This is a genomic window from Micromonospora profundi, assembly GCF_011927785.1.
In the GTDB taxonomy this organism is placed as follows: domain Bacteria; phylum Actinomycetota; class Actinomycetes; order Mycobacteriales; family Micromonosporaceae; genus Micromonospora; species Micromonospora profundi.
In genome coordinates this window covers 4651025-4766367 of record NZ_JAATJK010000001.1, presented here as the reverse complement: position 1 = coordinate 4766367, position 115343 = coordinate 4651025, and the positions used below count along the sequence as shown (strand labels likewise).

Annotated in this window: 78 protein-coding genes (2 of these 78 running past the window's edge); 52 read left to right on the top strand and 26 right to left on the bottom strand. The window is 70.9% G+C overall.

Annotated features, from left to right (window positions below):
- Positions 1–546 carry the 5' portion of a class I SAM-dependent methyltransferase gene (locus F4558_RS20850; RefSeq protein WP_245242178.1) on the bottom strand. The gene continues 189 nt to the left of window position 1, outside the view, so the window shows 546 of its 735 coding nt (coding positions 1–546); its start codon is at positions 544–546; the stop codon falls past the left edge of the window.
- Positions 547–651: 105 nt separating this feature from the next.
- Here F4558_RS20850 and F4558_RS20845 point away from each other — a divergent pair, with 105 nt between their 5' ends.
- The 3 genes from F4558_RS20845 (at position 652) to F4558_RS20830 (ending at position 5155) form a co-directional block, all read left to right on the top strand.
- The gene (locus F4558_RS20845; RefSeq protein ID WP_053655542.1) at positions 652–1212 is read left to right on the top strand and encodes a kinase; all 561 of its coding nucleotides are present in this window, start codon (positions 652–654) and stop codon (positions 1210–1212) included.
- Between the two features lie 227 nt (positions 1213–1439).
- The gene (locus F4558_RS20835) at positions 1440–2171 is read left to right on the top strand and encodes an alpha/beta hydrolase (protein WP_053655541.1); all 732 of its coding nucleotides are present in this window, start codon (positions 1440–1442) and stop codon (positions 2169–2171) included.
- Positions 2172–2455: 284 nt separating this feature from the next.
- Entirely contained in the window at positions 2456–5155 is a 2700-nt protein-coding gene (locus tag F4558_RS20830; RefSeq protein ID WP_167945635.1) for an RICIN domain-containing protein, read from the top strand.
- Positions 5156–5211: 56 nt separating this feature from the next.
- Here the strand turns inward: F4558_RS20830 and F4558_RS20825 are convergent, their stop codons facing one another.
- The 3 genes from F4558_RS20825 to F4558_RS20815 form a co-directional block, all read right to left on the bottom strand.
- On the bottom strand, positions 5212–8115 hold the full coding sequence (locus F4558_RS20825; RefSeq protein ID WP_231640032.1) for a helix-turn-helix transcriptional regulator: 2904 nt from the start codon (positions 8113–8115) through the stop codon (positions 5212–5214).
- Positions 8116–8236: 121 nt separating this feature from the next.
- Positions 8237–8479: a hypothetical protein gene (locus F4558_RS20820; RefSeq protein WP_053655538.1), complete on the bottom strand. Its 243-nt coding sequence runs from the start codon at positions 8477–8479 to the stop codon at positions 8237–8239.
- The gene (locus F4558_RS20815; protein ID WP_053655537.1) at positions 8476–11649 is read right to left on the bottom strand and encodes a type 2 lanthipeptide synthetase LanM family protein; all 3174 of its coding nucleotides are present in this window, start codon (positions 11647–11649) and stop codon (positions 8476–8478) included. Before F4558_RS20815 ends, F4558_RS20820 begins: the two co-directional genes overlap by 4 nt.
- Positions 11650–11929: 280 nt before the next feature.
- Between F4558_RS20815 and F4558_RS20810 the strand changes: the two genes are divergently transcribed.
- The 4 genes from F4558_RS20810 to fabG all read left to right on the top strand — a co-directional run bounded on the left by F4558_RS20810 (position 11930) and on the right by fabG (position 15406).
- Complete coding sequence (locus F4558_RS20810; RefSeq protein WP_053655536.1) at positions 11930–13750, top strand: AfsR/SARP family transcriptional regulator; 1821 nt, start codon at positions 11930–11932, stop codon at positions 13748–13750.
- Between the two features lie 80 nt (positions 13751–13830).
- Positions 13831–14199: an ApeI family dehydratase gene (locus F4558_RS20805; protein ID WP_053655535.1), complete on the top strand. Its 369-nt coding sequence runs from the start codon at positions 13831–13833 to the stop codon at positions 14197–14199.
- Positions 14199–14663 (top strand): 3-hydroxyacyl-ACP dehydratase FabZ family protein, encoded by a 465-nt coding sequence (locus F4558_RS20800; protein WP_157552474.1) that lies wholly within the window; start codon positions 14199–14201, stop codon positions 14661–14663. Before F4558_RS20805 ends, F4558_RS20800 begins: the two co-directional genes overlap by 1 nt.
- A complete protein-coding gene (gene fabG / locus F4558_RS20795; RefSeq protein WP_167945633.1) occupies positions 14660–15406 on the top strand; it encodes a 3-oxoacyl-ACP reductase FabG in 747 nt (248 codons plus the stop codon). The genes F4558_RS20800 and fabG overlap by 4 nt, the downstream gene beginning before the upstream one ends.
- Here fabG and F4558_RS20790 read toward each other — a convergent pair.
- Positions 15378–16265 (bottom strand): SDR family NAD(P)-dependent oxidoreductase, encoded by an 888-nt coding sequence (locus tag F4558_RS20790; RefSeq protein ID WP_167945631.1) that lies wholly within the window; start codon positions 16263–16265, stop codon positions 15378–15380. The two genes, fabG and F4558_RS20790, sit on opposite strands and share 29 nt — an antisense overlap.
- Before the next feature lie 179 nt (positions 16266–16444).
- Here F4558_RS20790 and F4558_RS20785 point away from each other — a divergent pair, with 179 nt between their 5' ends.
- From F4558_RS20785 to F4558_RS20725, 13 genes are all read left to right on the top strand, one after another.
- Positions 16445–17401, top strand: a complete 957-nt coding sequence (locus F4558_RS20785) for a beta-ketoacyl-ACP synthase III (RefSeq protein WP_053655532.1) — start codon at positions 16445–16447, stop codon at positions 17399–17401.
- Between the two features lie 42 nt (positions 17402–17443).
- Positions 17444–17698, top strand: a complete 255-nt coding sequence (locus F4558_RS20780) for an acyl carrier protein (protein WP_209273346.1) — start codon at positions 17444–17446, stop codon at positions 17696–17698.
- A complete protein-coding gene (locus F4558_RS20775; protein WP_167945630.1) occupies positions 17695–19050 on the top strand; it encodes a condensation domain-containing protein in 1356 nt (451 codons plus the stop codon). Before F4558_RS20780 ends, F4558_RS20775 begins: the two co-directional genes overlap by 4 nt.
- Before the next feature lie 211 nt (positions 19051–19261).
- Positions 19262–20230 (top strand): 2,3-diaminopropionate biosynthesis protein SbnA, encoded by a 969-nt coding sequence (sbnA, locus tag F4558_RS20770; protein ID WP_369814795.1) that lies wholly within the window; start codon positions 19262–19264, stop codon positions 20228–20230.
- Positions 20224–21237, top strand: coding sequence for a 2,3-diaminopropionate biosynthesis protein SbnB (sbnB, locus tag F4558_RS20765; protein ID WP_167945628.1), 1014 nt, complete (start codon positions 20224–20226; stop codon positions 21235–21237). The genes sbnA and sbnB overlap by 7 nt, the downstream gene beginning before the upstream one ends.
- A 17-nt stretch (positions 21238–21254) precedes the next feature.
- On the top strand, positions 21255–21461 hold the full coding sequence (locus tag F4558_RS20760) for an MbtH family protein (protein ID WP_167945626.1): 207 nt from the start codon (positions 21255–21257) through the stop codon (positions 21459–21461).
- Between the two features lie 48 nt (positions 21462–21509).
- On the top strand, positions 21510–26507 hold the full coding sequence (locus F4558_RS20755; protein ID WP_167945624.1) for a non-ribosomal peptide synthetase: 4998 nt from the start codon (positions 21510–21512) through the stop codon (positions 26505–26507).
- A complete protein-coding gene (locus F4558_RS20750) occupies positions 26504–49771 on the top strand; it encodes a non-ribosomal peptide synthetase (protein WP_167945622.1) in 23268 nt (7755 codons plus the stop codon). The genes F4558_RS20755 and F4558_RS20750 overlap by 4 nt, the downstream gene beginning before the upstream one ends.
- Positions 49771–50757: an ornithine carbamoyltransferase gene (locus F4558_RS20745; protein ID WP_167945620.1), complete on the top strand. Its 987-nt coding sequence runs from the start codon at positions 49771–49773 to the stop codon at positions 50755–50757. Before F4558_RS20750 ends, F4558_RS20745 begins: the two co-directional genes overlap by 1 nt.
- Positions 50721–52133 carry an MFS transporter gene (locus tag F4558_RS20740; RefSeq protein ID WP_312877376.1) on the top strand — a complete coding sequence of 471 codons (1413 nt, stop codon included), beginning with the start codon at positions 50721–50723 and terminating at the stop codon, positions 52131–52133. Before F4558_RS20745 ends, F4558_RS20740 begins: the two co-directional genes overlap by 37 nt.
- Positions 52134–52211: 78 nt before the next feature.
- The gene (locus tag F4558_RS20735; RefSeq protein ID WP_167945618.1) at positions 52212–53147 is read left to right on the top strand and encodes a TauD/TfdA family dioxygenase; all 936 of its coding nucleotides are present in this window, start codon (positions 52212–52214) and stop codon (positions 53145–53147) included.
- 33 nt (positions 53148–53180) lie between these two features.
- The gene (locus tag F4558_RS20730) at positions 53181–53930 is read left to right on the top strand and encodes a thioesterase II family protein (protein ID WP_231640153.1); all 750 of its coding nucleotides are present in this window, start codon (positions 53181–53183) and stop codon (positions 53928–53930) included.
- Positions 53931–54298: 368 nt separating this feature from the next.
- Positions 54299–56812 (top strand): M14 family metallopeptidase, encoded by a 2514-nt coding sequence (locus F4558_RS20725; RefSeq protein WP_082377614.1) that lies wholly within the window; start codon positions 54299–54301, stop codon positions 56810–56812.
- A 210-nt stretch (positions 56813–57022) separates the two neighbouring features.
- On the opposite strand, the gene F4558_RS20720 is transcribed toward F4558_RS20725, so the two are convergent.
- Positions 57023–58684, bottom strand: coding sequence for a Na+/H+ antiporter (locus F4558_RS20720; RefSeq protein ID WP_053658650.1), 1662 nt, complete (start codon positions 58682–58684; stop codon positions 57023–57025).
- Positions 58685–59050: 366 nt separating this feature from the next.
- Here F4558_RS20720 and F4558_RS20715 point away from each other — a divergent pair, with 366 nt between their 5' ends.
- From F4558_RS20715 to F4558_RS20705, 3 genes are all read left to right on the top strand, one after another.
- On the top strand, positions 59051–60493 hold the full coding sequence (locus F4558_RS20715; protein WP_167945616.1) for a non-reducing end alpha-L-arabinofuranosidase family hydrolase: 1443 nt from the start codon (positions 59051–59053) through the stop codon (positions 60491–60493).
- A 311-nt stretch (positions 60494–60804) separates the two neighbouring features.
- The gene (locus F4558_RS20710) at positions 60805–63786 is read left to right on the top strand and encodes a glycoside hydrolase family 3 protein (protein WP_053657591.1); all 2982 of its coding nucleotides are present in this window, start codon (positions 60805–60807) and stop codon (positions 63784–63786) included.
- Between the two features lie 105 nt (positions 63787–63891).
- Positions 63892–65109: an FUSC family protein gene (locus F4558_RS20705; protein ID WP_167945614.1), complete on the top strand. Its 1218-nt coding sequence runs from the start codon at positions 63892–63894 to the stop codon at positions 65107–65109.
- 15 nt (positions 65110–65124) lie between these two features.
- Here the strand turns inward: F4558_RS20705 and F4558_RS20700 are convergent, their stop codons facing one another.
- The 3 genes from F4558_RS20700 to F4558_RS20690 form a co-directional block, all read right to left on the bottom strand.
- Positions 65125–65523, bottom strand: a complete 399-nt coding sequence (locus tag F4558_RS20700; RefSeq protein WP_053657593.1) for a nuclear transport factor 2 family protein — start codon at positions 65521–65523, stop codon at positions 65125–65127.
- Between the two features lie 70 nt (positions 65524–65593).
- Positions 65594–66061: a VOC family protein gene (locus F4558_RS20695; protein ID WP_312877375.1), complete on the bottom strand. Its 468-nt coding sequence runs from the start codon at positions 66059–66061 to the stop codon at positions 65594–65596.
- A gap of 70 nt (positions 66062–66131) precedes the next feature.
- A complete protein-coding gene (locus tag F4558_RS20690; RefSeq protein WP_167945612.1) occupies positions 66132–66983 on the bottom strand; it encodes a DUF72 domain-containing protein in 852 nt (283 codons plus the stop codon).
- An 87-nt stretch (positions 66984–67070) separates the two neighbouring features.
- Between F4558_RS20690 and F4558_RS20685 the strand changes: the two genes are divergently transcribed.
- Positions 67071–68090, top strand: a complete 1020-nt coding sequence (locus F4558_RS20685) for a glycosyltransferase (RefSeq protein ID WP_167945610.1) — start codon at positions 67071–67073, stop codon at positions 68088–68090.
- A 60-nt stretch (positions 68091–68150) separates the two neighbouring features.
- Positions 68151–68897 (top strand): Clp protease N-terminal domain-containing protein, encoded by a 747-nt coding sequence (locus F4558_RS20680; protein ID WP_167945608.1) that lies wholly within the window; start codon positions 68151–68153, stop codon positions 68895–68897.
- A gap of 29 nt (positions 68898–68926) precedes the next feature.
- Here the strand turns inward: F4558_RS20680 and F4558_RS20675 are convergent, their stop codons facing one another.
- Positions 68927–69445 carry a hypothetical protein gene (locus F4558_RS20675; RefSeq protein WP_053657601.1) on the bottom strand — a complete coding sequence of 173 codons (519 nt, stop codon included), beginning with the start codon at positions 69443–69445 and terminating at the stop codon, positions 68927–68929.
- A gap of 500 nt (positions 69446–69945) precedes the next feature.
- Here F4558_RS20675 and F4558_RS20670 point away from each other — a divergent pair, with 500 nt between their 5' ends.
- Complete coding sequence (locus F4558_RS20670; protein ID WP_167945606.1) at positions 69946–70608, top strand: GNAT family N-acetyltransferase; 663 nt, start codon at positions 69946–69948, stop codon at positions 70606–70608.
- 239 nt (positions 70609–70847) lie between these two features.
- On the opposite strand, the gene F4558_RS20665 is transcribed toward F4558_RS20670, so the two are convergent.
- The 4 genes from F4558_RS20665 to F4558_RS20650 all read right to left on the bottom strand — a co-directional run bounded on the left by F4558_RS20665 (position 70848) and on the right by F4558_RS20650 (position 74107).
- Complete coding sequence (locus F4558_RS20665) at positions 70848–71546, bottom strand: TetR family transcriptional regulator (protein ID WP_053657664.1); 699 nt, start codon at positions 71544–71546, stop codon at positions 70848–70850.
- Positions 71509–72003, bottom strand: a complete 495-nt coding sequence (locus F4558_RS20660; protein ID WP_167945604.1) for a thiol-disulfide oxidoreductase DCC family protein — start codon at positions 72001–72003, stop codon at positions 71509–71511. The genes F4558_RS20665 and F4558_RS20660 overlap by 38 nt, the downstream gene beginning before the upstream one ends.
- Positions 72000–72542 (bottom strand): hypothetical protein, encoded by a 543-nt coding sequence (locus F4558_RS20655; protein WP_053657666.1) that lies wholly within the window; start codon positions 72540–72542, stop codon positions 72000–72002. The genes F4558_RS20660 and F4558_RS20655 overlap by 4 nt, the downstream gene beginning before the upstream one ends.
- A 110-nt stretch (positions 72543–72652) precedes the next feature.
- Positions 72653–74107 (bottom strand): glycoside hydrolase family 3 N-terminal domain-containing protein, encoded by a 1455-nt coding sequence (locus F4558_RS20650; RefSeq protein WP_167945602.1) that lies wholly within the window; start codon positions 74105–74107, stop codon positions 72653–72655.
- Positions 74108–74275: 168 nt separating this feature from the next.
- Between F4558_RS20650 and F4558_RS20645 the strand changes: the two genes are divergently transcribed.
- The gene (locus tag F4558_RS20645) at positions 74276–75451 is read left to right on the top strand and encodes an ROK family transcriptional regulator (RefSeq protein ID WP_053657608.1); all 1176 of its coding nucleotides are present in this window, start codon (positions 74276–74278) and stop codon (positions 75449–75451) included.
- A 166-nt stretch (positions 75452–75617) separates the two neighbouring features.
- On the opposite strand, the gene F4558_RS20640 is transcribed toward F4558_RS20645, so the two are convergent.
- Together F4558_RS20640 and F4558_RS20635 are read right to left on the bottom strand one after the other, a co-directional pair.
- Positions 75618–76628 carry an ABC transporter permease subunit gene (locus F4558_RS20640; RefSeq protein WP_167945600.1) on the bottom strand — a complete coding sequence of 337 codons (1011 nt, stop codon included), beginning with the start codon at positions 76626–76628 and terminating at the stop codon, positions 75618–75620.
- Complete coding sequence (locus tag F4558_RS20635; RefSeq protein ID WP_053657610.1) at positions 76625–77632, bottom strand: ABC transporter ATP-binding protein; 1008 nt, start codon at positions 77630–77632, stop codon at positions 76625–76627. The genes F4558_RS20640 and F4558_RS20635 overlap by 4 nt, the downstream gene beginning before the upstream one ends.
- A 118-nt stretch (positions 77633–77750) precedes the next feature.
- Between F4558_RS20635 and F4558_RS20630 the strand changes: the two genes are divergently transcribed.
- Together F4558_RS20630 and F4558_RS20625 are read left to right on the top strand one after the other, a co-directional pair.
- Positions 77751–78605, top strand: a complete 855-nt coding sequence (locus F4558_RS20630) for an ABC transporter ATP-binding protein (protein ID WP_209273344.1) — start codon at positions 77751–77753, stop codon at positions 78603–78605.
- A gap of 22 nt (positions 78606–78627) precedes the next feature.
- Positions 78628–79524 (top strand): ribokinase, encoded by an 897-nt coding sequence (locus F4558_RS20625; protein WP_167945596.1) that lies wholly within the window; start codon positions 78628–78630, stop codon positions 79522–79524.
- A 7-nt stretch (positions 79525–79531) separates the two neighbouring features.
- Here the strand turns inward: F4558_RS20625 and ftrA are convergent, their stop codons facing one another.
- A complete protein-coding gene (ftrA, locus tag F4558_RS20620) occupies positions 79532–80566 on the bottom strand; it encodes a transcriptional regulator FtrA (RefSeq protein ID WP_167945594.1) in 1035 nt (344 codons plus the stop codon).
- Between the two features lie 71 nt (positions 80567–80637).
- Between ftrA and F4558_RS20615 the strand changes: the two genes are divergently transcribed.
- Positions 80638–81096, top strand: coding sequence for a rhodanese-like domain-containing protein (locus F4558_RS20615; RefSeq protein ID WP_167945592.1), 459 nt, complete (start codon positions 80638–80640; stop codon positions 81094–81096).
- A 24-nt stretch (positions 81097–81120) separates the two neighbouring features.
- Here F4558_RS20615 and F4558_RS20610 read toward each other — a convergent pair whose 3' ends face one another.
- The gene (locus F4558_RS20610) at positions 81121–81849 is read right to left on the bottom strand and encodes a hypothetical protein (protein ID WP_053657620.1); all 729 of its coding nucleotides are present in this window, start codon (positions 81847–81849) and stop codon (positions 81121–81123) included.
- A gap of 81 nt (positions 81850–81930) precedes the next feature.
- On the opposite strand from F4558_RS20610, the gene F4558_RS20605 reads away from it, so the two are divergent.
- The gene (locus F4558_RS20605; protein WP_167945590.1) at positions 81931–83499 is read left to right on the top strand and encodes a dienelactone hydrolase family protein; all 1569 of its coding nucleotides are present in this window, start codon (positions 81931–81933) and stop codon (positions 83497–83499) included.
- 12 nt (positions 83500–83511) lie between these two features.
- Here F4558_RS20605 and F4558_RS20600 read toward each other — a convergent pair whose 3' ends face one another.
- A complete protein-coding gene (locus F4558_RS20600; protein ID WP_053657668.1) occupies positions 83512–83994 on the bottom strand; it encodes a DUF6232 family protein in 483 nt (160 codons plus the stop codon).
- Between the two features lie 132 nt (positions 83995–84126).
- Between F4558_RS20600 and F4558_RS20595 the strand changes: the two genes are divergently transcribed.
- Positions 84127–85773: an Ig-like domain-containing protein gene (locus F4558_RS20595; protein WP_167945588.1), complete on the top strand. Its 1647-nt coding sequence runs from the start codon at positions 84127–84129 to the stop codon at positions 85771–85773.
- A gap of 23 nt (positions 85774–85796) precedes the next feature.
- Here F4558_RS20595 and F4558_RS20590 read toward each other — a convergent pair whose 3' ends face one another.
- Positions 85797–86276 carry a DUF6232 family protein gene (locus F4558_RS20590; RefSeq protein WP_167945586.1) on the bottom strand — a complete coding sequence of 160 codons (480 nt, stop codon included), beginning with the start codon at positions 86274–86276 and terminating at the stop codon, positions 85797–85799.
- Positions 86277–86374: 98 nt separating this feature from the next.
- On the opposite strand from F4558_RS20590, the gene F4558_RS20585 reads away from it, so the two are divergent.
- Positions 86375–87148, top strand: a complete 774-nt coding sequence (locus tag F4558_RS20585) for an enoyl-CoA hydratase/isomerase family protein (RefSeq protein ID WP_167945584.1) — start codon at positions 86375–86377, stop codon at positions 87146–87148.
- 112 nt (positions 87149–87260) lie between these two features.
- The gene (locus F4558_RS20580) at positions 87261–88883 is read left to right on the top strand and encodes an acetolactate synthase (protein WP_167945582.1); all 1623 of its coding nucleotides are present in this window, start codon (positions 87261–87263) and stop codon (positions 88881–88883) included.
- A 46-nt stretch (positions 88884–88929) separates the two neighbouring features.
- On the opposite strand, the gene F4558_RS20575 is transcribed toward F4558_RS20580, so the two are convergent.
- The 3 genes from F4558_RS20575 to F4558_RS20565 are packed head-to-tail and all read right to left on the bottom strand — an operon-like array spanning position 88930 to position 90032.
- A complete protein-coding gene (locus F4558_RS20575; protein ID WP_167945580.1) occupies positions 88930–89349 on the bottom strand; it encodes a PLD nuclease N-terminal domain-containing protein in 420 nt (139 codons plus the stop codon).
- Positions 89350–89376: 27 nt separating this feature from the next.
- On the bottom strand, positions 89377–89682 hold the full coding sequence (locus tag F4558_RS20570) for a DUF202 domain-containing protein (protein WP_167945578.1): 306 nt from the start codon (positions 89680–89682) through the stop codon (positions 89377–89379).
- Positions 89679–90032: a YidH family protein gene (locus F4558_RS20565; RefSeq protein WP_209274489.1), complete on the bottom strand. Its 354-nt coding sequence runs from the start codon at positions 90030–90032 to the stop codon at positions 89679–89681. Before F4558_RS20565 ends, F4558_RS20570 begins: the two co-directional genes overlap by 4 nt.
- Before the next feature lie 80 nt (positions 90033–90112).
- Between F4558_RS20565 and F4558_RS20560 the strand changes: the two genes are divergently transcribed.
- The 4 genes from F4558_RS20560 to F4558_RS20545 all read left to right on the top strand — a co-directional run bounded on the left by F4558_RS20560 (position 90113) and on the right by F4558_RS20545 (position 93260).
- Positions 90113–90910 (top strand): GNAT family N-acetyltransferase, encoded by a 798-nt coding sequence (locus tag F4558_RS20560; protein WP_167945576.1) that lies wholly within the window; start codon positions 90113–90115, stop codon positions 90908–90910.
- Positions 90907–91320, top strand: coding sequence for a hypothetical protein (locus F4558_RS20555; RefSeq protein WP_053657641.1), 414 nt, complete (start codon positions 90907–90909; stop codon positions 91318–91320). Before F4558_RS20560 ends, F4558_RS20555 begins: the two co-directional genes overlap by 4 nt.
- Before the next feature lie 186 nt (positions 91321–91506).
- Positions 91507–92286: an electron transfer flavoprotein subunit beta/FixA family protein gene (locus F4558_RS20550; RefSeq protein ID WP_053657643.1), complete on the top strand. Its 780-nt coding sequence runs from the start codon at positions 91507–91509 to the stop codon at positions 92284–92286.
- Positions 92287–92300: 14 nt separating this feature from the next.
- On the top strand, positions 92301–93260 hold the full coding sequence (locus F4558_RS20545) for an electron transfer flavoprotein subunit alpha/FixB family protein (RefSeq protein WP_053657645.1): 960 nt from the start codon (positions 92301–92303) through the stop codon (positions 93258–93260).
- Between the two features lie 161 nt (positions 93261–93421).
- On the opposite strand, the gene F4558_RS20540 is transcribed toward F4558_RS20545, so the two are convergent.
- Together F4558_RS20540 and F4558_RS20535 are read right to left on the bottom strand one after the other, a co-directional pair.
- On the bottom strand, positions 93422–94339 hold the full coding sequence (locus F4558_RS20540) for an anti-sigma factor (protein WP_167945574.1): 918 nt from the start codon (positions 94337–94339) through the stop codon (positions 93422–93424).
- A complete protein-coding gene (locus F4558_RS20535) occupies positions 94293–94895 on the bottom strand; it encodes an RNA polymerase sigma factor (RefSeq protein ID WP_167945572.1) in 603 nt (200 codons plus the stop codon). Before F4558_RS20535 ends, F4558_RS20540 begins: the two co-directional genes overlap by 47 nt.
- Positions 94896–95126: 231 nt before the next feature.
- On the opposite strand from F4558_RS20535, the gene F4558_RS20530 reads away from it, so the two are divergent.
- The 7 genes from F4558_RS20530 (at position 95127) to F4558_RS20500 (ending at position 101930) form a co-directional block, all read left to right on the top strand.
- Positions 95127–95957 carry a DUF4397 domain-containing protein gene (locus F4558_RS20530; protein WP_053657651.1) on the top strand — a complete coding sequence of 277 codons (831 nt, stop codon included), beginning with the start codon at positions 95127–95129 and terminating at the stop codon, positions 95955–95957.
- Complete coding sequence (locus F4558_RS20525; protein ID WP_167945570.1) at positions 95954–96607, top strand: class F sortase; 654 nt, start codon at positions 95954–95956, stop codon at positions 96605–96607. The genes F4558_RS20530 and F4558_RS20525 overlap by 4 nt, the downstream gene beginning before the upstream one ends.
- 131 nt (positions 96608–96738) lie before the next feature.
- Positions 96739–97914: a cysteine desulfurase family protein gene (locus tag F4558_RS20520; protein ID WP_053657655.1), complete on the top strand. Its 1176-nt coding sequence runs from the start codon at positions 96739–96741 to the stop codon at positions 97912–97914.
- A gap of 442 nt (positions 97915–98356) precedes the next feature.
- Positions 98357–99430 carry a tRNA 2-thiouridine(34) synthase MnmA gene (mnmA, locus tag F4558_RS20515; RefSeq protein ID WP_053659521.1) on the top strand — a complete coding sequence of 358 codons (1074 nt, stop codon included), beginning with the start codon at positions 98357–98359 and terminating at the stop codon, positions 99428–99430.
- A 50-nt stretch (positions 99431–99480) separates the two neighbouring features.
- Positions 99481–100485 carry a uroporphyrinogen decarboxylase/cobalamine-independent methonine synthase family protein gene (locus F4558_RS20510; protein ID WP_167945568.1) on the top strand — a complete coding sequence of 335 codons (1005 nt, stop codon included), beginning with the start codon at positions 99481–99483 and terminating at the stop codon, positions 100483–100485.
- Between the two features lie 36 nt (positions 100486–100521).
- On the top strand, positions 100522–100890 hold the full coding sequence (locus F4558_RS20505; protein WP_197281633.1) for a VOC family protein: 369 nt from the start codon (positions 100522–100524) through the stop codon (positions 100888–100890).
- Between the two features lie 29 nt (positions 100891–100919).
- Positions 100920–101930: an ADP-ribosylglycohydrolase family protein gene (locus tag F4558_RS20500; protein WP_167945566.1), complete on the top strand. Its 1011-nt coding sequence runs from the start codon at positions 100920–100922 to the stop codon at positions 101928–101930.
- Between the two features lie 239 nt (positions 101931–102169).
- Here F4558_RS20500 and F4558_RS20495 read toward each other — a convergent pair whose 3' ends face one another.
- Entirely contained in the window at positions 102170–102715 is a 546-nt protein-coding gene (locus F4558_RS20495; protein WP_167945564.1) for a type II toxin-antitoxin system PemK/MazF family toxin, read from the bottom strand.
- A 203-nt stretch (positions 102716–102918) separates the two neighbouring features.
- On the opposite strand from F4558_RS20495, the gene ligA reads away from it, so the two are divergent.
- The 7 genes from ligA to F4558_RS20460 all read left to right on the top strand — a co-directional run.
- Complete coding sequence (ligA, locus tag F4558_RS20490; RefSeq protein ID WP_167945562.1) at positions 102919–105054, top strand: NAD-dependent DNA ligase LigA; 2136 nt, start codon at positions 102919–102921, stop codon at positions 105052–105054.
- A gap of 157 nt (positions 105055–105211) precedes the next feature.
- Complete coding sequence (locus F4558_RS20485; RefSeq protein ID WP_167945560.1) at positions 105212–107866, top strand: GGDEF domain-containing phosphodiesterase; 2655 nt, start codon at positions 105212–105214, stop codon at positions 107864–107866.
- 156 nt (positions 107867–108022) lie between these two features.
- The gene (gene gatC, locus F4558_RS20480) at positions 108023–108328 is read left to right on the top strand and encodes an Asp-tRNA(Asn)/Glu-tRNA(Gln) amidotransferase subunit GatC (protein ID WP_053659512.1); all 306 of its coding nucleotides are present in this window, start codon (positions 108023–108025) and stop codon (positions 108326–108328) included.
- A 76-nt stretch (positions 108329–108404) separates the two neighbouring features.
- The gene (gatA, locus tag F4558_RS20475; RefSeq protein ID WP_053659509.1) at positions 108405–109880 is read left to right on the top strand and encodes an Asp-tRNA(Asn)/Glu-tRNA(Gln) amidotransferase subunit GatA; all 1476 of its coding nucleotides are present in this window, start codon (positions 108405–108407) and stop codon (positions 109878–109880) included.
- Positions 109881–110112: 232 nt separating this feature from the next.
- Complete coding sequence (locus F4558_RS20470; RefSeq protein WP_167945558.1) at positions 110113–111258, top strand: Ig domain-containing protein; 1146 nt, start codon at positions 110113–110115, stop codon at positions 111256–111258.
- 132 nt (positions 111259–111390) lie between these two features.
- Positions 111391–112890 carry an Asp-tRNA(Asn)/Glu-tRNA(Gln) amidotransferase subunit GatB gene (gatB, locus tag F4558_RS20465; RefSeq protein WP_167945556.1) on the top strand — a complete coding sequence of 500 codons (1500 nt, stop codon included), beginning with the start codon at positions 111391–111393 and terminating at the stop codon, positions 112888–112890.
- Positions 112891–113010: 120 nt separating this feature from the next.
- Positions 113011–115343, top strand: the 5' portion of a protein-coding gene (locus F4558_RS20460) for a thiamine pyrophosphate-binding protein (RefSeq protein ID WP_053652373.1). 25 nt of this gene lie beyond the right edge of the window; the window shows 2333 of its 2358 coding nt (coding positions 1–2333); its start codon is at positions 113011–113013; the stop codon falls past the right edge of the window.

The following is a 115343-nucleotide window of genomic DNA, read 5'->3' as shown; positions in this document are numbered from 1 at the left end:
CCGAAACACCTCCCGGCGTACGTCGTCGAACTGTCCGCTCTCGACGATGTCCCTGTGGAACCAGTCGACCGGACGGTCCCGCATCTCCGGGGCGACCGCGTGCAGCGCGGACCGTACGGCGGCCTGCTGGTCGGCGTCGGCGTAGCCGTACCGGTGCGCGAAGACGGCGAGGGTGCCGCCGGGCGCCAAGGCGCGGCGGGCGTGTGTGTTGCGGGTGGCCGGGTCGAGCCAGTGCCAGGCCGTGGCGCAGGCCAGCACGTCCGCCCCACCTGCCGGCGGGGCCCACAGTTCGAAGGTGGTCACCTCGACGCGGGCGTCCGGGAAGCGCTCGGCGAGTCGGGCGGCCATCAGCTCGTCGGGCTCGACGCAGGTCAGCGGCGCGCCGATGCTTACCAGTACGTCGGTGCCCTTTCCGGTGCCCGCGCCGATGTCGACCACGGACGCCGGTCTGCCTCCGTGGTAGGCGAGGACTGCCTCGGCGATCTCCGGCGGATAGTCGGGCCGGGCGTGCTCGTAGAGGTCGGCCACTCCGCCGAAGACGTCCATCGCCACATGCTCACCTTCTGCTGCCCGCTGGAAGCAGGATAGAGCTTCGACCAGTCCCCGACAGACCGCGAGAATTGGCCCTCGCGCGACGTACCAGGAGGCATCGTGGTCGCTGAACCCACTGGTAGCCCTGACACGATCCTCGTCTGCGTCCGGGGCAACTCCGGCTCGGGCAAGAGCAGCATCGCCCGGGAGCTACGACGCCGGCACGGCCGGGGGTGCGCCCTTGTCGAGCAGGACTACCTGCGCCGCATCGTCCTCCGCGAACGGGACAAGCCCGGCGGCGCCGCACCCGCCCTGATCGAGCAGACCGCCCGGTTCGCCCTCGACCACGGCTACCACGTGGTGCTGGAGGGCATCCTGTACAGCAGGCATTACCGGACCATGCTCACCTCCCTGCGGGATGGCCACCGAGGGCGGTCGCTGTTCTGCTACCTCGACGTGTCCCTGGCCGAGACCCTGCGCCGGCACCTCACCCGCCCCCAGGCCGATGAGTTCACCGCCGAGCAGATGAGCGGCTGGTACGCCGCGTATGACGTCCTGGGCTGGCCGGACGAACTCGTCCTACCCGAGACCACGGGCCTGGACGAGGCCGTCGAGGTCATCGCCGCTGCTTCCGGGCTGCCCCAGAACGGACGCGACGACGACCTGCTCGCGCCCCCGTAGTGCGGCCGTCCAGCACCGTCCGCCAGTGTCGGTCCATCCGGCCACGGAGCCTCCGCAAACCCGCTTGGCGGAGCACGACGACCACTGCTACTTTCCCTGAGGCCGTGCGAGAGAACGAGGAGGTGGTATCCGTGAACGTATCGACATGGGTGCTTCCCTCCGGGGTCACGGTCGGGCGATAGGTCGTCCGGGAGCGCCGTTCACGAGCACTCCCGAAAGGCACGACGATGCAGTTCACTTCTGAGCGGCACCTCGACGACGATGTCCTCGAGCGCGAGTTCACCCTCGGTGAGATCCCCGGCATCCTGTGGACGCCCGCATCCGTACCTGCGCCGGCGCCGTTGATCCTGGTCGGCCACCCCGGCGGGCTGCGCAGGATGTACCCCCGACTCGTGGCCCGGGCGCGGCACTCTGCGGCGGAGGGCTTCGCCTCCGCCACCATCGAACTCCCCGGAGCCGGCGACCGGCCTCGTTCCGCCGCCGCTGAGCAGGCCCGCGCCGACCTGCGCCGGGCGCTGGAGGCGGGCGAGCCGGTCGATGACGAGATCGTCGACAGGCTTGTCCTTCCACTTGTCGACAAGGCCGTCCCGGAATGGCGGTCCGCCTTGGACGCCCTCCTTGCGCTGCGGGAGATCGGCGGTCCGGTCGGGTATTCGGGAGGGGTGATCGCCATCGGGCTCCGGCTGGCGGTGGTCGAGCCGCGCATCTCGGCGGCCCTTCTGTTCGCCGGGAGTTTCGTGCCCCGCGCGATGTTCGAGGAGGCCCGGCAGGTAACTATTCCGCTGCAGGTCCTGCTGCAGTGGGACGACGATGGGAACGACAGGCAGATGGCCCTGGACCTGTTCGACGCCTTCGGCTCCAAGGAGAAGACGTTGCACGCCAACATGGGCGGGCACACCGGCGTCCCGCAGTTCGAGGGCGACGCAGGAAACCGGTTCTTCGTCCGGCACCTGACGTGAGGCCGAGCGCCGGCCCGGCAATCATCAGATGATCCTAAACGGACCGGTGGGCAGGCTGGGTGTTCTGCCCGCCTCTGCTGCTATTTGCGCATTGACGACCTCGAATCTATGGTTGCAGACGTCACACGTGTGACCTACGCTTCCGGGGAAGACTTTCGTAGCGATTGGCAAAGTTGTGGTCGGGGGACAGCAGTCGCCCGCCGACCCTTGATGGCGTCGCTGTTCCTGCTCGTCGCTCGATAAGAACGGGGTCCACTGTCGACGGCAAGTGAGGGGAACAGTTCGTGAAGTCGATCGCATCCACCGCTCGTACGTCAGTGTTGGCGCTTGCGGTGCTCGTCGCCGCCGCCTTCCCGGCCGTGCTGGTGAGCCAGGCGCCGGCCTCGGCGGCAGTCCAACAGACCTACTATGTGGCCCCCGACGGCAACGACGCCAACCCGGGCACCCTCCAGTCCCCGTTCCGCACCGTGCAACGCGCTCGCGATGTCGTCCGTACTGTGAACGCGAGCATGACCGGCGACATCAACGTGTACCTGCGCGGCGGGACCTACCCGATCGGCAGCACCGTCGAGTTCGGCGCCGCCGACTCGGGCACCAACGGGTTCCGGGTCGCCTACGCGGCGTACGGCAGCGAGCGGCCGGTCCTCGACGGCGGCGTCCAGGTGACGGGGTGGACCCAGCACAGCGGCAACATCTGGAAGGCGCCGCTGGACCGCGCCAACAAGCTGCGGACGCTCTACGTCAACGACAAGCGTGCCTTCATGGCGTCGAAGACGATCAACTCGGCGGGGTGTTACGGGACGTACACCATCACCGCTGGCCAGGCCGACTGGGCCTGGGAGTCGGGGTCGCAGTGCGATGGCGCCAAATACAGCCTGAACGACTTTCCTGCCATCGCCCGCAACCAGGACGACATCGAGATCGAGACGGGCACCACCTGGACCACTGCCCTGGTGGGCGTTCGCCAGGTGACGACCAGTTCCGACGGCGCCAACCGGGTCGCCCTGTTCCAGCAGCCCGGTGCGGCGATCGCCCAGGGCGCGTTCAACGGCAATGCCCAGGTGGGCGGCACCCACAAGGTCATGAACGCCTACGAGTTCCTCGACGCGCCCGGCGAGTTCTACTACGACAAGAGCAGCAAGACGGTCTACTACTACAAGGCCAGCTCCGAGAACATGTCGACAGCGACGGTGTACGCGCCGAACAACGTGACCACCCTGCTGCGGGTCGCCGGCACCTCGACGAGCAACCACGCCCGCAACATCACGTTCTCCGGGCTGACTGTGCAGCACTCCGACTGGAACCTGTTCAGCGTCGCCGGCTCGTCGTTCAAGCAGGCGCAGCAGGGCAACCTTGGCGCCCAGGCGTACGCCAAGGGCAACTTCCACGTCTACTACTACCGCAACGTCGACGTGACCCCCGGCATCGTCCAGGTGCAGAACGCCGACGGGATCCTGCTGCAACGCAACCGGATCCAGCACACCGGCGCCGACGGGATCAACATGGTCAACGACGTGCAGGGCACGCAGTTGATCGGCAACTACACAAACGACATCGCCGGCTCGGCCATCACCGTCGGCCATCCCCAGCACGTCTACATCGGTGACGGTACGTCGACAAACCGCGAGAAGTATTCCGCCCAGGTCGAAGGGCTGCCCAAGAACATCGACATCAAGAACAACTACCTGTACGACAGCGCCGTGCTGTTCAACGGGCACAGCCCCATCTCGGCGTACTTCGTCGACACCCTCACGATCCAGCGCAACCGGATCGAGAAGGCCCCCTGGTCAGGCATCACGCTCGGCTGGGGCTGGTGGAACTTCGACGGCTCGTCGGGCTCGATCGCGCCCAACCGGCCGACGACGACGGCGCGCAACAACACAATCAGTTACAACCACATCATCGACACTGTGCAGCGGCTCAGCGACACGGCCCCGATCTACACGCTCGGCAGTCAGCCCGGAACGATGATCACCAACAACTATCTCCAGGGCGTTCCGGCGGGCCACAAGTACGGACTTCACCCGGACGAGGGGTCGGCGTTCATCACGTTCCGGGACAACGTCCTGAGTGTGGACAAGAACGTCACGTGGCTCATCAACTCCGACGACTTCGGGCGTAAGCACGACCTGAGCATCACGCAGACCTACGGCCCCATCAACAAGGTCTCGAACAAGAACCTGCCGAACAGCACGGTCCAGGACATCATCGTCTCTTCCGACTACGTCTGGCCGGCCGCTGCCTACGGCATCGCCGTGAACTCCGGATTTGAGGATTCGTTCCGCGACATCGTCCCGGCCAGCAATCTCTCGGTGCCGAACTACGTCCTGCCGGCCAGCACAGTCGTCAGCGGCGCGACGTCGACGATCCCGATCCGCAGCACCGGCGACGCCACCAGGACGGTCTGGCTCGCTCCCTCCGGTACCACCACGTTCGCCGCCGGCCCCACGATGACAAGCGCAGCCGGCACCGCCACCTCCATCGCCGTGCCGACCGCCCAGGGTGAGTACCGGCTCTTTGTGCTCGACGCCCAGGGAAACCGGTCGGCCGAGTCGACGTCGATCGTCAGGCAGCCGGGCTCCGGCGGTGGCCAGCGGGCCGGGCAGCTCGTCGGCGGCCAGTCCGGTCGCTGTGTGGACGTACCCAACTCCACCACCGCCAACGGCACGCAGGTGCAGATCTGGGACTGCTCGGGCGCCACGAACCAGCGGTGGACCTACACCTCCGGCAAGCAGTTGACCGTGTACGGAAACAAGTGCCTGGACGCCTCCGGTGCGGGCACTGCCAACGGCACCACTGTCATCATCTGGGACTGTCACGGCGGGCTCAACCAGCAGTGGAACGTCAACACCAATGGCACCATCACGAACGCCCAGTCGGGGCTCTGCGTGGACGCCAACGGTGCCGCCACGGCCAACGGCACGAAGATCATTCTCTGGTCGTGCAACGGCGGCGCCAACCAGCAGTGGAGCTTGCGTAGCTGATCCGTACCCCGGGGGTCGGTCCGACCAGGCCCGGCCCCCGGGCACCCGCCACGACCTCAGCCAGCGTCGAAATCGGTGGCGATGTCGCTCAGCGCGATCCGGTTCGGCTGTCCGGTCTTGGTGATGAGGCTGGAGACGTGCCGCTCCACGGTGCGCGGTGACAGGTGCAGCCGTTCGGCGATCTCGCGGTTGCTCAGCCGGCCGGTGAGCAGCCGCAGGACCTCCCACTCGCGTACCGTCACGCCCGCTGCCCGCAGCTCGACCGGGATCTCCGCGGCGCCGCGCCGCCGTTGGGCGACCCGCGCGCCCGACTGGCGCAGCAGCGTGCGGCACGCCCCGGCGACCGGCGGGACGTTCGCCTGGTGGAAGTAGTCCTCGGCGGCCCGCAGCCACTCCACGGGAGTGCCCCACCCATCGGCGAGCGCCGCCTCGGCGACCAGCCGCAGGGCGAGATGTCGCCCCATCGCGTACAGAGCGCCGACCTCCATCGCCTCGGCCATGGTGGCGGTCGCGGCGTCGTGCTCACCCGCACGGCCGAGCAGGACTGCCCGGGCGAAGAGCGCGAACTGCCGGTCCCACCGCAGCTGGCTCGCCGGTGTGCCGACGATCGCCTCGTACTCCGGAAAGCTGATCTCGTCGGCGATCGCCCGCAACAGCAGTTGGAGACCGAGCCGCCCGCCCAGGTGGAAGACGGTCGGGTTCGTCTCCTCCGCCCGTACCGCCAGGGACAGCTCGTACAGGGCGCGCGGGCGGTCCTCCTCCAGCAGCGCGCAGAACGTGCCGGCCAGCCCGTGGACCCGCTGCGCGTGCAGGCTCTCGTCACCGCCCCAGCGCCGGAACTCGGCGAGCGCGTCCTGCATCTGGGCCCGCCGGCCCTGGTGGGCGGCGAGCACCGCGCTGAGCAGCAGCACGTACTGGGTGGTCTCCATCAGTTTCAGGCGGGTCGTCGCGGTGAGGACCTGGTCGATGAGGTCCTGTGCGGCCGGATAGTCGCCGCGCATGATCAGGTGCAGGGCGATGCTCGCCTCGGCCTGCTGGCGGGCGGTCACCGCCCCGACCCGCAGCGCCCGCTCCCGAGCCTGCTCCAGCCGGTCCAGTGCGCCGTGCCGCAACGCGTCGTCGTTGCCGAGCCGGATCAGCGCGTGGACCTCCCAGATCGGCAGGCCGTGCTCGGCGGCGATGGACCGGGCCTGCTCCAGGCAGCGGGTGGCCTCGGCCGGGTCGCGATGCCGGACGAGCGCACCGAGCAACTGCCATGCCTGACAGGCCACCACCGGCAGCGGCACCGCGGCGGCGACAGTGGCGGCCCGGCGGGCCAGGGTCTCGGCCACCTCCAGCTGGTCACGCCCCGGCGTGTCCAGAGCCAGGTGTGCCGCGACGATGTCGATGGGGGCTTCGTCCTCGGCCGCTGGATCCGGACCGAGCAGCTCACGGGCGATCTCCACCTGGGCCAGCGCGTCGGTGAGCTCCCCGGCCACCACAGCCGTCCAGGCCAGCCGGGTGTGCAACCTGGCCTGCCGTCGAGCGGGGAGCCCGGCCACCTGGTCCGGGCTGTTGACCAGCTCCAGTGCGCGGCGGACCAGACCGGCCTCGCCGAGGGCCTGTAGGAGCGTCTCCAGGGTGTCGGCGCGGGCCTCGGCCGGCCCGTCGGCCTGAAGCTCCCAGGCCCGGTCGAGCAGGGCGACGGCGGAGGTGGCGGCACCCTGCGCCAGGGCCCGCCGGCCAGCCTCGGCAAAGAGTCGACCGGCCAACAGGGAATCGCCGGTCTCGACGCGCAGCGTGGCGGAGATCTGGCACCACTCACCCGGCAACTCCGGGTGGACCTTCGCGACGGCCTCGGCGACGGTGTGGGCCAACCCCCGCCGGTCGGCCGGCTCGACAAGGGCGAGAAGTGATTCGCGGGTGACCCGGTGCCGGAAGGTGTACCAGTCGGCCAGCTGGTCGTCCGGTGCCACCAACTGGGCGACGATGCTGCCGTGCAGATGGTTGAACAGGTCGCGGTCGCTGAGCCCTGTCGCCGACTGCACCACGGCCACCGAGAAGCGTTGCCCGATCAGGGCGCCACAGGACAGCAGCTCCCGGGCCTGGGGGCTCAGCTTCTCGATCCGGTGCGCCATGCTCCTGGCGAACGCGGCGGGCAGGGTGGCCGGTGCCTGCGGGGCGACGAGCCACCCCTGTGGACCGTGCCGCAGCAAACCGTTCTCCACCATCGCCGCGAGGATCTCCTCGATGAGGAACGGGTTGCCACCGCTGCCTCCCCAGAGCAGCTCGGTCGCGGCCGTTGGCAACTCGTCCGCCGCCACGCCGAGGCAGGCTGCGGCCATGGCCCGCAGGTCCTCGGGGCTGAGACCGCCCACCTCGAGCACTGTGCACCGACCGCGGCGGGCCGCCGCTCGGACGACCTCCAGCGCGGGGGAGTCGTCGGCCCGGAGGACGCCGACCAGCAGGGTGGGCTGCTGGTCGAGGTTGTCGATCAGGTACTCGACCACCATGAGCGTCTCCGCGTCGGCGTCCTGGAGGTCGTCCAGGACCATGAGGCACCCACGGTCCTGGCCGGCGAGCGCGGTCAGCCGGAGCACCGCCTCGGCCAGGATCACCATCGACCCGGTCTCCGGGCTGGCGAGCGGAGTGCCCCAGTCGGGCACCAGCCGACCGAGGATCGGCCCGTACGGGCCGAGCGCCGCGACGTCCACAGTGGCGGACCGGAGCAGGGAGAGCACCGCCTCGGTGAGCGGTCGCAGCGGCACCCCGGTGCCGAGTGCGCTGGCCCGCCCCCGAAGCAGACTCATCTCGGCGGTGTAGGCGAATTCGGCAGCCGCCCCGGCGAGCCGCGACTTGCCGACACCGGCCTCGCCGACGATGAAGACCGCGCCCCCACGTCCGGCACGGGCAGCCTGGATCATGCCCGTCAACGCACCGAACTCCGCACCTCGGCCTACCAGGTCGCGGGATCGTTGCACGGCGGAAACGATAGCGAGGCTAACGATCGATAACCAGGCTCAGCCGGTAGGCCCACCGACCCCGTCAATATTATCGTCCGACCGGCTGATCACCGCGCTGACCGGGTGGTCTGCGCCTGGGTCACAAAGCGACTGTGGGGCAGCAGGTCGTGAGCGGGAGTGTGATGGCGGAGTCCTGGGCGGCGCCGACATCACCGGAGACCAGGTGTCCAACAAGGAGACCCACCGGGACGGCCAGGCCGGCAAGGGCTGCCGTACGCAGGCCGAAGGCCACCACCGGGCTGACCCTCGGCTCCCCGGCCGGGTGCTGGTCCTCGACGTGGTCGGTGCCGGCGAGGTCGGTGGTGAGCTGCTGAGACGTCATGATTTTCTCCTCGGTGTGAAGGGGTTGGACAGCCAGCCGGATCCGGTTGGCGGCGGGGTGGGTTCCAGGAGCAGCGCGGACGGTATCCGTGCGGCGAGTGCGGAGCGCAGCAGTCCGTAGCCGATGCCGGCGAGCCCGGTCAGCAGCCCCGGTGTGAGGACGCCGTCGGGTGTGCCGCAGTAGCGCGTCTGCCATTGCAGGGCGTTGAGGACCAGTGTGGTGTGCTGTCGTAGCGCGGCGGCTGCCGCAGGCCCGGCCGGCCCCGCGGCCAGCACCGTCAGCGCCTCGCCGACGCCGGACTCGCCGTGGCAGAGACTCAGGTCGCGGGACAGCGGCCGGTCGGCCAACCGCCGGACGAGGTCAGCAGGCGCGTCCGGGGCAGAGGTGACGGAGGTGCCCTCGTCGTGCTGGCCGGCGAGGGCGATGGCCAGGCCGGAGGTGCCGGCACACCACCCGGACGAGTCGTTCGGGGTCTGCCGGGCGTGCCGCAGAGCTTTCCGCGCCGCGTCCGCGTGCCGCGGGGAACCGCCGCCGATGTCGACGAACCTGTGCAGGGCGTACGCGATGCCGGCCGTGCCATCGGCGAAGCCGGCTGGACTGGCGGGCTGATCGGACGCGGTCGTGTCGGCCAGGTTGTCGGCGCAGGTCCGGGCCAGCGCCGCCGCGCGGTCGAGCCCCAGTTCGGCGTGGATCGACGTCATGGCGGCCAGGCAGCCGGCCTGGCCGGTTGCCCAGTCGTCGCTTGTGGACCCGGCAACCGCGACCTCGGCGAGTTCGACGGTCGTGTCGACCCACCGGCCGATCTCCGGGTCGTCGAGCAGCACGGCCAGCCGAGCCAGCGCGTACGCCAGCCCGCCGAGGCCGTGCAGCCCACCACAGCCGATGGCCGTGACCAGCTCCGGCCGATCGGACAGCAGGCGCAGCAGCCCCGGCGTCGCGGCGACCGCCCGACGGGCCACCTCGCCGTAGCGGGCCACGCCGGTGACGTGAGCGAGTTGACCGAGGAAGAGCGCCACGCCGAGGTACCCGTTGGCCAGGCCGGCACCCATCGGGAGCAGCAGCCACTGCCGGTCGTCGACCAGTTCCAGACCCAGCCAGTTCACCCGGTCCCGACCAGGTGCGCCACGGGCGACGAGCTGGTCGGCGATCGCACAGGCTGCCGAGACCAGCCGTTCGGGCGGGGCGGCCGTGCCGTGCGGCGGCCCGGGCATCGGCGCCGCGTCGTCATGGGTGCCGACCGGCCGGCGGGTGGCCAGGCTGGCCATGATGACCCACTCCTGGTCCTGCCTGTCGGCCTCGCCGAACCCCGCGATCCGGTCCAGTGCCGCGCCGACGCCGCTGCGGTGCAGCGGCACCGCCGTCGGTTCGCCGTCGGCGGCCAGGACGGAACTGTCGGCCCGGGCGTGGAAGTACGGCACGTCGCCGCGCCACAGCGCGACGATCTCGTGGCGCGCGAACAACGGGTCGCCGGGCAGTGTGGTCCGGCCGCAGAGCTGCCCGAGGAAACGGTCCCGGTCCAGACCGTCGCGCAGCAGGCTCGGGTGGGTGGCCTCGTCGAGCAGCGTCCGGTAGGCCCAGGTGGGCCGTACGACGAGTCGCACCGTCATGGCCGACGACGACTCGACCAGCTGGGTGAAGTCCTCCCGGTGTGCCTCGATCGCCTCGTAGCCGAGCCGGAAACCTTCGAGCATCGCCGCCTCGTGGTCCTCCGGATCGATCACCCGGTCGCCGAGGCGGGGCCGGTTCGAGGCGCCGTCGAAGGTGCCCGCGCGGCGTACGAGGCGCATCCGGTCGGTGCCTGGGTCCGCCCAGTCGATCTGACTGACCGGGCTCTGCCGGCCGTGGTCTCCGCCGGCTGCGGACAGGTCCATGATGCCCTGCTCGCCGACGACCATCAGAGGCAGCAACGCGGTCCGGTGCACCGAGGCGGCGAGCAGGTCGGCGGCCGGATCGCCGCTCTGGGTCGCGGGCCGCCAGCTGGGGCTGAACAACGTCTCGACGTCGATGGCCACGGGGTCCTCGCCGCTGGCGATCACGTTCTCGTAGTGCAGATCGGTGGTGTTGAGCGCGTGGGCGAGCGCCAGCAGCGCGCCCTGCCGTCGATAGAAGCGGTCCGCGCCGTCCGGGTCGGCGAGCGGCGCAGCGACCACGAACTCGGTCCAGCCGTACTCGGGGCGGGCCAGGCAGGCGGCCGTGCGCATGCCGACTGTGGGCACCATCCGGTTCATCCAGCCGACGAAGGCCGCCAGCCGGTCGTCGTGGGTGAGGTCCCGGGGCTTGTAGACCAACCGCCGGCCGTCGGCGAACTGGATCACGGTGGTGGTCCGGCCGGACTGGTGCGGGTCACCTCGACTGTCGTCGACGGCCACCAGCGGGCCGGGGTCGGCGCCGCCCAGGAGGTCGTCGACCAGATGCTCCCGGTCGGCGGTGTACCGGGCGAGCAGCTCCAGCATCGCGTCGGTGGCGTGCGCGGTGGCCTGCCCGAGCAGCCGGGCCAGGACCGGAAGATCGGTGAACAGTGCAGCCAGTCCGGCAGACGTACCGATCTGGCGGATGAAGTCGACGAATCGGGCGCGACTGTCGTCGCCCTGGAGGAGGTCGGCGCTCCTGCGGCGGTGCAACTCCTCGATGAAGGCGCGGGCTGCCAACGCGGCCAGCTGCCGTTCCAGGGTGGCCGTCAACGCGGCATCCAGCGCACCCAGGTCGACGTGGGCGTCGGTCACCGGGACGGCGTCCCGGCGGAAGCGGGTCCGCGCCTGGTCGACCAGCGGGCGCAGCGGTAGGGCGAATGCCGACCTCCAGTTCGCGGCGACCGGCACCGACGGAGGCTGCGCGGCGGCGCGTACCGCGGCTTCGATAAGGACCGCCCAGGGCGGCGGGTCGACCCGCGCGGCGAGGTGCCCGTCCTCCTCGGCGAGGTACGTGAGCAACAGGTCCTCGTCGACGCCCAGCTCGCCCAGCCGGACGTCCAGCTCCGGGCCGCGGTCGGCCCGCCACAGATCCAGCCGCTGCCGCGCGTGCCCGAGCCGCCCGGCGTCCACCGGATCGGTGCCGCCGCCGACGGTCACCCGCTCGTGCAGCGCCAGGCCGCGTGCCCACCAGCTCCGGCGGAGTCGGGGCGACTCGGCCGGAGCGAGGCCGGGTGGGCCGTCGGCATCCGTGGTGTTCATCGAATTGAGGGTGCCAAGCGACGGCCGACAACTCATGCGTGGGATCCACCCAAATTCTTGTCGGCACGGCTGGTCGGCGCAGCTCGCGCACTCTCCGGCGCTGACCACGCGACGGTCGGTGACGGCCGCGCGGAGCGTCGGAGCGGGCCCCGGTGTCGGTGGTGTGGCGACATGACGCGGGGCGCGGACGGCGGAACTTGGGTGGTCGGCACAGATGCGTCGACGTGCGGCGGTGGTCGACTCTCCGACTATTCGATGGGCTGACCCGATCGGAGCAACTGTGGAGTTTCGCGTACTGGGGCCGGTGAGTGCCTGGCGTAACGGCGTCGAGGTCCCGCTGGACGGCGCCAAGCAGCGCACCGTGCTTGCCGTCCTGCTGCTCGCCCGAGGGCGGATCGTCTCCGACACCCGGCTCTGCCAGCTGCTGTGGGACGAAAACCCGCCGACGACGTTCGCCGCCCAGCTCTACAACTACGTCTCCCGGCTGCGGAAGTATCTCGGGGACGAGGTGGAGATCGTCCGGCAGTGGTCCGGTTACCTGCTGCGGACGGGGGACAGCCGCCTCGACATCGACGAGTTCGAGCGGCTGGCCGGGCTGGGCCGGGACGCAGTGCGCTCCGGCCGGCACGAGGAGGCCGCGCAGAACCTCCACGAGGCGCTGGCGCTGTGGGGCGGAACGACGCTCGCCAACGTCACCGACCACCTCGTCGAGGCGGAGTCGCCCCGGATGACCGAGGTGCGGATGGCGGTCCTGGAGGACCGCATCGCGGCCGACCTCATGCTGGGCCGGCAGGCCGGCCTGGTGGTGGAGCTGAGCGACCTGGTCGCCGCGCAGCCACTGCACGAGCAGCTGCGCAGCCACTTGATCACCGCACTGCTGCGCTGTGACCGCCAGGCCGACGCGTTGGCCGTCTACCACGAGGGCCGGCGGGTGCTCGCCGACGAGTTGGGCGCCGATCCGGGGCCGGCGCTGGCCGAGGCGTACCAGATGGTGCTGGCCCGCCCCGGGACGCCCGACGTCGCTGTCGCACCGCGAGCCGGGCCGGGCTGGCGCGACGTCCGCCCGGGGATGCTGCCGCCCGGGGCGCACGACTTCTGTGGCCGGGAACAGGAGCTGCGCCAGCTTGCCGGGCTGCTCGCCGAGACGTCGCCGCCCGCTCCACAGCGGACGCTGCTGACCGGGATGGCAGGCGTCGGAAAGTCGTCGCTGGCGCTGCGGGCCGCGCACCTGTGCCGCGACGACTTCCCGGACGGGCAGCTCTACGCCGACCTCGGCGGCACCCGGGGCAACGCCACCGAACCGGGCGACGTGCTGGGCTGGTTCCTCCGGAGCCTCGGCAACGCCGAGGAGGCCATACCGAGGCGCCTCGACGAACGCGAGTGCCTGTACCGCAGCCAGTTGGCGGGCCGTCGGGTTTTGGTGGTGCTCGACAACTCCGCCAACTATCAGCAGGTGCGCCCGCTGCTGCCCGGCGATCCGTCCTGCCGGGTGATCCTGACCTGTCGTGGACGCCTCTCCGAGCTGCCCGGCGTCACCCGCGTCGAGGTGGGCATCCTCGACCCGGCGCAGGCGCTGGAGCTGTTCGCCACGATCGTCGGCTCGTCACGGGTGGCCGCCGAGCCCGGCGCCGCACACCGGATCGTGCAACTGTGCGGGAGGCTGTCGATAGGCATCCGGGTGGCCGCGGCGCGGCTCATCGCCCGACCGCACTGGTCCCTGCGCTATCTCGCGCAGCGGCTGGCCGACGAGCGGTTCCGCCTCAACGAGCTGCGGTTGGGGACGCTTGACGTGCGGGCCCGCATCGAGGGCAGCTACCAGGAGCTGGAGGCCGAAAGTCAGGTCGCGCTGCGCCGGCTCGCCCTGCTGGACACTGCCGACTTCCCGATCGGAGCCGCCGCCCGGGTGCTCGGCGTGACGCCCCGGGTGGGGGACGAGGTGGCCGAGAGCCTTGTCGACGCCCGGCTGCTGGAGATCGCGGGCTCGGACGGCGGCCGGCGGCAACGACACCGCTTCCACGACCTGGTGCGGGTCTTCGCGCGGGAGAAGGCCGACCCGTCGGACCACCGCATGGTGACCGCCGGGTCGGCGCCGTCGGCATAGCCGCGCCTGCGGATCCCCGGCGGGTCCGTCGTGCTCACGGCGTATGGAGAAGATATAGCCGGTACGGGCACGGTCGGTGGGTGACCATCCTGATTCCGCCCGAGTGCGCGACCACTGCGCGGATCGACCTCGACCACGCGAGCGGGGACGAGATCGTCGGTCGAGTCCGGCCCGACCGGGACGACCCGGTCTTCGCCGGGCACTATCCCGGATTCCCCCTGCTGCCCGGTGTCTACATCGTCGAGTACGTGCACCGCGCCGTCCTCGCGGCGATGCCGGCGGAGATCCTCGCCGAGCTGGTGTCCTGCCGGTTCCTCCGAACGATCGACCTCGACGACGAGCTTGTCATCACCATCCGGTGCGACGGCCCGATACGCCGGGGCACGGTCGCCGTGTCCGGCGTACCGGCCGCCGAGGTGGTGTTGCGTTATCAGGAAGGAACCCCGTGATGCTCGACCGCGACGACATTCGACGGCTCATCCCGCACCGACCGCCGATGCTCCTTGTCGACCGGGTCAGCGACATCGTGCCCCGGCGCCGGCTGGTCGGCAGCTACACGGTGACCGGGCCCCGTCCGCTGCCAGCCGTGCTGCTGTTGGAGTCCTGGGGCCAGGCCGCGCTGGTGCTGATCAGGCACGACCGGCCGATGCCCGACGTGCTGACCGACGGGGTGCCCATCGCGGGCGCCTTCGAGGGGATCCGCTTCGGCCGGCCGGTGCTGCCGGGCGAGACGGTCGAGCACCGGGTCGAGCTGATCCGGCTGATCGCCGACACCGGTTTCGTCCGGGGCGAGAGCGTGGTCGGCACCGAGGTGGTCATGCAGGTCGGTCGCCTGGTCGGCGCGGTGCGCCCGGCGGCTGCGCTTCGCCCCGCCGTCCTGGCCGGGGTCTCCGACGTCAAGGAGTCGACATGAGTGAGAACCGACGACCGGTCGCCCTGGTCAGTGGCGGATCCCGAGGGATCGGCCGGGCCGTGGTCCGGCAGCTCGCCGCAGACGGGTACGACGTGGCCTTCTGCTACCAGAGCAACAGGGAGGCCGCCGAGAAGGTGGCCGCGGAGGTGCTGGAGACCGGTGCCCGGGTGCTGGCCCGGCAGGTGAACGTCGCCGATGCCGCGCAGGTGCGCGAGTTCGTCAACGGCGTGGAGCGGGACCTGGGCGAGATCGCCGCTTTGGTGACCGTGGCCGGGATCATCCGCGACCGTCCGGTGGCGATGATGGCCGACGAGGACTGGCAAGCGGTGATCGACGTCAACCTCGGCGGTGTCTACAACGTGTGCCGGGCGTCGATCCGCAAGATGATGCGGCGTCGTGGCGGCGCCATCGTCACGGTCTCCTCGGTGGCCGGCATCACCGGCAGCCCGGGTCAGACCAACTACTCGGCCTCGAAGGCCGGCATCATCGGCTTCACCAAGGCGCTGGCGAAGGAGGTCGGCCCGTACGGGATCCGGGTCAACACCCTGGCGCCGGGGTTCATCGAGACCGACATGCTGAACGACCTGCCGGCCGGGCTGGCCGTGGGCGTCCAGCAGCGGACCGCTCTCGGCCGGCTCGGCCAGGCGGAGGAGATCGCCCCGGTGGTGACGTTCCTGCTCTCGGAGCGGGCCTCCTACCTGACCGGCCAGGTCGTCACAGTTGACGGTGGTCTGACGCTCTGACCCGCTGCGCCGCGAGCCGGGTCCGCATGGCCTCCAGGCGGACCTGGCTCGCCTGCGTCCGGACCGCGCGCGCGGTGAAGCGGGAGTAGACAGTGCCGAGCAGCCGGGTGAGCAGGTCGGCCCGGCGGGCATCCGAACCGACGACGATCTTCACCCGGTTGCGTCGGACGCCGCGCAGGATGAGTCGTGCGGCCTGCTCGGCCGAGGTCGTCGCCTCCCGGGCGTAGCGCTCCCGAACCCCACCGTAGCCGAGCCCCTTCGCCGCCCGGGCGTTGCTGAAGATGTCGGTCCGCACCTTGCCCGGGTAGACGCAGCTGACGCGCACCGGCACGTCGCCGACCCGCATCTCCTGCAACACAGCCTCGGTGAAGCCCCGGACGGCGAACTTGGCCGCGTTGTACGCGCTCTGCGCCGGTGCCGCTGTCAACCCGTACATGCTGGAGATGTTGACCAGGTGGCCCTTCGAGGTGACGAGCAGTGGCAGGAACGCCTGGGTGCCGTTGACGACGCCCCAGAAGTCGACGTCCAGCACCCACCGCATGTCGTCCCAGCTGGCCTCGGTGATCGAGGCGAGCAGGGTCACCCCGGCGTTGTTGATCACCAGGTCGGCGCCGCCGAAGTCGGCGCGTACCTCCTTGGCGTGGTTCTGCATCGCCAGCCTGTCGGTGACGTCAAGCCGGTAGGTACGGACCTCGGCCCCCCGCGCGGCGCAGAGCGCCGCGGTCTGCGCGAGACCTTCCTCCGCCGCGTCGGAGAGGGCCAGCCGGGCGCCCTGCACGGCCAGCTCGACCGCCAGCGCCCGGCCGATGCCCGAACCGGCACCGGTGACGACCGCGACCCTGCCTCGGAACTCCTCCATGCGTGCTCCCTCGGAATCGGCGTGCCAGCCTGCGGCGACACACATTCGCCGTACGGTCCGGGGCCGGGCTATCTCTTTTCCATACCGGGCGCGATGTAGAGAAGTTATGAGAGCCCCGCCGAACACTGCCTCCGGACGGTGTCACCAGGACGCCGAGCAGGCGTGGTGCGGAGGAGGCGATGGCACAGATGACAGGTGCGGCAATCACCGGGCTCGGGGCGTACCGGCCGAGCAGACTGATCACCAACGAGGAGATCGCCGGGGAGGCCGGCGTGACTCCGGAGTGGATCGAGGAGCGGACCGGCATTCGGTCGCGCTACCGGTCTGGGCCGGAGGAATCCGTGACGATGATGGCCGCCGAGGCCGGCGGCAAGGCGTTGGCAATGGCCAACATCGACCCGTCCGAGGTGGACCTTGTCATCCTCGCCTCGGCGACGAAGAAGGACCGCATCCCGGGCGGGGCGCCCGAGGTGGCCAGCCGGATCGGTATCACCGCCACCGGGGCGTTCGACCTGAACGCCGCCTGCGCCGGCTTCGCCTACTCGATCGGGCTCGCGTCCAACGAGATCCGGATGGGCAGCGCCCGCAACGTGCTCGTCGTCGGGGCCGAACAACTGAGCCGCTTCATCGACCCGGAGGACCCGGCAACGTACGTCATCTTCGGCGACGGTGCGGGTGCCGCTGTGGTCTCCCCGTCGGAGATCGACGGGATCAGCCCGACAGTGTGGGGCAGCGACGGCTCGCGGGCCGACATCCTCGGCACCAAGTGGGACGCCACCGGCCGCGAGTTCGCCAAGATGGACGGCCCGCTGGTCTACCGCTGGTCGACGAAGAACGTGCCGAGGGTGGCCCGCAAGGTGTGCGCCTTCGCCGGCATCGAGCTGTCGGACATCGACTGGTTCGTGCCGCACCAGGCGAACCTCCGCATCGTCGACCAGTTGGCCGAGATCCTCCAGATCCCGGACGAGAAGGTCGCCAAGGACATCATCGACACCGGAAACACCTCTGCCGCGTCGGTGCCGCTGGCGCTCAGCCGGCTGCACGAGAGCGGCCGGACCAGCCCCGGCGACCGCGTGATGCTCCTGGGCTTCGGTGCGGGACTCGCCTACGCCGGTCAGATCATCCGGATGCCCTGACCCACTTCGATCAAGATCCCTTCCTACGAAAGGACAAGCACCATGACGATGACCGTGAACCAGGTGTCCATCGACGTCGTGTCGCTCACCCGCAAGCTGATGACCGAGGACGCCGACCGGGAGATCAACGCCAGCGACACGTTCGTCGACCTCGGGCTGGACAGCCTCAAGCTCGTCGACCTGCTCGCCGCCGTGGAGACCCACTTCGACATCGAGGTGCCGGACGAGCTGGTCGGCAGCTTCACCAAGGTCCAGGACCTCAGTGACTTCGTGCTCTCCGCCAGGTCCGCGGGGTGACCGAGGACGTCCGGGAACTGTCGGTTGGACAGCGAGCGCTGTGGCTTGTCCACCGGCTGGCCCCGGACAGCCCGGCCAGCAACGTGGTCCACGGGCTGCACGTCGAACCGGCGCTCGACCCCGACCTGGTACGCCGGTCGTTGGCGGCGGTGCGAGCACGGCACGACATGCTCCGGTCCCGCTTCGTGCAGACGGAGCAGGGGCCGGTGCGGGTCGTCGATCCCGACCTCGGGTGCGAAGTCGAGGTCCACGACGTTCCCGACCTGGACGACGACGGGCTGTTGCGCCGCTGCCAGGAGTTCGGCGACCAGCCGCTACGGCTGGCGCAGGACGGTCCGATGCGTGTGGCCCTGCTGCGGCGGCGCACCGACTGCGTGCTGGTGGTGGTGATCCATCACATCGCCACCGACTTCCACTCGCAGCGGATCGTCTGGCAGGAGTTGGACGCCGCGTACGGGGCGTTGCAGGCCGGGCGACCGGTGGAGTTGCCGCCGGTCTCCGGCAGCTACGACGACTTCCTGGCCCGGGAACGGGCGGCGCTGACCGGCGAGCGGGGTGAGCGGTTGCGCGCCTACTGGGAGCAGGTCTGCGACGGTGCCACGGCGGCAACCCTGCCGACCGATCGGCCCCGTCCGCCGGTGCGCTCGTTCCGTGGCGGCGCGTTCAGTCAGGAGCTCCCGGACGACCTCGCCGGCCGGCTGCGGGACACCGCGGCGGCGGCCGGTGTGACGCCGTACGCCGTCGTGCTCGCCGCGTTCCAGGCGACGATGTACCGCTACACAGGGCTGGGGGAGCTCACCGTCGGCTGTCCGGCCACGCTGCGTCGGGGACGGGCGCTGCGCGGGGTGGTCGGCATGTTGATCAACACGATCGCGCTGCGCGGGTCGTTCGACGCGGACACCACGTTCGCGACGGCGATCAGCGCGGCGAGCCGACAGTTGACCGACGCCGTGACCCATGCCGCCTACCCGTTCCCGCTGCTCCGATCGGGCCGGCGGAACCAGGAACCGCCGGTGCGGGTGACAGTCACCCTGCTGGCCCACCAGCACGGCGACAACTACACCAACCAGCGGCACGCGTTCGCCGGGCACCAGATCCGGCTGCTGGACATCCCGTACGACGAGGGGCAGTTCGACCTGTCGGCGACCCTCACCCAGTACCAGGACGGCCGGCTCCAGGCGGAGTTCGGCTACGACACCGACCTGTTCGACGAGGCGACCGTGCGGCGGCTGTCCGGGCACTTCCTCCAGATGCTGCGGGTGGCCTGCACGGCGCCGGAGACGGTGGCGTCCCTGGCACCGATGGTCGACCAGGCGGAACTGCGCGAACTGCTGGCGCTCGGCACCCGATAGACCCGTGCGGCGCGGCCTGCGGTTCCCCCGTGCCGCAGGGCCGACACGCCCGCCGCACGGGCCGGATCCGGCCGGCGCGACCCCCGTCGCCGGCCGGATCCAGGCTCGATATGGCCGCCCGACGCACAGGTATAGGGGCGGTATAGCGCTGATTGACAACGTCCCTGGCATTGATAGGTCACTTGTGGAGGGAGGAACGGTGCGCGAGGGCATCCTCTCGACGGTCGGGAACACACCGCTGGTACAGCTGGTCCGGTTGTTTCCGGAGTTCCCCTCCCGGTTGTTCGTCAAGCTCGAACGCTTCAATCCCGGCGGCAGCATCAAGGACCGCACCGCGCTGAGCATGCTGCGCGCCAAGGTCGAATCCGGGGAGCTGGTGCCCGGCCGATCGGTGGTCGTCGAGTCCAGCTCGGGCAACCTGGCCATCGGCCTGGCCCAGTTCTGCGCGTACTACGCGATCCGGTTCATCTGCGTGGTCGACCCGAAGACCACCCGGCAGAACCTCGCGATCCTGACCGCGTACCACGCGGAGATCGAGATGGTCGAACACCCCGACCCGGTCAGCGGCGAGTACCTGCCGGCGCGGCAGCGCCGTGTCCGCGAGCTGTGCGAGCAGGTCCCGCACGCCTACCGCCCGGACCAGTACGCCAATCCGCTCAACGCCGCCGCACAGCGGCAGACGATGGCCGAGATCGTGACGGCGCTCGACGGGCGGATCGACTATCTGTTCTGTTCCACCGGCACCTGCGGCACGCTCGTCGGCTGCGTCGGCTACCTGCGCGACCACGGCCTGTCCACACGTGTGGTGGCGGTGGACGCGGTGGGCAGCGCCATCTTCGGCGACGAACCGGCGACCCGGTTGATCCCCGGGCACGGCGCCTCGGTCGTGCCGCCCCTGGCCGTCGACGCCACCCCTGACGAGATCATGCACGTCTCCGACCTGGACTGCGTGGTCGGCTGCCGGTTGCTGCTGCACCGGGAGGCCATCCTGGCCGGCGGGTCCTCCGGCGCCACCGTGTCCGCGTTGCGCCGACGGATGGCCGACATCCCTGCCGGTGCCACCGCCGTGCTGATCCTGCCCGACAACGGCGACCGCTACCTCGACACGATCTATTCCGATCAATGGGTGTCCGGGCACTTCGGGGAGATCACCCACCTGTGGAAGGACGCTACGTGCTGATCATCGGTAGGGCTGTGGTGCGGGACATCCTCGACGGCGACGACGCCCGGGCTGTGGATCTGGTCCGGAACGCGTACCTGCTGCACGAGCAGGGCCGCACGAGCCTGCCGCACTCGGTCTTCCTGCGCTTCCCCCAGCGGCACCGCGACCGCATCATCGGCCTGCCCGCCTACCTCGGCGCCGACCCACCGGTGAGCGGCATCAAATGGATCTCCTCGTTCCCCGGCAACCTGGCCTCCGGGCTGGAGCGGGCCAGCGCGGCCATCCTGCTGAACTCGATGCGCACCGGCCACCCGGTGGCCCTGATCGAGGGGTCGGTCATCTCGGCCCGGCGTACCGCGGCGAGCGCTGCGCTCGCTGCCGGCCTGCTCACCGCGCACCGCCGCCCGGACGGCCTGGCCCTGATCGGCTGCGGTCTGATCAACCAGCAGGTGCTGCGGTTCGTGGCGGCCACCGTCGCCCCGCCGCCGGCGCTGACGTTGTTCGACACCGACAGGCGCCGGGCCGAGGCCTTCGCCGAGACCGCCCGAACCCTGCTGCCGGGTACGCCGACGACACTTGCCGGGACCGCCGAGGAGGCGTTGGCCGCGCACCGGCTGACCTCGATCGCCACCACCGCCACCGAACCCCACATCGACCTGGCCGCCTGCCAGCCCGGCGCGGTCGTGCTGCACCTGTCCCTGCGTGACCTGCTCCCCGAGGGTCTGCTGGCCGCGCGCAACGTGGTCGACGACGCCGACCACGCCTGCCGCGAGGGCACCTCGTTGCAGTTTGCCGAGCAGCTCACCGGCGGCCGGGACTTCATCCACGCCACCATCGGCGCGCTGGCCGGCGGCCAGACGCGGCTGCCCGTGGACGACGTACCGGTGGTGGTGTCCCCGTTCGGCCTCGGCGTGCTGGACCTCGCGCTCGCCGAGCACGTCCGCGCCACCGCCGAACGGCGGGGCCTGGGCGTACGCGTCGACGACTTCCTACCCGTGGTGGACGCCGCCGTGGCGTCCGCCTGATCCCCGAAGGAGTGGCAATGACCGACAACCGCAGCTACCGCGTGGTGCTCAACGACGAGGAGCAGTACTCGGTCTGGTGGACCGACCGGGACCTGCCCGCCGGGTGGCGTGCCGAGGGCACCGAGGGCACCCGCGACGAATGCCTGGCCCGGATCGACGAGATCTGGACCGACATGCGGCCGCTGAGCCTGCGTCAGCGCATGGAGTCCCAGGCCGCGGCCTGACCAACCGATCCGATCCCACGTCCGCGCCCGGTCCCCCGGAGGAGCACCATGAGTATCGTTCCGCCTGCGGCGCCCGTAGCCGTAGCCACCTTCCAGGGGGCGGGCACCCTGTCCGAGCTGATCGCCCGGCAGGCGACGCTGACCCCCACCGCCATCGCGGTGAGCGGTGACACCGAGCGATTGGACTACGCCGAGCTGGACCGGCGGGCCAACCAGCTCGGTCGGCACCTGGCCGAGCTGGGCGTCGGCCCGGAATCACTTGTCGCGGTCAACCTGGACCGCGGCGTCGACCTCGTGGTCGCGTTGCTGGGTGTGTGGCGTGCCGGTGCGGCGTACCTGCCGCTGGACCCGACCCACCCCGCCGAGCGGCGGCGGCGTCTCCTCGCCGACAGCGGGGCCGGGGTGCTGCTCACCCGCGACGCGCTTCGCGACGAGGCGACGCCGGACCGGGTGGTGTGCCTGGACACCGACCGGGCGCGGATCGCGGCCTGCCCGGACACCGCCGCGGTGCCGTCACCCGACCCGGACTCGGTGGCGTACGCCATCTACACCTCCGGGTCGACTGGCCACCCCAAGGGCGTGTTGATCACCCACCGTGGCATCGGCAACCGGGTGACGTGGACGATCCGGGAGCACGACCTGGGCCCCGGCGACCGGGTGTTGCAGAAGACGTCGGTCAGTTTCGACGCGGCGGGCTGGGAGTTCTTCGCCCCGCTTGCCAGCGGCGGCACCGTGGTCCTCGCACCGGACGGGGCGCACCGGGACCCGGCCGCCCTTGTCGCGGCGGTCGTCCGGCACCGGATCACCGTCCTACAGGGAGTGCCCTCGGTGTTCGCCCGGCTCGTCGACCAGCCAGGCTGGGCGGACTGCACAAGTCTGCGGCTGGTCTTCTCGGCAGGGGAACCGTTGCACGCCGACCTGTGCCGGCGGCTGACCGTCACACCCGACGTACGGGTGTGGAACACGTACGGCCCCACCGAGTGCGCCATCGACGTGACAGCACACCCGGTGGACACGACGCAGTCGGCCGGGCCGGTGCCGATCGGCCGGCCACTGCCCGGCGTACGCGTCCAGGTGCTCGGCGCCGACCGGCGGCCGGTGCCGGTGGGTGTGGTGGGCGAGCTCTACATCGGCGGGGCCAACCTGGGCCGGGGCTATCTGCACCGCCCGGACCTGACCGCCGATCGGTTCGTGCCCGACGAGTACGGGCCGCCCGGCGCCCGCCTCTACCGCACCGGTGACCAGGTCCGGTGGCGCGCTGACCGGAGCCTTGAGTTCGTCGGTCGGGTCGATCACCAACTCAAGGTCAACGGCGTACGGATCGAGCCGGCCGAGGTGGAGGCGGTGCTCGCCGCCCACCCGGACGTCCAGGCGGCGGTGGTGGTGGGGCACACCGACCCGGCCGGTCGCCGGCAGCTCGCCGCGTACGTCGCCGGTCGGCGGTCACTCGACCCGGCGACCCTGCGGGCGTTCTGCGTCGGCCGGCTGCCCGAGGCGCTGGTGCCTGCCGTGTTCCAGCCGGTGGCGGAGTTCCCGCTCACCGCCAGCGGCAAGATCGACAGGTCCGCCCTGCCGGCGATCGACACTCTCGACCGGCCGGCGCTCCGGGCGCCGCGGACGGCAGCCGAACATACTGTCGCGGCCATCTGGCGGGATCTGCTCGGCGTCGACCAGGTCGGCGTCGACGACGACTTCTACCAGCTCGGCGGGTCCTCACTCGTGACGCTGACGCTGGAGAGCCAACTCAGCGCGGCTGGCGGCACTGTGACGCTGCGCGACCTGCTCACCCACACGACAGTCTCCGCGCAGGCCCGGCTGCTGGAGGCGGCCACCCCGGCGACCCCGCCGGTGCTGCCGGTGGGGCGCGACAGGCCCCTGCCACTGTCCGCCGCCCAGCACCGGCTCTGGATGCTCGACCAGCTCGACCCGGGCAGCAAGGAATGGGTCGTCCCCGTGCACGTGCGGCTGTCCGCCGCCACCCATCCCGATCACGTCCGGGCGGCTCTGCACGCGCTTGAGGTACGGCACGAGCCGCTGCGTACCCGCTATCTGGTGGTCGACGGCGTGGCCCGCCAGCAGGTCGTGGCGCCGGGGACCGTCGACCTGGACGTCCGCGACGTCAGCCACGGCGGGTTGGCCGAACTGATCACCGAACAGCTCGGCCGGGGCTTCGACCTGCACACCGGACCGCTGTGGCGGGCCGGACTCGCCGTCGCCACCGGCCGCGATCACCTGCTGGTGCTGGCCGTCCACCACATCGCGTCCGACGCCGGCACCGCCGACGTCCTCGAACGGGACCTGCGGGAGTTGTGCGCCGCCGCGGCGCAGGGACGGCCGGCGGACCTGCCGGACCTGCCGGTGCAGTACGCCGACTACGCGGTCTGGCAGCAGCGTCACCTCACCGACGAGGTCGTCGGGCGGGAGTTGGCGTACTGGCGGGAGGCGCTGGCCGGGGTGCCCCAGCTGGAGCTGCCGCTTGACCGTCCGCGACCGGCGCGGCGGGACGCGCAGGGCAGCATGCTCGGCTTCACCATCACGGCGGACGTCGCCGGCGCTCTGACCGATGTGGGTCGGCGCTGCGCGGCAAGCCCGTTCATGACACTGCTCACCGGCTTCGCCACGGTTCTCGCCCGCTACACAGGGCAGTGGGACGTGCCGATCGGTACGCCCACCTCGGGGCACCGGCCCGCCGAGCTGGACCAGATCGCCGGGATCTTCCTCAATCCGGTGGCGCTGCGCTGCACCCTGGACCCGGCGTCCGGCTTCACGCGGGCCGTCCGGGAGGTCCGCAACCGGACCGTCGCGGCTCTGGCCCACCAGGACCTGCCCTTCGACCGTGTGGTGTACGACCTGGTCGGTGAGCGGGACCTCTCCCGTACCCCGCTCTACCAGGTGGCGCTGAACTACCAGGATGGCGGGATCACCGGCCGGATGGCCGACGATCCGCTCACGATCGACGCGCTACGGCAGGCGTCCACAGTGGCCAAGACCGACCTGACAGTGCACCTGTGGCCGCAGCCGGACGGGTCGCTCGCCGGAGCCGTGGAGTACGCCACAGCGCTGTTCGACGAAGCCACGGTGCGACGGTTCGCCGACCACTTCGTCCGGCTGCTGGGCGCCGCCGCCGACGAGCCGGACGCCCGCCTGGACGAACTCGACCCGTTCTCGGCCGAGGAACGGCACCAGTTGCTGCACGGATGGAACGGGCCGACTGTGCCCCGTCCGGCCACCACAGTTGTCGACCTGTTTGAGGCGCGTCGCGCGGCGGCACCGCAGGCAGTGGCCCTGCGCCACGGCGATGCGTGCACCAGCTACGCCGAGTTGGACGACAGGGCCAACCGCTTCGCCAACCACCTGCGCCGGTCCAGCGTGGCACCGGGCGCGACAGTGGCCGTACTACTGGCGCGGGGCCCCGACCTGGTGGCCGCGATCCTCGGCTGCTGGAAGGCGGGTGCCGCCTGCCTTCCGCTGGACCCCTCGTATCCGGCCGAGCGCATCGACTACCTGCTCGACACCGCGGGCGTCGGCCTCGCCGTCACCGACTCGCGGTTCGCCGACCGGTTCGCAGTGCCCACCCTCCAGGTGGACACCCACCGGCTGATGGTCAGCGCCGAACCGCCCACGGCGCCGGCTCGCGACCTCGACCCGGCGCACACGGCGTACGTGCTGTTCACCTCCGGATCGACAGGCCGCCCCAAGGGGGTGCTGCTCTCCCACGCGGCGGTCACGAACTTCCTGGCCTGCGCCACCGAGACCGAGGCGCTCGGCGACCGGGGAGGCCGCCCGGCCGGCGGTGGGGCGCCGCTCTTCTCCACAATCGCCTTCGACCTGTCGATCTCCAACCTCTGGGGGCCGCTGGTGGCCGGGCAGCCGGTGACCCTGCTGCCGCAGGAGTTCGACCTGACCCAGCTCGGCGCTCTGCTGCTGGCCGCCGGGCCGTACGACCGCTTCATCATGACGCCTCCGCACCTGGAGTTGCTGGCCACGCAGGTCGACGCCGCGCAGGCGCAGCGGCTTGCCGGTCAGCTCTGGGTGGCCGGTGGGGTGCTGCGCGGGTCGGTGGCGACCAAGTGGCTCGACATGCTCGGTCCCGGCGGCCTGATCAACTCCTACGGCCCTACCGAAACCACCGTGATCATGTCGGCGTATCCCGTGGTGGAGCCGCAGACCAGCGAGATCGTGTCGATCGGCCGACCGATGGCGAACACTGTGGTGCGGATCCTGGACGACGAGATGCGGCTGCTGCCGGTCGGCGCCGTCGGGGAGCTGTACATCGGTGGCGCCTGCCTGGCCACCGGCTATCTCGGGCGGCCAGGGCTGACCGCCGAACGCTTCGTGCCCGACCCCTACGGCCCGCCGGGGACCCGCCTCTACCGCAGCGGCGACCGGGGCCACTGGCGGCCCGACGGCACGATGGCCTTCGTCGGTCGGGTCGACGACCAGGTCAAGGTCCGCGGCTACCGGATCGAACCCGGCGAGATCAGCGCCGTCGTCGCCAAGCATCCCCGGGTACGCGACTGCGTGGTCCTCGCCCACCAGGACCGCCTGGTCGCCTTCTACCTCGGCGAGGCCACCGACCTGGCCGCGTACTGCGCCCGGCAGTTGCCCGACTTCATGGTGCCGAGCCTGTTCGTGCCCGTGGAGCGGATCCCGCTCAACGCCAACGGCAAGGTGGACCGGAACGCCCTGCGCGGCAGGCTCGACGCGGCACTCGCCGACGGCATCGCCGACCCCACCGAGTTCGTCGCACCGCAGACAGTTGTCGAGAAGCGGGTGGCCGCGATCTGGGCGGAACTGCTCGACGGGCGGATCGGCGCGACAACCGACTTCTTTCTCCTGGGCGGGCATTCGGTGCTCGCCGCCCGGCTGATCGCCGGGTTGCAGGAGGAGTTCGACCTCGACCTGCCGATCCGGCTGGCGTTCGAGCACCCCACGGTGCGCGCCCAGGCGATCGCCATCGAAGACCTGATCCGAGCGGAGGTCGACGCGCTGGACGCAGCCGACCTCACCCACGACCTTTCGCGATCCGAGGAGTACCCGGCATGACGAGCATCGCCAACGAGCCGAACCTGCGTGAAGAACTCGTCCAGCGTCGGCTGGCGGGCCGCCGTACCGGCCGCCGGGACCGGATCCCGACCGTCGACCGGTCGGGGGAGCTGCCGTTGTCGTACGGCCAGCAGCAGATGTGGTTCCTCAACCGGATGGACCCCACGAGCGCCGAGTTCCTGGTCTCCTGCGCGCTGCGGCTGCGCGGGCAGCTGGACGCCGGCGTGCTGGGCCGCGCCCTCGACGCCCTGGTCGCCCGGCACGAGATCCTCCGCACCCGCTACGCCCTCGCCGGCACCGCTCCGATCCAGGTGATCGACCCTCCGGCGAGCCTCGACCTGCCGGTGGTGGACCTGACCGACCGACCGGGCACCGAGCGGGAGGCAGCGCTGGACGCGGTGCTCGCCGACGCCGCGCTCACCGGGTTCGACCTGGCCGAGGACTGGCCCGTGCGGGCCGTGCTGGTCCGGCTGGACACCGACGAGCACGTCCTCGCCCTGGCGCTGCACCACATCGCCTGCGACGCGCCGTCCCTCGCTGTGCTCACCGGTGAGCTGGCCGAGCTGTACGCCGCCTTCCGGGCCGGCGTCGAGCCCTGGTTGCCGGTGCCCGCCGTCCAGTTCGCCGACTTCGCCGCCTGGCAGCGCGGCCGACTGCGCGCTGAGGCGGTGGCCCGCTCGCTGGACTACTGGCGCGACCAACTCGCAGGGCTGACGCCTGTGGAGCTGCCGGCCGACCGGACCCGGCCGAAGAACCGGGACTGGCGCGGCTCGTCGGTGCCGTTCACCCTTACCGCCGAACTCTCCGCCGCGCTGCGCGGTGTCGCCCGCGACGCCGGCACCACGGTGTTCGTGACCCTGCTCAGCGCCTACCAGCTGCTGCTGTCGCGCTACACAGGCAGGACCGACCTCGCCGTGGGCACTGTGTCGTCCGCGCGCAGCCGCGTCGAGCTGCACAACCTCGTCGGGTACGGCATCGACAACCTGGTGCTGCGCGCACGCTGGAGTGGCGACCCGTCGTTCGCCGCCCTGCTGGAGCAGACCCGGAACACGGTGCTTGGCGCGTTCGACCACACCGACGCCCCGTTCGCCCTGCTTGCCGACGAGCTGGAACCGGAGCGTGATCTCTCCCGCACGCCGCTCTACCAGGTCGCGTTCACCCTCCAGTCCGAGCCGCCCGCCATCGACTGGCCCGGCGACCTGAACGTGGAACCTGTCGAGCTGCCCCTGCGGTCGTCCAAGGTGGACCTGACCCTGCACATGATGGAGGGCGCCGACGGCGGACTGCGCGGTCGCATCGAGTACGCCACCGCCCTGTTCGACACGGCCACCGTCGAGCGTGCCGCCGACCACCTGGTGCGGCTCCTGCGACAGGTGGCGGCCGACCCGACGGCCCGACTCTCCGACCTGGCCATCCTCGGCCCCGCCGAGCTGGCAGTGGTGACTCAGGGGCCGGTCACCGCCGACCCGGTCACCGGCACCGTGCACGGCGTCTTCGAGGCGGTCGCTGCCGCACACCCCGACGCGGCGGCGCTGACGGTAGGCGACACCACCAGTGGGTACGCCGAGCTGAACGCCGACGCCAACCGGCTCGCCCACTGGCTGCGCGGCCACGGCGCCGGCCCGGAGCGGCTGGTCGGGGTTCACCTCGACCACGGCCCCGAACTGGTTCCGGCCCTGCTCGGCGTGCTCAAGTCCGGTGCGGCGTACCTGCCCCTCGACCCGGCCTCGCCGGACGAACGCCTCGACTTCATGATCAGCGATGCCGGCGCGGCGATCGTGCTGACCACCACCGCCCACAGTGACCGCTTCGCCGACTTCGACGGAACCGTCGTGCTGTTGGACGCCCCGGATTTCGCCACGGAACTGGCCGCCCAGCCGGCCACCGACCCGGCAGTGCCGATGGACGTGGACAACCTCTGCTACGTCATCTACACCTCGGGCTCCACCGGCCGGCCCAAGGGCGTCGCGGTGGCCCACCGGCAGGTGCTGCGGCTGCTGACAGTCACCGCCGGCGACTACCGGTTCGGCACCGACGACGTGTGGACGCTGCTGCACTCGTACGCCTTCGACTTCTCGGTCTGGGAGATCTGGGGCTGCCTGCTGCACGGCGGTCGCCTGCTTGTGGTGCCGCGGGCGCTGGCCCGGTCCCCGCAGGAGCTGCTCGACGAGCTGATCGCACAGCGGGTCACTGTGCTCTGCCAGACGCCCACGGCGTTCCGCGCCCTGGTCGGACTGGCGGCCAAGGGCGACCCCCGGGTGGACCAGCTCGCCCTGCGGGTGGTGACCTTCGGCGGCGAGAAACTGGACTTCGCCGAGCTGGCGCCGTGGGTGGCCAGCCGTGGCGTGGACGCGCCACAACTGATCAACATGTACGGGATCACCGAGACCACCGTGCACACCACGTACCACCGGGTCGTCGCCGCCGAGGTGGGCGGTGCTGCCAGCCGGATCGGCGTACCCCTGTCGGACCTCACGGTCCACCTGCTCGACGCCGACGGTCGGCCGGTGCCGATCGGCGTGCCCGGCGAGATCCACGTGGGCGGCCCGGGTGTCGCCCGCGGCTACCTGGGTCGTGCCGACCTGACCGCGCAGCGGTTCGTGCCGAACCCGTGGGGGCCTGCCGGTTCGCGGCTCTACCGCAGCGGCGACCTCGCCCGACGGCACGCCGACGGAGGGCTGGAGTTCGTCGGACGCATCGACCACCAGGTCAAGATCCGTGGTTACCGGGTGGAGTTGGGCGAGATCGAGGCGGCCCTGACCGTCCTGCCCGGCGTCCGGGACGCGGTGGTGGTGCTGCGCGAGGACACCCCGGGCGACCAGCGGCTCACCGCGTACCTGGTGGCCGATGACACCTCGACGCTGCTGCGCCCCTCGCAGCTGCGCGCGGCGCTGGGTCGGACGCTGCCGGACTACATGGTCCCGGCGGCGTTCATGCCGCTGCCCCGGATCCCGCTCACCGTCAACGGCAAGCTCGACCAGGCCGCGCTGCCCGCCCCGGGCCGTTCGGTGGTCGCCGTCGACAGGCCGTACGTGGCTCCGCGTACCACAGTGGAACAGCAGCTCGCCGACGTCTGGACCGCCACGCTCGGGCTGGACCGGGTGGGCGTACAGGACGGCTTCTTCGACCTCGGCGGTGACTCCATCCGCGCCGTGGCGCTGGCCGGCGCGCTGCGGGCGGCGCACTTCGACGTGGAGGTCCGGGACATCTTCGAGCGGCGTACCGTCGCCGAACTGGCCGAACTGCTCACCGCGCGGCCCGCCACCGAGCCGGAGCCGACCGTCGCCCCGTTCGAGCTGGTCGGCGAGGCGGACCGGGCCGTGCTGCCCGCCGGTGTGGTGGACGCCTACCCGTGCACCCAGGGACAGCTCGGCATGCTTGTCGAGCTGCTGTCCGACACCGAGCAGAACCCCTACCACAACGTGACCAGCTACCGGGTCCGCGGCGAAGGGGAGTTCTCCCTTGAGGCGCTGCGCGCCGCCGCGGCGCTGCTGGTTCGTCGCCACGAGGTGCTGCGTACCTCCTTCGACCTGACCAGCTATTCGGTGCCGATGCAGTTGGTGCACGCCACCGCCGAGCTGACCGTCACGCACGACCACACGTTCACCACCGAGCGGGCCGAGCTGGACCGGGAGCTGCGCGAGCACATCGCTGTCGAGCGGGCCCACCTGTTCGACCTCGACCGCCCGTCGCTGCTGCGGCTGCACGCCCGTACCTGCTCGGACGGCAGCTGGTGGCTCACCATCACCGAGTGCCACCCGATCCTGGACGGATGGAGCTACCACTCGCTGATCATGGAGTTGGTCCGCGCCTACCACCAGATCCGTGCCGGTGAGCCGCCGTCGCCGCAGCCGATCCCGTCGGTGCGGTTCGCCGACGCCGTCGCTGCCGAACGACTGTCGGTCACCGGCGACGAGGACCGGGAGTTCTGGCGTGGCGTGCTGGCCGGACGGGTCCGTCACGACCTGCCCACCGGCTGGGGTGACCCCGACGCGCCGGAGGGCGCCAAGCACGAGCACTGGGTGCCGGTGCAGGACCTCGAAGCCTCGCTGCGGGACCTGGCCCGGCGCCTCGGTGTGCCGTTCAAGTCGGTGATGCTTGCCGCGCACCTCAAGGTGATGAGCCAGCTGGCCGGCGCCGATCGGTTCTACACAGGGCTGGTCTGCAACTTCCGCCCCGAGGCGGCCGGTGCCGACCGGGTGTACGGCATGCACCTCAACACCGTGCCGGTCGGCTACGACGGCCCGGCCGCCACCTGGTCGGAGCTGATCCAGCGGACCTTCGCCGCCGAACTGGCGTTGTGGCCGCACCGGCGCTACCCGCTGTCCACCCTGCAACGCGAGGTCGGCGAGGACGCCCGCATGCTCGACGTGCGGTTCAGCTTCCACGACTTCCACCAGATCGACACCGACGACATCGACTACGCCGAGTCCATCGACGACAGTCCCACCGAGTTCCCGCTCGGCGTGTTCAGCCGGCTCGGCTTCCTCACCCTCCAGGCCAGCCAACGCAACGTCGGCCACGACGCCCTGCGCCGCCTCGGCGCGATGTACCGGGTGGTGCTGGAGGCGATGGTGGCCGACTCGGGCGGGGACGCGCGGGTGATGTGTCTGCCGGCGGGTGAGGTGTCGGTGGTGTTGGTCGACGGCGACGGCGTGGTGGAGCCGCTGTCGGGGTCGGTCCTGCAGTGGTTCGAGGAGCAGGTTTCCCGGGTGCCGTCGGGCGAGGCGGTGAACGGTGTGTCGTTCGCCGAGTTGGATGCGCGGGCGGTGGTGTTGGGGTCGTTGTTGGCCTCGCGGGGTGTCCGTCGGGGTTCGGTGGTGGGGGTGTTGCTGGATCGGAGTGTCGATCTGGTGGCCGCGCTGCTGGGTGTCTGGAAGGCGGGGGCGGCGTTCGTGCCGGTGGACCCGTCGTATCCGGTGGGCCGGGTCGAGGCCATGTTGGCCGATGCGGGCGCGTCGGTACTTGTGACGTCGTCGGGGCACGTGGATCGCTGCCCCGGTGGTGTCGAGGTGTTGACCGTCGATTCGATGCCGCCGGCGGATTCGACTGTGGTGTTGCCGGGTGTGGTGGATCTGGATGGTTTGGCGTATGTGATTTTCACGTCGGGGTCGACGGGTCGGCCGAAGGGCGTGCAGGTTACGCATCGAGGTTTGGCGAATCATGTTCGTTGGGCTTCTGTGGAGTTGGCGGGTCGTGGTGTTGGCGGGTGTGCCGTTTTCTCGTCGGTTGCTTTTGATTTGCAGGTGCCGAATCTGTGGGCGCCGTTGGTGATGGGTCAGCGGGTGTTCATGGTTGATCAGGACCTGGACCTGGCGGAGTTGGGGGAGGCGCTTGCGGCGGCTGGCCCGTTCAGTTTCTTGAAGTTGACGCCGGGTCATTTGGAAATTTTGGGTCGGCAGCTCTCGGATGAGCAGCTGGCTGGGTTGGCGCCGGTGGTGGTGGTTGCGGGTGAGGGGTTGCCTGCGGCGTTGGCTAATCGGTGGTTGGGTATTTTGGGTCCGGGGAATTTGATTAATGAGTATGGGCCGACTGAGGCGTCGGTGGGGACGTGTGTTTTCCCGGTGCGGGTGGAGCAGACTTTGCCGGTGGTGCCTATTGGTCGGGCGTTGCCGGGTGTGCGGATGTTCGTGCTTGATTCGTGGATGAATCTGGCGCCGGTGGGTGTGGTTGGTGAGTTGTTCGTTGGTGGTGTGGGTGTTGCTCGGGGTTATGTGGGTCAGTCGGGTTTGACGGCGGATCGGTTTGTGCCGGATCCGTTTGGGTCGGCGGGGTCGCGGTTGTATCGGACCGGGGATTTGGTTCGTCGCTTGGCCGATGGCGCGGTGGAGTTCGTGGGCCGGGTCGATCATCAGGTGAAGGTCCGTGGTTACCGCATCGAGCTGGGCGAGATCGAATCGGTGATCGGCGCGGTGGCCGGGGTCCGTGATGTGGTGGCGCTGGTCCACGGCGAGGGCTCGCGGCTTGTGGCGTGCTACGTGCCGGACGGCCCCGATGTCGGTCTCGCAGAGCGGGTGCGGCGGGAGTGCGCGAGCCGGCTGCCGGAGTACATGATCCCGGCGGACCTGGTGGCGGTGGAGTCCATTCCGCTCAACGCCAACGGCAAGGTCGACAGGGCCGCTCTCGCGGCGTCGGTGACCGGTGGCGGGCGGGTGCACGTGGACCCGCGTACCGACCTGGAACGGCAGCTCGCGGAGATCTGGGCACGCGTGTTGAACCTCGACACGGTAAGCGTCGTGGACAGCTTCTTCGACCTGGGCGGGCACTCGATCAGCGCCATCGCTCTCGTCGGCGCCCTGCGTACGGCGGGCTTCTCCGCCTCGGTGCGTGATGTCTTCGTGCACCGCTCCGTCGCCGCGCTCGCCGCGCACCTGTCGGCGGGGGACGCCGCCGAGGTCGCGCCCGCGTTCCAGCCGGTGGCACCGTTCGCGCTTCTCGACGACGCCGACCGGGCCGCCCTGCCCGCCGGCCTCAGCGACGCCTACCCCATCGCCCAGGTGCAGCTCGGGATGCTCGTCAAGACGATGACCGACACCGAGCGGCACACCTACCACAACGTCTCGGCCTTCCCGATCCACGACGAGCAGCCGCTGGTCCCCGACGCGCTGCGCCGTGCCGTGCAGACCGTCGTCGACCGGCACGAGATCCTGCGTACGTCGTTCGACCTGAACGGCTACTCGGTGCCGCTGCAACTCGTGCACGCCGAGGTGCCGATCGAGGTGACCGAACTCGACCTGCGCGGCCCGGACACCGAGGCCCGGATGAGCGCCTACATGGCCGCCGAGCGGGCCAACCCGTTCGCGCCGGACCAGGTCCCGCAGATACGCGTCGCCGGTGCGATCGGCGAGGGCACCGCCTGGTGGTTCGTGCTGACCATGTCGCACGGCATCCTCGAAGGCTGGAGCCACCACTCCCTGCTGATGGAGATCCTGGACAACTACCGGCGGCTACGGGACACCGGCGCTCCGGTGCCCGTCGACGCGCTGCCCGTGCGCTACGCCGACTTCGTGGCCGCGGAGCTGGCCGCGCTGACGTCCGCCGAGGACGAGGCGTACTGGCGGGGCGTCGTCGAGCACCCGCGGTTCGCCCTGCCCGCCGGCTGGGGTGCCCCCGACTCCGACCCCCAGTTCCAGTGCGGCACCCGGGTGCCGCTGCACGACCTGCTCGACGGGCTCCGGGAGCTGGCAAGCAGCACCGGCACCGCACTGAAGAGCGTGCTGCTGGCCGCGCACCTGAAGGTGATGAGCCAGATCACCGTCGAGCCCGTCTTCACAAGCGGCCTGGTCTGCCACGGGCGGCCCGAGGTGACCGGCGCGGACCAGGTGTACGGCATGCACCTGAACACGTTGCCTATCGTGCACCGCGGTCCGGCGGCCACCTGGACGGAGCTGATCCGGCAGACCTTCGACGCCGAGTTGGAGCTGTGGCCGCACCGGCACTACCCGCTGCCGTCGGTGCAGCGGTTCACCGACGGCGCCCGGCCCATCGAGATCCTCTTCAACTACCTCGACTTCGCCCAGGTCGACACCGACCGGGTCGGCTTCGACGACGCCGTCTACGAGGCGTCCAGCGAGTTCGACCTGCACGTCTCCACACTGGACGGCACGCTCAGCATCCTCAGCGACCCTCACGTCGTCAGCTACTCCAACGTCCTGCGCCTGGGCTCTATGTACCGGGCGGTGCTGGAGGCCATGGTGGCCGACCCGCACGGGGACGCGCGGATGGTGTGCCTGCCGGCGGGTGAGGTGTCGGTGCTGTTGGCCGACGGCGACGGCGCGGTGGAGCCGTTGTCGGACTCGGTGCTGGGGTGGTTCGAGCAGCGGGTGACGGCAGTGCCGTCGTGCGAGGCCGTCAATGGGGTGCCCTTCGCGGAGTTGGATGCGCGGGCTGTGGTGCTGGGGTCGTGGCTGGCCTCGTCCGGCGTATCCCGTGGCTCGGTCGTGGCGGTGTTGCTGGATCGGGGTGTCGATCTGGTGGCCGCGATGCTCGGGGTGTGGAAGACGGGCGCGGCGTTCGTGCCTGTGGACCCGTCGTATCCGGCCGGTCGGATCAGCTCGATCCTGGCGGATGCCGGTGTGTCCCGTGTGGTGACGTCGGCCCACTACGCGGATCGGTTCCCGTCCGGGGTCGAGGTGCTGGTGGCCGAGCGGGCTGTGGAGTCGCAGCAGCCGGTGGTCCTGCCGGGTGTGGTGGATTTGGATGATTTGGCGTATGTGATTTTCACGTCGGGTTCGACGGGTCGGCCGAAGGGTGTGCAGGTTACGCATCGGGGTTTGGCGAATCATGTTCGTTGGGCGTCGGTGGATTTGGCGGGTCGTGGGTCGGGCGGGTGTGCTGTTTTCTCGTCGGTTGCTTTTGATTTGCAGGTGCCGAATTTGTGGGCGCCGTTGGTGGTGGGCCAGCGGGTGTTGATGGTGGATCAGGATGTGGATTTGGCGGAGTTGGGGTCGGTGTTGTCGGCTGCTGCTCCGTTTAGTTTTTTGAAGTTGACGCCGGGTCATTTGGAAATTTTGGGTCGGCAGCTCTCGGATGAGCAGCTGGCTGGGTTGGCGCCGGTGGTGGTCGTTGCGGGTGAGGGTTTGCCTGCGGCGTTGGCTAATCGGTGGTTGGGTATTTTGGGTTCGGGGAATTTGATTAATGAGTATGGGCCGACTGAGGCGTCGGTGGGGACGTGTGTTTTCCCGGTGCGGGTGGAGCAGACCCTGCCGGTGGTGCCTATTGGTCGGGCGTTGCCGGGTGTGCGGATGTTCGTGCTTGATTCGTGGATGAATCTGGTGCCGGTGGGTGTGGTTGGTGAGTTGTTCGTCGGTGGTGTGGGTGTTGCTCGGGGTTATGTGGGTCAGTCGGGTTTGACGGCCGATCGTTTCGTGCCGGATCCGTTTGGGTCGGCGGGGTCGCGGTTGTATCGGACCGGGGATCTGGTTCGTCGGTTGGCCGATGGCGCTGTCGAGTTCGTGGGCCGGGTTGATCATCAGGTGAAGGTTCGTGGTTACCGGATCGAGCTGGGTGAGATCGAGTCGGTGATCGGCGCCGTCGCCGGCGTCCGCGACACCGTCGCCCTGGTCCATCCGGAAGAGGCGCGGTTGCTCGCCTTCTACGTGCCGGAAGGACCGGACGCCGGCCTGGCCGCCCGGGTGCGGCAGGAATGTGCCAGTCGACTGCCGGAGTACATGATCCCGGCGGACCTCGTGGTGGTGGAGTCCATTCCGCTGAACGCCAACGGCAAGGTCGACAGGGCCGCCCTGGCCGCGTCCGTCGGGGAGACCGGCCGGGCGCACGTGGCTCCCCGTACCGACCTGGAACGGCAGCTCGCGGAGATCTGGGCACGCGTGTTGAACCTCGACATCGTCAGCGTGGTGGACAGCTTCTTCGACCTCGGCGGCGACTCACTGCGAGCGGTCGCCCTGGTTGGCGCGCTCCGGGGAGCGGGCTTCCCCGTCGGCGTCCGGGACGTCTTCGTGCACCGCACCGTGACGGCGCTCGCCGCGCACCTCGCGGCCAAGGACGGCGCCGAGGTCGCACCGGAGTTCCAGCCGGTCGCACCGTTCGCGTTGCTCGACGACGCCGACCGGGCTGCCCTGCCCGCCGGCCTCACCGACGCCTACCCCATCGCCCAGGTCCAACTCGGCATGCTCGTGGAGATCCAGAAGGACCCGGCGCGGTCGCTGTACCACATCGTCCGGTGCTTCCGGGTGCACAGTCGCCAGTCCTTCTCGGGCGAGGCGCTCACTGCGGCCGTGCACGATATCGTCGCCCGGCACGAGACCCTGCGTACGTCGTTCGACCAGCACACCTACTCGGTGCCGCTGCAACTCGTGCACGCCCATGCCCCCGTCGACGTACGGATCCTGCGCCTCGACGAGGAGCGGGCCGAGGCGCACCTGCGCGGCTACGTCGACGCCGAGCGGGCACGGCCGTTCGACCCGGAGCACCCCGCCCCGCTGCTGCGGGTCAGCGCCCATGTCGGCACCGACGGCGGATGGTGGCTCACCGTGGCGATCAGCCACCTGGTGACCGGCGGCTGGGACCTGAACACCCTGCTGGCCGAGCTGCTCAGCTGCTACGAGCGGCGCTGTGTCGGCATGGCACCGGAGGCGCCGGAGCCGTTCGCGGTCCGGTACGCCGATTTCGTCGCCGGCGAGCAGGCGGCGCTGGCCTCGGAGGCCGACGAGGCGTACTGGCGGGCTGTCACCTCCGACCACGCCCGGTTCACCCCACCGGCGGGCTGGGGTGACGAGTCCGCGGCGCCCGGGGCCGTGCTGCGGCACCGGCTCAGCTACCAGGACCTCGACCCACGGATCCGCGGGCTGGCCTCGACGTACGAGGTGTCACCCAAGGCGGTTCTGCATGCGGCTCATTTGAAGGTGATGAGTCAGTTGTCGGGGGAGCGGCGTTTTTACACGGGGTTGGTGTGTGATGCGCGGCCGGAGGTGCGGGGTGCGGATCGTGTGCATGGGATGTACATCAATGTGTTGCCGTTCGGTTTTGAGCGGGGTGTGGGTTCGTGGCGTGATCTGGTGCGGTCGGTGTTTGACGGTGAGGTGCGGTTGTGGCCGCATCGGCGTTTTCCGTTGCCGGCGGTACGGCGTCTGACCGGCGCCGACACGCATCCCATCGACGTCGTCTTCGACTACACCGAGTTCCGTCGCGCCAACACCGACAGCGAGGAGCAGGTCGGCTTCGAGGCCGTCGCCGGTGAAGGTGGCACCGAGTTCGCCCTCCAGGTCACCGCGGCCAGCGGCTTCCTCGACCTCGTCGCCGATGCTCGGGTTTTTGGGTCGGCGGGGTTGGTGCGGTTGGCGGGGATGTTCCGGGTGGTGTTGGAGTCGATGGTTGCGGATCCGGGTGGGGATTCGCGGGTGGTGTGTGTGCCGTCTGGTGAGGCGGAGTGGTTGTCGCGGGTGGGTGTGGGTTCTGTGGTGCCGGTGGAGGGGGTGGCGTTTTCGGCTTTTGAGGCGCAGGTGGGTGTGCGCCCGGATGCGGTTGCGGTTTCTGGTGGTGTGGTGTCGTTGTCGTATTCGGAGTTGAATGCGGCGGCGAACAGGTTGGCTCGGTATTTGCGGTCGGTGGGTGTGGGTGCCGAGGTGTTGGTGGGTGTTTGTTTGCATCGTTCGGTGGAGCAGGTGGTGGCGATGCTGGCGGTGCATAAGGCGGGGGGTGTGTATGTGCCGTTGGATCCGGGTTATCCGGGTGAGCGTTTGGGTTTGATGGTTGCTGATGCGGGGGCGTCGGTGGTGGTGACGTCGTCGGTGTTGGTGGTGGGGTTGTCGGGGTTGTCGGCTGAGGTGGTGTTGGTTGATCGGCCGGGGTTGTGGGCTGGTGAGTCTGCTGAGGATGTGCCGCCGGTCGTGGGTCCGGAGAGTGCGTGTTATGTGATTTACACGTCGGGCTCGACGGGCCGACCGAAGGGTGCTGTCGTCACCCACGCCGGCCTGGTCAACCGGACCGCCCACGTCGCACCCACGATCAATCGACTCGATGCCGACGGCGTGCTCCTCCAGAAGACCGAGATCGGGTTCGACGTCTCACCGGCAGAGGTCTACGCCGCACTGTCGGCCGGGGCGCGGATCGTCGTGGCCCGCCCGGGTGGACACCGCGACCCCGCGTACCTCCGTGATTTGATCATCGCCGAGTCGGTCACCTCGATCGAGCTGGTGCCCAGCATGCTGTCGGCGCTGCTCGCCGAGGGCATCACCGACTGCACCTCACTGCGATCCGTGGCGGTCGGCGGCGAGGAGTTGCCGGTCGATGTGGCACGGGCGTTCCTGGCCGCGCTGCCCGACTGCGAGCTGCACAACACCTACGGGCCAGCGGAAACCACAGTGGACATCACCAGCTGGCACTGCACCGCCGACGACCTGGCCGACGTGTCCCGGGTTCCGCTGGGACGGCCCTTCCCGAACATCACCCTGCGCGTCCTCGACGACCTGCTTCAGCCGGTGCCGGTGGGCGCCCCCGGCGAGTTGTACGTGGCCGGTGTGGGTGTGGGTCGGGGTTATTGGGGTGCTGCGGGGTTGACGGCGGATCGGTTTGTGCCGGATCCGTTTGGGTTGGTGGGGTCGCGGTTGTATCGGACTGGGGATGCGGTGGCGTGGCGGTCGGACGGGACGTTGGAGTTCCTGGGTCGGTTGGATGCGCAGGTGAAGTTGCGTGGTGTGCGGGTGGAGTTGGGTGAGGTGGAGTCGGCGTTGCGGTCCTGTGTGGGTGTGCGGGATGCGGTGGCGTCGGTGGTGCGGGTGGATGGTCGGCAGGTGTTGGCCGGTTTTGTGGTGCCTGTTGGTTCGGGTGTTGATGTGGTGGGTGTGCGGGAGGTGTTGCGGGGGGTTTTGCCGGAGGTGTTGGTGCCTTCGGTGGTGATGGTTGTTGATGTGGTGCCGGTGGATCCGAATGGGAAGGTGGATCGGCGTCAGTTGCCGGTGCCGGTGCTTGGTGATGAGTCGGCTGGTGTGTTTGTGGCGCCGGTGTCGGTGGTGGAGCGGGCTGTTGCGGGGGTGTGGGCGCGGGTTTTGGGTCGTGACGTTGTTGGTGTCGAGTCGAGTTTCTTTGATCTCGGTGGTGATTCGATGCTGGCGGTGTCGTTGGTGGGTGCGTTGCGGGCGGCTGGTTATCCGACGAGTGTGCGGGATGTTTTTGCTTACCGGACGGTGCGCGGGCTGGCTGCCAGTTTGGGTGAGGGCGTTGACGAGTGGGAGCCGGTGGCGCCCTTCGCGCTGCTGTCAGATGCCGACCGCGCCGCTCTGCCGGCGGGCCTGACCGACGCCTACCCGGCGACCCAGGCCCAGGTGGGAATGGCTGTCGAGATCGCCAAGGACGACGCCGCCAGGCCGTACCACATCGTCCACACGATGCGTGTCGACGACGGGCTGCCCTTCGACGTCGAGCCGCTGCGGGCCACCCTCGCCGAGCTGGTCGCCCGGCACGACACGCTGCGCACCTCGGTCGACCTCGCCGGCTACTCGGTGCCCATGCAGCTCGTGCACGCCGAGGCGCAGGTGCCGATCGCTGTGCATCCCGACGCGAGCGGTCATCCGGCGTACGTCACCGCCGAGCGCGGGCGGCCGTTCGACCTGGCGTCGCCGCCGCCACTGCTGCGGGTGGCCGTGCACCGCGAGGACGACAGGGCCTGGTGGCTCACCGTCTCCGTCAGTCACCTCATCACCGGCGGCTGGGACCTCAACCTCCTGCTGGCCGACCTGCGCGACGGGTACCACCGGAGGCGGCGCGGCGAGCAGCCGACGCCCGTCGAGCCGGTGGCCGTCCGGTACGCCGACTTCGTGGCCGCCGAGCTGTCGGCGCTCGACTCCGAGGCGGACGCCGACTACTGGCGGGACGTGGTGACAGGTAGGCCGAAGTTCACACTGCCGGACACCCTGGCGACCGAGCCCGGCCCGCGGCAGGTGTCCCGCACCGAGCTGGACATCGCCGACCTGGACCCTGCGTTGCGCGGGCTCGCCAGCAGCCTCGGCGTATCCGTCAAGGCCGTTCTGCATGCGGCTCATTTGAAGGTGATGAGTCAGTTGTCGGGGGAGCGGCGTTTTTACACGGGGTTGGTGTGTGATGCGCGGCCGGAGGTGCGGGGTGCGGATCGTGTGCATGGGATGTACATCAATGTGTTGCCGTTCGGTTTTGAGCGGGGTGTGGGTTCGTGGCGTGATCTGGTGCGGTCGGTGTTTGACGGTGAGGTGCGGTTGTGGCCGCATCGGCGTTTCCCGTTGCCGGCGGTACGGCGTCTGACCGGCGCCGACACGCATCCCATCGACGTGGTCTTCGGCTACACCGAGCCGCGCACCGACCTCTCTGTCGGGAAGGCCGCGGGCGGACCGAGCGCCGCACCGACGCCCGACGGCCACACCGCGCGGGCCAACGATGCCACCGACGAGCGGACCGCCAGCGACGTGGCCGCCACCGAATTTCTCCTGTCCGTCGGTGCCAGCCCGACCGTGATCCGTCTCGTCGGTGACGGGCGGGTGTTTGGGTCGGCGGGGTTGGTGCGGTTGGCGGGGATGTTCCGGGTGGTGTTGGAGTCGATGGTTGCGGATCCGGGTGGGGATTCGCGGGTGGTGTGTGTGCCGTCTGGTGAGGCGGAGTGGTTGTCGCGGGTGGGTGTGGGTTCTGTGGTGCCGGTGGAGGGGGTGGCGTTTTCGGCTTTTGAGGCGCAGGTGGGTGTGCGCCCGGATGCGGTTGCGGTTTCTGGTGGTGGGGTGTCGTTGTCGTATTCGGAGTTGAATGCGGCGGCGAACAGGTTGGCTCGGTATTTGCGGTCGGTGGGTGTGGGTGCCGAGGTGTTGGTGGGTGTTTGTTTGCATCGTTCGGTGGAGCAGGTGGTGGCGATGCTGGCGGTGCATAAGGCGGGGGGTGTGTATGTGCCGTTGGATCCGGGTTATCCGGGTGAGCGTTTGGGTTTGATGGTTGCTGATGCGGGGGCGTCGGTGGTGGTGACGTCGTCGGTGTTGGTGGTGGGGTTGTCGGGGTTGTCGGCTGAGGTGGTGTTGGTTGATCGGCCGGGGTTGTGGGCTGGTGAGTCTGCTGAGGATGTGCCGCCGGTCGTGGGTCCGGAGAGTGCGTGTTATGTGATTTACACGTCGGGCTCGACGGGTCGTCCGAAGGGCGCTGTCGTCACCCACGCCGGCCTCGTCAACCGCACCCAACACGTACTGCCTGAGGTCTACCGCCTCGGCCCGGACGGCGTCGTCCTCCAGAAGACCGAGATCGGCTTCGACGTCTCACCGGCAGAGGTCTACGCCGCACTGTCGGCCGGGGCGCGGATCGTCGTGGCCCGACCTGGCGGCCACCGCGACCCCACGTACCTGCGCGAATTGATCATCGCCGAGCAGGTGACGACGGTCCACTTCGTTCCGACGATGCTGTCGGCGCTCCTCGCCGAGGGCCTCGAGCAGTGCACCTCGCTGCGCTCCGTCGGCGTCGGCGGCGAGGAGTTGCCGGTCGACGTGGCGCGGGCGTTCCTGGCGGCGCTGCCCGGCTGCGAGCTGCACAACACCTACGGGCCCGCCGAGGCGGCTGTCGACGTCACCAGTTGGCGGTGCGACCCCGACGCCCTGGCCGAGTTGACCCGGGTGCCCCTCGGCGGCCCGCACCCCAATCTGCGGCTCTACGTCCTCGACGAGGACCTCACGGTGGTCCCGATCGGCGTACCTGGCGAGCTGTATCTCGGCGGCGTCGGTGTGGGTCGGGGTTATTGGGGTGCTGCGGGGTTGACGGCGGATCGGTTTGTGCCGGATCCGTTTGGGTTGGTGGGGTCGCGGTTGTATCGGACTGGGGATGCGGTGGCGTGGCGGTCGGACGGGACGTTGGAGTTCCTGGGTCGGTTGGATGCGCAGGTGAAGTTGCGTGGTGTGCGGGTGGAGTTGGGTGAGGTGGAGTCGGCGTTGCGGTCCTGTGTGGGTGTGCGGGATGCGGTGGCGTCGGTGGTGCGGGTGGATGGTCGGCAGGTGTTGGCCGGTTTTGTGGTGCCTGTTGGTTCGGGTGTTGATGTGGTGGGTGTGCGGGAGGTGTTGCGGGGGGTTTTGCCGGAGGTGTTGGTGCCTTCGGTGGTGATGGTTGTTGATGTGGTGCCGGTGGATCCGAATGGGAAGGTGGATCGGCGTCAGTTGCCGGTGCCGGTGCTTGGTGATGAGTCGGCTGGTGTGTTTGTGGCGCCGGTGTCGGTGGTGGAGCGGGCTGTTGCGGGGGTGTGGGCGCGGGTTTTGGGTCGTGACGTTGTTGGTGTCGAGTCGAGTTTCTTTGATCTCGGTGGTGATTCGATGCTGGCGGTGTCGTTGGTGGGTGCGTTGCGGGCGGCTGGTTATCCGACGAGTGTGCGGGATGTTTTTGCTTACCGGACGGTGCGCGGGCTGGCTGCCAGTTTGGGTGAGGGCGTTGACGAGTGGGAGCCGGTGGCGCCCTTCGCGCTGCTGTCGGATTCCGACCGGGCTGCCCTGCCGAACGGCCTCACCGACGCCTACCCCGCCGCGCAGACCCAGCTCGGCATGCTCGTCGAGCTGGCCACCAGCGGAGACCGGGCGGCCTACCACAGCGTCATCGCCCACCAGGTCCGCGACGGGCGGTCGTTCTCGGCCGACGCGCTGCGGGCCGCCGTCGCGACTGTCGTCGCCCGGCACGAGATCCTGCGCACCTCGTTCGACCTGACCAGCTACTCGGTGCCCATGCAGCTCGTCCACGCCGAGGTGACCCCACAGGTGACAGTGGTGGATGGCCGGGACGTGCCCGCCGACGAGCAGGAGCGACTCTTCCAGGAGTTCGTCGCGGCCGAGCGGGCCACCCCCTTCGACCTGGCTGTCGCGCCACTGCTGCGCATCGCCGCGCACCAGGACAGCGACGAGAGCTGGTGGCTGAGCTTCACCATCTGCCACGCGGTCACCGAGGGCTGGAGCAACGCCCAGCTGCTCGCCGAACTGCTTGCCGTCTACGCCGACCTCGCCGACGGGCGGAGCCCGACCGAGACCGAACAGCCGGCCGTGCGGTACGCCGACTTCATCGCCGCCGAACTGTCCGCGCTGGCGTCCGACGAGGACCGGGACTACTGGCGCGCGGTGGTCGACGGGAGCAGCCCGTTCGTCCTGCCCGCAGGCTGGGGCGAGCCCGGCGACCCGACTGCCATCTCGACAACCGTCGACATCGCGGATCTGGACGAGGCCGTGGCGCGGTTCGCCACCGAGTCCGGCGTCTCGGTCAAGGCGGTGCTGCACGCGGCGCACCTGAAGGTACTCAGCCAACTCAGCACCGAACAGCGCTTCCACGCCGGGCTGGTCTGCGACGCCAGACCCGAGGTGCTGGGCGCCGACCGCGTGCAGGGCATGTATCTCAACACGGTGCCGTTCGGCTACGAGCGCAGCGCCCGGACGTGGCGCGACCTGGTGACAGACGTCTTCGATCGTGAGGTCGACCTCTGGCCGCACCGGCGGTTCCCGCTGGCGGAGATCCAGCGCGGCAGCGGCCAGCGGCTGCTGCGGGTCCTCTTCAACTACCAGGACTTCTCCCGCGCCGGGCAGCGAGCGACCACGACGGGCACCGAGCCGGTCGTCGTCGGCAGCGCCGGCGACGGCGCGACCGAGTTCGAGCTGTCGGTCTTCGCGCACCGGGGCAACTACCAGATCTCCAGCCGCACCGACGTGCTCTCCCGGGCCAACCTGGAGCGGCTGGCCGGCATGTACCGGGCCGTCCTGGCGTCGATGGTCGCCGACCCGGACGGCGACGCCCAGGCGGTCCACCTGCCCGGTGGTGAGCGGGAGCGGCTGCTCGGCGTTGTCGACACCGGCGTCGAGGAGCCGGTGACCGGCACTGTGGTCGAGCTGTTCGAGGCCCGCGCGGCAGCCGCACCCGACGCGGTCGCGGTGGTCGCCGGGCCGACCCGACTGACGTACGCGCAGGTGAACGCACAGGCCAACCGGCTCGCCGGGCACCTGCGGGCCGCCGGTGCGGGCAGGGGCACGGTGGTCGGTGTCTGCCTGGACCGGGGCGCCGACCTGGTGCCCGCCCTGCTCGGCGTGATCAAGGCCGGTGCCGCCTACCTGCCGCTGGACCCGACCCAACCGGCCGAGCGCATCGCGTACCTGCTCGCCGACGCGGGCGCCGGGACGGTGGTCGCCACTGGTGCCCACGTCGACGCACTGGCCGGCTACGACGGGAACCTGGTGCTGCTCGACCGCACCGATCTGACCGGCCACCCGCAGACCGACAGGGCCCCGGTGAACGACGCCGACGACCCGCTCTACGTCATCTACACCTCCGGCTCGACGGGCCGCCCGAAGGGTGTCTGCGTCAGCCACGCCAACGTGCTGCGGCTGCTCGACAGCGCGCAGGAGCACTACGCCACCGACGAGACCGACGTGGTGGCGCTGTTCCACTCGTACGCCTTCGACGTCTCGGTGTGGGAGTTGTGGGGCGCGCTGCTGCACGGCAGCCGACTGGTGGTGGTGCCACCGGAGGTGGCCCGGGTGCCCGACGACCTGCTCGACCTGCTGATCGAGCAGGAGGTGACCCTGTTGGCCCAGACCCCCACGGCCTTCCGCGGTCTGGTCCGGCTGGCCGCTGACGGTGACAAGCGGCTACGGCGACTGGCGCTTCGCGCGGTGGTCCTGGCCGGCGAGCGGCTCGACTTCGCCGAGCTCAGCCCGTGGGTCGACCGGCTCGGGCTGGCCCGGATCGCCCTTGTCAACATGTACGGGATCACCGAGACCACCGTCTACTCCACCTATCACCGGATCACCCGCGCCGACCTCGCCGCCGGGGTGGGCAGCCGGATCGGGCGTCCGCTTGCCGGCCTGCGCATGTACGTGCTCGACCAGCAGGGGCACCCGACGCCGCTCGGTGTGCCCGGCGAGATCCACCTGGCCGGGCACGGTGTGGCCCGGGGTTACCTGAACCAGCCGGCGCTCACCGCCCAGCGGTTCGTGCCCGACCCCTACGGCCCCGCCGGCAACCGGATGTACCGCACCGGCGACCTGGGGATCCGCCTGCCCGACGGCAGCGTGGAGTTCCTCGGTCGGCTCGACGACCAGGTCAAGCTGCGTGGCTACCGGATCGAGTTGGGCGAGGTGGAGTCGGCGCTGGCCGCGCTGCCGGAGGTCACCGAGGCGGCAGTCGTCCTTCGCGAGGACACCGCAGGCGATCCACGGCTGGTCGGATACCTGGCCGCCGCCTCCGGGCAGCGGCCGAGCACCGGCGAGCTGCGCGCGGCGCTGGCTCGCACGCTGCCGGACTACATGATCCCGGCGGCGTTCGTGACGCTGGACCAGTTGCCCCGCAACAACAGCGGCAAGCTCGACAGGCGCGCGCTGCCCGCACCGCGGGACGGCGATCCCGGCGACGGGCGGGCCATCATCGGTCCGCGTACCGAGTTGGAGGAACGGGTCGCCGGGATCTGGGCACAGGTGCTGGGCCTGCCGGCGGTGGGCGTGGAGGACGGCTTCTTCGAGCTGGGTGGCCACTCGATCAAGGCGCTGGTGCTGGCCAGCACGCTGCGGACGGCAGGGCTCGACGTCTCGGTCGCTGACGTGATGGACCTGCAGACCGTCGCCCGGCTCTGCGCCGCGCTTGTCGACCGCACCGGGCCGGTGCACGTCGACCGCCCGGTGGAGCCGTTCGAGCTGGTGTCCGCGCCGGACCGGGCCCTGCTGCCGGACGGCCTCACCGACGCGTACCCACTGTCGCAGGTGCAGCTCGGCATGTTGCTGGAGATGCTTGCCGACAACGGCTGGAACCACTACCACAACGTGACGTCCTTCCTTGTCCGCGAGGACGACCCGCTGGACCTGCCGACGCTTCGCGAGGCCGTGCACTCCGTGGTCAACAGGCACGACGTGCTGCGCTCCTCCGTGGACCCGACCGGCTATTCGGTGCCGATGCAGCTTGTGCATTCCGAGGTGCGGGTGCCGGTCGTACCGCACGACCTGCGAGAGCTGTCCGAGGGCGACCGGCAGGCCGAGCTGCGCCGCCTGGTCGCCGCGGAGTACGGGTCACCGTTCGACGTCGAGCGGGCACCGCTGCTCCGGTTCGCCGTCTGCCAGGAGACCGACCAGAGTTGGCGGCTGGTGCTGACCATCTGCCACGTGGTCGTCGAAGGCTGGAGCCTGCACGCGCTTGTCGCTGAGATCCTCGACCGCTACCGCGCGATGCGTGGCGGCGCGCAGGTGGAGCCGGAACCGCTGCCGGAGGTGCGGTTCGCCGACTTCATCGCCGGGGAACGCCGCGCCCTGGAATCTCCGGCGGACCGCCGGTACTGGCAGGACCTGATGGACCGGTGTGCGAAGTTCACGTTCCCCACCGGCTGGCAGCCCACGTCGCCGCCGCAGGCGCGTACCGCCCACACCGCCCGGGTGCCGTTCCGCGATCTGGAGCCGCAGCTTCGCGCGCTGGCCTCCGCCGCGCGGGTCTCGCTCAAGGCGGTGCTGCACGCCGCGCACCTCACGGTGCTCGGCCAGCTCACCGACGAGCCCCGGTTCTACAGCGGCCTGGTCTGCCACACCCGGCCGGACATGCAGGGCAGCGAGCGGGTGTACGCCATGTCGCTGAACACGCTGCCCTTCCCGTACGAGCGCGACTGCGCCACCTGGACCGAACTGGTCCGCCGGGTGCACGCCACGGAGGTCGAGATGTGGCCGCACCGGCGCTATCCCGCGCCGGCGATCCGACCGGCGGTTTCCGGCACCCGACTGCTCGACGTCTACTTCAGCTACCTCGACTTCGACGAGGTGGTCGGTGAGCACGTCGAGTCCGGCCCCCGGTACGCCGCCGCCAGCTCGGAGTTCGCCCTGGCAGTCTCTGCGGTCGCCGGGCACCTGGAGCTGAGCAGCGACAGCGACCACCTGGAGCGCGCCGATGTCGAACGGTTGGCCGCGATGTACCGGCTCGTGCTCGACGCGATGGTGGCGGACCCGGACGGCGACGCCCGTGCGGTCCTGCTGCCCGACGCGGAACGGCACAACGTGCTCGTGGACTGGGCGGAGTCGGCCGACGAGATCCTGCCGGAGCCCGGCATGGTGCCCGACCTGGTGCGGGACACTGCCGCCATCGCGGGCGACGCGGAGGCGGTCGGCGAGCTGAGCTACGCCGGCCTCGACGCGGCGGCGAACCGGCTCGGCTGGCACCTGCGGGAGCGGGGCGTCGGGCCGGAGCGGGTGGTGGGGGTGCTGCTCGACAGGGGTACGGACCTCGTCACGACCCTGCTGGGCATCTGGCGGGCGGGTGGGGCGTACCTGCCGATCGACCCGTCGTACCCGGCGGCGCGGATCGCGTCGATGCTCACCCAGGCCGGAGCCACAGTCGTTGTCACCAGCACCGTCTACGCGGACCGGTTCACCGGCGTCGAGCAGGTGCTGCTGGACGTCGACGCGGAACGGATAGCGGCCCACCCGGACGAGCAGCCTCCCGGCCGTACCGACAGCGACCAGCTCGCGTACGTGATCTTCACGTCGGGCTCGACGGGACAGCCCAACGGCGTGCAGGTCAGCCACGGCAGCCTGGCCGACTACCTGAACTGGGCGGTGCGCGAGCTCGTGGCCAATCGGTCCGGTGGCGCGGCGCTGTTCTCCTCGGTGGCCTTCGACATGGTGGTGACCACCATCTGGGCGCCGCTTGTCGCCGGGCAGCGGCTGTGGCTGTTGCCCGCCGACGCCGGGCTCGACGAACTCGGCCCGCGGCTGGCAGCGGCGGGACCGTTCAGCTTCGTCAAGCTGACCCCGAGTCACCTGGACCTGCTCGCCGGGCAGTTGTCCAGCGAGCAGGCAGCCGCACTCACGCCGGTGCTGGTGCTGGGCGGCGAGGCGCTCACCGCACGGACCTGCGCGCGGTGGCAGGAACTCGCACCACGGACCGTGCTGCTCAACGAGTACGGACCCACCGAGGCGACAGTCGCGGTCAGCCGATACCCGGTGACCGGCGCGCTCACCGGCCATGTCGCGCCGATCGGTAGGCCGCTGGGCCGGATGCGTACCTACGTGCTGGACGCCCGGCTGAACCCGGTGCCGGTGGGCGCTGTCGGCGAGGTCTATCTGGGCGGGCCGCAACTGGCCCGGGGGTACGCGGGACGGCCCGGGTTCACCGCCACCCGGTTCGTGCCCGACCCGTACGGGCCTGCGGGTTCCCGGTTGTACCGCACCGGTGACCGTGGCAGGTGGTTGCCGGACGGGCAGCTCGACCTGCTGGGCCGGGTCGACGACCAGGTGAAGATCCGCGGGCACCGGGTGGAGCCTGGCGAGGTCCGTGCGGTGCTCCTCGAACATCCCGCCGTACGCGACGCGGCGGTGGTGGCCCGTCCGGCGCCGGGCGGGGGCAACCAGCTCATCGCGTACCACGTGGGTGGTGCCGACGACCTGGCCGGGCACTGTGCCCGGCGGCTGCCCGCGGCCCTGGTTCCGTCGGCCTTCGTGCCGGTCGACGCCATCGCGCTCAATCCGAACGGCAAGGTGGACCTGCGGGCGTTGCCGGCGGCGCCGGTGCGGGCGGAGACGGAGATCGTCCCGCCGCAGGGTGCGGCCGAGACCATCCTCGCCGGGATCTGGGCCGAGGTGCTGGACGTGCCTCGGATCGGTCGTCAGGACCGGTTCTTCGCCCTCGGCGGGCATTCCCTGCTCGTGGTGCCAGTGGTCACCGCGGCCCGGCAGGCTGGCCTCCCGCTCACGCTGCAACAGGCCATGCTGGACCGGCCGCTGGCCGATCTCGCCGCCACCCTCACCCCTGCCGATCCGCCATCGCGGGCCGATGCGGCACGAGCCGTGGCGCTGCCCCGGATCACCCCGTTGCCGCAGATCGCTCCACTGCTCGCCGAGGCGCGAGTGCCCGGCGCGTCGCTGGCAGTGCTTGCCGACGGCGAGGTGGTGGAGGTCCACGCTGTCGGACAGCTCGTCTCGGGCGGTGACGCCCTGGTGACTCCGGCGACCATCTTCCAGGTGGGCTCGGTCAGCAAGCTGGTCGCGGCGGTGGGGGCGCTGGCTCTTGTCGACAGGGGAGCCCTCCAGCTCGACTCGGACGTCAACGCGTACCTCAAGGCTTGGCAGTTGCCCACCGACCGGCCGGTGAGCCTGCGGCAACTGCTCAGCCACGTCGCCGGGCTGACGTCGACGGGCAGCGCCGGCCACCCGCGCGGCGGCCCGGTGCCGCCGCTGTCGGACCTGCTGCTGGGCCGTGGAGTGCCCACCGACCCGGTACGCGCGCTCGACGCGCCCGATCCGGTGGCTGTGGAGCGCAACAGCCATTTCGTGGTGGTCCAGCAGCTCATGGAGGACGTCACGGCGACACCCTTCGCCGAGCTGATGGCTGAGCTGGTCTTCGCGCCGCTGGGAATGACAGGCAGCAGCTTCGACCAGAGCTTCCCGGAGACGTCCGGCCGGCCGGTGGCCGCCGGGCACGACGAGCGGGGCGAGCCGCACCCGCACGGCTGGGAGGTACGCGCGGACCTGGCGGCGGCCGGTCTCTGGACCACCGCCACCGACCTGGCCGCGCTGACCAGGGAGATCCAGACCGCGTACCGGGGTGACCCGGCAGTGCTCAGCCGGGAGTCGGTGCTGGCGCAACTGACCACCGGGCCGGGCGGCGTCTTCGGGCTCGGCCTCATGGTGGACCGCATCGAGGATGGCGCTGAGACGCACGTGGAGTTCACCCACCGGGGCCGCACCGCCGGCTACCGGGCGCTCACCACCGGTCGGGTTCCGGACGGGACCGGACTGGTGCTGCTGACAAACGGCGAGGCAGGCGACGAGGTCATGTCGCTGCTGATGTCGAACACCGCACGGACGGAGGACATGTGATGACGACGACCGTGCCGACGATCTCCGCGACGGCCATCGACCCCACCACCCGTCAGGTACGGCACCTGGTGTCGATCCGCGACCTGACCGAACAGGACCTGTACTCGATCGTCGCCCGGGGCGCCGCGTTCGCCTCCGGGGAATGCGGCAGCCCGCTCGCCGGGCAGGTGGCCGGGGTCTACTTCCTCAAGACCTCGACGCGTACCCGGACCGCCTTCACCAGCGCCGCGCTGCGGCTCGGCGCCGGCGTGATCCAGTACGGCCCGCAGGACCTCCAGACCAACACGGGGGAGACCAGCGAGGACACCGGCCGGGTGCTGTCCGGCATGCTCGACGTGCTTGTCGCCCGTACGGCCGGCGACCCGGCCGAGTTGCGGGCCTGGGCTGCCCAGAGCCGCATGTCGGTGGTCAACGCGATGAGCGCCGAGGAGCACCCCACCCAGGCGCTGACGGACCTGACCACGCTGCTGCGGCAGTTCGGCCGGATCGAAGGACTGCGCCTGCTCTACCTGGGGGAGGCCAACAACACGGCCACCGCGCTCGCCCTGGCCCTCACCCGGTTTCCGGGCGTGGAACTGGAACTGCGCACCCCGCCCGGCTACGGCCTGCCCGCCAAGGTCCTTGCCGACGCCACCCGGCAGGCCGCGATCAGTGGGGCCAGCATCGTCGAGCGGTGCCACATGGCCGACCTGCCGGGTGATCTCGACGCGATCTACACCACCCGCTGGCAGACCACCGGCACTGTGAAGCCGGACCCGAACTGGCGTCAGGTCTTCGCCCCGTTCCGTGTCGAGCAGGAGCTCTGGCGGCGCAGCCCGAACGCCGTCTTCCTGCACGACCTGCCAGCACATCGCGGCGAGGAGGTGACCTCCGAGGTCCTCGACGGGCCGGCGAGCATCGCGTTCGGCCAGGCGGAGAACAAGCTCTACAGCGCCATGGCGGTGCTCGAGTGGTGCCGCTCGCCCTCGGGCGGGACGACGCTGTGACTGTCACCGAGCCGCCGGGCGCACCCGCCCGTCGCGCGGCGAAGCTCACCCGCAACCGGGACTTCCTGCTGCTCTGGACCGGCTCGGGGCTCTCCGCGCTCGGTGCCCGGGCCACCTCCATCGGCTACACCCTGCTGGTCTACTGGTCGACGGGGTCGGCCACTGCGGCCAGCCTCGTCACCTTCGCCGCGTTGCTGCCGAACCTTGTCGCCCAACTGCCGGCCGGCGCGCTTGTCGACAGGTGGAACCGGCGTACGACGATGCTGGTCTGCACCGCCGGCCGGATTCTCGGGGTCGGCAGCGTGGGAGCGGTGGTGCTGCTCGACGCGGTGTGGCTGCCGCACCTGATGGTGGTCGCGTTCCTGGAGGCCACCCTCGGCATCTGCTACACGCTCGCGGAACGGGCCGCGGTGTGCGCCGTGGTGCCCCGCGACCAACTGGGCGGGGCGTTGGCGGCGAACGAGTCACGGGCGAACGCCGCGAGCATCCTCGGCCAGCCGACCGGCACCGTGCTCTACTCCGTGGCCCGGTTCGCGCCGTTCCTGTTCGCCACCGTCGTGCACCTGATGTCGCTCGTGACACTGCTGTTCGTCCGGCGGGACCTGCGGGCACCCCGGTCGTCGGATGGCGAGGGGAGCGGCCTGATCGCCCAGATCAGGGAAGGTGTCGCCTTCATCTGGGGCAAGCTCTACCTGCGTCGGGCGCTGTGTCTCTTCGCGGCCAGCAACATCCTCTTCCAGATCCTCAGCCTCGGGCTTGTGGTGCTGGTCAAGGACCGGGACGGCACGCCCGCGACGGTCGGGGTCCTGCTGGCGGTCAACAGCGTCTTCGGCATGGCTGGCGCGATGACGAGCAACGCCTTCCTGCGCCGGTGGGGCATCCGCCGAATGATGATCGGCATCCACCTGGCGTGGGCGGTGCTGATGCCGCTGCTGGTGGTGGCGCCCGGCCTGGTGGCGGTAAGCGTGCTCCTGGCGCTGATCAACTACGGCGCCGGGATCGGCAACGTGGCAGGCGTGCTGTACCTGCTCAGGACGACACCCGACGAGCTGCGGGGCCGCGCCGGCTCGATCTTCACGCTGCTCTCCTCCGGTGCCAACTCGATAGGCGCACTGCTCGCGGGCTTCCTGCTGGACGCCGTACGCATCGAGGTGGCGTTGGCAGTCGTGGGCGCGACGATGGTGGTGATCGCGGCATTCGCGGTGCTGGCCTTCGGCACCCGTACCGCCGCGCAGGCGGAACGGGCCGAGGCGGACGCCGAGCGTGCGGCGGCGGAGCAGGTGGCAGCCGAGCGGGCCGACGCGGAGCGAGCGGCAGCCGAGCGGGCGGACGCCGAGCTGGCAGCGACGGCGGCCGGCCGCGACCCGCGTGGCTGAGCCCGATATCGAGGAAATATGGCTGCCCACGTGAGGCTGCCGGCAGTGGACCGACCCTGGCGTGGAGGAGACCGACCGATGAGCGAGAACGGCACGTGGCAGCCGCACGAGATCACGCCCCGCAGCGCCGGATGCGCAGCCACCGTTGACGGGCTGATCGGCCATCTTCGGGAGCTGGACCTGACGGCGCTGCTCACCGCCGAGAAGGCGCTTGTGTTCCGGGGCTTCGGCGTCGAGCCGGGCGCGCTGGACCAGGTGATGGACATGGTGCTGCCGAACCGGCTCGCCTACGTGCACGGCAACTCGCCACGCACCAAGGTCGGCCGCAACGTCTACACCTCGACGGAGTATCCGGCGCAGTACACCATCTCCATGCACAACGAGCTGTCGTACGCGGCGCACTGGCCGGCCCGCCTGCTGTTCTACTGCCAGGTCGCCGCGCCGACCGGCGGTGCCACCCCGGTGGTCGACGCCAACCTCTGGCTGGAGTCCCTCGACCCGGAGGTTCGCGCGGCCTTCGCGGGCGGGGTGTGCTACCAGCAGAACCTCCACGACGGCCTGGGGCTGGGCAAGAGCTGGCAGCAGACCTTCGAGACCGAGGACCAGGCGGAGGTCGAGGAGTTCCTGAGCGGCACCGGGGCGACGTGGAAGTGGACAGCGGACGGGCTGCGGGTGAGCCAGGTCCGCCCGTCCACCACCAGGCACCCGGTGACCGGCGTGGAGGTGTGGTTCAACCAGAGCGACCAGTGGCACCCGGCGGCTCTGGACGACGAGGTCGCCCGGGTGATGACCCAGGTGATGACGCCTGACGAACTGCCGCAGTCGGTGACCTTCGCCGACGGCAGCCCGATCCCCGACGAGTACGTCTTCCAGATCCGCGACCGTGGGTTGGACGCGGCGATCAACGTGGACTGGCGGGTCGGTGACCTGCTGCTGATCGACAACGTGCTGGTGGCCCATGGCCGCCGGCCCTACACCGGGAGCCGCCGCATCCTGGTGGCGATGTCGGACTGACCGGGCGACGGCGGCGGGAGGAGAGGCGTGGAGATGACGGGTGCCGAGGCGCGTGGCCGGTGGCTGCGGTCCTTCCGCCGTGCGGAGCGGTCCGACCTACGGTTGGTCTGCTTTCCGCACGCCGGTGGGAACGCCAACGTGTTCCAACCCTGGGCGGGGCTCCTCGACGGTGCCACTGATCTGCTGGCCGTCTGCTATCCGGGTCGGCAGGACCGGGTGCTGGAGCCGTGCGTGGACCAGATGGACGTGCTCGCCGAGCGGATCAGTGACGTGCTCGTGCCGTACCTGGACCGGCCCGTCGCGTTCTTCGGCCACAGCATGGGCGCGTCGGTGGCGTACGAGGTCACGCTGCTCCTGGAGTCCCGGTACGGGTTCACGCCGAGCGTCCTCTTCGTCTCGGGACACGGCGCGCCGCACATCTGCCGGGTCGAGCTCGATCCGGATCTCGCCGACGACGAATACCTGCTCAGCCGGATCGGCGCCCTGGGCGAGGTCGACCCGGTGCTGTTGCGGTCGCCGAAGCTCCGCGAACTGATCATGCCCTCGCTCCGGGGGGACCTGCGGATGCTCTACCGCCACCTGCCGCGCGAGCCTGCGAAGGTCCAGGCCCCGATCGTCGCCTACCTGGGCACCGAGGACCCGACCTGCACCACGGCGACGGTGCGCGCCTGGGGGGAGTTGACCACCGGCGGCTTCGAGATGGCGACGTTCCCCGGTGACCATTTCTATCTCGTGCCGGAACAGGATCAGGTGGTCGCCGCGGTGACCGCCCGCCTGGGCTGACCGACGAACCACGCCTCAAGGGACGGTCGAGCGGCCGGCCCTTGAGGCTTTCGCGTACCCTCCGTCAGCCCTCACCTGCGCTGATGTGTTTCTATGCGCGCCGGTTGCGGTGTGCGTCCAGGGCGTCGCACGGTGCCTCAAGGAATGCTCAAATTCAGATCATGCCAGCTAGCGAGGCTGCGGATCGCACGTACGCTCTGCCGAACTCAGCGCGCTGATGACCCCCACCCCCTTCCGCAACGGCAACACCACCTTCGTCGTACCCAGGCACACGGCACGCGAGTTCGGTACGGCCGCCCTCGGTGAGGAACGGCCGTGCGGGGGTCGGCCAGCAGAGCACATATCGTCGCAAGTAGAAGGAGGGGCAAATGCGGCGCATACAACGACGCATCGCACTTCTCGCCGTTCCCGCCCTGGTGGCGGGCGTCCTCGTGTCGACCGGGCCCGCTGGTGCGGACCCCACTGGCCCGAAGGGCTCGGCCGGTTCCGGGCACTCCCTGCTCGAGAACATCAAGCAGGCACATCATGTAGACATCAAGCTGGCCGGCGCCGACATGTTGGACAAGGTCGCCGCCGCCGGATTCGATATTGAGCACGGCCTCAAGCGTGTGCCGGACGGCATCGAGGGCGAGGTGGTGGTCACCGCCGACGAGCTCACCAAGCTGAAGTCGATGGGCGTGCAGCTCCTCGATGACAACACGCGCTTCAAGTGGAGCGAAAAGGCCGACGGCGGCCTCAAGGGCCCCGCCGGCCCCAAGGCGAAGCCGCCGGCGCCCGGCGGCCCGCCGGCGACCGACCCGGCGCTGGCGACGGTACGCATCGCCCGCGCCGACTGGTTCACCACAAAGGGCCAGGGCTTCCTGTACGTCGAGGCGCGCACCACCGAGGGGCAGCAGACCAACCCGATTGTCGGGATGCAGCTGGAGAACAACTCGGGCAAGGGCACGCCGTTCGAGTTCGCGCGGACGATGAGCCGGTTCGTGGACTCCGGGCAGTACATGTTCCACCGGAACCTGTTCAAGCTCGACACGCGTCCGAGCGAGATCCGGGTCACCAGCTCCACCGGCGGTGTCACCACCGGCGTCGTCTCCGACTGGCTGGAGAACGCCCCGTCGCCGCTGACGGAGAAGCCCGGCTACAAGTCCGACTTCGTGGACGGCTACCGGCACCCGCAGCAGCTCTTCGCCCGCGCCAAGGAGATCGCCCAGCAGTACCCGGGCATCGCCGAGATCGTCTACCTCCCGAACCAGACGAACGGCTACCAGCGCAAGGCGCAGGCGACGATCGGTGGCACGGGTCAGTCGGCTGTCGTCGTCAGCAGTGCGGCGTGGGGCCACGAGGGCGGCAACGACGTCACCGTCGAGTTCGTGAACCGGTCGGGGGCCAACCTCCCGCTCGCGGTGGAGGTCACTGGCAAGGCGGTCCGCGTCCTGCTTGCGAAGGACGCCTCCGGTGCGCTGTCGAGCACTGCCACGCAGGTGGCGGAGGCACTGCGGACCCAGTCCCAGGGCCTCATCGACCGGTCGCACCCGTACCGCACCAACGCGGGCACCGGCATCGTCGCGCCGACGGAGGGCCCGGTCGCCCTGACCGACTTCCTCGACCAGAAGCGCGTCGGCGCGCCGGAGGGCGAGGTCCCGCGCGGCCCGGTCACCATCCCCGTTCTGCGGATCGGCAAGCACCGTGACGGCAAGAAGCCCGGCGTGCTGATCCAGGCGCAGGACCACGCCCGCGAGTGGGTGCCGGCGACGACGAGCCTGGAGTCCGCCGAGCGGCTGGTGCACAACTACAAGACCGACAAGGAGACGAAGAACATCGTCGACAACACCGACGTCTTCTTCATCCTCTCCAACAACCCCGACGGGGCGAACTACAGCTTCTACAACTTCGCCTCGCAGCGTAAGAACATGACGAACCACTGCGCGGACTCGGCCGCCGACCCGGCGAACCGGAACTCCTGGGGTGTCGACCTGAACCGGAACTACCGGGTCGGGTCGGCTCAGGACGGCTACTCCGGCGGCTCGTCGGTGTGCACCAGCGGCACCTACCAGGGCCCGGAGAAGCTGTCCGAGCCCGAGTCGAAGAACATCATCTGGCTGGTCGAGAAGTACAAGAACATCAAGTTCATGATGTCGGTGCACTCCAACGGTGGTCAGCTGTTCTGGCAGCCCGGCGCCTACATCGCCGACGGGCGTATCACCACCCCGCGCCCGCCGCTCGGTGACGAGGCGTTCTACTGGCAGTCGGCTTCCCGGATCCTGGGGCAGGTCAAGGCGCACCGGGAGACTGTCGTGACGCCGGAGAACGTCGGCGGTTCGTCCGACGTCCTCTACTCCTCGGCGGGCAACGTCCGCGAGGACCTGTACCACACCTACGGGATCTACGCCTTCGGCTGGGAGGTCGGTGGCTCCATCTACAACCCGGCCACCGGCAACTGGCAGGGCGGTTCGTTCCAGCCGGCGTGGGACGGCAACCCCGAGCTGGTCAGCGGCCACGCCGAGACCATGGAGTACGCCAACGGCATCATGGAGATGTTCCGGGTCGCGGCGGACTGGGGCAAGGACAAGAAGAAGCCGACGTCCGACCTCGTTCCCGGCAACGGGAAGTACCAGGGGCCTGTCAACGTGCACTTCGAGACCAACGAGCCGGCCACCATCTACTACACGACGGACGGCAGCCGGCCCACGCTCGAGTCGCCCCGCTACGCGGCGACCGAGTTCCGTGAGCCGGGGCAGGTGTTCCACGTGACCGAGACGACGACCTTCAACTGGTTCTCGGTGGACAGCGCTGGCAACATCGAGAAGGGCTACGACCCGACGAAGAACGACAAGCGCAACAACTACCGCACCGCGACGATCAAGATCGAGACGAAGAAGAAGTAGCGCACATCGGCTGATCATCGCCTCGCCAGTGGTTCCATCACACTGGCGAGGCGATGGTCGTCCAGGCCCCGCACGACGCTGACGTCCCCGCTGCTGTCACTCCGGGGTGCAGCTCCCGAGGTGAGGTGCGGCCGATGCGCGCAACGTGGGTCGGCGCGCTGGCGTGCTCACCGCCGGCAAGGGACCGCCGCGCCCGTCAGACGCTCAGCGTCATGAACCCCGCTTCGGCAGCAGCAGCTCTTCGTGGTCGAGTTCCCGTTCCAGGACGCGGAGTCCCTCGTCGGGCAGTCGGCCGGAGTCACGCCAGCGCACGAGTTCCTCCCGCTGCGCGTCGATGGCCGTCCGGCGGATGCGAAGCGCCGTCTCGTACTCCGGTGAGGTGGGGATCTCGGCGGATCCGCTCTGCTGGAGCAGGTCGAGCCGTCCCCGGTAGCGCTTCAGCCGGGCGAGCAGTTTCGTACGGATGGCGTTGACGGCCTCGGCGCTGTCCGGTTCCTCGGCGACGACCTCGTCGAGGCGGGCCAGAGCGGCTTCGACCGCCGCCGAGCGGGCCTCGTTGCGTACCCGGGCCTGGTCGGTTTCGTTGGCGCGCAGGCCGAGCATCCGCACGAGCGGCGCGAACGTCAGGCCCTGCCCGACGAGCGTCACGAGGACCACCACGAGGGTGCAGAACAGCAGGAGGTTCCGGTCGGGGAAAGCTGCGCCGCTGTCGGTGGTCAGCGGCAGGGTGAAGATCGCGGCCAGGCTGATGACGCCGCGCGTGCCGGACCAGCTCAGTGCCACCACTTCGCGGAGGCTGAGCCGTTCGGCGTTGCGGTCGGCGCGCGCCATCTGCCGGGCGTTGCCGGGCTCGTCGGTGTCGTCCTGCTCGGATATGCCACCCAGCCGGGTGTGCAGCGACCGGGGCAGGGACTGGGTCAACACGAGCCACGCGGGGCGCAGCAGCAGCACCACGCCCACCGACACCGCGACGGCGATGACGATTGTCGACGTGTCGTACTCGCGCAGGCCCTTGATGACCTCGGGGAGTTGCTGGCCGATGAGCAGGAAGACGAAGCCTTCGAGGAGGAAGTCGACAAGCCGCCAGACCGCGTTGGTCTGCAACCGGGCCGCGCCGGAGCCGAACTGGGGCGTCTGGTGGCCGACGATGAGCCCGGCGACCACCACGGCGAGCACCCCGGAGACGTGCAGTGCCTCGCCCAGCAGGTAGGCCACGAAGGGTGTCGCGAGCGAGAGGGCGTTGGACAGCAACGGGTCCGCGGTGATCGGTCGGGCCAGCCGGACCAGCCTGGCGACGACCGCTCCGACAGCCATCCCGCCGGCCGCTGCCAGCACGAACTTCCCGACGGCCTCGGGGAACGAGAACTCCCCGCCGACGGCGGCGGCCACCGCGACGCTGAGCATCGTCAGGGCGGTGGCGTCGTTGAGCAGCCCTTCGCCCTGGATGATTGTGATCATCTTCGGAGGTAGGTTGACCCGCCGGCCCACCGCGAGCGCTGCCACGGGGTCGGGGGGTGCGATGGCGGCGCCGACCGCGATCCCGGCGGCCAGTGTCGCCCCGGCGACGAACAGGTGGAACCCGAGCCCCACGAGCAGCCCGGTGAGGAGCACCAGCATCACCGACAGGCTGACCACGATGCGCAGGTTGCGGCGGATGTCCAGCAGCGAGGAGTCCAGCGCGGCACTGTAGAGCAACGGCGGCAGTACGACCATGAGTACGAGGTCGGGATCCAGGCCGACGTTGGGGCCGGGGAGTAGTGCGTACGCGATGCCGATGAGCGGCAGGAGCGCCGCCGCCGGCAGACCTGTGCGCGCCGCCAGCCACCGTACGACGACGATGACCGCGACGGCGGCGAGCACGAACAGCAGCATCGAGTGGGTGCTCACCTGGTGGCTTCCCTCTGGAGCGGCTCGGGGCGCGGGGTCGGTCGGTCGGCTGCCGGCTCGCGGCCCAAGCGGCTGGTCGTGTCCGGTGACGACACCCAATGACAACCGTTGACGCCGGGCAGTGCGCTCTGCAGCAGTGCCGAGCGTACCTGCTTGATCAAAGCCGAACGCCCGCCGGAGAGCCACTATCCGTCCGGGTGGCTGCCCCATGCGCGGAAGCCCGAAAACCATCTATCGATGGCGTTGAGTGTATGGGAGCGCTCCCGTAACATACCTGACGCGGCTGTTAACGTTCACAAAACAATCATCCTCGCGAATGCCTCGGCCGCCGACCCGTTAGGAGGGTGCTTCATGGTCAGATCCAGAGCAACGAATGTCGGTCTGGCATCGGCTGGCGTCGCGTTGCTGGTGTCGGCGACGGTGGTCGCGGCGATGCCTGCCGGTGCCGCAGCCGCAGGCTGTTCGGTGGACTACGCGGTGCCGTCCCAGTGGCAGGGCGGTTTCGGTGCCAACGTGACGATCACCAACCTCGGTGATCCAGTGAGCAGTTGGACGTTGACCTGGTCGTTCGATGCCGGGCAGACCGTCACCCAGTCGTGGAACACGTCGCTGACGCAGAGCGGCGCGGCGGTGACCGCGCGGAACGTGAGTTACAACGGCTCGATCCCCACCAACGGCTCGACCTCGTTCGGCTTCAACGGATCGTGGACGAGCAGCAACCCGGTGCCGTCGAGCTTCGCCCTCAACGGCGTGACGTGCACCGGCGGTACGGTGCCGAGCCCTCCGGGCCCGACGCCTCCGCCGCCGACGTCACCGCCACCGACAACCCCGCCTGCGACCACCCCGCCGCCTACGACTCCACCTCCGACGACTCCGCCACCCACCCCCTGCAACCTGCCGTCGACGTACCGGTGGTCGTCGACTGGTGTGTTGGCGCAGCCGAGGTCGGGTTGGGTGTCGTTGAAGGACTTCACTGTGGCGCCGTACAACGGTCGGCAGTTGGTGTATGCGACCACGCATGACACGGGTACGCGGTGGGGTTCGATGAACTTCAGCTTGTTCACGAACTACTCCGAGATGGCGTCGGCGTCGCAGAACGCGATGTCGTCGGCGACTGTGGCGCCGTCGTTGTTCTACTTCGCGCCGCGCAACATCTGGGTGTTGGCGTATCAGTGGGGTCCGACGGCGTTCTCGTATCGGACCTCGACGGATCCGACGAATGCTAACGGGTGGTCGTCGGCGCAGCCGTTGTTCACCGGGAGTATCTCGGGTTCGGGTACGGGTCCGATTGATCAGGCGGTGATCGGTGACGATCAGAACATGTATCTGTTCTTCGCCGGGGACAACGGCAAGATCTATCGGGCGAGTATGCCGATCGGGAACTTCCCGGGCAGTTTCGGCAGCAACTACACGACGATCATGAGTGACTCGACGAACAACTTGTTCGAGGCGGTGCAGGTCTACAAGCTTCAGGGTCAGAGCCGGTATCTGATGATCGTGGAGGCGATCGGGTCGCAGGGTCGGTACTTCCGGTCGTTCACGGCCACCAGTTTGGGTGGGTCGTGGACGCCGCAGGCGGCCACGGAGAGCAACCCGTTCGCGGGTAAGGCCAACAGTGGCGCGACGTGGACCAATGACATCAGCCATGGTGAGTTGTTGCGGACCAACGCCGATCAGACGATGACTGTGGATCCGTGCAACCTGCAACTGCTGTACCAGGGCCGCTCGCCCAACTCCGGCGGTGACTACGGTCTGCTGCCCTACCGTCCGGGCCTGCTGACCCTGCAACGCTGACAGCAGTCGACTCCGGCGCAGACCAGGCCGGACGAACAGGCTCGACCCGCAGCGGGCGGGCTCGGTGCGACACCGGGCCCGCCCGCCGCACGCGGAATCCCGGCCGCCCCGGCACCGCGCACGCTCTTGCCATTCATAGGCGCGCGTCTATAGTTGCGCCCATCACCACCAATTGCGGCCGTGGCATCGCCGCCGGGTCATCGAAGCGCTTCGACGACCTCGATTCCCGGGCCCTCCGGCAGGGTGTCGAGCCTGACCACGCCGATCTCGGCGCCCCCTGGGCATCTGCCGCACGACACGAGGAGAACCGCATGCGGAACAGGCGCCTCCGGCGCGGAATCACCGCGCTCGCGCTCGCCCTGCTCGCCCTGCCGGTCGTCCCCGGCACGGCACTCGCCGAACCCACGTACCCGTTCCGAGATCCTCACCTGCCCGTGAACGCCCGCGTCGACGATCTGCTCGGCCGGCTCACCCAGGACGAGAAGATCTCGATGCTGCACCAGTACCAACCGGCCATCCCACGGCTGGGCATCGGCCTGTTCAAGACCGGCACCGAGGCGCTGCACGGGATCGCCTGGTCGACCGACATCGACAACAACGGCGCGGTGGTGAAGGCCAAGGGGACGACGTTCCCGCAGCCGGTGGGCATGGCGAGCACCTGGAACCCGGACCTGATCCAGCGGGTCGGCTCGGCCGTCGGCGACGAGGCGCGCGGCCACCACGCGCAGAATCCCCGGGTCTGGGGGCTCAACCTGTGGGCGCCGGTGGTCAACCTGCTCCGCGACCCCCGCTGGGGCCGCAACGAGGAGGGCTACTCGGAGGACCCGACGCTCACCGCCGCGATCTCCACGGCGTACGGCTCCGGGATGACCGGCGGGGACCCCGACCACCTCAAGAGCGCACCGACCCTCAAGCACTACCTGGCCTACAACAACGAGGTACGCCGCGACGTCACGTCCTCGAACGTGCCCCCTCGGGTGCTCAACGAGTACGAGCGCGCCGCGTTCAAACCGGCAATCGCCGCCGACGCGGCGACCGGGGTGATGGCCTCGTACAACCTGGTCAACGGCCGCCCCGCGACGGTGGACCCGGACCTCGCCACGGTGATCCGCGGCTGGACCGACAAGCCGCTGATGAACGTGACCGACGCCTGGGCACCGAACAACCTCATCGGCTCCCAGGGGTACTACGCGACACTGCCCGAGGGGAACGCCGCCATCGTCAAGGCCGGCGCCAACAGCTTCATCACCGACGACACGAACGCGCAGCCGACAGTCACCGCCATCAAGCAGGCACTGGCGACCGGGCTGCTCACCGAGCGCGACATCGACGCCCGCATCCGGGAGACCCTGAACCTCCGGATCCGGCTGGGTGAGTTCGACCCTGGCGGCGGCCGGTACGGCGGCATCACCCCTGACGTCATCAACAGCCCCGAACACCAGCGCCTGGCCCGGCAGGCCGCCGGCGAGGCGATGGTGCTGCTCAAGAACTCCCGGCAGGCACTTCCGCTGGACCCGACCCGGACCCGCAAGGTGGCAGTGCTCGGCCCGCTGGCCGACACCCTCTACACCGACTGGTACGGCGGCGACCTGCCGTACCAGGTGACGGCGCTCGACGGCATCCGCGAACGGCTGGGCAGCGCAGCCAGCGTCACCGGGCTCGACGGGGCCGACCGGATCACCCTGAAGGACCCGGCTGGCCGGTACGTCACTGCCACCGGCACCACCGACGCCGATCCGGTCGCCGCCACCGGCACCACGGCCTCCGCCGCCGCCCAGTTCGACGTGGTGGACTGGGGCCAGGACGTGGTGACGCTGCGCAACGCCGCCAACGGCCGCTACCTCGGCTACAACTGGGGGCCGTTCCTCACCCGCGACGAGCAGCCAAACGGTTGGTACGTGCAGCAGCAGTTCAAGCTGGAGCCGCAGGCCGACGGAACCGTCGCGCTGCGCTACGCCGGCTACGAGACCAAGGAGAGCTGGTTCGGCCCCGAGCGGTACATCACCGTCGGTGCCGACGGTGCCCTCACGCTCGGCGCCACCACGGCGGCCGACGCCACCCACTTCAGCCGTGACGTGATCAGCAGCGGAATCGACAGGGCGGTCGCCGCGGCCAGGGCTGCCGACACCGCCGTGCTCGTGGTCGGCAGCAACCCGTTCATCAACGGCCGCGAGGCGCACGACCGCACGTCGATGGCGCTGAGCGCCGGCCAGGAGGCGCTGGTCAAGGCCGTGACCAGGGCCAACCCGCGTACCGTGCTGGTGCTCCAGACCAGCTACCCGGTCACCACCGGCTGGGAGCAGGAGCACGTCCCGGCAATCGTCTGGACCACCCACGCGGGCGCCGAGACCGGGCACGCCATCGCCGACGTCCTGTTCGGCGACCGCAACCCGTCCGGCAAGCTCACCCAGACCTGGTACCGCTCGGACCGGCAACTGCCGCCGGACCTGCTGGAGTACGACATCATCTCGTCCGACCAGACGTACCTGTACAGCAGCGCGAAGCCGCTCTACCCGTTCGGCCACGGGCTGTCGTACACCCGGTTCCGGTACGGCCAGCCCCGCGTCGACGCGCGGTCGGTACGGGCCGACGGCACCATCACGGTCCGGGTCGACGTGACGAACGTCGGCAGCCGGGCCGGGGCCGAGGTGGTGCAGCTCTACACCCACCAGCGCACCTCGCGGGACAAGACTCCGCTCCGGGCGCTCAAGGCGTTCCAGCGGGTGCAGATCCCGGCCGGGCAGACCCGTACCGCGACGCTGCGGCTGTCCGCCGCCGACCTGGCGCACTGGGATGTCACCCGCAGCCGTTGGGTGGTCGAGTCGTCCACCTACGATCTCCTGATCGGCGCGTCCGTCGGGGACCTCCGGGGCCGGACCGCGGTCCAGGTGCGGGGCGAGACCATCCCGGCGCGTGACCTGTCCCGACCCACTCGGGCGGAGAACTTCGACAGGTACGCCGGAGTCCGGCTCGTCGACGAGACGAAACCCAGCGGTACGGCAGTGGGCGCCACCGCCGCCGGCCAGTGGATCTCGTTCGACGGCTCCGCTCTGCGCCCTGGCGTCCACACCTTTACCGCGAAGGTGGCAAGGGCCGGCGCGGGCGCCGGCACCATTCAGATCCGGCTGGGCTCGCCCACCGGACGGTTGCTCGGCACGGCCGCCGTGCCCAGCACCGGTGACGACTACCGGTACGCCAGCGTGAGCACCAGGCTGGCGGGTGCCGCCGGCACCCACGACGTGTACCTGGTGTTCGGCTCGGCGCTGCGGCTTGCCGACTTTTCCATCAGGTGACCCGTGCCCGGGCCGGGACGGGAACCTCCGTCCCGGCCCGGCTGCGCCCTTTCCACCCGCTGCTGACCTACCGGATAGTTTGGTGCTGGCTGGGTAAGCGGCGCCGTGCCTGCCAACCAGCAGCCGGCCGCCGAACCCGGTCCGCAGCCGCACGTGCGTGACCGGGCGCACCGGACGCTCGCCGACCTGCGGGAGCGGGGACAGCGCACGGCACGCGCCCGCGCCCGGAGGCTGCGCCTGTACGGTCTGCTCACCGTTCAGGCGGGCATCGCGGCGTCGATCGCGTGGTTCGTGGCGTACCACTTCCTGGACAATCCCTCGCCGATCGTCGCACCCACCACAGCGGTCGGCATCGTGGCCGCGTCGATGGGATCCCGTCTGCGGCGCACCATCGAGCTGCTGGCCGGGGTGACCCTGGGGCTCGCCGTCGGCGACCTCCTCATGCCGTTCTTCGGCATCGGGCCCTGGCAGACGGGTGTCGTCGTCATCCTGGCGATCACCGTGGCCGTGCTGCTCAAGGGTGGTGGCTCCCTGATCACCCAGGCCGGTGGCACCGCGGTGCTCATCGCCACCCTGGAACCGCCCGTACACGAGCTGTCCGTTCCCCGGTTCGTCGACGCCGCGGTGGGCGGGTTGGTCGGGCTGGCGGTCGGGCTGCTGCTGGTGCCCATCCACCCGAAGCGGACGCTGCTGCGCCTGGCCGAGCCCGTCGTCAACTCCTCGGCCACGGCCCTGCACTCGCTGTCTGCGGCGGTGCGCATTCGCAACCTCGACGACGCCGAACGGAGCCTCGGCATGTTGCGGAGCCTCACCCCCCAGATCAACGCGCTGAACGAAGGGCTCAGCGCGGCCGAGGAGGTGGTGCGGTTGGCGCCCCTGCGGTGGCGCGAGCGCGACTCCCTGGCCTTCCACGCGGATTCCATCCGTCACCTGGAACGCTCCATACACAGCGCGCGGTCCCTGACGCGGCGACTCACGACGGCCCTCAAAGACGACGAACCGATACCCGAGGAATTCCCGGCGGCCGTCGACCTGCTGGGCGCGTCATTGGTGACCCTGCGCTGGGCGATCCAGGCCGGTACGGAGCCACGGGAGACGCGCGAGCAGATCCTGAAGGGCGTCGAGTTGGTAGGGCAGGCACAGGGTGGGGTTTCGCGGATCACCACCGGCCCGCACGTGCACAGGCTGGGCTATTCGGGGCTGATCGCGGTGGGCGAGTTTCGGACCGCCGCGCACGATCTGCTCATCTCCAGCGGTGTGGAGACCGAACGCGCCGCCAGGATGGTGCGCCGGGCGGGGGGTTGGGGGGAGGAGCACGCATGAGTCGCCAACTGGACGTCACCCGAAGAGGTCGCCCGGTGGCAGGTGGCGGCCCTGCGTGGCGTGCGAATAGTCCCGAGACTCGGCCACCAGGCCAGCCTCGTCGAAGCGCAGCACGGTGCAGCCGGAGATGGTCATGGGCTGGTCGTCGACGTGGATCACCGACCAGTACTCCACAGCCGCCGTGTCGCCATCGACGCGTGGCTCGGCGAACCACACCTGCGCCGGGCGGGACTCCTCCGTGAAGCACTCCGTCAGATAGGCACGCAGGCCGGACCGCCCCCGGTAGGGACGGAACATCGAGGCCCAGTGGTCGCCGCTCTCGTTCTGGAGGGCGGCGATCGCCTCGGCGTCCTTGATCGGCCAGGCGTCGGCCCACGTCCTGGCCCAGCGCCGGGCCGCCTCTCGGGTGTCCATGAATAGCCCTTCCGCCTGGCCCGTGATGTCGGCGCCAGTGCACCACGAGGCACCGACATCGAGCGCCCGGTCAGGCCGTCGCGCGTGCGGCGAGCACGTCGAGGTAGTGCGGGTTCGTCATCACGCCAAGTACGTTGCCGAACGGGTCGACAACCGAGGCGGTGATGAAACCCTGGTCACCGTGCGGCGTGATCGGCTGGTACTCCGTCGCGCCCATCGCCAACAGCCGCGCCACGGTGGCCTCAAGGTCGTCGACGTGCCAGTGCATGACGACGCCGCCGGTCCGCGCCGTCGCCCCGGGTGGCGCCCACCTGCGGTCGATGATGCCCAACTCGCCCTGGTAGTCGCCGATACGGAACTCGGTGTACGCGGGGCGCCCGTCCGGGCCCGGACGCAGGAAGTACGCCTCCTGGCCCAGGAACTCCGCGTACCACTCGGTGGCCGCTGCCACGTCGTCGGCCCAGATGTTGAGTGTGGCGAATCCCCGCAGGCTCATCGTGTCCCCCTCGTCGATGTCGTCGGCGATCACGCTATCCACGATCGCGGACAATGCGGTTCCGCAATCGCGATCGCCACGCCAGCGCTGGTCCGAAGCGCGGCAGCGCTGGTCAGAAGAGGGTCAGCGGTTCGGCAGGTATCGGATCGGGCAACGCGTCGAGGCCGGGTACGCGGGCGCGTACCTCGTCGTGGAACCGGCGGGCGAGCACCGGCGCGTCGGCGTTGTCCGGGGTGTGGATGAACACCGTCGGGGAGCGGCCCTCACGCAGCCAGTCGGCGACGATGCCGACCCAGCCCTGCCACCCCTCGGTCGTCCGTGTGACGTCGTCACGACCGAGATAGCGGACGATCGGGCGGTCGGTGAGCGCCGACGACCGCAGCGGCAGGCGGGGCTTCTTGGTCCAGGCGTCCCGCTCCGCGTCGCTTGTCGGCGGGCTCGTGAAGAACGCTGTGGTGTCGAAGGGGATCCACTCGGCCGAAACGCCGGCGAGGGTCGCTTCGAGCAGTCGGATCGCGGAGGTGTCGCTGAAGAACGCCTGGTGACGGACCTCCACGGCGTACCTGTGGGATTGCGGGAGTTGACCAAGGAAACGGCCCAGGGCCGGCACGTCGGCGGGAGCGAACGAGCCGGGCAGTTGGACCCAGATGGCGTGGGCGCGCGGGCCGAGCGGCTCGATGGCGTCCAGGAATGCGCGGAGCGGTCCCTCGGCGTCGGCCAGCCGTCGCTCGTGCGTGATGACCTTGGGAAGTTTGAGGACGAACCGGAAGGCGGGATCGGTCTGCGCCGCCCATGACGCCACAGTGTCCCGGGCGGGGGTGGCGTAGAACGTGGTGTTCCCCTCGACGGCGTCGCACCAACTCGCGTAGTGCCGTAGACGCTCGGTGGGTGGCAGCGGATGCGCCACCAGGCGCCCCTGCCACGCCCTGTGGGTCCACATCGCGCATCCCACGTGCAGCCGCATGACCGCCCTCCCCGTGCCTGACCGGAGCCCACCGTATACGCATCGACGGACCCGATCGGGCCGACGGTGCGGCAGTATGGTCCGGGCATGCGTGTGGTGTTCGCCAGCCTTTCGTCAGTCAGTCACACCTATCCGCTGATCCCACTGGCGATCGCCGCGCGGGACGCCGGTCACGAGGTCCACTTCGCCGCGGGCCCGGCTGTGCACGCGCCGCTCGCCGCGAACGGTCTGCGGCCGTTCCGTCCCGGCGACGTGTTCTACGAGGCGTACGCCGAGGACCTCGAACCGGAATTCGCGCGCCTGAGCCCCGACCTGGTGGTGCACGAGTGGGGGTTGCCGGGGGCGGCGATCGCCGCTCGTCGTGCCGGCATCCCGGGCCTCTGGCACGGGTTCGGCCGGATGTACCCGGACGGCATCGGCCTCGAACTGCCCACCAGGAACGCCGAGGTCGGCGGCCGGCCGCACATCGACATCTGCCCGCCCTCGCTCCAGGAGCGGAGCTTCCTCGCCACGGAACGTCGGATCGAGCTGCGACCGGTCCCCTTCTCCACACCGGCCCCGCTACCCGTGCGGGCCGGCGGTCGGACGTCCCAGCCGTTGATCTACCTCACCCTCGGCACCGCGTTCGGTACGGCAGAGTTGTTCAGGACGGCCATCGCCGCTCTGGCGCCGCTGGACGCGCAGGTGGTTGTCGCGGCGGGCGGGGTGCCAGTGGAGGAGCTTGGGGAGATCCCCGGGCACGTCACCGTTCAGCAGTGGGTGCCGCAGGCGGAGCTGCTGCCGCTTGTCGACGTGGTGGTGCACCACGGAGGCAGCAACACCACACTCGGCGCGCTCGCGGCCGGCGTACCCCAGTTGATGGTGCCGCAGGGTGCCGACCAGTTCTCCAACGCGGATGCGGTGACCGCCGCCGGTGCCGGCCTGCGGCTGCTCCCCGGGGCGGTGACCGCGGACGCCATCGCCGAGCAGGTCCACACGCTGCTGCCGCAGCACGGCAACGTGGCGTATCGCGACGCTGCCCGCGAGATCGCGGAGGAGATCTCCCGCATGCCCTCTCCGGCCGAGGTCGCCCGCCGCCTACCGGAGTACGCCGAGACAGCAGTGTGAACGGGCGGCCATCGTCAACTAAGGGTTGACGATGAGCATGCGTCAACTTATGGTTGACGCATGACGGAACCTTTCCAGATGAGCAACCCAGTCAAGCTCGATGACCTGATCCAGGCGATCAAGAAAGCGCACCCCGACGCGCTCGACCAACTGACCGATGCGGTGATCGCCGCCGATCACCTCGGCGAGGTCGCCGACCACCTGATCGGGCACTTCGTCGACCAGGCGCGGCGCTCCGGCGCCTCCTGGACCGACATCGGACGCAGCATGGGGGTCACCAAGCAGGCCGCCCAGAAGCGCTTCGTGCCGAAGGCGACCGACACGCCGCTCGACCCGAACGACGGCTTCGGCCGGTTCACCCCTCGCGCCCGCAACGTCGTGATGGCCTCGCAGGAAGAGGCCCGTGCCAGCGGCAACACCGAGATCGGCCCCGAGCACCTGGTGCTGGGCCTGCTCGCCGAACCGGACGCGCTCGCCGCCAGGGCGATAGCCGGTCGCGGGATCACTCCCGAGGCGGTGCGCGAGGCGGTCGCCGCCGTCCTCCCGCCGCGGGCCGAGCAGGTCCCGGACCTCATTCCGTACGACGCGCGGGGCAAGAAGGCGCTGGAGCTGACCTTCCGGGAGGCGCTGCGCCTCGGGCACAACTACATCGGCACCGAGCACATCCTGCTCGCCCTGCTGGAGCAGGAGGACGGCGCCGGTGTGCTCACCACCCTCGGCCTGGAGAAGGCAGCGGTCGAGGCCGACCTGGTCGCCACCCTCGCCGCCGTGGTCAAGGCGGCCGGGGCGGGCGACACCACCCCGTAGCGCCGCCTGGTGATCCGCCGGGCGGCGGCTCAGGAGACGTCGGGGAAGCCGTACCGCAGGGCGTGCTCCGGATCGGCCGGGTCGATCTGGCGTACGCCCGCGTCGGCGAGCCGCTTGTTGACCTCGTCGAGGTGCTCGCGCACCAGCCGGGCCTCCTCCTCGGTGACCCGACCCCGGTGCGGCTTGCCGGCGTGCTCCAGGGTGCCGTAGTCGATCTTCTCGGCGCTCTTGCGAGCCTTGGGCGGGCGGACCCGCTCGGCGGTCTTCAGCAACTGCGCCATCGGCACGTCGGTGGCCATCGCATCGAACTCGCTGGCGGTGAGCACCACCCGCCGGGGCTCGCCGCCACCGTGCCGGTCGTGGATCTCGACCACGGCCACGTCAAGGGCCGCGTCGTCGATGTTCTCCACCTCGCCCGGGGTGGCATCCAGCTGCACAGGCCCGGCGACCAGGTCCGGGTGCTCCAGGACGACGACGCGAACCACCTCGTCGTCCTGCTGCAGAACGGTGCCGGTGAAATCGGAGACGTGGATCGTCTTCTTGCCCATGCGCGGAGCTTCTCCTGTCGTGGCCGGAATCCGGACCACAAGAAATTACCCGACAGGTGTGCGAATGCCGCCGCTGGACGGCCCGGGTGTGTCGTGCGCCCGGGCGTGGAACCTGGTCAGTGGGTGTTGAGGCGGTGCCGACTGGAACTGGCGGCCGGTAGCGCGTCCAGCGCCGCCCAGGGCAGGGCGCCCGTGGTGCGCGGCGCCCGGTGCCGCGGCTGGGCCGGGAGGTGTCCCACGGCCCCCGCTGCCCGCCAGGGTCGCTCGGGGTCCTGGAGGTGGCGGTCGTTCGGCTGTATCGGCATGGCCCTACCGTCCCAGACAAAGGTGTCGAGATATGGAAATACATATGACGCTCGATTGGTCTACCCGGTTCCGGGTTCGAATACGCACGTGAGAAGTGGCTCGCCGCATACCCCCGGCGCTGCCGGATCGCCCCGCCCGGTCGCGCCACCCGGCGTACGGTGATCCACGACGGCCGGGTGACGGGGGAGGTACGCATGCTCGACCGGCGGCTCCACCTGCACCTGGCGTCCTGGCTCGGCCAGTGGCCGGCCGCGCCCGGGTTGCACGTTGTCGCCTCCCACCGGCGGACCCGGCCAGCCTGGGACGGTCGGCTGCGCCCGGCGCTCGCCGTGGACACCGGGCACAGCGCGGTGCTCTCCGTCGCGCCGGAGCGGGTGGCGGCGATCCGGGCGCTGCTCGCACGCGCACCGGACCGTCTGCTCGCCTCGCTACCGGACGCCGTCGGCCTGCCTGGCTGGAGCCTGCACGACGGCCCGTTCCGGTGGAGTCTCAACCCTGCCCCGCTGCCGGACGTGGGGGAGTGGACCGAGTCCACCGCCCCCGGGCTCCCGCCCTGGTTGCGGCTGTTCGACAGGCCGGTGCTCGTCGTGCGGGACGCGGACGGCGCGTACCTGGCCGGGGCCGGGATCAAACGGCACGACGCGTACGGGCAGGAGCTGGCCGTCGGCACAGTGCCTGCCGCCCGGGGTCGAGGTCTCGCGCGTCGACTTGTGGCACAGGCGGCACGGCGGGTGCTCGACGAGGGCGCGGTGCCGACGTACCTGCACGAGAAGGACAACCACGCCTCGGCGCGGGTCGCGGAGGCGGCGGGTTTCCCGGATCGGGGCTGGCGGGCGTACGGGGTCTATCCGCAGTGAGCGGGCGACCGGCGCGACCCGCCTGTCGGTCGTCAGGGCGCGGACCGTGGATCCCGGGCCGGATCCACGGTCCCCAACCTCCCCCCAGGTCCCGGTAACGGGAGACCGGCCGCGGCGGGCCGACCTGTTTCGATCACGCTACGTATCGAAGTGGTGTGGTGCAAGGCGTAAGCGGTCGACTCGGAGTGTCGAATTGTGGACTTGACCTGCGGCGCGACCCGAAGAGGTGATCGGCAGGGTCAGTGACGTAGCGTGCGGATGAGGGCGAGCACCTGTCGCGTCGCCGGGCGGAGCACCCGAAGCCGGGACAACCCCACCAGTTGGTCGATCAACGGCACGGCGCCGTCGATCAACTGTCGGGTCTTGATCTGCCCGGGCGACCTGTCGTGCACCCAGTAGAGGACCACGCCCATGTACGCCAGCCAGAGCAGCTCGGGCAGTTGAGGGCGCAGCTCGGGGTCGACCTTGGCGGTTGAGCCGTTGAGCACCTCGGCGAAGAGCCCGATGGCCGCTTCCCGGGGGCCCGAGGACTCCGCGGAGAAGGGGCTCAGCGGCGACGTGGGCTCCGCCGCCATCTTGAAGAAGCTGGCCGCGAACTCGTGCGACGGGGTCAGCACGTCGATGGCGGCGTGCAGCACGCCCGCGAGCCGAGCGGCGAACGCGTCCTCCCGGTCGAGCACCGGTTGGGCGGCAGCCCGGTGCTCGACCTGGGACTGGGCGTAGAACTCCTGGATCAGGTGGTCCTTCGAACCGAAGTAGTAGTAGGCGTTGCCCACCGCCACCCCGGCCTCCTGCGCGATCGCCCGCATCGTGGTCTGGGCGTAGCCCCGCTCCCGGAACAGCCGCATCGCGGTGTCCCGGATCAGCTGTCGGGTCTGCTCGCCCCGGACGGTCGCAGGATCACCCGCAGTGGTCGTCGGCGCAGGCTGCTCGGTCATCGGGGCCACCGTATCCCGCCAGGTCATCCGTCGGCTCGGCCAACGGATCGCGAATCCGCTCCCGGATCGCCGAGGCGGTGGCCACCACCTGCCGGGCGAGCGGCAACAGGTGCGGCCGCGCCAGCCGCTCGGCCGTGGACCGGTGGTCGGCAAGCGCCCAGAGGCACGCGAACCAGGCGCCGTCGCCCGCGTACACCTCCCCGGTGTCGGCCACCACTGTCAGATCACGCAGCGTCGCGTCGTGGTCGAGGCCGGGGAAGCGCCGACGGGCGTCAGCCGAGCCGGCCGGCACGAACTCAAGGGGTACGAGTTGGGGGCGCGACGCGAGCCACCGGCGGGCGGCCCGGCACAGCGGGCACGTCGCGTCGAACAGGACGGTGAACCTCTGGACCCCACCACCCCCGTGCGCGGTGGGGTTCAGAGGCCGCTCGGGACCGCCGGCCGGTGTGACGGTCATCGGGCCTGAGGGTTGGTTCCCGGGCCAGTGCCACCCGGCTGCGGCCCGCCCTGCTGTGGTCCGACGGGCGGCGCTCCGACGGGCGGCGCTCCGACGGGCTGAGGCACGGGCTGGTGCGGTGCGGGCTGCTGCGGTGCGGCCGCGTATTGCATCGGGAGCCTGCCGATCGGCGCCAGCGGCGGGTGCGGGGCCATCTGGCGGAGTCGATTCCGCCGGTACCGGCCCAGTGCGAAGACGTTGAAGAAGTGCAGCGCGCCGAGCACCAGGAGCACCAGGCCGATCTTCATCGACAGCTCCTCCATCGCCTGGCTTGTCGAATCCACCGGGTCCGGGTGCTTCATCGACACCGTCACGTAGCCGAGGTTGAGCAGGTAGAACCCGACCACGAGCAGGCTGTTGACGGCGCGGGCGAGCCGTTCGTCGGCGAACACCTCTTCGAGGAAGACCTGCCCGTTGCGGGCCAGCGCACGGGCCACCCAGATGGTCAGGCCGACGCTCACTGCCAGGTAGATCAGGTACATCCAGACCTTGGTATCCATGCGGAGACCCTTCTTGAACACGTTCAACTGGTGATGCCATGAGCGTAGAGCAACATTTGAACGTGTTCAACAGCTGCCGGCGGGCAACCCGCCACAGAGGACGCCGGGTCTCAGCCGGCCAGGCCGAGGACCTCCGCGGCCGCCCGGCCGTTTGCGTGACTCGCGCCGTACGTCGTGACGAAGGCGCGTACGCCGGACGGACGCCACTGCGCCGGCCAGCCCATCTCGACAACTGTCACCGGGTGCTCCGCGGCCAGGGCGGTGATCAGCTCTGGGCCGCCGGGCAACCGGTGCAGGTGCCGGCCCACAAGCACTATCGACCGGTCACCGGCCAGCCCGCGCAGCGTCGCGTGGTCGGTCTCGGCGGCTACCACCCTGATCTCGGGCACGCCGTCCAGGTGCGGACCGAGGCCCCACGGCACCCGCCCCTCGGCGATCGTGGACTCGGTGTGCAGCTGCACCACAAGAGGCTGGTCCAGCCCGGTGAGCACACCGTCCACCCGGACCGCCCGGCGTGCCGCCGCGTACCCCAGATCGGGGTCGACCGTTGCCGGCGTGTCGCCTGCGGCCCGGGTCCAGGCCGCCAGCGCGGCGGCGCGGCCGGCCGCCTCCTCGACCCGTGCGGTCGCCAGCGTGCCGTCGGCAAGCGCCTCGACGATCTGTGCGGCCACCCGCTCGACCAGCTCGGCATCGACCTTCGCGCCGATGCACAGCAGGTCGGCGCCGGCCGCCAGGGCCCGGACCGCAGCCGGCCCGACTCCACCGGCGGCCACCGCCGCGCCCTTCATCTCCAGCGCGTCGGTGATCACGGTGCCGGTGAAGCCGTACTCACCGCGGAGGAGGTCGACAAGGACGGCCCGGCTGAAGGTGGCCGGACCGTCGCCGGTCAGCGCGGGCACCCGGATGTGCGCGGTCATCACGGCACGCGCACCGGCGGCGACGACCGCGGCGAACGGCGGCAGGTCCCGCTGGCGCAGAAGCTCCATCGGAACGTCCACCATTGGCAGCTCATGGTGCGAGTCGGTGACTGTGGCGCCGTGGCCGGGAAAGTGCTTGGCGCAGGCGGCGACACCCGCGGACTGGAGCCCGGAGACGGCGGCGGCCGAGTGGGCGGCCACCCGGAGCGGGTCAGCGCCGAACGACCTCGTGCCGATCACGGGGTTGTCGTCGGCGCTGTTGACGTCAACTGTCGGGGCGAGGTTGACGGTGATGCCGAGCGCGGCCAGTTCGGCGCCGATCGCCTGGTAGACCCGCCGGGTGAGCGCCACGTCGCCGATCGCGCCGAGGGCGGCGTTTCCGGGGTACGGGCTGCCGGTGGCGTGCGCCAGCCGGGTCACGTCGCCGCCCTCCTCGTCGATGGCGATCAGCGCGTCGGGTCGGCCGCTGCGCAGCGCGGCGGTGCTGGCCGCGACCTGGCCGGGATCCCGCACGTTGGTGCCGAAGAGGGTGTGCCCGGCCAGCCCGTCGGCGAGCAGTTCGACAGCCCACTCCGGCGGGACCGGTCCCTGGTACGCGGCGAGCAACGTGCCCAGCGCGAGCCTGCGCAGTCCTGGATCCAGCCCCACGTGATCTTCCCCTTCTCTGTCCCACGGCTGCGAAAAGTCGTACCCGTGGTGGTCATCTCCCTGCACGGTCGGCCGAGCGCTCCACCTGCGGGTGGCCGATACGCTACGGCTACCCGCTCGCAGGTCGTTTTACAGTTAGCAAAGTTTACTAAAACTAGAGGACGTGGCATGAGTGCGACCCGGCTGCCCGGCACCCCCCGCCTGTTGCGGGCCCTCAACGACCGCGCGGCGCTCGAACTGCTCCTCGAACGCGGGCCGCTCACCCGGGCCCGGCTGGGCGAGCTGACCGGGCTGTCCAAAGTCACCGCCTCTCAACTCGTCGAGCGGCTGGAGGAGCGCGGCCTGGTCACCCGGGTCGGCGAGCAGGCCGGCGGTCGAGGACCGAACGCCCAGCTCTACGCGGTACGCCCGGGCAGTGCGCACGTCGTCGGAGTGGACGTCGGCCCGGACCGGGTGGTGGCCGCCTGCGCCGACATCACCGGCGCGGTCATCGGCCGGGTCGAGCAGTCGACGCGGGACACCGACGACCCGGTGGGCGTGGTGCACAACGCAGTCGTGCAGGCCGCGAGCAGCGCACAGGCACAGCTCAGCAGCGTCCGGCGGATCGTGCTCGGCACCCCCGGCCTGGTCGACCCCCACACCGGCGACATCACCTTCGCCTTCAACCTGCCGCGCTGGCACAGCGGCCTGCTCGCCGCGCTGCGCGACGACCTGCACACCCCCGTGGTCTTCGAGAACGACGTCAACCTGGCCGCGGTGGCCGAGGCGCAGTCCGGCGCCGCGCAGGGGATGGCCGACTTCGTGCTCGTCTGGGTCGGCGCTGGCGTCGGCCTCGCCATCATGCTGGGTGGACGGCTGCACCACGGCAGCAGCGGTGCGGCCGGCGAGATCGGCTACCTGCCGGTGCCCGGCGCGCCCATCCCACGCGACGTCTCCCGCCGAGCCAAGCCGGCCTTCCAGCAGGTCATCGGCGCGGACTCGGTGCGCGCTGTCGCCCGCGAGCACGGCTACCCAGCCACCGACGCCGCCGAGGCGGTACGCGCGGCCGTCGCCGACGGCGCTGCGGGCGGCCCGATGCTCGACGAGCTGGCCCGGCGGCTCGCCCTCGGTGTGGCGAGCACCTGCGTGGTGCTCGACCCGCCGCTCGTGGTGCTCGCCGGTGAGGTCGGCCAGGCCGGCGGGGAAGCGCTCGCCGAGCGGGTGCAGCGCGAGGTCGCGGCCATCACCCTGGTGCGGCCACGGGTGGTGCCCACGGGGCTCACCGAGGAGCCGATCCTGCGCGGCGCGCTGCGCACCGCACTGGACGCCGTCCGCGACGAGGTGTTCGGCTCCACCGTCGGCTGATCCCGCCCTGGCGGTCATGTGAAGGAATATTTCACCGCTGGCGGCCGTACTGCAAGCTCTTGCCGCCCGGTCGTGGCCGCCCGCGCGGGCGGCCACGACCGGGGAAGTCCGGCAGCGGCGGCCGGCCCTGGCCGTCCGCGCGGGCGGCTGGCGGGGGTGGCCCGCCTCAGACCAGGTCGCGGCGGCGGAACACGGCGAACGCCGCCGCTGTCAACGCGCCGGTGAGCAGAAGCAGCACCGCCAGCGCAGGCCGCCAGGTCAGCGTGTAGAGGCCGTCGCAGAAGGCGCCCGTCGAGTTGTAACAGAGCTGCGGATCCCAGAACCGTGCCTCGCCGGTGAGCCACGCCCCGATGTGACTGGAGAGCATCAGCTGGTCCGGCCGCCGGGCGTCCACGATCTCCATCACCACCCGGGCGCCCAACTCCCACACCACGGCGTACGCGGCGACGGCACCGAGCGCCGCCGACGTGTGCCGGCCCAGCGTCGCGATGGCGAAGCCCAGGGCGGTGGTCAGCAACACCAGCACCAGACCGCGGCCGTGGACGGCGCCCAGCGACCGCCAGAACTCCCCGTCGGGCTGGCCGGCCAGCCCTGCCGCCTGACCGATCACCCAGAACGTGGCCAGGTAGACCAGCGAGGCCACCACCGACAACGCCAGCACCACGCCGAGCAGGGTGCCGAGCTTGGCGGCGAGCACAGTGAGCCGGCGTGGTCGCCACAGCAGCAGGTTCACCACCCCGCCGGAGTTCAGGTCCGCGCCGATGTACGAGGCGCCGACCAGGAACCCGAACATCGCCAGGAACGCGATGAGGAAGTACAACAGCGGGCGAGCCTGCTGGGCGAAGCTGAACACCCCGCGCAGATAGTCCGAAGCGATAGGCAACCGGTCCTGCCGGGCCGGGTCGATCTCCGAGCAGTCGGCGGGTTGATAGTCGCCGGTGTCGCGGGGGACCGTGCGGTCCTTCCAGGCCAGGCACTCCTGGAACGCTGCCTCCATGCCCTGCCGTGCGGCGATGGCCTGCGTCCGCGCCGAGGCCATCTCCTCGGCGCTGGGCTTGTGTGAGCCGGCCAGTGTGGTCGCCGCGGTGACGGCGAACGCCAGCGCCAGCAGGACGACCATGAGCTGCACGAAGCGGCGCGCGGCCAGCCGCTCCAACTCGGCCCGGACCAGGTTCACGAGTCCACTCCCCGTACGTCGAGATCGATCATCGCGCGGTCCTCGTCGTCGGCAGGCAACTCCGAACCGTCGACCTGCCGGGGCATCCACGTGTGCCCGGCGCCGGTCAGCTCCAGGAAGACGCTCTCCAGATCCGGCCGCAGCGGAGTCAGCTCACCCACCCACAGCCCCTGCTCACCGAGCGCCCGACTGACGATCGTCGGATCGGTCACCCCGCTCACCACAAGCGCGTCGCCGTCCACTGCCGCCGTCAGCTCCACCGCCTGCAACACCTCGGCGGCGCGCTCCGGCTCGGCCACCCGGACCAGGAACTCCTGCCGGTCGTAGCCGGCCAGCACCTCGTCCACCCGACCCGCCGCCACCCGCCGGCCCCGCGAGATGATCGTGACGTGGTCGCAGATCAGCTGGATCTCGCCCAGGATGTGACTGGACACCAGCACTGTCACCCCGGCCGCCGCCAACGTCCGCATCAGGTCCCGCATCTCCCGGATCCCCGCCGGGTCCAGACCGTTCGCCGGTTCGTCCAGGATCAGCAGCTGGGGATCCTTCAACAACGCCGACGCCACCGCGAGGCGCTGCTTCATCCCCAGCGAGTAACCCTTGACCCGCTCGTCACCACGGTCACGCAGGCCCACCAACTCCAGGGCCTCGTCCACCCGCGAGATCGGCACGTCGCCCGCGCGGGCGAGCAGCCGCAGCGTGCGGTGCCCTGTGAAGTTGCCGAAGAACTGCGGGCTCTCCACTATCGCGCCGACCCGCCCGGCCACCCGGGGCAGCAGCTCCGGCGACCGCTCGCCGAACACCTTCATCACCCCGCTGTCGGCGCGTACCAGCCCGAGCAGGGCACGCAGGGTGGTCGTCTTGCCGGAGCCGTTCGGGCCCAGGAAGCCGTGAACCTGGCCCGCCTCGACCAGCAGGTCGAACCCGTCCACCGCCACCCGCCGGCCGTTACGCATGCTGTGGAAGGTCTTGCGCAGACCCTCGATCTCGATGACCGCGCTCATCCGCGCGGCTCCGAACCTCGACCTGGCACGAGCCGTCCTCCAGCGATGGTGATCAACGACACGGCGCTCACCCTATGGCCGCGACGCCGCCCGTGGGGGGCACCCCGACGCTGCGTGGTTGGATGGAGAGGTGACTGGTGACCTGATCCCCGGCGCTGCCGGCGCCGCGCCTGCCGCCGCCCCCGTGGACCCGGATCTGGTGGTCAGCCTCGACAGCGTCGGCGTACGCCGTTCCGGCACCGCCCTGTTGCAGGACCTGACCTGGCGCGTCGAGCTGGACGAGCGCTGGGTGGTGCTCGGCCCCAACGGCGCGGGCAAGACCACACTGCTCAACCTCGCCGCCGGCCGACTGCACCCCACCACAGGCGTCGCGCACGTCCTGGGCGAGCGGATCGGCCGCACCGACGTCAACGAGCTGCGTACCCGGATCGGGCTCTCCACAGCGGCGCTCGCCGAGCGGGTGCCCGCCGACGAGCAGGTAAGCGACGTCGTGGTGACCGCCGCCTGGTCGGTCGTCGGCCGCTGGCGGGAGAGCTACGACCGCGGTGACGAGGCGCGGGCACGGGCGCTGCTCAGCCAGCTCGGCATCGGCGGCCTCGCCGAACGTCGCTACGGCACCCTCTCCGAGGGCGAACGCAAGCGGGTGCAGATCGCCCGGGCACTGATGACCGACCCGGAGCTGCTGCTGCTCGACGAACCCGCCGCCGGGCTCGACCTGGGTGGGCGTGAGGACCTGGTCGCCCGGTTGGCCGAGCTGGCGTACGACCCGGACGCCCCGGCCATGGTGCTCGTCACCCACCACGTGGAGGAGATCCCGCCCGGGTTCACCCACGCGCTGCTGCTGCGCGAAGGGGCGGTGGTCGCCCAGGGGCTGCTCGCCGAGACGCTCACCGGCGACAACCTCTCCAAGACCTTCGGTCTGCCGCTGGTGGTCGAGCGGTCCGGCGACCGCTACACCGCCCGCGCCGCCTGAGCAGCCGACGGGGAGGGTGACCATGTCGCAGACCCGCGTGGTCGTCGTGGGCAGCGCCAACATGGACCTGGTCGCGATGGCGCCCTCGCTACCTCGGCCGGGCGAGACAATGCTCGGTACCGACTTCGTGATGGTGCCCGGCGGCAAGGGTGCCAATCAGGCGGTCGCCGCCGTCCGGGCCGGCGCCTCCTGTGTCTTCCTCGGCGCCATCGGCTCGGATGCCTTCGGCGTCACCCTCAAGGCCCGGATCACCGCGGCCGGTGTGGACACCAGTCATCTGCGCGTGGTCTACGGCGCGTCCGGCGTGGCGCTGGTGATGGTCAACGCGCAGGGGGAGAACGCCATCATGGTGACCCCCGGCGCCAACGACGCGCTTGTCGGTCTCACCGACGACGAACTCGCGGCGATACGCGCGGCGGACGTCCTGGTCGCCCAGCTGGAGATCCCGGTGCAGACCGTGGCCGCCGCCGCTGTGGCCGCCCGCGCCGCCGGCACCCGGGTCATCCTGAACGCCGCACCGGCCCGGGCTCTGCCGCCGGAACTGCTCGCCGCCGTCGATCTGCTTGTCGTCAACGAGGGCGAGGCGCAGGCGTTCACCGGCCGGGGCCGGGAGGAACCGCGCGCTCTGCTCGACCTGGTGCCCCGCGCCGTGCTCACCCTCGGCGACGCGGGCGCCTGGTACGTCGACCGGGACGGCACCGAGGCGCACGTGCCCGCGGTACCCGTCGACGTGGTCGACTCCACCGCCGCCGGTGACGCGTTCACGGCCGCGCTTGCCGTCGGCTGGGGCGAAGGTCGGGACGTTGTCGACGCGGTGCGCTGGGCGTCGGCGGCCGGCGCTGCCTGCGTCCGCAAGCTCGGTGCCTCGGTGGCACTGCCGCGACGCGCCGAGATCGACGAGCTGTACGCCCCGGGCTGACCTCCGGCTACCGCAGACCGCCGCGCACGGCGCCGACGCGGAAAGCCCTGCGGTACGCCGTCGGTGACGTCAACATGAGCCGTCCGAAGTGGTGGCGGTAGGTGACCGCCGTGTCGAACCCCACTGCCGTGGCGACCTGCTCGACCGGGGTGTCCGACTCCTCAAGCAGCGCCAGACTGGCGCGGACCCGCTTGTCGATCAGCCAGCGGATCGGGCTGGTACCGGTGGCCTGGGCGAAGTGCCGCAGGTAGGTGCGGGGCGACATGTGCGCCTGCTGGGCGAGCCGGGCGACGGTCAGTGGCTCGGCGAGATGCGCGAGCGCCCAATCGATGCTGCCCGCGATCCGGTCGTCGTCGGTGCCGGCGGGCACGGGCGCCTCGACGAACTGCGCCTGCCCGCCGTCGCGGTGCGGCGGAATCACCAGCCGCCGGGCCACCGCGTTGGCGATCGCCGCACCGTGATCGCGCCTGATCACGTGGACGCAGAGGTCCAGGCCGGCAGCGCTGCCGGCACTGGTGAGCAGGTCACCGTCGTCGAGGTAGAGCACGTCCGGGTCGACCTGGACGCGGGGGTACCGGCGGGCCAGTAGTTCCGCGTACCGCCAGTGGGTGGTGGCTCGACGACCGTCCAGGATCCCCGCGCCGGCAAGTGCGAACGCACCCGAGCAGATCGACATGATCCGCGCACCGTCGCGGTGTGCCCGACGCAGCGCGGCGACCAGCCCGGGTGACGGGTCCGCTGTCACGTCCGGCACGCCGGGCACGATCACCGTCCGCGCCGCCGCCAGCTCCGCCAGGCCGTACGGGGTGTGCAGGCTGGCGCCACCGACCACCGGCACCGGCCCTGGCCGCTCGGCGCATACCACCAGGTCGTACCAGTCGACGTCGAACTCCGGCCGGGGCAGCCCGAACACCTCGGTGACGATGCCGGTCTCGAACACCGACATCCCCGGGTACGCGAGCACCGCGACGCGGTGACGGTCTGCCGGCCCGCGGCGCGTCGACGGTCGGCGCGGCTCGGTGACAGTGGCGCGGCTCGGCATGGCGGGATGTTAGCGCAGGTTGTCGTTCCCGCCACTCGCCCCGATCCGGCGACCACGGCCACGATCGGTGCATGACCTTCGCCTTCGCCGTCCCAGCGGCCGACCCGGCTACCGCCGCCGCCCACTTCCTCGCCCGGCTCAGCGTCGAGACCGACGTCAGCGACGTCCACGCCGACCTGTCCGCCCGTACCCCCGGTCTGGTGGTTGTCGACTCCCGGGGGGAGGCGGCCTGGGGCCAGGGGCACCTGCCCGGGGCCGTGCACCTACCCACCGCCGAGATCGCCGCCCAGGCGGGCGGGTTGATCCCCGCCGGCACGGCGGTGGTCACCTACTGCTGGGGGCCGGGCTGCAACGGCGCGACCAGGGCGGCGCTGGAGTTCGCCCGGCTCGGCTACCAGGTCAAGGAAATGATCGGCGGGTTCGAGTACTGGGTGCGGGAGGGGCTGCCGGTGGTGACGGAGACGGGACTGACCCGACGTCCGGTGGACGACTTGACCGCGCCCACCGCGACGATCACCTGCGACTGCTGAGCCCGCCCTCGGACCTGGCGCGGCTCAGCTGGCGGAGTCGTCGCCGAGCTTCTCGCCCCGCCGACGCAGCATGCCCAGGCCGGGGATGCCGGCCACGGCGAGCTTGAGGTCGCGGGTGACGTCCAGCAGGTCGTGCAGGTCGGGGCCGACCCGGTCCAGGGTGGCCAGGATCGGCAGGATGTCGGCGGTCAGGTGCGCCTTGAGCTTGGGCAGCTCGTCGATCAGGTGGATCGCTGCGGTGATCTCCTCGTGGCTCAATTCCTCGACGAACCGCTCGGTCATCGGGGCGGCCTTGCGCAACGCCGGCTCGTACGCCGCAAGGAGTTCGGCCGCCGTCGTCGCGGCCTGAGCAGCGCTCGCCACAGTGACCGCTGCGGTGCCGGCGACCGTCTCGGCCTCGGCGACCACCGTGCCGGCGGCCCGGGAAACCTGCTCGGCCTCCCGGACGACAACGGCGGCGGCCGCCGCGACCTCGGTGGCCGTGTCGATGGCGGTGGTCGCGGCGGCGCTGATGACCGCCACCTCGCGGACCGCGCCCTCGGCATCGGTGAGCACCTGATCGGTCCGGTCCAGGGTCGTCTCGATCCGGTCCACCACGCCGTTGATCCGGGCCAGCAGCGCCTCCACCCCGTCCAGCACCGCGAACGCGCGGGCGGGCACGGCGGCGAACGAGGCGGCCGAGCCCATCGCCTGGTCGAGAGCGGAGCGGGTCAGTCCGACCACCGCAGATGGAGTGGGGAGGGGAATCGCCATGGGATCAAGTGTGCGTCGGTCGCGCCACAAGCGCTCGTCCGGCGGAGTCGCCGGCAGCCCCTTCGACGGTAGGGTGCCGGCATGCCGGCACCCTCGCCGCACCGCCCGCCGAGCACCCGGACCACCGTTCTGCTCGCCGTGCTCGCGGCGGTCGCCGCCGCGCTCGGCACGCTGGTGCTGGTCCGAGCCGACGACGGCCTCACCGTCCGGCAGGTCACCGTCGGCGGTGTGCCAATGACCGAGGTACGCGCCGGTGCGCCGCCACCGGGCGTACGGCGGCCGGGTGTGGTGATCGCACACGGGTTCGCCGGCTCTGCCCGGCTGATGCGCCCGATCGCCGACACCGTGGCCCGTCGAGGGGCCGTCGCGCTGCTGTTCGACTTCGCCGGTCACGGTGCCAACCCGGCTCGACTCGGTGCCGACATGTCTTCCGCGAGGCTGGCGGCCGACGTGGACGCCGCCGTCATCCACGTGCGTTCACTGTCCGACGTGGACCCGAACCAGATCATGCTGGTGGGGCACTCGATGGGCGCCGGTGCCGTCACCCGGTACGCCGTCGACCATCCGGAGATCGCCCGTACCGTGGCGATCTCGCTGCCCAGCGCTGGCGAGCTGCCACCCGGCCGGCCGGCGGAGCTGCTGCTCATCGTGGGCGGCGCGGAGTTCCCAGTGTTCCGGCGCGCGGCCGACGACGCCGTCGGGCGGGGCGCGGCGGTGAGCCGACGGCCAGCGGTGGTGGTGCCCGGTGTCGAGCACATCTCGGTGCTCTTCGCCCCGCGTACCCATCAGGAGATCGCCGACTGGCTGCCCAGCACCGACGGGACGGCCGCGCCACGGCCTCTTGTCCGGCTCGCCGGGGCGGCGCTGCTGGTGCTGGCGTTCGGCGTCGGGGTGGTCCCGCTCGCGGCGCTACTCCTGCCGAGACGGGGTGCCGGTCCGGAGCGGCCCGGGCGGAGGGCTCCGCTCGGTGGCCTGACCCTGTTCGGGCTGACGACGTCAGCCGCCGGGGCCGGTGCGGTCGCCGCGGCGGTGTTGCCGACCAACCGCCTGCCACTCGCCGTCGGTGGCTACGTCGCAGGCTTCCTGCTTGTCGCCGGCCTCCTGGTGGCCGCCGGGCATCGCTGGCTGCCGCGACCGCCCTCCCCGGGCGCTCCGGCGCCGGCACCGACCGCCGTCGAGGCAGGTCGCAGGGCTCCGGACCGGGTCGCCGTCGCGGCTGGTCCTTCGGCGCGGGCCCGGGCCGTCGTCGCGGCGTTGGCCCTGACCGGGTACGCGGTTCTCGCCGTCGCGCTGCCGATCCACCTGGGCCTGACGTCGGCGCGGCCGGTGGGCGCCCGCTGGTGGTTGCTCCCGCTGGTGCTGGGCGCGTGTCTGTTGTACCTGCTGGGCGTCGAGCTGGTCGCCGACGGCCGGACCTGGCGACACCTGCTTGTCGTCGCCGTCACCGTGCCGGTGCTGACCATGGCGGCGCTTGTCGGCGTGGCACCGGGCTTCGTGCTGCTCGTGGTGCCGTTGTTCGTGCTGCTCCTCGGCTGGCACGCCATCTGGGCGGCGGTGCTGCGTCGCTACGCCGCCCCGCGCTGGCTGTCGGCAGTGGTGGGTGCCGCCATCGTGGGCTGGCCGATCGCCACCACACTGCCGCTGAACTGACAGGTGGCCGGTTCAGCGGTGGTCGCCCTGCTGTTCGACGGCCCGTTGCACGGCCCGGTAGATCTGCCCGAACCGCAACGCGTCCGGCGTACGCAGCAGCAACTGTTCCTGACCGTGGTGTTGCACCCACAACTCGTGCACGTGGCTGCCGCGCTCGTAGGAGCGATCCAACCAGCCCAGCGGGATCTCCAGGAACGGTGTCAACGCCAGCGCTCCCACCGCGCAGGCGGCCAGGATGATCAACGCCAGCTGCCAGTTGCCCCGGTCCTGCGCCGACCAGGCAAGCGAGAGCACGCACACCACAGCGACGAGCGGCGGCAGCGACAGCAGCAGCACCAGGACACCGCGCCCCAGCACACGGCCGCGTACCGCGAGGGTCTTCGGGCCCCGCGCGTGCCAGACGAATGTCACATCCGACAGGGCGATCACGTGACCACCGGCCCGGATCGACTCGGAGGTCACCTGCACCGCGTCGTCCCGGTAATAGAGGGTCATCACTAAGCTTAACCACTGGCGGGCAACCCGGAGCTGAATGATCCACGACATCGCTGACCCAGGCGTCCTTGACTTGCGGCTCTGCCCGCACCGAGGATGACAGTGATGAGCTTCGATCACGGGGGATCGTTGATGAGGAATCGCATCGTCTACTCGGCCATTGCCGCGCTCGCCGCCGCCTCCGCGGCCGTCGCCGTGGTGCCTCCGGCATCCGCCGCCGGCGGGTGCGCCGTGCAGATGCAGAGCAATTACCAGTACCAGTCGATGCTCCGGGGCGACATCACCGTTGTGAGCGTGGGCCGGTCGCTGTCGGACTGGACGCTCCGCTTCCAGGTCCGATACCCGAGCGAGCAGGTCAAACACGTCGACGGCGTCCGCTGGGAGCAGCGCGGCGATCAGGTCACGCTGCGCAGCCTGCCCGGCAGCGTCCTGCCGGCGGACCGGCGGATCTCCTTCGAGTACGTCATGACGTACGGGGTCAAGCGCAGCGGACCGGTCACCTTCACCCTCAACGGCGTCACCTGCGGGACCACCCTGCCGCCATCGTCCACGCCCGGCCCGACGGTTTCGGCCACGCCCGCCCCGACGGGTTCGGCCACGCCCAATCCGACGACGAGCCCGGCGCCGAGTCAGTCGGCCAGTCCCGGCCCGGATCCGAACAGGCCGGTCGTGCGGATCACGCGGCCCGAGAGCGGTGACCACTTCTTCGCCCCGGCGACGATCAATGTGGAGGCCGTCGCCACGGCCGCGCCGGGCCGGCGGATCACCCGGGTCGAGTTCTTCGGTACCGGCAACACGTCGGAGCCGGTCCCGCTCGGCATCGATACGACGGCGCCCTACACGGCACAGTGGCGTGACGTGCCGGCCGGCGGGTACAACCTGTTCGCCTGGGCGTACGACGACCAGGGCGCGAAGCAGGCCGCCACCGCCCCGTTCGTCCGGGTGCTCACGCCAGGTCAGGAGCGACAGGCGCCGTACGTAAGCGTGGTGGGGAACCGTCTCTGGGGCATTTCCCCTGTCGTCGACGCGGTGGCTCCCCGACCGCTGGCGCCGTTGGCGCGTACCGGTGCCGAGTCCCGATGCGTGAACGGAGTTGGGATCTGGGACGGCCCGGTCGACGCGAACGCCGTGGCCGGGCTCGTCGCACGTGGCTTCCGGGCGGCGTACATCTCGCTCAACGAGGCTTGCTGGCTCGGCCTGTCGTACGTCGACCCGCGCTATGGCGGCGAACCGTACCGGCAGGAGGTGGTGGCCTACACGCACCGGCTGATCGCCGCCGGCATCACGCCGATCGTCGCGCTCACCTGGAGTCACGGCCGCTACATCGGACCGGGTGCGACGTGCCGGGACGAGCGGGCGGTCTGCGCCAAGCCGATGCCGGACGCCACACACGCCATCGACTTCTGGCAGAGCGTCGGTCAGACCCTCGGCACCGAGGCGGTGGTGTACGACCTGTTCACGGCGCCGTACCCGGACCGGGCGATAGGGGATCCGGCCTTGGCGTGGACGTGCTGGCGCGAGGGTGACCTGGCGTGTTCCGCGCTCGGCTATCCGGCGGTCGGCATGCGGTTGCTGCTGGCCGCGGTGCGGACCGGTTCTGCCGGCGTGCTGCTCGCCAGCGGGCTCGATGGCGGCAACGACCTTTCCCGGTGGGCCGCGTACCGGCCGGAAGACCCGGTCCACAACGTGGCCGCTGCCTGGCGGCCGACGACACCTGGTGACTGCCGGCCGCCGGCGCTGACACAGGCGCCCGTCGTCGTCACGGCCGCCTGCCGTTAGGACGGCCCGCCTGCCCGGGAGGGCTAGCGGCGGGCGGCGGGGCGGCGGGGCTGGCTGTGCTCGACGGCCCGTTGCAGCGCCCGGTAGATCTGGCCGAAGCGCAGCGCGTCGCCGGTCTGCAACAGCCGCACCGGATGGCCGCGCCAGCGGACCCAGATCTCCAGTTGCCGGCTGCCCCTGGCGTAGGAGCGGTCGAGGTGTTCGAAGAGGAAGTCGGCGACCGGGCCGACGGCGAGGCCGACGAGCACGGAGGCGCCGACGATCGCGATCGTCACGGTGGGGGAGCGCTGCAACCAGACGGCCACGCCGATGCCGAGCACTGCCGCCACAAGGGGGCCGGCCAGCGCCGCGCCGATCGCACCTCGACCGACGAGGACTCGCCAGGAACGGCTGCCCCGGCGGTGCCAGACCATGGTGATCTGGTCCAGGGGGTAGCGGCGACCGTCGACCCGGACGGCGGTGGAGGTGACCTGCACCGACTTGTCGTCGTAATACGTGACCATGGCTGTACTCCCACCTGCGGGACTGACACCACACTACTTACCCAAACGAGCCTGGTCGTAAGGTTGGCACGCGACTTCGACGAGGAAGTGAGGGCAGCGTGGGCGAGTTCGTTCGGCTGGAGATCAAGGACGGCATCGGCACCATCCGGCTGGAGCGGCCGCCGATGAACGCGCTCAACACCCAGGTGCAGGAGGAGTTGCGCGCCGCCGCGACGGACGCCACCGCCGACCCCGAGGTCCGCGCCGTCATCGTGTACGGCGGCGAGAAGGTCTTCGCCGCGGGCGCGGACATCAAGCAGATGGCCGAGATGTCCTACGTGGATATGGCCGACCGGGCGGCTGCCCTGTCCAGTGCGCTCGGTGCGATCGCCCGCATCCCCAAGCCGGTGGTCGCGGCGATCACCGGGTACGCCCTCGGCGGCGGCTGCGAGCTGGCGCTTGCCTGCGACTGGCGCGTGGTGGCCGAGGACGCCAAGCTCGGCCAGCCGGAGATCAAGCTGGGCATCATCCCCGGTGCCGGCGGCACGCAGCGGCTGGCCCGCCTTGTCGGCCCGGCCCGTGCCAAGGATCTGATCATGTCCGGGCGGATGGTGGACGCGCAGGAGGCGCTGCGGATCGGTCTTGCCGACCGGGTCGTCCCGGCCGCCGAGGTGTACGACGCTGCCGTAACGCTCGTCAAGCCGTACCTCGATGGGCCTGTTCAGGCGCTGCGGGCGGCGAAGCTGGCTGTCGACGGCGGCCTGGACATGGACCTGAACTCGGGCCTGGCGTGGGAGAGCCAGCTCTTCGCGGCGCTGTTCGCGACCGACGACCGGCGCGAAGGCATGGCGGCGTTCGTCGAGAAGCGCAAGCCGGGCTTTACGGGTCGCTGACCCGCGCGGGTGCGCGGATCGTCGATCGAGCGGTGAATCGAGAACGGTTCACATTCGGTCTACCGGCCAGTAGCGTGGGCCCTCGGTCATGAGGCACGAAGGGAAGCGGCGAATGACGGAGCGGATCGAGGGTCACGGCGGGGAGTTGGCGCTGGCGGCACTTCGCGCGCACGGCGTACGGGAGATGTTCACGCTGTCGGGTGGGCACGTCTTCCCGCTCTACGACGCCGCGCACAAGAGCGACTTCCCGATCTACGACGTCCGGCACGAGCAGTCCGCGGTGTTCGCCGCCGAGGCGGTGGCCAAACTCCAGCGCCGTCCGGGCCTCGCCGTGCTCACCGCCGGGCCTGGCGTCACCAACGGCATCTCGGGCATGACCAGCGCCTTCTTCAACGCCTCCCCGGTGCTTGTGCTCGGGGGCCGGGCGCCGGCGTTCCGCTGGGGCTCGGGCAGCCTCCAGGAGATGGACCACCTCCCGCTTGTCGCCCCGGTCACCAAGCACGCCGAGACGGTCTTCAGCACCGACGACATCCCGCGCGCGATCGACACGGCCCTCACCGCCGCGCTCACCCCGCACCGCGGCCCGGCGTTCCTGGACTTCCCGCTGGAGACGGTCTTCTCGGTCTCCGAGGCGGACGTACCAGCGCCGACAGGCGTCGACCCTGTCGAACCGGACCCGGACGAGGTCGGGCGGGCCGCGACGCTCATCGCCGGCGCGCAGCGACCGGTCATCATCGCCGGTTCGGACGTGTACGCCGGTGACGCGGTCGCCGCGCTGCGGGAGGCCGCCGAGGCGTTGCAGGTGCCGGTCTTCACCAACGGGATGGGCCGCGGCTCGCTGCCGCCGGAGCACCCTCTCGCCTTCGCCAAGGCCCGCCGCGCCGCGCTCTCCGGCGCCGACGTCGTCGTGGTGGTCGGCACCCCGCTGGACTTCCGGCTCAGCTTCGGTGACTTCGGCGACGCCAAGGTGGTGCACATCGTCGACGCGCCCAGCCAGCGGGCGACGCACGTGCAGCCGGCGGTCGCCCCCGCCGGTGACCTGCGCCTGATCCTCTCCGCGCTTGCCGACCACGCCGGTGACCGGGCCGACCACTCCGACTGGATCGCCGACCTGCGCGTCGCCGAGGACGCGGCGAAGGCCCGCGACGCCGCCGAGATGGCAGCCGAGACCGACCCGATCCGCCCGGCCCGGATCTACGGCGAGCTGCGCCGGGTGCTGGCCCGCGACGCGATCACCATCGGCGACGGAGGCGACTTCGTCTCGTACGCCGGCCGTTACCTGGAGCCCGCGCAGCCGGGCACCTGGCTGGACCCGGGCCCGTACGGGTGCCTGGGCACCGGCATGGGCTACGCGATGGGCGCCCGGGTCAGCCACCCGGACCGACAGATCTGCGTGCTGATGGGCGACGGCGCTGCCGGTTTCTCGTTGATGGACGTGGAGTCGCTTGTCCGCCAGAAGCTGCCAGTCGTGATGGTGGTCGGCAACAACGGCATCTGGGGGCTCGAGAAGCACCCGATGCGGGCCATGTACGGCTACGACGTGGCCGCCGACCTCCAGCCGGAGCTGCGCTACGACACGGTGGTCAGCGCACTCGGCGGCGCGGGGGAGACGGTCGCCAAGGCAGCCGATCTGGGGCCGGCGCTCCAGCGGGCGTTCGACGCCGGCGTGCCGTACCTGGTGAACGTGCTCACCGACCCGACCGACGCGTACCCCCGGTCGTCGAACCTGGCCTGAGTCGTAGCCGCCGCCGTCGCCCCCAGCGGGGCGACCGCGGGCGGCTTCAGACCTCGGGTCGCTCGTCCTCGCGTGGCGGGTCACCGTCGCGACGGCGCAGGTCGTCCTCGCGACGGCGCAGGTCCTCTTCCCAGCGGCGGAAGAGGTCCTCGTCCTGCTTCTTGGCGCGGTCCTGCACGGAGCGAAGGAACTCCGGGTCGTCGTCGGGGGCCAACGGTTGGCGCTGGGCCGTGCCGCTGACGCCCGGCCAGATCTTGCTGATGCCGGTGGCGGCGCCGGGGGTGCGTTGCCGTCCGGCGACGAACCAGGCGATCGACCCGACCAGCGGGAAGAACAAGATGATCAGCGCCCAGACGATCCGGGGGAGGGTGCGGATCTGGTCCTCCTCGGCAGAGAGACAACTGATCAGAGCGCAGGCGGCGAGGACAACCTGCGCCAGGAATAGGAGTATGAAGAGCCGGGCCATGCACCTATGATGGCGCACCGCGTCGCATCACCCCAGTCGGTGAACCGTCAGTGTCACTCCCAGTAGTGCGAATCCGACAGTGCCCAGCGCGACCAGGGGCAGGACGCGACCGCCTGTGGGCGCCGCGCCGGTGCCGGTGCTGCGCCGCCAGCAGAGCGCGAGAACCGCACCCCAGAGCAGCACCGCCGCACCGGCGAGCAGCGCACCGACAGGGCCGTCGTCGGCCCCCAGCCGGACGGTGAGAGCGGTCACCACGGTCACCGTCAGTAGTGTGCGCCGCCAGGCCAGGCGGGTCCGCTCCGGTTGCAGCCCCGGGTCGCGTACGCCGCTCACTGCTCCCCGACCGCCCGGCTCAGCACCGCGATCACCAGCAGCACCGCGCCAGCGCCGACGGAGAGGGCGAGGATGGCGGGGAAGCGGGAGGCGGGCAGCTCCTCGCCGAGCCGGATGGCCCGCTCAGTTCGCGCCCAGTGGTCGACAGCGCGGACCGCGACGGCGGCGCCGAGCAGCAGCAGCGTGACCGCGATGGTTTCCCGCAGGTGGTCGACGGCCAGCGGCGGCAGGAACTGCGCCGCGGCCAGCCCGCCGCCGACAAGCGCCAGGCTGGTGCGCAGCCAGGCCAGGAACGTCCGCTCGTTGGCCAGGGAGAACCGGTAGTCCGGTGTCTCGCCGACGGCGCGCATATCCGCCGGGTCGAACCAACGTCTGATGGCCTGCCACACGCCGTCAATTATCCGCTTCCCATCCGCCTTAGCCTGGGCCGGTGACCGATATCGACGTGCTGACCCTGCGTACCGCCTACGACAACCAACTCCGCCCGGAGATCCCCGACCCGATTCCGGCCGGCGTGACCGTCGAGCGGGACGGCCCGCTGGTCCGGATCATCGGGCTCGACGCTGGCGGGTTCCTCACCTACCGGGACCTCGGCGGCCTGACCGACGAGGCGCTTGACGAGTTGATCGCCCGTCAGGTGGAGCTGTTCCGGGAGCGCGGCCAGTCGGTGGAGTGGAAGCTCAACGAGCACGACGAGCCGGCCGACCTGGCGGACCGCCTGCGCGCCGCCGGGTTCGTCGCGCAGGAGCGGGAGACCGTCGTGATCGGGCCGGTCGCGCCGCTGGCCGCCGCACTGCCTGTCGCCCCCGAGGGGGTACGCCTGCGTGAGGTGACGTCCCGGGCGGACCTGGAGCGGATCGCCGCCATGGAGGAGGAGGTGTGGCAGGAGGACCGCTCGCACCTGGTGACGGGGCTGGCCAAGGAGATCGACGCCGACCCGCACTCAATCACCGTGGTGGTGGCCGAGGCGGGCGAGACCGTGGTGAGTGCCGGCTGGGTGCGCTTCCCTGCGAACACCGGCTTCGGCACGCTCTGGGGTGGCTCCACGCTGCCGCAGTGGCGTCGTAAGGGCATCTACCGGGCGCTTGTCACCTACCGGGCACGGCTGGCCGACCAACGGGGTCGGACGCTGTTGCAGGTGGACGCCTCCGAGGACAGCCGGCCCATTCTCCAGCGGCTCGGGCTGGTCCCGGTCACGACCACCACCCCGTACGTCTACACTCCGTGATCATGGAGCAGCGGTTGACGGTCGAGGAGCGGCTGACCCTCAAGACGGGCGCCTTCGGCGCTGTCGTCCTGGTCTCCAACGCCGACCCGGGCGTGGTGGCGCTGTTCCGGGAGAGCTTCGCCGCGTCCGGGGCGCTGGCCGATGCCAGCGGTCTGGTCAAGGACGCGCTGACCACCGGCCCGCTGCCCCAACTTCCCCGCACCTCCCAACTGGAGATCGAGTCGGTGGTGCTGCCCGCGCTGGGCAGGGCGGTACGGATCCTGCGGGAGAAGTCGCCGGCGGACGTCGAGGCGTACCGGTCGGTGGTGTTGACCGCGGCGGACCGGGTGGCCCGGGCGCACGACGGTGTGACCTCGGCGGAGGCCGCGGTCATCGACCAGATCCGGGGCGCGCTGACCGAGCCGGCCTGAGGGCGGCCGTGGGTGAGCTGTGTCACCCTGAGTGCCCGGCGGTCGCAACCTACTGACAGGTAACATTGCGTCGTGGGCAACTGCACAGCAGCCCGAGGTTGACCTGGCGTCAACCGACGCGCGAGGCTGCGGCCCAGACCGGGCGAGCCAAATCGCACCACCACACAGGAGGGTCGTCGAAGCGCGATGAATATCGTCGTACTCGTCAAGCAGGTGCCTGATTCGGGCGCGGACCGCAACCTGCGCAATGACGACAACACCGTCGACCGCGGTTCGGCGAACAACGTGATCAACGAGATGGACGAGTACGCCATCGAGGAGGCGCTGAAGATCAAGGAAGCGCACGGTGGCGAAGTCACGATCCTGACCATGGGTCCGGACCGGGCGACCGAGTCGATCCGCAAGGCGCTCTCCATGGGCCCGGACAAGGCCGTGCACGTGGTGGACGACGCCCTGCACGGTTCCTGCGCGGTGGCCACCTCGAAGGTCCTCGCCACCGCCCTCGGCCAGCTGAACGCCGACCTGGTGATCTGCGGCGCCGAGTCCACCGACGGTCGCGTCCAGGTCATGCCGCACATGATCGCCGAGCGGCTCGGCGTCGCGGCGCTCACCGGCGCGCGCAAGCTCACCGTCGACGGCTCCACCCTGACCGTCGAGCGGCAGACCGAGGAGGGCTACGAGGTCGTCACCGCCTCCACGCCGGCCGTGGTCTCCGTCTGGGACACCATCAACGAGCCGCGCTACCCGTCGTTCAAGGGCATCATGGCCGCCAAGAAGAAGCCGGTGCAGACGCTCTCGCTGGCCGACCTCGGCGTCGCGCCCACCGAGGTGGGCTTCGACGGTGCCACCAGCGCCGTCGTGGAGCACAGCAAGCGTCCGCCGCGCTCCGGCGGTGCCAAGATCACCGATGAGGGCGAGGGCGGCGTCAAGCTGGTCGAGTTCCTCGCCACCGAAAAGTTCGTGTGAGAGCGGGTCTGGACATGTCTGAGGTTCTCGTCGTCGTCGAAGCCACGAAGGAATTCGGCGTCAAGAAGGTCACCCTGGAGATGCTCACCCTCGCCCGTGAGCTGGGCACCCCGAGCGCTGTAGTGCTCGGTGGCGCTGGCGCAGCGGAGGCGCTGAGCGCCAAGCTGGGCGAGTACGGCGCGGAGAAGATCTACGCCGCCGAGGGTGACGAGATCGACGGCTACCTGGTGGCGCCCAAGGCCACAGTGCTGGCCGAACTGGTCCAGCGTGTGCAGCCGGCCGCCGTGCTGCTTGCGTCGGCCCAGGAGGGCAAGGAGATCGCCGCCCGGCTCGCCGTCAAGCTCGACAACGGCATCCTGACCGACGTGGTCGGCCTCGATGCGGACGGCACCGCCACCCAGGTCGCCTTCGCCGGCTCCGCCATCGTCAAGTCCAAGGTCACCAAGGGCCTGCCGCTGGTCACCGTCCGGCCCAACTCGGTCACCCCGAGCCCGGCGGCGGCCACCCCGGCGATCGAACAGCTCACCGTGTCGGTCACCGACACCGACAAGCTGGCGAAGGTCGTCGAGCGGGTCGCCGAGCAGAAGGGCTCCCGCCCCGAGCTGACCGAGGCCGGCGTGGTCGTCTCCGGTGGTCGCGGTGTCGGCAACGCCGACAACTTCAAGCTGGTCGAGGAACTGGCCGACCTGCTCGGCGGTGCCGTGGGCGCGTCCCGCGCGGCCGTCGACTCCGGCTTCTACCCGCACCAGTTCCAGGTGGGCCAGACCGGCAAGACGGTCTCCCCGCAGCTCTACGTCGCGCTCGGCATCTCCGGTGCCATCCAGCACCGGGCCGGCATGCAGACCTCCAAGACCATCGTCGCGGTCAACAAGGACGGCGAGGCGCCGATCTTCGAGCTGGCCGACTTCGGCGTGGTGGGCGACCTGTTCAAGATCGTCCCGCAGGCCGCTGAGGAGATCCGCAAGCGCAAGTGACGCTGCGCGTACGTCGATTCGGCCGTCGCCCGGTGATCCGGGCGGCGGCCGATGTCGTGGTGAGGGCTGATCGGCGGCCGGTCGTGGCGGGGAGCGGATCGGCGGCCAGTGTCGTGATGGGGAGCTGATCGGCGGGCCGGGGAGCTGAGCCGGCCCGCCGATCAGCCCGTCAAGGTGCCCCTCAGCAGACTGTCGCCGGAGTGGGCGGGCTTGTTGTCGTACTGCTCGGCGGAGACGTCCACCACCGAGTAGGCACTCAGGTCGACGTTGGGTGGCAGCGGGAGCAGCGCGTCCGAACCCCCACCCAGCGTGCCGACCGAAAACATCTGCATCGTCGTCGGGTTGATGAGCCAGACCTCGTAGTACCCCGGCACGCTCGGGAGATTCGCCACATGCAGATGTAGTTGGCCGCCGTCGAGAACACGGGCGTCGCCGGTGGCCGTGGGAGGCGTCGACCCGTACGCCGCCAGAGGCGCCTGTGCCACCACCGCCGGTGTCGGATCCGGCGGCGGATCGTCCGGCCGCAGCACGGACACCGTGCCCACCACCCCGACCGCCGCAGCGGCGGCTGCTGTCACCGCGGTGGCCGCCCAGCGCGACCAGCCGCGTCGACGGGCCCGTGACCTGCCGCTCGACCGACCTTCCGACCAGTGGCTGCCGGCACCCGGCACCTCAGGACCGGCCGTCGTGCCGCTGACCGACCGCTCGGCTGTCGGCTCGCTGACCGACCGCTCGGTCGGCTCGTTGATCGGTCGCTCCGGAGTCGGGCCGCTGACCTGCCGCTCCGCGCTCGTGCCGCTGAGCGGCTGGTCGACGGTCTGCTGGCGGGGGGCTCCGGTAAGCGACGGCAGTGCCTGCGCAGCGCTGATCTCCGCGGCGATGCCCTGCCAGATGTGCTCGGGCGGGTCGGGCAGGTCAGCCAGGCCCTGCGTCTCCGCACCGAGCCCGGCCACCTGCTGAAGGGCAGTCAGCTCGGCCCGGCAGTGCTCACAGGTGTCGAGGTGGGTGCTCTCCCCGTTGGCCGCCTCGCTCTCACCGAGCGCCAGATAGACCAGCCGGTCGTGGTCCAGGTGCTGCACCGTCCACCTCCCATCTGCGTTTCAAGCTCGCCATACCGCGTCGAATGTGACTCTTCACGGTGCCCAACGGCACCCCTGTCACCGCCGCTATCTGCTGGTGTGTCAGGTCGTCGTAGAAGGCCAACTCCAGCATGCGTCGCTGGTCGTCGGGCAGTCGGGCCAGCTCGTCGGCGATCACCAGCCGGTCCACCACCCGATCCGGGTCGGGGCCGGTCTGCGCCGGCTCGGGCAGCTGCCGGACCGTCTCCACCACACGGGTCTCGCGGGCCGACGCCCTCATCCGGTCGATCACCTTGCGTCGGCCGATGCCGAGCAGCCAGCCGATCAACGAACCCTTGGACGGGTCGAAGGTGTCCCTTCCCAACCAGGCGGCGACGAACGTCGCCTGGGTCACGTCCTCGGCGTCGGCACGGTTGGCCAGCATGGACGTCGCCAGGTGAAGCACGGCACGGCCATAGCGGTCGTACGCCTCGCGGAGCGCCGCCTCGTCACCTTCGCGGAACCGGAGGGCTACGTCGTCCACCGGGGGATCCGGATTCTGTGGTGGCGCCGTCATCGGGCAGCTCGCCTTCGATGGGGCATACCCGACTGTAGCTGCCACAGCCTTCGCCCCACTTCCCCGGTCGATGTCATGTCACCTGCTCTTCGCTCCGCAGGCCCGATCCGGATGCGAAAGCCGTCGAAAAAGAAATCGCGTCCAGAGCGCATCCAGCCGTCGCGCAGCCGGCGTAACCCGTTCTGCAAGCCAGGCCTGACGAATCAGCAGTTATCACCAGGAGGCAGACACATGCAGCTCTCGTACATCCGTCGGGTCGCCGCGGGCGGCGCGGTCGCCGCGCTGGCGTTCGCCGGTGTCGGCGCGTTCACCGCCACCCCCGCGTTCGCCGCCACGTCGAAGGTCTCCGTCGTGCACGGCATCCCGGACACCCCGGTCGACGTCTACGTCAACGGCAAGAAGACGCTTGACAACTTCAAGCCCGGTGACGTGGCCGGCCCGCTGAACCTGGAGGAGGGCGACTACGACATCGCTCTCACCAAGCCGGGTGAGGCGCTCGACAAGGCGATCCTCAAGGTCGACGACGCCGCGGTGCCGGGCGGAGCGAACATCAGCATCGCCGCGCACCTCGACGCCGCCGGCACGCCGAAGATCACCCCGTTCGTGAACGACGTCTCGAAGGTCGGCGCCGGCAAGGCCCGCCTCATCGTGCGGCACACCGCCGCCGCCCCGGAGGTGGACGTACGCGCCGGCGGCACCCCGGTCTTCGAGGGCCTGACCAACCCGAACGAGGCGAAGGCCGACGTCGACGCCGGCACCGTGAAGGCGGACGTCGTGCTGGCCGGCACCGACACCGTGGCCATCGGCCCGGCGGACCTCAACCTCAAGGAGGGCACCGCGACGATCGTCTACGCGATCGGCTCCGCCGAGGGCAAGACCCTCGACGTGGTGGCCCAGACCATCACCGGCCTGCACTCCGCCCCGGGTGGCGTGCCGAGCGGTGACGGTGGCCAGGCCGGTACGGGCGTGGACACCTGGTGGTACGTGCTCACCGGCGTCGGCGTACTGCTGCTGCTCGGCGGCGGGGTGCGGGTCGCTACCGCGCGGACCGGTCGCCAGTGACGGTGCGCAACCGCGGCGCGCTGGCGGCCATGGCCGCCGGCGTTGCCGCGCTCACCGTCGCCACCCTGGTGGCCTGCGGCTCCCAGCTGGCCGAGAACGTCGGCGCGGAGGAGGCGAACGCGCTGGCCACCGCCACCGCGACCCCGCCGGTCACCGGGGACGTCCCGGTGGCCACCGGTGACCTGCCCACCGGCGCGAAGGTCATCCCGCCGGTGCGGCTCGTGATTCCCGAGATCGACGTCACCGCCACCGTCAACGCGGTCGGCATCAACGAACGGACAAACGAGTTCGAGGTACCGCCAAGCGTCGACCAGATCGGCTGGTACCGCTATGGTCCCGGCCTGGAGGCGGACGCCGGTTCGGTGGTCATCGCCGGTCACGTGGACAGCGCCAAGCAGGGCAAGGGTGCGTTCTTCCGGCTGCGCGAGCTGGACAAGGGCGACACGCTCACCGCTACCGGCCGCGACGGCAAGGAACGGAAGTACCGGGTCGTCGCCCGGGAGGAGTACGCCAAGACCAAGATCCCGCTGGACCGGTACTTCGCCCGCGACGGCGAAGCCCGACTGACCCTCATCACCTGCGGCGGGCCGTTCGACGCCAAGGCCCGGAAATACCGCGACAACATCGTCGTCACGGCGGTGCCGGCCTGATCGGGTACGACCGGCGCGGTGCCGGGGCGGGAGCATCCTCCCGCCCCGGCCGCGCTGCTCGCAGGGCTGGCATCGCTCCGGGTCCCCTCCGGCATCCGGCTGCCACCCTGTCGGCCGTAGGCTGAGCGGTGATGGCTTACCTGGATCACGCGGCGACCACTCCGATGCTCGACGAAGCGCTGGAGGCGTACGTCGCCACCGCCCGCGAGGTCGGCAACGCGTCGTCACTGCACGCGGCCGGTCGGCATGCCCGTCGCCGCGTCGAGGAGTCACGCGAGCGGGTGGCAGCGGTGCTGGGCGCCAGGCCATCCGAAGTGATCTTCACGGGTGGCGGCACCGAAAGCGACAACCTCGCCGTCAAGGGCATCTTCTGGGCCCGCCGGGGTGCCCGCCCCGACTGCCTGCGGGTCGTGTCCAGCGCCATCGAGCATCACGCCGTGCTGGACTCGGTCGACTGGCTCGCCGAGCATGAGGGCGCCGAGGTCGGCTGGCTGCCTGTGGACTCCGTCGGCCGCCTCGACCCGGAGGACCTCCGTGCCGAGTTGACCACGTACGCCGATCGGGTGGCCCTGGTCACGGCCATGTGGGCGAACAACGAGGTCGGCACCGTGCAGCCGGTCGCCGAGCTGGCCGCCGTCGCTGCCGAACACGGCGTACCGTTCCACACCGACGCCATCCAGGCCGTCGGCCAGGTGCCAGTCGACTTCGCCGCCAGCGGGGCCGCCGCACTGACCGTGACCGGGCACAAGCTGGGCGGGCCGACCGGGGTGGGCGCACTGCTGCTCGCCCGGGACGTGGCGGCCACCCCGCTGCTGCACGGCGGTGGGCAGGAACGCGACGTCCGGTCCGGCACACTGGACACGGCCGGCATCGTCGCCTTCGCGGTCGCCGTGGAGACGGCGGTGAAGGGCCAACAGGAGTACGCCGCCCGCGTCGCCGCCCTCCGCGACAACCTGATCGAGCGGGTCCGCCGCGCGGTGCCCGAGGCGATCTACAACGGCGACCCGACCGACCGGCTGCCCGGCAACGCGCACTTCTCCTTCCCGGGCTGTGAAGGCGACGCCCTGCTGCTCCTGCTCGACGCCCAGGGCATCGCCTGCTCGACAGGCTCGGCCTGCTCGGCCGGGGTGGCCCAGCCCTCGCACGTACTCCTGGCCATGGGCGCCGACGACGACCGTGCCCGCTCCTCGCTGCGCTTCACGCTCGGTCACACCAGCACCCAGGCCGACGTGGACGCCCTCGTCGCAGCCCTCCCGGCAGCCGTCGACCGAGCGCGCCGAGCAGCCTCCCCCCGCACCCCCCGCTAACAGCCCCACCCCCTCCGCCTCTCCTTCTCGCGCGATCTTGCACTTTCAGTCGCGGATTTGCCCCTTGAGACCTCTTTGTCCAGGCAGGAAGTGCAAGATCGCGCGGGCGAGGGCGAGTCGCCCGGTGGGGTCGAGTCGATCATGGAGTTGTGGTGGGGGATGTAGCTCACTTTTCGGCTCTTTCCGGGCACCACAACTCCATGATCGACGGAGGAGTGGGTGGGCACGGGTCCTGGGCCGGGTGGCGTAGGCCCTAGAGCTTGAGTGGGGCGAGGTGTGGGCCGTCGAGGCTTGTCGGAAGGGAAGGGAAGGGGAGGGAAGGGGAGGGAAGGGAAGGGAAGAGAAGGGGAGCGGTTGCGGGGTGGGGCGGACCGGGGGCGGGGGTGGGGGTTCGATCGGGGTGGCGGATAGGGTTGTCGTGGGGGTTTGGGAGGGGGTTGCGATGAGGGTGTTGGCAGCTATGTCGGGCGGGGTTGACTCGGCCGTGGCGGCGGCGCGGGCGGCAGCGGCCGGGCACGACGTGACAGGCGTACACCTGGCGTTGGCTCGCAATCCACAGACCTACCGGACCGGGGCGCGCGGTTGCTGCACCCTTGAGGATTCCCGGGACGCCCGGCGGGCCGCCGACGTGATCGGCATTCCGTTCTACGTCTGGGACATGGCCGACAGGTTCCACGAAGACGTGGTGGACGATTTCGTCGCCGAGTACGCCGCTGGCCGTACGCCGAATCCCTGCCTGCGCTGCAACGAGAAGATCAAGTTTGCCGCGGTGCTGGACCGGGCCGTGGCCCTGGGCTTCGACGCGGTCGTCACCGGCCACCACGCCCGACTCGGTTCGGACGGGCTGCTGCGACGTAGCGTCGACGTGGCAAAGGACCAGTCGTACGTGCTGGCGGTGCTGACGCGCGAGCAGCTGGACCGGTCGATGTTCCCGCTCGGTGACTCGACGAAGGCGCAGGTCCGCGCGGAGGCCGCCGAGCGTGGTCTGGCGGTCGCCGACAAGCCGGACTCGCACGACATCTGCTTCATCGCCGACGGTGACACGCGCGGATTTCTCGCGGGCCGGCTCGGCGAGGCACCCGGCGACGTGGTGGACGCCAGCACCGGCGCGGTCGTCGGCAGCCACACCGGCGCGTACGCCTACACGGTGGGCCAGCGACGTGGGTTGCACCTGGACCGGCCAGCGGCGGACGGTCGGCCACGCTACGTGCTCTCGATCACGCCGAAGACCAACACGGTGACGGTCGGTCCTGCCGAGGCGCTTGAGGTGACCCAGGTGCGGGCCGCCCGCCCGGTGTGGACCGGCGGCCCCCGTCCGACGTCGCCGGTCGAGTGCGAGGTGCAGTTGCGCGCGCACGGTGACGTGGTGCCCGCAACCGTCGACCTCGACGGTGACACGCTCCGCGCCGAGCTGCGCCGGCCGGTGCGCGGGGTGGCGGCCGGGCAGGCCGTGGTGGCGTACCGGCCGGATCCGGCCGGCGACGTGGTCCTCGGCTCCGCCACCATCACGGGCTGACCTACCCAGGTGCCGACCGCGCGCCGCGGCCACCGGGATAGCCTTCGGCCGTGACAGATCAGGCGTGGCCCTGGCCGGCCGGCGCGGCGACCGGTATCGGTTCGCTGCCCGGCACCGACATCGCCGAGGCCCAGCGGGTGGTCCTCGGGGAGCTTCCCGCGCTTCCCCACCTGCCCGAGCTGCCGGCGCGCGGCCCCGGCGCCGAGCTGATCGGCCGCACCGGGGGGCTGCTGGTGGAGCTGCCCATCGAGCTGTACGCGGGGCGTTGGCGGGTTGCCCCGCGTCCGGGCCGCGACCTGCGTCGTGCCCGAGACCTGATGGAACGGGACCTGGACCAGTTGGGCGAGCAGGCCGAGGCGTACGCCGGGCCGGTCAAGGTGCAGGCCGGCGGCCCGCTCACCCTGGCGGCCGCTCTGGAACTGCCGATCGGCGGGCGGCTGCTGCGCGACCCGGGTGCCGTGCGCGACCTCACCGGCTCCCTCGCCGAAGGGTTGCGCGCGCACGTCGCGGCGGTGACCCGACGGCTGCCCAGGGCGTCGGTGCTCCTGCAACTCGACGAGCCGTCGCTGCCGACGGTGCTGGCCGGGCGGGTGCCGACGGAGAGCGGGTTGGGCGCGTACCGGGCGGTGGATTCGGCGGACGCGGCCGCCCTGCTGCGCACGGTCATCGAGGCGGTCGGCGTACCGACCGTGGTGCACTGCTGCGCCCCGGAGGTGCCGCTGGAGCTGATCCGCTCCACCGGGGCCGTCGCGGTCGCCCTCGACCTGAGCCTGATCACCGAGCTGGACCCGCTGGGCGAGGCGATCGACGCCGGCCTGGGACTGCTGGCCGGGGCCGCGCCCACGCTGCCGCCGCCGGCCGGCCCGGCACCGACCTCCGCACAGGTGGCCGATCGGGTACGTCGGCTCTGGGACCGCCTCGGCTTCCCCCGTCGGCAGCTCGCCGAGCAGGTCGTCGTCACTCCGGCCTGTGGACTCGCCGGGGCCAGTGAGGAGTACGCCCGGGCGGTGCTCGCCGCCTGCCGCGACGCGGGTCGGCGGCTCGTCGAGGAGTGACGTTTTCTGTCGTACCCGGTGGGCATGATGACCGCCATGATTGGACAGCTACGTTCAGTGGTGATCGACTGCCCGGATCCGCGGGCACTGGCCGCGTTCTATGCCGAGCTGCTCGGCCTGCCCCTGGTCGAGGGCGACCCTGAGGACAACGAGTGGGTGGTGCTGGGCGGCCCGCCCGGCCACCAGCCCCGACTGGCGTTCCAGCAGGCGATCGATCTGCGGGCGCCGGACTGGCCGGATCCGGAGCGTCCGCAGCAGTTCCACCTGGATGTGACGGTGGACGACATCGAGGCCGCCGAGAAGGCGGCGCTCGCGCTCGGCGCCCGACGGCTGCCGGGCGAGGGTGAGGGCTTCCGCGTGTACGCGGACCCGGTCGGCCATCCGTTCTGCCTCTGCTGGGACTGACCGGCGGGGGGTTGCGGCGGCCGGGCATCATGGCCGCCGTGACCCCTGCCTCCGCGCTACGCGCCTCCGGTTCGCTCTTCGGCCTCGCCTACGGTGACGCGCTTGGCAAACCGACGGAGTTCCTGACCGTCGCCGAGATCGAGAGCCGCTACGGGCCGGGTGGTCCCCGCGCCCTGACCGGCGACCCGGCCCTGGTCACCGACGACACGCAGATGGCCCTGGCTGTGGGTTGGGCGCTGCACGACGCGCAGTCGTACCGACCGGAGGCGGTGGAGCCGCTGCTGCGGGAGCGTTTCGCAGCCTGGGCGGTCAGCCCCGACAACAACCGTGCCCCGGGGATGACCTGCCTACGGGCCTGCGCCGAGCTGGGACGGGGGCTGCGCTGGCAGGAGGCGACAGTCGTCGGGTCGAAGGGGTGCGGGGCCAACATGCGGGTCACCCCTGTCGGGTTGCTCGACGTGGGCCTGGCCACGCTCGCCGGGCTGGCCCAGTTGCAGGCCGGGTTGACCCACGGCCACCCGACCGGGCTGGCGGCCAGCGAGCTCACCGCGTACGCGGTCTTCGCGCTGCGCGAGGGGGCCACGCTGGCTGAGCTTCCCGCACTGCTCACCGAGCGAGCGCGGTCGCAACGCCAGGTGTACCGAGAGGACTGGCTGGGCGACCTCTGGCAACGCGCGGGGGCCAGCACGCCGCAGGAGTTCATCGCCCGGGGCTGGGACGAGTGCCTGGCGGTGCTGGGCCGACTCACGACCGCCCTGGGCGAGCCCGACGACGGCGGTGACCCGTGCCGGGCCACAGGGGAGGGCTGGGTGGCCGAGGAGGCGCTGGCCACCGCGCTGCTGTGCGCCGTGCGTCACGCCGACGACCCGGTGGCGGCACTGGCACGCGGTGCCACCACCGCAGGGGACTCGGACTCGATCGCCGCTCTGGCCGGGGCGTTCGTGGGTGCGGCCGCCGGGATGAGCGCCTGGCCGCCGGGATGGGCCGACCGGATCGAGTACGCCGACCAGCTCGCAACGCTCGGCGCGACCTGGGACTGACCCGCTTGCGGCAGATTCCGCCGCGCCGGCCCGCCGTGGCAGACCTCCCCTGCGCCGGCCTCTCGTGGTCGGCTCTGCGTCGGTGTCTGGCTTGATCGACTCGGGTTCCTGCAAATCGGGGTGTCCGAGCTTTCCGGAACACCCCGATTTCCTGTAACCCGAGTCGATCAAGGCCGGGTCGCCGCCGGGCCGCAGCCGGGTCGCCGCCGCTTCGCCGCCGGGCCGCCGCCCGGGGGCGGTCAGCTGGTGGGTAGGTGACGCAGGCTGCGGACCTTGCGCCACAGGACCGCGTCGCAGGCGCCGGCGCGGTCGGCGAAGGCGGCCGAGTCGATCCTGGTCGGCTCGGTGAGGCTCAGGTAGCTGTCGTGCTCGGCGCCGGGATCCCACTCCCGGGTGGGGATCCGCACGTGGTCGTCGCGGTCGCTCTTGTCCTGACTGGTGATCTTCAGGACGTCGGCGCCCCGGGAGTCGGCGCGCAGCACCAGACACGGCCGGACCTTCGAGCCGGTGCCGTCGGCGTACGGCACATCGGCCCACCAGATCTCACCCGGCGCGGGCGTGCCCACCTGACGGTCGGCGGCGCGTGGCCGGGGCTTGGTGGCCGGCCGGTCGCCGCCGCGCGGCCGGGGCGGCGCGGGCCGACGGCCACCGGTACGTGCCGCGGTGCCCTTACCCGGCCGGGTGCCCGGGCGTCGGTTGGCCACGCGGTGTCGCCAGCTGTTCCACGCCCAGCCGGCCGCCACCGCCAGCAGGATCGCCAGCGCCCAGAGCAGTGCCTCGGGCATCGCCACCTCCGCGTCAGCGCGGCACTCCGGCCGCGTCGTCCGGCGATCCTCGCACGTCGACCACCACAGCGCCCGCCAACCACCCGCTGGTGGTGGCGGGCGTGGTCGACGGATTGTCCGACCGGACCGATACCGTGCCTTAGTAGCGTGACCAGGGAGGTCGCAGGGTGTCCGAAGGTGGCGGCGTGTCCGAAGGTGGGGGAGTGTCCGAGGAACAGATCGGCCAGCAGGTGAGCCCGGCGCAGGAAGCGGCGGCCGGCGCCGAGCCCACGCCGCAGGCGCGGGAGCGGCACGCCACCCTCAGCCGAGAGCTGACCGAGCACCAGTACCGCTACTACGTGCTGGACTCGCCGACCATCACCGACGCCGAGTTCGACAAGCAGTTGCGTGAGCTGGAGGGGTTGGAGGAGGAGTTCCCGGCGCTGCGCACGCCCGACTCTCCGACGCAGCGGGTGGGCGGCACGTTCTCCACCGACTTCACCCCGGTCGCCCACGCCGAGCGGATGCTCTCGCTGGACAACGCCTTCGCCGACGAGGAGTTGGCAGCCTGGGCGGAGCGGGTCGAGCGGGACGCCGGCGGGCCGGTGCCCTACCTGTGCGAGCTGAAGGTCGACGGGCTTGCCATCAACCTCACCTACGAGTCGGGCCGGCTGGTCCGGGCGGCCACCCGGGGGGACGGCCGCACCGGCGAGGACGTCACCGCCAACGTGCGCAGCATCCGGGACGTGCCCAGTCAGCTCACTCCGTCCGCCGAGTTCCCGGTCATTCCCGAACTGCTGGAGGTGCGCGGCGAGATCTACTTCCCGGTCGCCGCGTTCGCCGACCTCAACGCCGGCCTGGTCGAGCAGGGCCGGGCGCCGTTCGCCAACCCGCGTAACGCCGCCGCCGGCAGCCTGCGACAGAAGGACCCGCGGGTCACGGCGTCCCGTCCGCTGCGCCTGGTGGTGCACGGCATCGGCGCCCGCCGGGGCTTCCAGCCCACGGCCCAGTCCGAGTCGTACGCGGCGCTCAAGGCGTGGGGGCTGCCCACAAGCGACCGGTGGCGGGTCGTGCCGGATCTGGCCGGGGTGGCTGAGTACATCGCCTACTACGCGGAGCACCGCCACGACGTCGAGCACGAGATCGACGGCGTGGTGGTCAAGATCGACCCGGTCTCCATCCAGGGGCGACTCGGTTCGACGAGCCGCGCGCCCCGGTGGGCAATCGCCTTCAAGTACCCGCCGGAGGAGGTCACCACCAAGCTGCTCGACATCGACGTCAACGTGGGGCGCACCGGCCGGGTCACCCCGTTCGCAGTGCTCGAGCCGGTGCGGGTGGCTGGTTCCACTGTCGCGCTCGCCACCCTGCACAACGCCCGCGAGGTGGAGCGCAAGGGCGTCCTGATCGGCGACACAGTGGTGCTGCGCAAGGCCGGCGACGTGATTCCCGAGGTGCTCGGCCCGGTGGTCGACCTGCGGCCCGCCGACGCCCGGCCGTTCGTCATGCCGACCACCTGTCCGGCCTGCGGGACTCCGCTCGCGCCGGCCAAGGAGGGCGACATCGACATCCGCTGCCCCAACACCCGCAGCTGCCCGGCGCAGCTGCGTGAGCGGGTGTTCCACCTCGCCGGGCGCGGCGGTTTCGACATCGAGGTGCTCGGCTACAAGGGTGCGGCTGCTCTGCTGGACGCGGAGATCATCGCCGACGAAGGTGACCTCTTCCAGCTCGACGCCGAGCAGCTGTCCCGGTCCCCGTTCTTCGTCAACAAGGACGGCAGCCTCGGCTCCAACGCGGTCAAGCTGCTCGACAATCTGGCCGTCGCCAGGGAACGTGACCTGTGGCGGGTGCTGGTGGCCCTCTCCATCCGGCACGTCGGCCCCACCGCGGCCCAGGCGTTGGCACGGCACTTCCGCTCGATGGAGGCCATCGACGCGGCCACCGAGGAGGAGCTGTCATCGGTCGACGGAGTCGGGCCGACCATCGCGGCGAGCATCCGTGAGTGGTTCGCCGTGGACTGGCATCGCGAAGTGGTCCGCAAGTGGGCCGAGGCGGGCGTACGGATGGCCGAGGAGGCGGTCGACGAGGGGCCGCGCCCGTTGGAGGGCTTGACGGTCGTGGTGACCGGCACGCTCGCCGGCTTCTCGCGCGACCAGGCCTCCGAGGCGGTGCAGAGCCGAGGCGGCAAGGTCAGCGGGTCGGTCTCCAAGAAGACGAGCTTCGTCGTCGTGGGGGACAACCCGGGGTCCAAGGCCGACAAGGCGGCAAGCCTCAAGGTGCCGGTGCTCGACGAGGACGGGTTCCGGGTCCTGCTGGACGCGGGTCCGGACGCCGCGCGAGAGGTTGCCCAGGTGCAGGGCTGACCTCGCCGCGAGCGGACGCGAACGGCTCGCCGCGCATACCAACTTAATTACGACTACGACCGATTCGTGACTGTCATACCGGGGAACGTGGGGCTGAGGGCGTTTCATTGGGTGACGACGTGCTCACCGGCACGTCGACCGTCGGTCGGGAGGTGTGATGGAGGTTGCCGACCCGCGCAACTCCCTCCCGCCTGGGCGGGTGGCGCCGTTCGCCGCCTTTGTCGTCGGCATCCTGGCGGTCGCGGCGCTGACTGCCGCCGGTCCACTCGCGACGCTCCCCGGCGAGCTGTCCGAGCTGCCGGTGGCGTTCTGGACGATGGCCGCGCTCGCCGTGCTGTGCGACGCGCGCCCGTTCGTCCCGCCGGGTCGCCGGCAGTCGTCCGCCGTCTTCCCGTCCACCTGCTTCACCTTCGCGATCCTGCTCGGCTGGGGGCTCGGCCCGGCGGTGGTGGTCCAGGCGTTAGGCGTGGTGGTGTCGGGCTGGCGGATGCGCCACGCCGCGTGGCGGACAGCGTTCAACGTCGGCCAGTACGCCTGCGCCCTCGCCGCCGCGTACGGGATCATCCGGCTCGGTCCCGGCACCATTTTCGGCGGCGGGCACCTGCACTGGCCCGACGTGGCCGCCCTGGGTGGGGCCATGGTGGCCTGGTTCCTCGTCAACTACGGGCTGGTCAGCTGTGCGGTACGGCTGCGCTTCGGCGACCGGTGGTGGCCCACCGTCCGGCAGGGCCTCGGTTTCGAACTGCTCTCCACAGGTTCGCTGCTGCTGCTCGCCCCCGTGCTGGTCGCGGCGGCACACCTCAGCGCGGCGCTCATCCCGCTGGTGCTGGTGCCGCTCTTCGCCGTCTACCGGATGGCCCGTCTGACCGTCGAGCAGCAGCACCTCGCCGCCTCCGATCCGCTCACCGGGTTGCCCAACCGCAAGGCGTTGTTGGCCGAGGTGGCCGAGCAGGTGCACCTGCACGCCGAGCGGACCGCCCGTGGCGAACCCGGCGGGCACCTGGCGCTGCTGCTCATCGACCTGGACCGTTTCAAGAACGTCAACGACGCGCTCGGGCACGCGGTGGGTGACAGGCTGCTGGTCGAGGTCAGCGCCCGGCTCACCGACGTGGACCCCCGCCCACAGATGATCGCCCGTCTGGGTGGGGACGAGTTCGCCATCGTGATGACCGGCCTGACCGACGTCGGTCAGGCACGTGCCCTGGCCGACCAGGTGGTCCGTGCCCTGGCCGAGCCGGTGCCGCTGGACGGGCTGCCGTTGGACGTCGGCGGTTCGATCGGGATCGCGCTCTTCCCCGAGCACGGCGAGGACTTCGCCACTCTCATGCGGCACGCCGACGTCGCGATGTACGACGCCAAGCACCGCAACGACACGGTGGCCGTCTACGCCCCGGAGTCCGACCACAACTCGGCCGAGCGTCTCGGCCTGCTCGCCGACCTGCGCCGGGTGCTCGAATCCGGCCCGTCGGCCGACGAGCCACTCGACGCCGCACCACCGGAGCAACGCGACCCGCTCGACAACCCGCCTGCGAGTCGGGCCGCGGCGCCAGGGCAGGCCGCGGCGCCAGGGCAGGCTGTGTCTCCGAGACAGGGCACTGCCGGCGTACCCCCTGTTGCTCCGGACGAGGTGCGCGGCGGTGACGGCGCGGCGCTGCCCACCGGTGCGGAGGCCGCGCCGCGCCCGGCCACCGCGCCGGTGACCGCGGAGGCGCCGTCGACAGGCGGGCGCTGGTGGGGTCGCCGTCGGCGCGCGGCGGGCGCCGAGTTGGCGCACGCCGACGAGCTGATCAAGCAGATCGCCACAAGCGCCGACCCGATCCGGGGCCGCAACGCCCGCGCCACGGTCGCCGGCACCCGGCCTGGTCCGTCCCGGGACCGACGTGCTGGTGTGCAGGGGCGACGCTCGCCGAACGTCGGCGCGGGGGCGGCGCCGCGCGGCGACAGTGCGGGGCGCGACAGCGGGCCGGGCACGACCGACCAGTCGTTCGGGTCGACTGGGTGGGCGCACGACGGCGAGCAGGCCGACGACGCCGGTGAGATCACGATGTACTACCAGCCGCAGATCGCCATCGCGACAGGCGAGGTGGTCGGCGTCGAGGCGCTGCTGCGCTGGCGGCACCCGCGTCGGGGGATGGTCGACCCGGAGGAGTTGATCCGGGTCGCCGAGCAGAGCGCTGTGATGCGGCTGCTCACCCGGCGGGTGGTGGACGACGTGGTGGAGCAGCTCGCCAAGTGGTCGGCGGCCGGCATCGGGCTGCGCGCGGCGCTGAACGTGAGCGTGCGCGACCTGCACACCGGCGAGATCGCCGACCAGATCGCCGACCGGCTGGCCCGGTACGGGGTGCCGGCCGAGCGGCTGCAACTTGAGATCACCGAAGGTGCCCTGATGGCTGACCCGCGTCGGGTGCTGGCCACGATCTCCCGGCTGCACCGGATCGGGGTGGCCATTGCGTTGGACGACTTCGGCACTGGGTACTCGTCGCTGCAACACCTGCGCCGGCTTCCGCTGTCGGAGGTGAAGGTGGACAGGTCGTTCGTGCTGGGCATGGCCGACGACCCCGACGACGCGGCGATCGTCCGGTCGATGATCGAACTGGCCGGTGCGCTGGGGCTGCGGGTCGTCGCCGAAGGTGTGGAGGACGAACGGACCTGGCGGATGCTGCACGCGGCGGGCTGCGACGCCGCGCAGGGCTGGTTCTACGCCCGCCCGATGCCCGCGGAAGAGTTGATCAACTGGCTGGCGCGGTACCGGCCGGTCCGCCCGAGCGGTGGTCCCGTCGAACCGGACGCGGAGCGCCGCCCCACCCGCTGACCGCCCGCCGGCACGGCACGCCGGCTGGCGGAGGGGGACTGGGGGACGCGACGCGGGAGCGGAACAATAGACTCGCTCCGGTCACCGCGCGTCACGCTGCACCCGCCGCGCGGCCGGCACACCGCCCGATCAGCAGGACATCAGAAGGGGGCACGGATGGCCGCCATCTCCCGCGAGGAGGTCGCGCACCTGGCGCGCCTGTCGCGGCTCGCCGTCACCGAGGAGGAGCTGGACACGTTCGCCGGCCAGCTCGACGTGATCCTCCAGGCGGTCGCCCAGGTCGGCGAGGTCGCCGCCGCGGACATCCCGCCGACCTCGCACTCGGTGCCGCTGACAAACATCTTCCGCGAGGACGTCGTCACGCCGTGCCTCACGCCGCAGGAGGCGCTGTCGGGCGCGCCCGACGCCGAGGACCAGCGGTTCCGCGTACCGCGGATCCTGAGCGAGGACGTGGCCTCATGAGCGAGCGTCAGCGAGCGAATCAGCAGTGCAGCGCGGTGGTGCCTCGTGGCGTCACGGAGCGAAGCGGAGTGGCGTCATGAGCGACCTGACCAGAATGACCGCGACGGAGATCGCCACCCTCGTGGCCGGTGGTGAGACCTCCGCTGTCGAGGTGACGCAGGCGCACCTGGACCGGATCGCCGCCGTCGACGACCGGGTCCACGCCTTCCTGCACGTCGACACCGAGGGCGCGCTCGCCGCGGCCCGCGCCGTGGACGAGCGTCGGGCAGCCGGCGAGGATCTCGGCCCTCTCGCGGGTGTGCCGGTCGCCGTGAAGGACGTGCTCGCCACCCGGGGCGTGCCCACCACCGTGGGTTCGAAGATCCTCGAGGGCTGGCGCCCGCCGTACGACGCGACGATCGTGCAGCGGCTGCGCGACGCCGGCACCGTGATGCTCGGCAAGACCAACATGGACGAGTTCGCGATGGGCTCCTCCACCGAATACTCGGCGTACGGCCCGACGCACAACCCGTGGGACCTCGACCGGATCCCGGGCGGTTCGGGTGGTGGCAGTGCCGCCGCGCTGGCCGCGTACGAGGCGCCGCTGGCGATCGGTTCGGACACCGGTGGCTCGATCCGCCAGCCCGGCGCGGTCACCGGCACGGTCGGCGCGAAGCCGACCTACGGCGGCACGTCCCGCTACGGGCTCGTGGCGTTCTCGTCGTCGCTGGACACCCCCGGCCCGTGTGCCCGTACGGTGCTCGACGCGGCTCTACTGCACCAGGTCATCGGTGGGCACGACCCGCGTGACTCCACGTCGATCCCGCAGCCGGTGCCGGACGTCGTGGCGGCGGCGAAGCTCGGCGCGACAGGCGACCTGACCGGCGTACGACTCGGCATCGTCTCCGAGTTCGTCGGCGAGGGTGCCGAGCCGGGCGTGATGGCCGCGTTCCGCGAGTCGGTGGACGCCCTTGCCAAGCTGGGTGCGGAGATCGTCGAGGTGTCCTGCCCGACGTTCGCGTACGCGCTGCCGGCGTACTACCTGATCGCCCCGAGCGAGTGCTCCTCCAACCTGGCCCGGTTCGACGGCGTCCGGTTCGGCCTGCGGGTCGGAGACGACGGCAACCGGTCGCTGGAGGAGGTCATGTCGATGACCCGGGAGGCCGGCTTCGGCCCCGAGGTCAAGCGTCGCATCATGATCGGCACGTACGCGCTGTCGTCGGGTTACTACGACGCGTACTACGGGCAGGCGCAGAAGGTCCGCACGCTCATCACGCGGGACTTCACCGCCGCCTTCGAGCAGGTCGACGCGCTGATCTCGCCGACCACGCCGTCGGTGGCGTTCCCGATCGGGGCGCGCACGGCCGACCCGTACCAGATGTACCTGGCCGACCTGTACACGATCCCGACGAACCTGTACGGCGGGCCGGGCATCTCGGTGCCCTGCGGTCTTTCTGAAGGGCTGCCCGTCGGCCTTCAGGTGATGGCGCCGACGATGGCCGACGACCGGATGTACCGGGTCGCCGCCGCGTTGGAGTCCGCAGTCGGCACGTTCACCCCGCCGACGCTCTGAGCCCACGGGTACGGAGGCAGGTCGCCTGCCTCCGTACAAGAAATCGTCACGCGCCCGGCGCGGTCACCACGACCGCGCCGGGCGCTGTGTCGTCGCGGTGACACGACGATCTCCGATCAGCTGATTGTCCGGGTTCGGTTGCACTGGTCGAATAAGCTCCGAGTCTGCTGGATCGACTGGACTCTGGTCCGCTGGCGGCCGCGAGCGGCTCCGATCAAGACCTGGATGTGCGATGGGGACACTTCGCCCGGTCATGGCCCTGACGATGGCTGTCGCGTTGCTGCTGGGCGCCGCGCAACCAGCCGCCGCCGCCCCCGCCCCCGCCGACACCGTCACCATCACCTCGGGCAAGCCCCGGTCGCTCATGTACATCGGGCAGGTGTACGCGATCCACACCGTCGAGGCCACTGGTGGCACCGGGCCGTACCAGCTGTCGGTGGTGTCGGGCAGTCTGCCGCCGGGCATGTTGGTGGTGGGTACGTCGCTCGGTGGCGCGCCGAACACGCCGGGCACCTACACCTTCACGCTGCGGATGACCGACAAGAACGGGCTCTTCGGCCAGCAGAAGGCGACGATCGAGGTACGCCAACAAAAGGTCGTCATCACCTCGGGCAAGCCCCGGTCGCCCATGTACATCGGGCAGGTGTACGCGATCCACACCGTCGAGGCCACTGGTGGCACCGGGCCGTACCAGCTGTCGGTGGTGTCGGGCAGTCTGCCGCCGGGCATGCTGGTGGTGGGTACGTCGCTCGGCGGTGCGCCGAACACGCCGGGCACCTACACGTCCACACTGCGGATGACCGACAAGAACAAGCTCTTCGACGAGCAGGACGTCACGATCGTCGTCGCCAAGGCCGCGGCCGCCTTCACCTCCGGCGACCCGCCTGCCGGTACGGTCGACCAGCCCTACTCTTTCCGGTTCACCGCCGACGGTGATTCGGACATCGCGTTCGCTCTAGCCGCCGGGGCCCTGCCGGGCGGCCTCACCCTCGACAAGGAGGGCCTGCTCAGCGGCACTCCCGGCAGCGTCGGCACGTTCACCTTCACCGTCCAGGCGAAGGGTCGCAGCACCAGCGCCACGAGCGAGGTGTCGCTGATCGTCGCCGCCCCGGCCCCGGGCACCCCCACTGCGACCCCGACCGGCCCGACGGCCACGCCGACAGCGAGCGACCCGGCCGCCACACCGTCGGAGAGCAGCCCTGCCGCGTCCCAGCCGACGCCCACGCCGTCGAAGTCGAAGGCGAGTGGCGTGTGGCTGCCGGTCACCGGACCGGGCTCGCCCCTCGTGCTGCTGCTGATGGGCGTCGTGGCGTTCTCCATCGGCGGCATCCTGCTCGTGCTGGCCTACAACCGTCGGCGCTTCACCACACCCGAGTGACACCCGACCCCGGGCCGGTCTTCCCATGCCGCCGCGCCCGGCCCGCGCGTTGATCTCGAAGCCCGGCAGCGGGGTGGCCGGGCCAGCCGATTAGGGTGGAACGGTTCTGTCCGGATCGCGCCTGGAGCTCAGATGACGACGACACTGCCCGCGTACGACGAGGTCGTCGCGCGCTTCGAACCGGTGATCGGCCTGGAGACCCACGTCGAGCTGGGTACGAACACCAAGATGTTCTGTGGCTGCCCGACGGACTTCGGCGGCGAGCCGAACACCCGGGTCTGCCCGGTCTGCCTGGGCCTGCCGGGCTCGCTGCCGGTGGCCAACAAGGCGGCCATCGAGGCGATCATCCGGATCGGCCTGGCGTTGAACTGCTCGATCGCGCAGTGGTGCCGGTTCGCCCGGAAGAACTACTTCTATCCGGACATGCCGAAGAACTTCCAGATCAGCCAGTACGACGAGCCGATCTGCGTCGACGGTTACCTCGACGTCGAGGTGGGCGGCGAGACGGTGCGCATCGAGATCGAGCGTGTGCACCTGGAGGAGGACACCGGCAAGACGCTGCACGTCGGTGGCGCGACCGGCCGCATCCACGGCGCGACCGAGTCGCTTGTCGACTACAACCGGGCCGGCATCCCGCTCGTCGAGATCGTCACCAAGCCGATCACGGGCACCGGCGCGCTCGCCCCCGACGTCGCCAAGGCGTACGTCGCCGAGCTTCGGGACGTGATCCGTACCCTCGGTGTCTCGGACGTGCGGATGGAGGAGGGTTCGCTGCGCTGCGACGTGAACACCTCCCTCAACCTGCCGGGGCAGGAGTGGGGCACCCGTACCGAGACGAAGAACGTCAACTCGCTGCGGTCGGTGGAGCGGGCGGTCCGTTCGGAGATGCTGCGGCAGGCGTCGGTGCTGGACGCGGGCGGCCGGATCACGCAGGAGACCCGGCACTTCCACGAGGACACCGGTGACACCACTTCGGGGCGCTCGAAGGAGACGGCCACCGACTACAGGTACTTCCCGGAGCCGGACCTGGTGCCGATCGCGCCGGACCCGGCCTGGGTCGCCGAGCTGAAGGCCGCCCTGCCGGAGCTGCCCCGGGTGCACCGGCGTCGGCTCCAGGAGCAGTGGGGCCTGTCGGACCTGGACATGCAGTCGGTGCTGAACGCCGGTGCGGTCGAGCTGATCGAGGCCACGGTGGCCGCCGGCACCACCCCGGCGGCGGCCCGCAAGTGGTGGCTGGGCGAGCTGTCCCGCCGGGCCAACGAGTCCGGCGTGGAGCTGGCCGACATCGGGGCCACCCCGGTGCAGGTCGCCGAGCTTCAGGGCCTGGTCGACGCCGGCAAGCTCAACGACAAGATGGCCCGTACGGTCCTGGAGGGCGTGGTCGACGGTGAGGGCTCGCCCACCGAGGTCATGACCAGTCGAGGGCTGGAGGTCGTGTCGGACACCGGCGCGCTCACCGCCGCCGTGGACGAGGCGATCGCCGCCAACCCGGGCATCGCTGACAAGATCCGCAGCGGCAAGGTCGCGGCGGCCGGCGCCCTGGTCGGCGCGGTCATGAAGACGACCCGTGGTCAGGCCGACGCGAAGACCGTCCGTGAGCTGATCCTGGAGCGCCTCGGCGTCCAGGGCTGATCGGTTAGGAAGGGCCCCTTCTTATGCACCAGGCGTTAAGAAGGGGCCCTTCCTTGCACCCCATGCACCTTTGCACCCCTTGTTGCTAGGGCGTCAACGGCGACGCCCGGATGGAGCACAGTGAACCAGCACGACCTCGATGTCCTCGACGAGATCCAGCGACGGGTGCTGTGGCTCGCCACACGGATCGTGGACGCGGCCAACCACGACCGGGCCACCGGCGACGGGGTGAAGGTCGGCGGCCACCAGGCGTCCAGCGCGTCCCTCGTCACGGCGATGACAGCGCTGTGGTTCCAGCACCTGGACGCCGAGGACCGGGTCGCCGTCAAGCCGCACGCCTCCCCGGTGTTCCACGCCATCCAGTACCTGCTGGGCAACCTGGACCGCTCCTACCTGCCCCGGCTGCGGGCCCGTGGCGGTCTCCAGTCGTACCCGTCGCGTACCAAGGACCCGGACGAGGTGGACTTCTCCACCGGCTCGGTGGGCCTCGGCGCGGCGGCGCCGCTGTTCGCCGCCGCGACCCGGCGCTACGTCGACGCGCACTTCGGCGCCCGCCCGCACTCCCGGTTCGTGGCGCTGATCGGCGACGCCGAGTTGGACGAGGGCAACATCTGGGAGGCGGTCGCCGACCCGGCCACCACCGGCCTGGGCAACGTGATGTGGCTCGTCGACTTCAACAGGCAGTCGCTGGACCGGGTGGTGCCGGGCATCCGGATCAACCAGTGGCGGGGCCAGTTCGAGGCGGCCGGCTGGCACGTCGTGGAGGTCAAGTACGGCCGCCGGCTCGCCGAGGCGTACTCCAAACCGGGTGGCGAGGCACTGCGCGACTGGATCGACGCGATGCCCAACGAGCAGTACCAGTCCCTGTTCGGGTTGACCGGTCCGGCACTGCGCGAGCAGTTCCTGGACGGCGCGCCGGCCGAGGTGGGCACCTTCACCGAGGGCATCGACGACGAGGAGCTGCGCCCGCTCGTCACCGACCTGGGCGGGCACGACCTGTCCGCGATGCTCGACGCCTACGCCCAGTGCGACGCGGTCACCGACCGGCCCAGCGTCGTCTTCGCGTACACCGTGAAGGGTTGGGGTCTGCCCATCGCCGGCAATCCGCGCAACCATTCGGCGCTGCTCAGCACCGAGCAGGTGGACGCGCTGCGGTCCGCGCAGGGCCTGACCTCCGAGACCGAGTGGGACCGTCTCGACCCTGCGTCCCCGGCAGGCATCCGGGCCGGCGCCCGCCGCGAGGCGCTGTCCCGCGCGCCCCGCGAGCGCGCGTTGGGGGTCACCGTTCCGGAAAGCACCGGAGTACGCGCCAACAAGCCGATCTCCACGCAGGAGGTATTCGGTCGGGTGCTCGTGGACCTGGCGCGGGACCGGGAGGTCGGCCGCTACCTGGTGACCACAGCCCCGGACGTGGCCACTTCCACGAACCTTGCCGGGTTCATCAACAAGACCGGGGTGTTCGCCCCCACCGAGCAGCGTTCCTGGACCGAGGACCGGATGCTGCGCTGGACCGAGAGCCCCGCCGGGCAGCACATCGAGCTGGGCATCTCGGAGATGAACCTGTTCCTGCTGCTCGGCCAGCTCGGCCTGTCGTGGGACCTGTCCGGGCAGCCACTGCTGCCGGTGGGCACTGTCTACGACCCGTTCGTGCTGCGCGGCCTGGACGCCTTCCTGTACGGCACCTACTCCGGTTCCCGGTTCGTGGTTGCCGGTACGCCGTCGGGCATCACCCTCGCCCCGGAGGGCGGTGCACACCAGTCCACCATCACCGCCTCGGTCGGCCTGGAGCTGCCCGGGGTGACGTTCCTCGAACCGGCGTACGCGGGCAGCCTCGACTGGCTGCTCTGCGACGCGCTCGGGCAGATCGCCGGCGGTTCGTCGCCGGCAGCGACCGCCGCGCCGAGAGAGGACGGGGCGTACTACTTCCGGCTGAGCACCCGGCCGCTGGACCAGGCGCCGTTCGAGGCGGCCCGCGCCCGCATCGGCGACGCGGTGCTGCGCCGGCAGGTCGTCGCCGGGGCGTACCGGCTTGTCGACGCCCATCAGGCGTACCCGCACCTGGCCGACGCCCCAGTGGTGCAGCTGGCCGCCTCCGGGGCGGTGCTGCCCGAGGTGCTGGCCGCCGCCGCGGAGCTGGCCGAGGAGGGTGTCGCCGCGCACGTTGTCGACGTGACGAGTCTCGACAGGCTCTACCGGGCCTGGCAGCGCACCCTGCGTCAGGGCGTACGGACTGCCACGGTGCCCAGCGTGCCGGGTGCCCTGCGGTCCGCGTTCGCCGACCGGGTTCCCGTGGTGACAGTGCACGATGCCGCCTCGCACGCGATGGCCTGGCTGGGGTCCGCGGTCGGCGCCCCGGCGGTGCCATTGGGCGTGGACGAGTTCGGCCAGTCCGGCAGCGTGGCCGAGCTGTACGAGTTGCACGACCTGCTGCCCGGCAGCATCGTCAACGCCGC

Excerpts from the sequence above, each read along its gene's own strand:
- F4558_RS20835 (WP_053655541.1), top strand. The coding sequence starts at position 1,440 with ATGCAGTTCACTTCTGAGCGGCACCTCGACGACGATGTCCTCGAGCGC.
- F4558_RS20820 (WP_053655538.1), bottom strand. The coding sequence starts at position 8,479 with ATGACGTCTCAGCAGCTCACCACCGACCTCGCCGGCACCGACCACGTC.
- F4558_RS20815 (WP_053655537.1), bottom strand. The coding sequence starts at position 11,649 with ATGAACACCACGGATGCCGACGGCCCACCCGGCCTCGCTCCGGCCGAG.
- F4558_RS20800 (WP_157552474.1), top strand. The coding sequence starts at position 14,199 with ATGCTCGACCGCGACGACATTCGACGGCTCATCCCGCACCGACCGCCG.
- fabG (WP_167945633.1), top strand. The coding sequence starts at position 14,660 with ATGAGTGAGAACCGACGACCGGTCGCCCTGGTCAGTGGCGGATCCCGA.
- F4558_RS20790 (WP_167945631.1), bottom strand. The coding sequence starts at position 16,265 with ATGGAGGAGTTCCGAGGCAGGGTCGCGGTCGTCACCGGTGCCGGTTCG.
- F4558_RS20785 (WP_053655532.1), top strand. The coding sequence starts at position 16,445 with ATGGCACAGATGACAGGTGCGGCAATCACCGGGCTCGGGGCGTACCGG.
- F4558_RS20780 (WP_209273346.1), top strand. The coding sequence starts at position 17,444 with ATGACGATGACCGTGAACCAGGTGTCCATCGACGTCGTGTCGCTCACC.
- F4558_RS20760 (WP_167945626.1), top strand. The coding sequence starts at position 21,255 with ATGACCGACAACCGCAGCTACCGCGTGGTGCTCAACGACGAGGAGCAG.
- F4558_RS20755 (WP_167945624.1), top strand. The coding sequence starts at position 21,510 with ATGAGTATCGTTCCGCCTGCGGCGCCCGTAGCCGTAGCCACCTTCCAG.
- F4558_RS20750 (WP_167945622.1), top strand. The coding sequence starts at position 26,504 with ATGACGAGCATCGCCAACGAGCCGAACCTGCGTGAAGAACTCGTCCAG.
- F4558_RS20745 (WP_167945620.1), top strand. The coding sequence starts at position 49,771 with ATGACGACGACCGTGCCGACGATCTCCGCGACGGCCATCGACCCCACC.
- F4558_RS20735 (WP_167945618.1), top strand. The coding sequence starts at position 52,212 with ATGAGCGAGAACGGCACGTGGCAGCCGCACGAGATCACGCCCCGCAGC.
- F4558_RS20730 (WP_231640153.1), top strand. The coding sequence starts at position 53,181 with ATGACGGGTGCCGAGGCGCGTGGCCGGTGGCTGCGGTCCTTCCGCCGT.
- F4558_RS20725 (WP_082377614.1), top strand. The coding sequence starts at position 54,299 with ATGCGGCGCATACAACGACGCATCGCACTTCTCGCCGTTCCCGCCCTG.
- F4558_RS20720 (WP_053658650.1), bottom strand. The coding sequence starts at position 58,684 with ATGCTGCTGTTCGTGCTCGCCGCCGTCGCGGTCATCGTCGTCGTACGG.
- F4558_RS20715 (WP_167945616.1), top strand. The coding sequence starts at position 59,051 with ATGGTCAGATCCAGAGCAACGAATGTCGGTCTGGCATCGGCTGGCGTC.
- F4558_RS20710 (WP_053657591.1), top strand. The coding sequence starts at position 60,805 with ATGCGGAACAGGCGCCTCCGGCGCGGAATCACCGCGCTCGCGCTCGCC.
- F4558_RS20700 (WP_053657593.1), bottom strand. The coding sequence starts at position 65,523 with ATGGACACCCGAGAGGCGGCCCGGCGCTGGGCCAGGACGTGGGCCGAC.
- F4558_RS20690 (WP_167945612.1), bottom strand. The coding sequence starts at position 66,983 with ATGCGGCTGCACGTGGGATGCGCGATGTGGACCCACAGGGCGTGGCAG.
- F4558_RS20685 (WP_167945610.1), top strand. The coding sequence starts at position 67,071 with ATGCGTGTGGTGTTCGCCAGCCTTTCGTCAGTCAGTCACACCTATCCG.
- F4558_RS20680 (WP_167945608.1), top strand. The coding sequence starts at position 68,151 with ATGACGGAACCTTTCCAGATGAGCAACCCAGTCAAGCTCGATGACCTG.
- F4558_RS20675 (WP_053657601.1), bottom strand. The coding sequence starts at position 69,445 with ATGGGCAAGAAGACGATCCACGTCTCCGATTTCACCGGCACCGTTCTG.
- F4558_RS20670 (WP_167945606.1), top strand. The coding sequence starts at position 69,946 with ATGCTCGACCGGCGGCTCCACCTGCACCTGGCGTCCTGGCTCGGCCAG.
- F4558_RS20665 (WP_053657664.1), bottom strand. The coding sequence starts at position 71,546 with ATGACCGAGCAGCCTGCGCCGACGACCACTGCGGGTGATCCTGCGACC.
- F4558_RS20660 (WP_167945604.1), bottom strand. The coding sequence starts at position 72,003 with ATGACCGTCACACCGGCCGGCGGTCCCGAGCGGCCTCTGAACCCCACC.
- F4558_RS20655 (WP_053657666.1), bottom strand. The coding sequence starts at position 72,542 with ATGGATACCAAGGTCTGGATGTACCTGATCTACCTGGCAGTGAGCGTC.
- F4558_RS20645 (WP_053657608.1), top strand. The coding sequence starts at position 74,276 with ATGAGTGCGACCCGGCTGCCCGGCACCCCCCGCCTGTTGCGGGCCCTC.
- F4558_RS20635 (WP_053657610.1), bottom strand. The coding sequence starts at position 77,632 with ATGAGCGCGGTCATCGAGATCGAGGGTCTGCGCAAGACCTTCCACAGC.
- F4558_RS20625 (WP_167945596.1), top strand. The coding sequence starts at position 78,628 with ATGTCGCAGACCCGCGTGGTCGTCGTGGGCAGCGCCAACATGGACCTG.
- ftrA (WP_167945594.1), bottom strand. The coding sequence starts at position 80,566 with ATGCCGAGCCGCGCCACTGTCACCGAGCCGCGCCGACCGTCGACGCGC.
- F4558_RS20615 (WP_167945592.1), top strand. The coding sequence starts at position 80,638 with ATGACCTTCGCCTTCGCCGTCCCAGCGGCCGACCCGGCTACCGCCGCC.
- F4558_RS20610 (WP_053657620.1), bottom strand. The coding sequence starts at position 81,849 with ATGGCGATTCCCCTCCCCACTCCATCTGCGGTGGTCGGACTGACCCGC.
- F4558_RS20605 (WP_167945590.1), top strand. The coding sequence starts at position 81,931 with ATGCCGGCACCCTCGCCGCACCGCCCGCCGAGCACCCGGACCACCGTT.
- F4558_RS20600 (WP_053657668.1), bottom strand. The coding sequence starts at position 83,994 with ATGACCCTCTATTACCGGGACGACGCGGTGCAGGTGACCTCCGAGTCG.
- F4558_RS20595 (WP_167945588.1), top strand. The coding sequence starts at position 84,127 with ATGAGGAATCGCATCGTCTACTCGGCCATTGCCGCGCTCGCCGCCGCC.
- F4558_RS20590 (WP_167945586.1), bottom strand. The coding sequence starts at position 86,276 with ATGGTCACGTATTACGACGACAAGTCGGTGCAGGTCACCTCCACCGCC.
- F4558_RS20580 (WP_167945582.1), top strand. The coding sequence starts at position 87,261 with ATGACGGAGCGGATCGAGGGTCACGGCGGGGAGTTGGCGCTGGCGGCA.
- F4558_RS20575 (WP_167945580.1), bottom strand. The coding sequence starts at position 89,349 with ATGGCCCGGCTCTTCATACTCCTATTCCTGGCGCAGGTTGTCCTCGCC.
- F4558_RS20565 (WP_209274489.1), bottom strand. The coding sequence starts at position 90,032 with ATGCGCGCCGTCGGCGAGACACCGGACTACCGGTTCTCCCTGGCCAAC.
- F4558_RS20550 (WP_053657643.1), top strand. The coding sequence starts at position 91,507 with ATGAATATCGTCGTACTCGTCAAGCAGGTGCCTGATTCGGGCGCGGAC.
- F4558_RS20545 (WP_053657645.1), top strand. The coding sequence starts at position 92,301 with ATGTCTGAGGTTCTCGTCGTCGTCGAAGCCACGAAGGAATTCGGCGTC.
- F4558_RS20535 (WP_167945572.1), bottom strand. The coding sequence starts at position 94,895 with ATGACGGCGCCACCACAGAATCCGGATCCCCCGGTGGACGACGTAGCC.
- F4558_RS20530 (WP_053657651.1), top strand. The coding sequence starts at position 95,127 with ATGCAGCTCTCGTACATCCGTCGGGTCGCCGCGGGCGGCGCGGTCGCC.
- F4558_RS20520 (WP_053657655.1), top strand. The coding sequence starts at position 96,739 with ATGGCTTACCTGGATCACGCGGCGACCACTCCGATGCTCGACGAAGCG.
- mnmA (WP_053659521.1), top strand. The coding sequence starts at position 98,357 with ATGAGGGTGTTGGCAGCTATGTCGGGCGGGGTTGACTCGGCCGTGGCG.
- F4558_RS20505 (WP_197281633.1), top strand. The coding sequence starts at position 100,522 with ATGATTGGACAGCTACGTTCAGTGGTGATCGACTGCCCGGATCCGCGG.
- F4558_RS20500 (WP_167945566.1), top strand. The coding sequence starts at position 100,920 with ATGGCCGCCGTGACCCCTGCCTCCGCGCTACGCGCCTCCGGTTCGCTC.
- F4558_RS20495 (WP_167945564.1), bottom strand. The coding sequence starts at position 102,715 with ATGCCCGAGGCACTGCTCTGGGCGCTGGCGATCCTGCTGGCGGTGGCG.
- F4558_RS20485 (WP_167945560.1), top strand. The coding sequence starts at position 105,212 with ATGGAGGTTGCCGACCCGCGCAACTCCCTCCCGCCTGGGCGGGTGGCG.
- gatC (WP_053659512.1), top strand. The coding sequence starts at position 108,023 with ATGGCCGCCATCTCCCGCGAGGAGGTCGCGCACCTGGCGCGCCTGTCG.
- gatA (WP_053659509.1), top strand. The coding sequence starts at position 108,405 with ATGAGCGACCTGACCAGAATGACCGCGACGGAGATCGCCACCCTCGTG.
- F4558_RS20470 (WP_167945558.1), top strand. The coding sequence starts at position 110,113 with ATGGGGACACTTCGCCCGGTCATGGCCCTGACGATGGCTGTCGCGTTG.
- gatB (WP_167945556.1), top strand. The coding sequence starts at position 111,391 with ATGACGACGACACTGCCCGCGTACGACGAGGTCGTCGCGCGCTTCGAA.